82 protein-coding genes and 2 tRNA genes (2 of these 84 only partly in view) are annotated in these 115,343 nt (G+C 64.5%); 47 read left to right on the top strand and 37 right to left on the bottom strand.

Going from position 1 to position 115,343, the window contains the following annotated elements:
- On the bottom strand, window positions 1–299 hold the start of the coding sequence (locus AC0KWY_RS06440) for a M90 family metallopeptidase (RefSeq protein WP_474028808.1). The gene continues 490 nt to the left of window position 1, outside the view; the window shows 299 of its 789 coding nt (coding positions 1–299); the start codon lies at window positions 297–299; its stop codon lies off the left edge, out of view.
- Window positions 300–306: 7 nt separating this feature from the next.
- A complete protein-coding gene (locus AC0KWY_RS06435) occupies window positions 307–1,194 on the bottom strand; it encodes a DMT family transporter (RefSeq protein ID WP_474028807.1) in 888 nt (295 codons plus the stop codon).
- Window positions 1,195–1,345: 151 nt separating this feature from the next.
- Between AC0KWY_RS06435 and AC0KWY_RS06430 the strand changes: the two genes are divergently transcribed.
- The 7 genes from AC0KWY_RS06430 to AC0KWY_RS06400 all read left to right on the top strand — a co-directional run bounded on the left by AC0KWY_RS06430 (window position 1,346) and on the right by AC0KWY_RS06400 (window position 8,364).
- Window positions 1,346–2,245: a glutamate/aspartate ABC transporter substrate-binding protein gene (locus AC0KWY_RS06430; RefSeq protein ID WP_474028806.1), complete on the top strand. Its 900-nt coding sequence runs from the start codon at window positions 1,346–1,348 to the stop codon at window positions 2,243–2,245.
- A gap of 138 nt (window positions 2,246–2,383) precedes the next feature.
- Window positions 2,384–3,121 (top strand): amino acid ABC transporter permease, encoded by a 738-nt coding sequence (locus tag AC0KWY_RS06425; RefSeq protein ID WP_474028805.1) that lies wholly within the window; start codon window positions 2,384–2,386, stop codon window positions 3,119–3,121.
- A gap of 1 nt (window position 3,122) precedes the next feature.
- Window positions 3,123–3,806: a glutamate/aspartate ABC transporter permease GltK gene (gene gltK, locus AC0KWY_RS06420; RefSeq protein WP_474028804.1), complete on the top strand. Its 684-nt coding sequence runs from the start codon at window positions 3,123–3,125 to the stop codon at window positions 3,804–3,806.
- 23 nt (window positions 3,807–3,829) lie between these two features.
- On the top strand, window positions 3,830–4,558 hold the full coding sequence (locus tag AC0KWY_RS06415; RefSeq protein ID WP_474028803.1) for an amino acid ABC transporter ATP-binding protein: 729 nt from the start codon (window positions 3,830–3,832) through the stop codon (window positions 4,556–4,558).
- Between the two features lie 40 nt (window positions 4,559–4,598).
- Entirely contained in the window at window positions 4,599–5,876 is a 1,278-nt protein-coding gene (locus AC0KWY_RS06410; RefSeq protein WP_474028802.1) for a Glu/Leu/Phe/Val family dehydrogenase, read from the top strand.
- A 69-nt stretch (window positions 5,877–5,945) separates the two neighbouring features.
- The gene (locus tag AC0KWY_RS06405; RefSeq protein ID WP_474028801.1) at window positions 5,946–8,168 is read left to right on the top strand and encodes a RelA/SpoT family protein; all 2,223 of its coding nucleotides are present in this window, start codon (window positions 5,946–5,948) and stop codon (window positions 8,166–8,168) included.
- 16 nt (window positions 8,169–8,184) lie between these two features.
- On the top strand, window positions 8,185–8,364 hold the full coding sequence (locus tag AC0KWY_RS06400) for a LiaI-LiaF-like domain-containing protein (protein WP_416693105.1): 180 nt from the start codon (window positions 8,185–8,187) through the stop codon (window positions 8,362–8,364).
- Between the two features lie 10 nt (window positions 8,365–8,374).
- Here the strand turns inward: AC0KWY_RS06400 and AC0KWY_RS06395 are convergent, their stop codons facing one another.
- Window positions 8,375–8,866, bottom strand: coding sequence for a TlpA family protein disulfide reductase (locus AC0KWY_RS06395; RefSeq protein ID WP_474028800.1), 492 nt, complete (start codon window positions 8,864–8,866; stop codon window positions 8,375–8,377).
- Between the two features lie 163 nt (window positions 8,867–9,029).
- Here AC0KWY_RS06395 and AC0KWY_RS06390 point away from each other — a divergent pair, with 163 nt between their 5' ends.
- From AC0KWY_RS06390 to AC0KWY_RS06380, 3 genes are read left to right on the top strand one after another with little or no spacing between them, the layout of a single operon-like run.
- The gene (locus AC0KWY_RS06390; protein WP_474028799.1) at window positions 9,030–9,485 is read left to right on the top strand and encodes a hypothetical protein; all 456 of its coding nucleotides are present in this window, start codon (window positions 9,030–9,032) and stop codon (window positions 9,483–9,485) included.
- A gap of 1 nt (window position 9,486) precedes the next feature.
- Entirely contained in the window at window positions 9,487–10,083 is a 597-nt protein-coding gene (locus AC0KWY_RS06385; protein ID WP_474028798.1) for an SCO family protein, read from the top strand.
- 16 nt (window positions 10,084–10,099) lie between these two features.
- Window positions 10,100–10,576, top strand: coding sequence for a copper chaperone PCu(A)C (locus tag AC0KWY_RS06380; RefSeq protein WP_474028797.1), 477 nt, complete (start codon window positions 10,100–10,102; stop codon window positions 10,574–10,576).
- A gap of 55 nt (window positions 10,577–10,631) precedes the next feature.
- Here AC0KWY_RS06380 and AC0KWY_RS06375 read toward each other — a convergent pair whose 3' ends face one another.
- A complete protein-coding gene (locus AC0KWY_RS06375; RefSeq protein WP_474028796.1) occupies window positions 10,632–11,162 on the bottom strand; it encodes a response regulator transcription factor in 531 nt (176 codons plus the stop codon).
- Window positions 11,159–12,418 carry an ATP-binding protein gene (locus AC0KWY_RS06370; RefSeq protein ID WP_474028795.1) on the bottom strand — a complete coding sequence of 420 codons (1,260 nt, stop codon included), beginning with the start codon at window positions 12,416–12,418 and terminating at the stop codon, window positions 11,159–11,161. The genes AC0KWY_RS06375 and AC0KWY_RS06370 overlap by 4 nt, the downstream gene beginning before the upstream one ends.
- Window positions 12,419–12,562: 144 nt before the next feature.
- Between AC0KWY_RS06370 and AC0KWY_RS06365 the strand changes: the two genes are divergently transcribed.
- Window positions 12,563–15,820: an EAL domain-containing protein gene (locus AC0KWY_RS06365; RefSeq protein WP_474028794.1), complete on the top strand. Its 3,258-nt coding sequence runs from the start codon at window positions 12,563–12,565 to the stop codon at window positions 15,818–15,820.
- Here AC0KWY_RS06365 and AC0KWY_RS06360 read toward each other — a convergent pair.
- Genes AC0KWY_RS06360 through AC0KWY_RS06340 form a run of 5 tightly spaced genes read right to left on the bottom strand, consistent with a single transcriptional unit; the run spans window position 15,817 to window position 19,882 of the window.
- Window positions 15,817–17,118 carry a M18 family aminopeptidase gene (locus AC0KWY_RS06360; RefSeq protein WP_474028793.1) on the bottom strand — a complete coding sequence of 434 codons (1,302 nt, stop codon included), beginning with the start codon at window positions 17,116–17,118 and terminating at the stop codon, window positions 15,817–15,819. The genes AC0KWY_RS06365 and AC0KWY_RS06360 overlap by 4 nt on opposite strands.
- The gene (locus AC0KWY_RS06355) at window positions 17,115–18,005 is read right to left on the bottom strand and encodes an esterase/lipase family protein (protein WP_474028792.1); all 891 of its coding nucleotides are present in this window, start codon (window positions 18,003–18,005) and stop codon (window positions 17,115–17,117) included. Before AC0KWY_RS06355 ends, AC0KWY_RS06360 begins: the two co-directional genes overlap by 4 nt.
- Window positions 18,006–18,013: 8 nt before the next feature.
- The gene (gene dnaQ, locus AC0KWY_RS06350; protein ID WP_474028791.1) at window positions 18,014–18,730 is read right to left on the bottom strand and encodes a DNA polymerase III subunit epsilon; all 717 of its coding nucleotides are present in this window, start codon (window positions 18,728–18,730) and stop codon (window positions 18,014–18,016) included.
- Window positions 18,727–19,176, bottom strand: coding sequence for a ribonuclease HI (gene rnhA, locus AC0KWY_RS06345; RefSeq protein ID WP_474028790.1), 450 nt, complete (start codon window positions 19,174–19,176; stop codon window positions 18,727–18,729). The genes dnaQ and rnhA overlap by 4 nt, the downstream gene beginning before the upstream one ends.
- Window positions 19,166–19,882, bottom strand: a complete 717-nt coding sequence (locus tag AC0KWY_RS06340; protein ID WP_474029703.1) for a class I SAM-dependent methyltransferase — start codon at window positions 19,880–19,882, stop codon at window positions 19,166–19,168. Before AC0KWY_RS06340 ends, rnhA begins: the two co-directional genes overlap by 11 nt.
- 28 nt (window positions 19,883–19,910) lie before the next feature.
- Between AC0KWY_RS06340 and gloB the strand changes: the two genes are divergently transcribed.
- Window positions 19,911–20,666 (top strand): hydroxyacylglutathione hydrolase, encoded by a 756-nt coding sequence (gloB, locus tag AC0KWY_RS06335; protein ID WP_474028789.1) that lies wholly within the window; start codon window positions 19,911–19,913, stop codon window positions 20,664–20,666.
- A 15-nt stretch (window positions 20,667–20,681) separates the two neighbouring features.
- Here gloB and AC0KWY_RS06330 read toward each other — a convergent pair whose 3' ends face one another.
- The gene (locus AC0KWY_RS06330) at window positions 20,682–21,080 is read right to left on the bottom strand and encodes a response regulator transcription factor (protein ID WP_474028788.1); all 399 of its coding nucleotides are present in this window, start codon (window positions 21,078–21,080) and stop codon (window positions 20,682–20,684) included.
- 10 nt (window positions 21,081–21,090) lie between these two features.
- Window positions 21,091–21,489, bottom strand: a complete 399-nt coding sequence (locus AC0KWY_RS06325; RefSeq protein ID WP_474028787.1) for a hypothetical protein — start codon at window positions 21,487–21,489, stop codon at window positions 21,091–21,093.
- Between the two features lie 71 nt (window positions 21,490–21,560).
- Between AC0KWY_RS06325 and AC0KWY_RS06320 the strand changes: the two genes are divergently transcribed.
- The 4 genes from AC0KWY_RS06320 to AC0KWY_RS06305 are packed head-to-tail and all read left to right on the top strand — an operon-like array spanning window position 21,561 to window position 29,043.
- Window positions 21,561–24,929, top strand: a complete 3,369-nt coding sequence (locus AC0KWY_RS06320) for a DUF748 domain-containing protein (protein WP_474028786.1) — start codon at window positions 21,561–21,563, stop codon at window positions 24,927–24,929.
- Window positions 24,930–24,933: 4 nt separating this feature from the next.
- Window positions 24,934–26,256, top strand: a complete 1,323-nt coding sequence (locus tag AC0KWY_RS06315) for a DNA recombination protein RmuC (protein ID WP_474028785.1) — start codon at window positions 24,934–24,936, stop codon at window positions 26,254–26,256.
- Window positions 26,240–26,668, top strand: coding sequence for a DUF3293 domain-containing protein (locus tag AC0KWY_RS06310; protein WP_474028784.1), 429 nt, complete (start codon window positions 26,240–26,242; stop codon window positions 26,666–26,668). The genes AC0KWY_RS06315 and AC0KWY_RS06310 overlap by 17 nt, the downstream gene beginning before the upstream one ends.
- On the top strand, window positions 26,668–29,043 hold the full coding sequence (locus AC0KWY_RS06305; RefSeq protein WP_474028783.1) for a protein kinase domain-containing protein: 2,376 nt from the start codon (window positions 26,668–26,670) through the stop codon (window positions 29,041–29,043). The genes AC0KWY_RS06310 and AC0KWY_RS06305 overlap by 1 nt, the downstream gene beginning before the upstream one ends.
- Window positions 29,044–29,090: 47 nt before the next feature.
- Here AC0KWY_RS06305 and AC0KWY_RS06300 read toward each other — a convergent pair whose 3' ends face one another.
- Window positions 29,091–29,918: an outer membrane protein assembly factor BamD gene (locus AC0KWY_RS06300; protein WP_474028782.1), complete on the bottom strand. Its 828-nt coding sequence runs from the start codon at window positions 29,916–29,918 to the stop codon at window positions 29,091–29,093.
- Here AC0KWY_RS06300 and rluD point away from each other — a divergent pair.
- From rluD to phaR, 6 genes are all read left to right on the top strand, one after another.
- Window positions 29,917–30,873 (top strand): 23S rRNA pseudouridine(1911/1915/1917) synthase RluD, encoded by a 957-nt coding sequence (gene rluD, locus AC0KWY_RS06295; RefSeq protein WP_474028781.1) that lies wholly within the window; start codon window positions 29,917–29,919, stop codon window positions 30,871–30,873. The genes AC0KWY_RS06300 and rluD overlap by 2 nt on opposite strands.
- Window positions 30,866–31,591, top strand: coding sequence for a peptidoglycan editing factor PgeF (pgeF, locus tag AC0KWY_RS06290; protein ID WP_474028780.1), 726 nt, complete (start codon window positions 30,866–30,868; stop codon window positions 31,589–31,591). The genes rluD and pgeF overlap by 8 nt, the downstream gene beginning before the upstream one ends.
- A 343-nt stretch (window positions 31,592–31,934) precedes the next feature.
- On the top strand, window positions 31,935–33,659 hold the full coding sequence (gene phaC, locus AC0KWY_RS06285; protein ID WP_474028779.1) for a class I poly(R)-hydroxyalkanoic acid synthase: 1,725 nt from the start codon (window positions 31,935–31,937) through the stop codon (window positions 33,657–33,659).
- A gap of 29 nt (window positions 33,660–33,688) precedes the next feature.
- Window positions 33,689–34,429, top strand: a complete 741-nt coding sequence (gene phbB / locus AC0KWY_RS06280; RefSeq protein ID WP_474028778.1) for an acetoacetyl-CoA reductase — start codon at window positions 33,689–33,691, stop codon at window positions 34,427–34,429.
- A gap of 45 nt (window positions 34,430–34,474) precedes the next feature.
- On the top strand, window positions 34,475–35,218 hold the full coding sequence (gene phbB, locus AC0KWY_RS06275) for an acetoacetyl-CoA reductase (protein ID WP_374328826.1): 744 nt from the start codon (window positions 34,475–34,477) through the stop codon (window positions 35,216–35,218).
- 94 nt (window positions 35,219–35,312) lie between these two features.
- A complete protein-coding gene (gene phaR / locus AC0KWY_RS06270; RefSeq protein WP_474028777.1) occupies window positions 35,313–35,864 on the top strand; it encodes a polyhydroxyalkanoate synthesis repressor PhaR in 552 nt (183 codons plus the stop codon).
- A gap of 73 nt (window positions 35,865–35,937) precedes the next feature.
- On the opposite strand, the gene AC0KWY_RS06265 is transcribed toward phaR, so the two are convergent.
- The 6 genes from AC0KWY_RS06265 to AC0KWY_RS06240 form a co-directional block, all read right to left on the bottom strand.
- A complete protein-coding gene (locus AC0KWY_RS06265) occupies window positions 35,938–36,447 on the bottom strand; it encodes a Spy/CpxP family protein refolding chaperone (RefSeq protein WP_474028776.1) in 510 nt (169 codons plus the stop codon).
- A gap of 97 nt (window positions 36,448–36,544) precedes the next feature.
- Window positions 36,545–37,684, bottom strand: a complete 1,140-nt coding sequence (locus AC0KWY_RS06260; protein ID WP_474028775.1) for a pyridoxal-phosphate-dependent aminotransferase family protein — start codon at window positions 37,682–37,684, stop codon at window positions 36,545–36,547.
- A 58-nt stretch (window positions 37,685–37,742) separates the two neighbouring features.
- Complete coding sequence (locus tag AC0KWY_RS06255) at window positions 37,743–38,450, bottom strand: ABC transporter ATP-binding protein (protein WP_474028774.1); 708 nt, start codon at window positions 38,448–38,450, stop codon at window positions 37,743–37,745.
- Window positions 38,443–39,657: an ABC transporter permease gene (locus AC0KWY_RS06250; RefSeq protein WP_474028773.1), complete on the bottom strand. Its 1,215-nt coding sequence runs from the start codon at window positions 39,655–39,657 to the stop codon at window positions 38,443–38,445. The genes AC0KWY_RS06255 and AC0KWY_RS06250 overlap by 8 nt, the downstream gene beginning before the upstream one ends.
- Window positions 39,658–39,660: 3 nt before the next feature.
- Window positions 39,661–40,884, bottom strand: coding sequence for an efflux RND transporter periplasmic adaptor subunit (locus AC0KWY_RS06245; RefSeq protein ID WP_474028772.1), 1,224 nt, complete (start codon window positions 40,882–40,884; stop codon window positions 39,661–39,663).
- 55 nt (window positions 40,885–40,939) lie between these two features.
- Window positions 40,940–41,854, bottom strand: a complete 915-nt coding sequence (locus tag AC0KWY_RS06240) for a LysR family transcriptional regulator (RefSeq protein ID WP_474028771.1) — start codon at window positions 41,852–41,854, stop codon at window positions 40,940–40,942.
- A gap of 97 nt (window positions 41,855–41,951) precedes the next feature.
- Here AC0KWY_RS06240 and AC0KWY_RS06235 point away from each other — a divergent pair, with 97 nt between their 5' ends.
- Window positions 41,952–42,713: a sulfite exporter TauE/SafE family protein gene (locus AC0KWY_RS06235; protein ID WP_474028770.1), complete on the top strand. Its 762-nt coding sequence runs from the start codon at window positions 41,952–41,954 to the stop codon at window positions 42,711–42,713.
- 4 nt (window positions 42,714–42,717) lie between these two features.
- Here the strand turns inward: AC0KWY_RS06235 and AC0KWY_RS06230 are convergent, their stop codons facing one another.
- From AC0KWY_RS06230 to AC0KWY_RS06220, 3 genes are read right to left on the bottom strand one after another with little or no spacing between them, the layout of a single operon-like run.
- Entirely contained in the window at window positions 42,718–43,476 is a 759-nt protein-coding gene (locus AC0KWY_RS06230; RefSeq protein WP_474028769.1) for a fumarate reductase iron-sulfur subunit, read from the bottom strand.
- The gene (locus AC0KWY_RS06225; protein ID WP_474028768.1) at window positions 43,473–45,452 is read right to left on the bottom strand and encodes a fumarate reductase flavoprotein subunit; all 1,980 of its coding nucleotides are present in this window, start codon (window positions 45,450–45,452) and stop codon (window positions 43,473–43,475) included. The genes AC0KWY_RS06230 and AC0KWY_RS06225 overlap by 4 nt, the downstream gene beginning before the upstream one ends.
- Before the next feature lie 2 nt (window positions 45,453–45,454).
- Window positions 45,455–46,282 carry a fumarate reductase cytochrome b subunit gene (locus tag AC0KWY_RS06220; RefSeq protein WP_474028767.1) on the bottom strand — a complete coding sequence of 276 codons (828 nt, stop codon included), beginning with the start codon at window positions 46,280–46,282 and terminating at the stop codon, window positions 45,455–45,457.
- A 250-nt stretch (window positions 46,283–46,532) separates the two neighbouring features.
- Between AC0KWY_RS06220 and AC0KWY_RS06215 the strand changes: the two genes are divergently transcribed.
- The 15 genes from AC0KWY_RS06215 to tnpC (AC0KWY_RS06145) all read left to right on the top strand — a co-directional run bounded on the left by AC0KWY_RS06215 (window position 46,533) and on the right by tnpC (AC0KWY_RS06145) (window position 95,857).
- Entirely contained in the window at window positions 46,533–48,458 is a 1,926-nt protein-coding gene (locus tag AC0KWY_RS06215) for an ATP-dependent DNA helicase (RefSeq protein WP_474028766.1), read from the top strand.
- Window positions 48,455–49,606 carry an ATP-grasp domain-containing protein gene (locus tag AC0KWY_RS06210; RefSeq protein WP_474028765.1) on the top strand — a complete coding sequence of 384 codons (1,152 nt, stop codon included), beginning with the start codon at window positions 48,455–48,457 and terminating at the stop codon, window positions 49,604–49,606. Before AC0KWY_RS06215 ends, AC0KWY_RS06210 begins: the two co-directional genes overlap by 4 nt.
- A complete protein-coding gene (locus tag AC0KWY_RS06205) occupies window positions 49,599–50,165 on the top strand; it encodes a GNAT family N-acetyltransferase (RefSeq protein WP_474028764.1) in 567 nt (188 codons plus the stop codon). Before AC0KWY_RS06210 ends, AC0KWY_RS06205 begins: the two co-directional genes overlap by 8 nt.
- The gene (locus AC0KWY_RS06200) at window positions 50,162–50,521 is read left to right on the top strand and encodes an antibiotic biosynthesis monooxygenase family protein (protein ID WP_416693207.1); all 360 of its coding nucleotides are present in this window, start codon (window positions 50,162–50,164) and stop codon (window positions 50,519–50,521) included. The genes AC0KWY_RS06205 and AC0KWY_RS06200 overlap by 4 nt, the downstream gene beginning before the upstream one ends.
- Window positions 50,518–51,015 carry a molybdopterin-guanine dinucleotide biosynthesis protein B gene (gene mobB / locus AC0KWY_RS06195; RefSeq protein WP_474028763.1) on the top strand — a complete coding sequence of 166 codons (498 nt, stop codon included), beginning with the start codon at window positions 50,518–50,520 and terminating at the stop codon, window positions 51,013–51,015. The genes AC0KWY_RS06200 and mobB overlap by 4 nt, the downstream gene beginning before the upstream one ends.
- A 2-nt stretch (window positions 51,016–51,017) precedes the next feature.
- Window positions 51,018–52,226: a molybdopterin molybdotransferase MoeA gene (locus tag AC0KWY_RS06190; RefSeq protein ID WP_474028762.1), complete on the top strand. Its 1,209-nt coding sequence runs from the start codon at window positions 51,018–51,020 to the stop codon at window positions 52,224–52,226.
- Window positions 52,223–52,471: a molybdopterin converting factor subunit 1 gene (gene moaD / locus AC0KWY_RS06185; protein ID WP_474028761.1), complete on the top strand. Its 249-nt coding sequence runs from the start codon at window positions 52,223–52,225 to the stop codon at window positions 52,469–52,471. Before AC0KWY_RS06190 ends, moaD begins: the two co-directional genes overlap by 4 nt.
- 13 nt (window positions 52,472–52,484) lie before the next feature.
- Window positions 52,485–53,996, top strand: coding sequence for an RNA-binding domain-containing protein (locus AC0KWY_RS06180; RefSeq protein WP_474028760.1), 1,512 nt, complete (start codon window positions 52,485–52,487; stop codon window positions 53,994–53,996).
- A gap of 30 nt (window positions 53,997–54,026) precedes the next feature.
- Window positions 54,027–54,968 carry a ribosome biogenesis GTPase YlqF gene (gene ylqF / locus AC0KWY_RS06175; protein ID WP_474028759.1) on the top strand — a complete coding sequence of 314 codons (942 nt, stop codon included), beginning with the start codon at window positions 54,027–54,029 and terminating at the stop codon, window positions 54,966–54,968.
- Between the two features lie 55 nt (window positions 54,969–55,023).
- A tRNA-Asn gene (locus AC0KWY_RS06170) sits at window positions 55,024–55,099 on the top strand.
- 259 nt (window positions 55,100–55,358) lie between these two features.
- Window positions 55,359–56,189, top strand: a complete 831-nt coding sequence (locus AC0KWY_RS06165; protein WP_474028758.1) for an efflux RND transporter periplasmic adaptor subunit — start codon at window positions 55,359–55,361, stop codon at window positions 56,187–56,189.
- Between the two features lie 262 nt (window positions 56,190–56,451).
- Entirely contained in the window at window positions 56,452–93,042 is a 36,591-nt protein-coding gene (locus AC0KWY_RS06160) for a tandem-95 repeat protein (RefSeq protein WP_474028757.1), read from the top strand.
- 534 nt (window positions 93,043–93,576) lie between these two features.
- A complete protein-coding gene (tnpA, locus tag AC0KWY_RS06155) occupies window positions 93,577–93,945 on the top strand; it encodes an IS66-like element accessory protein TnpA (protein ID WP_474028756.1) in 369 nt (122 codons plus the stop codon).
- The gene (gene tnpB, locus AC0KWY_RS06150) at window positions 93,942–94,271 is read left to right on the top strand and encodes an IS66 family insertion sequence element accessory protein TnpB (RefSeq protein WP_474026110.1); all 330 of its coding nucleotides are present in this window, start codon (window positions 93,942–93,944) and stop codon (window positions 94,269–94,271) included. Before tnpA (AC0KWY_RS06155) ends, tnpB (AC0KWY_RS06150) begins: the two co-directional genes overlap by 4 nt.
- A gap of 62 nt (window positions 94,272–94,333) precedes the next feature.
- On the top strand, window positions 94,334–95,857 hold the full coding sequence (gene tnpC, locus AC0KWY_RS06145) for an IS66 family transposase (RefSeq protein ID WP_474028755.1): 1,524 nt from the start codon (window positions 94,334–94,336) through the stop codon (window positions 95,855–95,857).
- Between the two features lie 60 nt (window positions 95,858–95,917).
- On the opposite strand, the gene AC0KWY_RS06140 is transcribed toward tnpC (AC0KWY_RS06145), so the two are convergent.
- The 3 genes from AC0KWY_RS06140 to AC0KWY_RS06130 all read right to left on the bottom strand — a co-directional run bounded on the left by AC0KWY_RS06140 (window position 95,918) and on the right by AC0KWY_RS06130 (window position 97,349).
- A complete protein-coding gene (locus AC0KWY_RS06140) occupies window positions 95,918–96,091 on the bottom strand; it encodes a hypothetical protein (protein WP_474028754.1) in 174 nt (57 codons plus the stop codon).
- Window positions 96,092–96,427: 336 nt separating this feature from the next.
- The gene (locus tag AC0KWY_RS06135; protein WP_474028753.1) at window positions 96,428–96,805 is read right to left on the bottom strand and encodes a hypothetical protein; all 378 of its coding nucleotides are present in this window, start codon (window positions 96,803–96,805) and stop codon (window positions 96,428–96,430) included.
- A 130-nt stretch (window positions 96,806–96,935) separates the two neighbouring features.
- A complete protein-coding gene (locus AC0KWY_RS06130; protein WP_474028752.1) occupies window positions 96,936–97,349 on the bottom strand; it encodes a DUF4288 domain-containing protein in 414 nt (137 codons plus the stop codon).
- A gap of 314 nt (window positions 97,350–97,663) precedes the next feature.
- Here AC0KWY_RS06130 and AC0KWY_RS06125 point away from each other — a divergent pair, with 314 nt between their 5' ends.
- Window positions 97,664–99,028 carry an IS110 family RNA-guided transposase gene (locus AC0KWY_RS06125; protein ID WP_474028751.1) on the top strand — a complete coding sequence of 455 codons (1,365 nt, stop codon included), beginning with the start codon at window positions 97,664–97,666 and terminating at the stop codon, window positions 99,026–99,028.
- A 1-nt stretch (window position 99,029) separates the two neighbouring features.
- Here the strand turns inward: AC0KWY_RS06125 and AC0KWY_RS06120 are convergent, their stop codons facing one another.
- The 4 genes from AC0KWY_RS06120 to tnpB (AC0KWY_RS06105) all read right to left on the bottom strand — a co-directional run bounded on the left by AC0KWY_RS06120 (window position 99,030) and on the right by tnpB (AC0KWY_RS06105) (window position 102,510).
- Window positions 99,030–99,467 carry a hypothetical protein gene (locus AC0KWY_RS06120; RefSeq protein WP_474028750.1) on the bottom strand — a complete coding sequence of 146 codons (438 nt, stop codon included), beginning with the start codon at window positions 99,465–99,467 and terminating at the stop codon, window positions 99,030–99,032.
- 506 nt (window positions 99,468–99,973) lie between these two features.
- Window positions 99,974–100,567 carry a plasmid pRiA4b ORF-3 family protein gene (locus AC0KWY_RS06115; protein WP_474028749.1) on the bottom strand — a complete coding sequence of 198 codons (594 nt, stop codon included), beginning with the start codon at window positions 100,565–100,567 and terminating at the stop codon, window positions 99,974–99,976.
- A gap of 1 nt (window position 100,568) precedes the next feature.
- Entirely contained in the window at window positions 100,569–102,104 is a 1,536-nt protein-coding gene (tnpC, locus tag AC0KWY_RS06110) for an IS66 family transposase (protein ID WP_474028748.1), read from the bottom strand.
- A gap of 52 nt (window positions 102,105–102,156) precedes the next feature.
- Window positions 102,157–102,510: an IS66 family insertion sequence element accessory protein TnpB gene (gene tnpB / locus AC0KWY_RS06105; protein ID WP_474029702.1), complete on the bottom strand. Its 354-nt coding sequence runs from the start codon at window positions 102,508–102,510 to the stop codon at window positions 102,157–102,159.
- Between the two features lie 99 nt (window positions 102,511–102,609).
- Here tnpB (AC0KWY_RS06105) and AC0KWY_RS06100 point away from each other — a divergent pair, with 99 nt between their 5' ends.
- Window positions 102,610–104,307, top strand: a complete 1,698-nt coding sequence (locus tag AC0KWY_RS06100) for an IS1634 family transposase (RefSeq protein ID WP_474026189.1) — start codon at window positions 102,610–102,612, stop codon at window positions 104,305–104,307.
- Window positions 104,308–104,428: 121 nt separating this feature from the next.
- Here the strand turns inward: AC0KWY_RS06100 and tnpA (AC0KWY_RS06095) are convergent, their stop codons facing one another.
- The 5 genes from tnpA (AC0KWY_RS06095) to AC0KWY_RS06075 all read right to left on the bottom strand — a co-directional run bounded on the left by tnpA (AC0KWY_RS06095) (window position 104,429) and on the right by AC0KWY_RS06075 (window position 107,333).
- On the bottom strand, window positions 104,429–104,866 hold the full coding sequence (tnpA, locus tag AC0KWY_RS06095; RefSeq protein ID WP_474028747.1) for an IS66-like element accessory protein TnpA: 438 nt from the start codon (window positions 104,864–104,866) through the stop codon (window positions 104,429–104,431).
- A 91-nt stretch (window positions 104,867–104,957) separates the two neighbouring features.
- Window positions 104,958–105,455 (bottom strand): DUF4240 domain-containing protein, encoded by a 498-nt coding sequence (locus tag AC0KWY_RS06090; RefSeq protein WP_474028746.1) that lies wholly within the window; start codon window positions 105,453–105,455, stop codon window positions 104,958–104,960.
- 627 nt (window positions 105,456–106,082) lie between these two features.
- Window positions 106,083–106,442, bottom strand: a complete 360-nt coding sequence (locus tag AC0KWY_RS06085) for a hypothetical protein (protein ID WP_474028745.1) — start codon at window positions 106,440–106,442, stop codon at window positions 106,083–106,085.
- A gap of 172 nt (window positions 106,443–106,614) precedes the next feature.
- A complete protein-coding gene (locus tag AC0KWY_RS06080; RefSeq protein ID WP_474028744.1) occupies window positions 106,615–106,860 on the bottom strand; it encodes a hypothetical protein in 246 nt (81 codons plus the stop codon).
- A gap of 167 nt (window positions 106,861–107,027) precedes the next feature.
- Window positions 107,028–107,333, bottom strand: coding sequence for a hypothetical protein (locus tag AC0KWY_RS06075; RefSeq protein ID WP_474028743.1), 306 nt, complete (start codon window positions 107,331–107,333; stop codon window positions 107,028–107,030).
- 152 nt (window positions 107,334–107,485) lie between these two features.
- On the opposite strand from AC0KWY_RS06075, the gene AC0KWY_RS06070 reads away from it, so the two are divergent.
- From AC0KWY_RS06070 to AC0KWY_RS06050, 5 genes are read left to right on the top strand one after another with little or no spacing between them, the layout of a single operon-like run.
- Window positions 107,486–108,055: a phage integrase N-terminal SAM-like domain-containing protein gene (locus AC0KWY_RS06070; protein ID WP_474028742.1), complete on the top strand. Its 570-nt coding sequence runs from the start codon at window positions 107,486–107,488 to the stop codon at window positions 108,053–108,055.
- Complete coding sequence (locus AC0KWY_RS06065) at window positions 107,940–108,494, top strand: integron integrase (protein WP_474028741.1); 555 nt, start codon at window positions 107,940–107,942, stop codon at window positions 108,492–108,494. Before AC0KWY_RS06070 ends, AC0KWY_RS06065 begins: the two co-directional genes overlap by 116 nt.
- A gap of 49 nt (window positions 108,495–108,543) precedes the next feature.
- Window positions 108,544–108,795: a type II toxin-antitoxin system CcdA family antitoxin gene (locus AC0KWY_RS06060; protein ID WP_474028740.1), complete on the top strand. Its 252-nt coding sequence runs from the start codon at window positions 108,544–108,546 to the stop codon at window positions 108,793–108,795.
- On the top strand, window positions 108,792–109,121 hold the full coding sequence (locus tag AC0KWY_RS06055) for a CcdB family protein (protein ID WP_474028739.1): 330 nt from the start codon (window positions 108,792–108,794) through the stop codon (window positions 109,119–109,121). Before AC0KWY_RS06060 ends, AC0KWY_RS06055 begins: the two co-directional genes overlap by 4 nt.
- A 4-nt stretch (window positions 109,122–109,125) precedes the next feature.
- Window positions 109,126–110,439: a replication-associated recombination protein A gene (locus tag AC0KWY_RS06050; protein ID WP_474028738.1), complete on the top strand. Its 1,314-nt coding sequence runs from the start codon at window positions 109,126–109,128 to the stop codon at window positions 110,437–110,439.
- A gap of 7 nt (window positions 110,440–110,446) precedes the next feature.
- On the opposite strand, the gene AC0KWY_RS06045 is transcribed toward AC0KWY_RS06050, so the two are convergent.
- The gene (locus tag AC0KWY_RS06045; protein WP_474028737.1) at window positions 110,447–111,418 is read right to left on the bottom strand and encodes a M14 family zinc carboxypeptidase; all 972 of its coding nucleotides are present in this window, start codon (window positions 111,416–111,418) and stop codon (window positions 110,447–110,449) included.
- Between the two features lie 148 nt (window positions 111,419–111,566).
- On the opposite strand from AC0KWY_RS06045, the gene serS reads away from it, so the two are divergent.
- On the top strand, window positions 111,567–112,853 hold the full coding sequence (gene serS, locus AC0KWY_RS06040; protein WP_474028736.1) for a serine--tRNA ligase: 1,287 nt from the start codon (window positions 111,567–111,569) through the stop codon (window positions 112,851–112,853).
- Window positions 112,854–112,869: 16 nt separating this feature from the next.
- Here the strand turns inward: serS and mltF are convergent, their stop codons facing one another.
- Window positions 112,870–114,300 (bottom strand): membrane-bound lytic murein transglycosylase MltF, encoded by a 1,431-nt coding sequence (mltF, locus tag AC0KWY_RS06035; RefSeq protein ID WP_474028735.1) that lies wholly within the window; start codon window positions 114,298–114,300, stop codon window positions 112,870–112,872.
- Between the two features lie 27 nt (window positions 114,301–114,327).
- Between mltF and AC0KWY_RS06030 the strand changes: the two genes are divergently transcribed.
- Window positions 114,328–114,415: transfer RNA gene (locus tag AC0KWY_RS06030), tRNA-Ser, on the top strand.
- Window positions 114,416–114,782: 367 nt separating this feature from the next.
- On the opposite strand, the gene AC0KWY_RS06025 is transcribed toward AC0KWY_RS06030, so the two are convergent.
- Window positions 114,783–115,343 carry the end of a PhnD/SsuA/transferrin family substrate-binding protein gene (locus AC0KWY_RS06025; RefSeq protein ID WP_474028734.1) on the bottom strand. 2,061 nt of this gene lie beyond the right edge of the window, so the window shows 561 of its 2,622 coding nt (coding positions 2,062–2,622); the start codon falls outside the window, past its right edge; the stop codon is at window positions 114,783–114,785.

Genomic DNA, 115,343 nt, shown 5'->3' with positions numbered 1-115,343 from the left:
ACGAACTCGTCGGCATAGACGACGATGCCGACCCAGTCGCCGTAGGCGCCGAGGCCGAGTTCGAGCACCGGCAGGCAGCCCTGGGCGGCGATGGCGACGCAGATTTCGTCGCTCAGTTCGAGCCCGCCGGCGGCGGTGAATTCCTTGTCGGCCAGGAAGCGTTCGGCCAGCGCCCGCAGGCGGCGCGCTTCGCCGACGTCGAGCGCGGCGAGGAAGGGCTGGCCGGCCAGCGTCCGTTGCCACAGGGCGTCGGGAATCGCCGCCGGTCGGCGGCGGCGCAGCCAGTCGAACAGGCCCATCCGCCGCTCAGCCCTTCTTCATCGTCAGCCAGATGCCAGCAAAGATCAGCGCGATGCCGACATAGTGGTAGAGGTGCGGGATTTCGCCGAGGAAGACGACCGAGAGCAGGGTGCCGAACACCGGCATCAGGTGGATGAACAGGCTGGCCTTGCTGGCGCCGACTTCGGCGACGCCGCGGTTGTAGAAGATGTAGCCGACGAAGCTCGGGAAGATGCCGACGTAGGCGAGCGAAAGCAGCGAGCCGGCATGCACGTTGATCGTCCGCCCTTGCGCCACCTCCCACAGGTAGGCGGGAAACAGCGCGGCGAGGCCGACCAGCGTGAACGCGGCGAGCGCCAGCATCGGGTGCACGCCGGCCGGGCGCCAGGCCAGGCCGACGGTGTAGATGGCCCAGACGGCGACGGCGCCGAGCATCCAGAGGTCGCCGATGTTGAGGTTGAGATGGAGCAGCACGCCCAGTTCGCCGCGGGCGACGATGCCCAGCGCGCCGAGCAGCGAAACGAGGACGCCGGTCGCCGCCAGCGGCGTCAGCCGCTTGCCGAGGAAAGCCCAGGAAATGGCGATGGTGGCGACCGGGATGAAGGAGTTGAGCAGCACCGCGTTGGTCGCCGTCGTCGTCTGCAGCGCCAGGTAGGCAAAGGTGTTGTAGCCGCCGACGCCGAACAGGCCGAGGGCGAGCACCGGCCGCCAGCCTTTTTTCAGCAGCGGCCACTGCGCCTTGAGGTGCGGCAGCGCCAGCGGCAGCACCAGCAGGAAGGCGATCGCCCAGCGCCAGAAGGCCAGCGCCAGCGGCGGCACGTCGGCGCGGATGCCGCGACCGAGCACCATGTTGCCCGACCAGAAGAGCGCGGTCAGGGTCAGCAGGAGGTAGGGGTTGGTCAGGAATTTCGGCATGGTCGGCGGATTATGCCTTCAGACGGCTGCACTGTCGGCGCTTTCCCGATCGGCGTGGGGCAGGGTTTTCCTCTTTGACAGTTGCCCCCGACGCTTGCCACTATACGTTTGCCGAAGCCGATCTCGGCTTCTTCTTCCTCAGGAGATTCAGATGAAACGTATCGTTCTTGCTGCCGCTCTCGCTACTGTCTTTTCCACCGCCGCCGTGACGCCGGCGCTGGCCCAGGAAGCTTCGACCCTGAAGAAGGTCAAGGAAACCGGCAGCATCACGCTCGGTCACCGCGAATCGTCGATTCCGTTCTCTTACTACGACGACAAGCAGCAGGTCATCGGCTACTCGCACGAGCTGATGCTCAAGGTCGTCGACGCGGTCAAGAGCGAGCTGAAACTGGCCAAGCTCGACACCAAGCTGATGCCGGTCACTTCCGCCAACCGCATCACGCTGATCCAGAACGGCACCGTCGACATCGAATGCGGTTCGACTACCAACAACCTGGAGCGCCAGAAGCAGGTCGGCTTCTCGACCACCATCTTCGTCATCGGTACCCGTCTGATGACCAAGAAGACTTCCGGCATCGACGACTTCGCCGACCTCGCCGGCAAGAACGTCGTCACTACCGCCGGCACGACCTCCGAGCGTCTGATCCGCAAGATGAACGAAGAGAAGAAGATGGGCATGAACGTGATCTCGGCCAAGGACCATGGCGAGAGCTTCCTGACCCTGGAAACCGGCCGTGCCGTCGCCTTCATGATGGACGACGCGCTGCTCTACGGCGAAATGGCCAAGGCCAAGAAGCCGGGCGACTGGGCGGTGGTCGGCACGGCGCAGTCGAAGGAAGCCTACGGCTGCATGCTGCGCAAGGACGACCCCGAATTCAAGAAGGTGGTCGATGCCGCGCTGACCAAGGCGATGACTTCCGGCGATGCCGAGAAGATCTACAACAAGTGGTTCATGAACCCGATCCCGCCCAAGGGCCTGAACCTCAACATGCCGCTCTCGGCCGAAATGAAGGCCCTGTACAAGGCGCCGAACGACAAGGCGTTCGAGTAGTTCCCAGCACCACTTGCTGCTCGTCCCCCGGCGCGGGGGACGAGTGCCGGTCGCATCATCTTTGCCAGGCCTCGGCCGGAGTTCCTGGCTGCCTGGGAGGCAGGGTAAGCGGGCTTCCCGATCCGAGGGGGAAAAGTCATGAACTACCAATGGAACTGGCACGTCTTCCTGCAGCCGACGGCGGCGGGCGACGACATTTACCTGGGCTGGATGCTGTCCGGCCTGCAGATGACCGTGCTGCTCTCGCTGAGCGCCTGGCTCATCGCCCTCCTGCTCGGCGCCGTCATGGGTGTCCTGCGCACGGTGCCGAACAAGGCGCTGAGCGGCCTGGCCACCGCCTACGTCGAGTTGTTCCGCAACATCCCGCTGCTCGTGCAACTGTTCATCTGGTACTTCGTGCTGCCGGAACTGTTGCCGGTCTCGATCGGTGACGCCTACAAGCAGTCGCACCCGGTGTTCCAGCAATTCCTGGCGGCGATGGTCTGTCTCGGGCTGTTCACCAGCGCGCGGGTCGCCGAGCAGGTGCGTTCCGGCATCAACTCGCTGCCGCGCGGCCAGAAGAACGCCGGCCTGGCGCTCGGTCTCACCCTCGGCCAGACCTACCGCTTCGTCATGCTGCCGATGGCTTTCCGGCTGATCGTGCCGCCGCTGACCTCGGAGTTCCTCAACATCTTCAAGAACTCCGCCGTCTGCTCGACCATCGGCCTCCTCGAACTCGCCGCGCAAGGCCGTCAATTGGTCGATTACACGGCGCAGCCCTACGAATCCTTCATCGCCGTCACCGTCGCCTATGTCGCGATCAACATCATCGTCATGACGCTGATGAAGAAGCTCGAAGACAAGGTCCGCGTGCCGGGCTACATGGGAGGCAAGTAACATGGTCTACGAATTCGACTGGTCGTCGATCCCCGGGGCGCTGCCCTTCCTCTGGGACGGCATGAAGATCTCGCTGGAAATCACGCTGACGGCGATCGTCGTCGGCATCGTCTGGGGCACGCTGCTGGCGATGATGCGGCTGTCGTCGGTGAAACCGCTGTCGCTGTTCGCCGCCGGCTACGTGAACCTGTTCCGCGCCGTGCCGCTGGTCATGGTCCTGCTCTGGTTCTTCCTGATCGTCCCCAAGTTCATCGAGCAGTTGTTCAACTTGCCGCCCGGTGCCGATATGCGCCTGACCTCGGCGATGATCGGCTTCGCGCTGTTCGAGTCGGCCTACTACTCGGAGATCATCCGCGCCGGCATCCAGTCGGTGCCGAAGGGCCAGATGGCGGCCTGCCAGGCGCTGGGCATGACCTACGGCCAGGCGATGCGCCTGGTGATTCTGCCGCAGGCCTTCCGCAACATGCTGCCGCTGCTGCTGACCCAGGCCATCATCCTGTTCCAGGACACCTCGCTGGTCTACGTGTCCGCGCTGGCCGACTTCTTCGGCGCCGCCTACAAGGTTGGCGACCGCGACGGGCGGCTGGTCGAACTGCTGCTGTTCGCCGGTCTCGTCTATTTCGTCCTCTGCTTTGCCGCGTTGACGCTGGTCAAGCACCTGCAGAAAAAATACCACCCGGCCTGAAGCCGCGTACCCAGGAGATAGTCATGATCCAGATTTCCCATGTCAGCAAGAGCTACGGTTCGTTCGACGTGCTCAAGGACTGCAGCACCACCGTCAACAAGGGCGAGGTGATCGTCGTCTGCGGCCCGTCGGGCTCCGGCAAATCGACGCTGATCAAGTGCGTCAATGGCCTCGAACCCTTCCAGTCGGGCGAGATCATCGTCAACGGCACCTCGGTCGGCGACCCCAAGACCAACCTGTCGAAGCTGCGCGCCCACGTCGGGATGGTGTTCCAGAACTTCGAGCTGTTCCCACACATGAGCATCACCCAGAACCTGGCGATCGCCCAGGTCAAGGTGCTCGGCCGCAAGCAGGATGAGGCCATCGACAAGGGTCTCAAGCTGCTCGACCGGGTCGGTCTGAAGGCGCACGCGCACAAGTTCCCCGGCCAGCTGTCCGGCGGCCAGCAACAGCGCGTGGCGATCGCCCGGGCGCTGGCGATGGACCCGATCTGCATGCTGTTCGACGAGCCGACCTCGGCGCTCGACCCGGAAATGGTCAACGAAGTGCTCGACGTGATGACCGAACTGGCCAAGGAAGGCATGACCATGATGTGCGTGACGCACGAAATGGGCTTTGCCCGCCGCGTCGCCAACCGCGTCATCTTCATGGACCACGGCCAGATCGTCGAGGACGACGAGAAGGAAGCTTTCTTCGGCAACCCGCGTTCGGAACGGGCGCAGCAGTTCCTGGCCAAGATACTGCACCACTGACAAACCGCGCCCCGACCAGCGACCACACCGGAGACGACGCATGGGCAACCTGCCATCCTATCTTTCGCAGGAACACCTCGGTCCCTGGCAGACCTATCTGAGCCAGATCGAAGCGGTCGCGCCCTACATCGACGCGCCGCTGCGGCCGTGGATCGAAACCCTGCGCAGGCCGAAGCGCTCGCTGATCGTCGACGTCCCGCTGCGCCGCGACGACGGCGAGATCGTCCATTTCGAGGGCTATCGCGTGCACCACAACGTCTCGCGCGGGCCGGGCAAGGGCGGCGTCCGCTATCACCCCGACGTCACGCTGTCGGAAGTGATGGCGCTGGCGGCCTGGATGACGATCAAGAACGCCGTCGTCAACGTCCCCTACGGCGGCGCCAAGGGCGGCATCCGGATCGATCCGAAACAGTTGAGCCAGGCCGAACTGGAACGCCTGACCCGGCGCTACACCAGCGAGATCAACATCCTGATCGGGCCGGACAAGGACATTCCGGCGCCCGACATGAACACCAACGAGCAGGTGATGGCCTGGATGATGGACACCTACTCGATGAACCAGGGGCGGACCGCCACCGGCGTCGTCACCGGCAAGCCGCTCTCGCTGGGCGGCAGCCTGGGGCGTCAGGACGCCACCGGGCGCGGCGTTTTCGTCACCGCCCAGGCGGCGGCGGCCAAACTCGGTCTGGCGATCGCCGGCGCGCGCCTTGCCGTGCAGGGTTTCGGCAACGTCGGCGAGGCGGCGGCGCGCATCTTCCACGACGGCGGCGCGCGACTGGTGGCGGTGCAGGATGTCGGCGGTACGGTGTACAACCCGGCCGGCATCGACCCCCGCGCCCTGCGCGAGCATTTGCGCGCGGGCGGCCGGATCGGCGATTTCCCGGGAGCGACGCCGGTCGCGGCCGGCGAGTTCTGGTCGCTCGACTGCGACATCCTGGTGCCGGCCGCGGTCGAGGGCCAGATCACCGCCGCCAACGCCGGCGCCATCAGGGCGCGGATGATCGTCGAAGGTGCCAACGGTCCGACCACGCCGGAAGCCGACGCCATCCTCGGCGAACGGGGCGTCCTGGTGGTGCCGGACGTGCTGGCCAATGCCGGCGGGGTGACCGTCAGCTATTTCGAATGGGTGCAGGATTTTTCGAGCTTCTTCTGGACCGAGGACGAGATCAACGCACGCCTGACCCGGATCATGAGCGAGGCCTTCGATGCCGTCTGGCAGGTGGCGGCGGACAAGGGCCTGCCGCTACGCACTGCGGCCTTCGTCGTCGCCTGTCGGCGGGTGCTGGCGGCGCGGGCGGTGCGCGGCCTCTATCCGTAACGTCGATAGCGCAGCCGCCGTCCGGACTTTTTCTGTCAATCGACGGCTGCCAGACCTATAATCGCGGCCATGGTTTCCGTCGTCCATTCCGTCGCCGCTCACGGCGATTCCGAACAGTCCCTGGCCGTGCTGACGGCCGGCTTGCCGGAGGCCGATGCCCGGCGTCTCCGGGAAGCCGTCGATTTCGCCGCCCAGGTTTACGGCAACAGCCTGCTCGGCAGCGGCGAGGGCATCTGGGCGCACGCGCTCGGCATGGCGGTGATCATCGCCGGTCTCAGGCTCGATGCCGATTCGCGCATCGCCGCGCTGCTCTTCGCAGTGCCCGCGCAGGACGAGCACGGCGTCCTGCACATCGAGGAACGCTTCGGCAAGGCGGTCGCCAGCCTGGTCTATGGCATCTTCCGGCTCAATCGTCTGCGGCCGATCGCCAAGGGCTTCGTTGCCGTCGATCTCGAGGCCGGCGAGAGCAACCCGGCGGAAATGCGCGCCCAGGTCGAGGTCCTGCGCAAGATGCTGCTGGCCATGGTCGAGGACATCCGCGTCGTCCTCCTGCGCCTGGCCAGCCGGACGCAGACGCTGCGCCATTACGCGGCGCAGCCCGACGACCTGCGCGTGCAGGTGGCGCGCGAGACGCTGGAACTCTATTCGCCGCTCGCCAACCGGCTCGGCGTCTGGGAACTGAAGTGGGAGCTGGAGGACCTGTCGTTCCGCTTCATCCACCCCGACATCTACAAGACGATCGCCAAGCAGCTCGACGAAAAACGCAGCGAGCGCGAAGCCTTCATCGCCGACGCCGTCGCCCGCGTCCGCGCCGAGCTGGCCGAGGCCGGCATCGCCCACGCGGAGATCTACGGCCGGCCGAAGCACATCTACAGCATCTGGAACAAGATGCGCAAGAAGGGCGTCGGCTTCGCCGAGGTCTATGACGTGCGTGCCCTGCGCATCATCGTCGACGACGTCAAGGACTGCTATACCGCGCTCGGCATCGTGCACAACCTGTGGACGCCGATTTCCAAGGAATTCGACGACTACATCTCGAAGCCGAAGGGCAACAACTACCGCTCGCTGCATACCGCGGTCGAGTGTCCCGACGGGCGCAGCCTGGAAATCCAGATCCGCACCTGGGACATGCACAAGCACGCCGAGCTCGGCGTCGCCGCGCACTGGCGCTACAAGGAAGGCGCCAAGGCGCCGGGTGCCGATGCCTACGACGAGAAGATCGCCTGGCTGCGCCAGTTGCTGACCTGGAAGAACGAGGTCGCCGACAGCTCCGACTGGGTCAACCACTACAAGCAGGCGGCGCTCGACGAGACCATCTACGTGATGACGCCGCAGGGCCGCGTCGTCGACCTGCCGTCGGGGGCGACCGCCGTCGATTTCGCCTACCGCGTCCATACCGACCTCGGTCACCGCTGTCGCGGCGCCAAGATCAACGGCCAGTTGATTCCGCTCAACACGTCGCTGGAAACCGGGCAGCAGGTCGAGGTGCTGACCGCCAAGCAGGGCGGGCCGTCGCGCGACTGGCTCAATCCGGCACTCGGCTACATCCACACCAAGAGCGCGCGGATCAAGGTGCGCGCATGGTTCGCCAACCTGGCGCTGGAAGAGACGCTGGCCGAAGGGCGGGCGCTGGTGAGCAAGGAATTGCAGCGCGCCGGGCAGACCGGCGCCAACATCGACGAACTGGCGCGCCGCCTGGAGTTCGCCAAGGCCGACGACCTCTACATCGCCGCCGCCCGCGGCGAACTCAACCTGCGCCTGTTCCAGGCGGCGGCGCGCGGCGAAGCGGCGGCCGACACGCAACTGCCGGACGAAGTGCAGACGCGGGCGCCGCGCAAGCACAGCGACGGCAACCAGGGCATCCTGATCGTCGGCGTCGACAAGCTGCTGACCCAGCTCGCACGCTGCTGCAAGCCGGCGCCGCCGGACGAGATCCACGGCTTCATCACGCGCGGCAAGGGGATTTCGATCCACCGCGCCGATTGCCCGAACTTCGCCAACCTTGCCGCGCTGCACCCGGAGCGGGTGATCGAGACCGACTGGGGCAGCGAGACGACCGGCACCTTCGCCTGCGACATCGTCGTCGATGCGCACGACCGCCAGGGCCTGCTGCGCGACATCTCGGAAATCTTCACCCGCGAGAAGCTCAACGTCGTCGGCGTCAACACGCAGTCGCGCCAGGGCAACGCGCACATGAGCTTCACCGTCGAAATCGTCAATCTGCGCCAGTTGCAGCGCACCCTCGGCCTGATCCACGAGGTCGAAGGCGTTGTCGGCGTCCGTCGTGCCTGAATCCAGGGAGTCCCCGATGAAGGGAAACGTTGCTGCCATCGTCCTGATCACCGTCGGCGTCGTCGCCCTCGGCGCCAACCTGGACCTCTTTCACGTCAACATCTTTCAGTTGATCGGCACCTGGTGGCCGCTGATCCCGATCGGCGTCGGCATCACCATGCTGTTTTCCCGGGATGGCCGCCAGGATCGCTCCTGAGCGGCAGCGGTCAGCGCAGCAGCAGCGGCGCCGCGGCGTCGAGGTCGGCCTGGCGCAGCATGCCGAGCTTGCCGCCGATCACCTTGCCCTGGCGATCGATGAACAGCGTGTAGGGCAAACCGCCGCGCGCGTTGCCGAGGCCGGACATCAGCGCGTGCGCCTGTTCGCGGGCGAGATAGACCGGGTACTGGATCGGGAAGTCGCGGGCGAAGGCCTTGACCGCCGCCGCGTCGTCCTCGATGCCGATGCCGACGACGTCGATCTTGCCGGCGTGTTTTTTGGCGAAGCTGTTGAGCTCGGGAATCTCGGCCCGGCAGGGCGGACACCAGCGAGCCCAGAAATTGACCACCAACGGCTTGCCGCGGTAGCGGCTCATCGCCACCGGCCGGTCGTCGGCACTGGCCAGCGTGGCGCCGAAGAAGGGGGCGCTGTCCGGCGCCGGTTGGGCGGCGCTCAGGTTGGCGGCAAGGGCGAGGGCAAGGGCGGCGAGGAGTTTCTTCACGGGGCGCTCGGGGAAAATGGCCAGGGGCTGAATATTAGCATTCGTTAAATGAGCTGTCCGCCGACCTGCGGCAATTTGTCGCAGGTGGCGCCGGCAGGGCTGTGCCAGAATCGCCGCCGGTCCTGCCGGGAGGCTGCCGGTACGGCCATGCAGAAGGAAACAAGTGAACAGGAAGATACTTCTCGACCTCATCGGCATCCTGCTGATCCTGCTGGTCGTTGTCGTCGGCTACAAGCTGTCGCCGCTGCTGCTGCCGAAATCGGACCTGACGGTCCAGCCCGACGCCGCCTGCAACCTGCAGGAAGGCGCCTGTTCGGCAAGCTTGCCCGGCGGCGGGCGGGTCACGCTGAATATCGGCACGCGGCCGATCCCGCTGGTCAAGGCCTTCCCGGTGACGGTCGAGGCGAGCGGCGCCAGCCGTGTCGAGATCGATTTCGCCGGTGTCGACATGGACATGGGCTTCAACCGCCCGTCGCTGCAGGAGCGCGCGCCGGGCGTCTTCGCCGGCGAGGCGACGCTGCCCGTTTGCGTCACCGGCCGCATGAGCTGGCAGGCGACGGTGCTGGTCGATCTGCCCGGTTCGCGGGTAGCCATTCCCTTTCGTTTCGTGACCGGCTGACATGTCTGAACGCATCCTCGCCGCCATTGCCGCCGCGCTCGCCGCGCTGATCCTCGGTCTGCTGCTGTTCTGGCATCCCGATCCCGGCGCCCGGCCGGCGCCGCCGCCCAGCCCGCTGCCGGCGGGCGGCGATTTCACGCTACAGGGGGCGGCCGGGCCGGTCGCGCTGCACGACTACGCGGGCCGTCTCGTCCTCGTCTATTTCGGCTACACCTTCTGTCCCGACATCTGCCCGACGACGCTCAACACCGTGCTCGAGGCGCGCGCGCTGCTGACGCCGGAAGAGCGGCAGAAGGTCGCGCTGCTCTTCGTCTCGGTGGACCCGCAGCGCGATACGCCGGCCCACCTCAAGACCTATCTCGAATTCTTCGATCCCGGCTTCGTCGGCGTCACCGGCGACGCGCAACAGATCGCCGAGGTCGCCGCCCGCTACGGCGTGATCTACAAATTGCAGCCGGCGGGCGAGGGCGGCAACTACGCCGTCGATCACTCGGCGGAAACCTTCCTCGTCGGCCCCGACGGCCGCCTGCGCGCGCGCCTGGCGCACGGCACGACGTCGGCGCAGATGGTCGCGCTGATCCGTCAATACCTGAACTGAAACAAGGAGTCCTGCCATGAAACGCCTGTCCCTGCTGATCGCCGCCCTCGGCCTGTCGAGCGCCGTCCTTGCCGGCAGCGCCGACGACGTCGCCGTCGTCGATCCCTACATCCGCCTGGCGCCGCCCAACGCGACCGCCACCGGCGCCTTCATGCTGCTGAAGAATGCCGGCAAGGCGGAGGCTCGTCTGGTCAAGGCGGCGAACCCGGCGTCGCAGCTGAGCGAACTGCACACCCACATCAACGACAACGGCGTGATGCGCATGCGCCAGGTGGCCGAGATCGCCATTCCAGCCGGCGGCGAGACGGCGCTCAAGCCGGGCGGCCTGCACGTGATGATGATCAACATGAAGGCGCCGCTCAGTGAAGGTCAGATGGTGCCGGTCACGCTCGGTTTCGCCGACGGCAGCAGCAAGCAGGTCGAATTCAAGGTGACGCGGGCGATGCCGGCGGCAGCGCCGGCAGCGATGCCGATGAATCACGCGCACCACTGAGTCCCGGCGGCGGCACGGCGGCGCTTGCCGCGGTGCCGCCTGGCGCGTGCTGCGCTCAGGCGCGGACCGGGTGTTTGGCGAGTTTGCGCTGCAGGGTGCGGCGATGCATCTTCAGGGCGCGCGCGGTGGCCGAGACGTTGCCGTCGTTTTCCTTGAGCACGCGCTGGATGTGTTCCCATTCCAGGCGGTTGACCGACAGCGGCTCGTCCGGCGTGCTGTCGCTGGCGGATAGCTCGGCGTCGTCGAAGGCGCTGAGGATGGCCTCGATCTCGACCGGCTTGGCGAGGTACTGCGTGGCGCCGCGCTTGATCGCCTCGACCGCGGTGGCGATGCTGCCGTAGCCGGTGAGGACGACGATGCGCGCCTGCGGATTGATGTCCAGCAGTTGCGGAATCAGCGACAGCCCGGAAACGCCGGCCAGGTTGAGGTCGAGGACGATGCGCGACGGCTGGTGTTGCTGCGCCAGTTGCAGGGCTTCCTCGCTGTTGTGGGCGCCGATCGCGGTCTGCTGGCGGCGGCCCAGCGTGCGCAGCAGGATAGCGTTGAAGGTCGGGTCGTCGTCGATGATCAGGATCGGTGCGGTCATTTCTTTTCGATGGGTAGCAGGATGCGGGCGAGGGCGCCGCCGTCGGCGGGATTGCTCAGTTGCAGTTCGCCGCCGAGCTGGCCGATCGCCGAGCTGGTGAGCAGCAGGCCGACGCCGAAGCCGCCGGCGTGGTCGGGGAGTTTCTGGCGGCCGCAGAGGCGCAGTACCTCGTCCGGGAAGCCCGGGCCGCGGTCGCGGATTTCGATCTCGATGCGTTGCCGGTTCCACGCCAGGCCGATGTCGATCGGCGCCGGACTGGCGTTGGCGGCGTTGTTGAGCAGATTGAGCAGCGCCTGTTCGAGGCGTGGGTCGATCGCCAACTGGGGCGCCGCGTCCCGGTTGAGCACCTGCAGGCGGCAACTGGCGGCCGGGCGCAGGGCCTGCCACTGGCAGCGCAGTTCGTCCAGCCACTGGTCGACCGGCTGCGCGTGGCTGGCTTCCAGGCGCTCGGCGCCGGCCCGCCGCGACAGGCCGGTGATGATCGTCTTGCAGGCGGCGACCTGCTGCCGCAGCAGCCCGAGGTCGTCGCGGGCGTCGTCCGGCAGGCGCTCGTCGCCGGCCAGTTCGCCGAGGATCAACGCCATCGTCGCCAGCGGCGTTCCCAGTTCGTGGGCGGCGCCGGCGGCCAGGGTGCCCATCGCCGTGATCCGTTCGTCGCGCAGCGCCTGTTCGCGCGCGGTGGCGAGTTCGGCGTCGCGCTGGCGGATCAGCCGGGTCATGCGCAGGATGATCCAGGCGATCAGCAGCGCCGAGACGGTGAAGGTCAGCCACATGCCGATCAGGTGCAACTGCGTCGCCCGCGCCGCATCGGCGATCGGCAGGGGCAGGTAGTAGAGCATCAGCAGCGAGTAGGCGACGACCGCCGTGCCGCCGACCAGGAAGACCAGCCGTTGCGGCAGGCCGAGGGCGGCGATGGCGACCGGCGGCAGCAGCAGCGAAACCAGCGGATTGGTGGCGCCGCCGCTGAAGAACATCAGCGCGCTGAGGGCGACGATGTCGATCAGCAACTGGCTGCACAGTTCGTTGGCGCTGGCTTCCCGGCTGCGCGCCGCCTGCCACTGGCCGAAGCCGTTGAGCAGGGCGACGACGAGGAGGATCGCGAACATCACCGGGCGCGGCAGCTCGATGCCGATCAGCGGCGGGGCGACCACTACCAGCAGCGCCATCGCCGCCAGCATCGCCCAGCGCAGGGCGAACAGTCGGCGCAGGTTGAGCAGGTACTCCCTGCTGTCGGCAGTGGGGGCGATCAGTGGCATGCGCGGATTATCGGCGATTTGCCCGGCGCGGTGCGCGCCCGGTGGCTGCGGCGGATTGTCGCAGCCTGAGGCGTTCCGGCGCACTGACTTTTGCGGCGAAGCCTACTTATAATGGAAAAATTATCAGAGAGATAAAATATAAAAATGCCTTTTGCATTGCGCGACAATTTTCTGCTCGCCCTGTTCTATGCGTTGACCGGCTGGCTGGCGTTGCAGATTGCCGTACCACCGGGTTATGCGGCGCCCCTTTTTCCACCCGCCGGGATCGCCCTGGCGGCGCTGCTGGTGCGCGGCCCACGCTGTCTGCCCGGCGTTTTCGTCGGCGCTTTCGCCGTCCAGTCGCTGGCGGCAATGCAGAGCGGGCTGTCGAGCGCGGTCTGGCCGATGCTCCTCCTGCCGGCACTTGGCGCCACCGCGCAAGCCGGCTTCGGCTACCTGCTCGCCGGCCGTCTGCTCGGGCGCGATAACCCGCTCGACAGCCCGGACAGCATCGTCCGCTTCGTCTTCGTCGTCGCCCCGCTGTCGACGCTGATCAGCCCGACGCTGGGGACGGCGACGCTCTACCTGATGCAGGCGACCGCCTTCGCCGACCTGCCTTTCACCTGGGCCAACTGGTGGGCCGGCGACCTGCTCGGCATCCTCATCATGGTGCCGCTGCTGCTCGTCTTCTTCGGTCGTCCGGCCGACGAGTGGCGCTCGCGGCGGGCCACCGTCAGCGTGCCGATGCTGATCGCGCTGGCCGTGCTCGCCGCCAGCTTCGTCCAGATCCGGCATTGGGAAGAGAAGCGTCAGCAGGCGCAACTGAACCGGGATGCCGAACACCTGGCGAGCCTCGTCGGCAAACGGCTGGACGCCCAGCTCGACCAGGTACAGGCGCTCGAACGCCTGGCCACCGTGCATCCGGCGCTCGACGCCGGGGTCTGGCGCGACTTCGTCACGCCGCTGCTCGAACGCTATCCGGGAACGCAGAATTTCGGCTGGAGCCCGCTGGTGGCCGATGGCGAGCGCGATGCCTTCGAGGCCGCGGTGCGTGCCGGCGGCCATCCGGAGTTTGTCATCCTCGGCCGCGATCCGTCGGGCAAGACCTTTGTCGCCCAACGTCGCGACGAATACCTGCCGATCCTGCATGTCGAACCCCTGGCCAGCAATCGCAGCGTCCTCGGTCTCGACCCGCTGGTTCTCGAGCAGACCCGTGCCGCCGCCCGGCAAACCCGGGAGACCGGCAAGCCGGTGGCTTCGGGATCGATCCGCCTGGTCCAGGAAAGCGGCGAGCAGCGCGGCGTGGTGGTTTATCAGGCGGTGTTCGGCGCTCGGCCGGCGCGCCAGATCGGCATGGTTTCCGCCGTCTTTCGCATGGACGACGCGTTGAATTCGGCCCTGCGCGGCAAGATCGGGCAACTGCAGCTCTGCCTCAGCGATCTCGACCAGGGCGCCGGCCAGCGCCTCTACGGGCCGGCCGCATGCGCCGATGGCGCCTGGCCGGGGCGACGGCTGCACTGGCGCGACCGCATCGAGTTCGCCGGCCGCCACTGGCAACTGACGATTGCCGCCAGCGACGAGTACATGGTCGCCCTGCGCAACTGGAGCGTCTGGGCGACGCTCGCCGTCGGCCTGTTGTGCACGGCGGTGCTCGGCGCCTTCCTGCTGCTGACCAGTGGCCGCACCCGGCGCGTCGAGCGGCTGGTCGAGGAGCGCACCCGGCAACTCGCCGAAGCCGGGCGGCAGGTCGCGCAGCAGCAGGAGGAACTGGCGCAGGCGCAGCGCATCGCCCGTCTCGGCAGCTGGGAAATCCTGCCCGGCAGCGGCGAATGCCATTGCTCCGACGAGTTGCGCAAGGTACTGCGTTTGCCGCCGGGAGAAACGATCCGCCGCGATGGACTGATCGAGCGGATGCATCCGGATGACCGTCCCGTGCTGGCGCGGGCGCTGGATCAGGTGGCCGCGGCACCGGGGCGAGCGGATTTCGACTGCCGCCTGGACGGCAACGGGACGCTCGCCAGCACGCTGCATTTCCGCATCGAGAGCGACTGGGTCAAGGGGGCCGGCCTGCGCATCCGCGGTACCGCCCAGGACGTCACCGCGGCGCGGGTGGCCGAGGAGCACATTGCCTTCCTCGCTCATTACGACGTGCTGACCGGCCTGCCCAACCGCACCCAGTGGAACGAACGGGCGCATCTCGAACTGCGCAGCGCGGCGCTGCAGGGCGAGTGCCTGGCCGTGCTGTTCCTCGATCTCGACCATTTCAAGGCGGTCAACGATTCGCTCGGCCATCCGGTCGGCGATCAACTGCTGTCCGGTGCTGCCCGCCGCTTCGCCGGCTGCCTGCGCGATGGCGATTTCCTCGGTCGCCTCGGCGGCGACGAATTCGTCGTCCTGCTGCCCCGCCTCGAACGCCCGGAGGACGCCGCCGTCGTTGCCCGCAAGCTGATCGCCGCGCTGCAGGCGCCGATGCTGATCGAGGGGCATGAACTGACCGTGTCGACCAGTGTCGGCATCGCCGTCTTCCCGGAAGACGGCGAGGACGCCAGCACCCTGCTCAAGCATGCCGACGTCGCGATGTACTGCGCCAAGGACCAGGGGCGCAACACCTATCACTACTTCAAGCCGGAGATGGACGTCCACGCGCTCGAACGCCTGATGCTGGAAAACGCGCTGCGCCGCGCCATCGAACGCAACGAACTGGTCCTCCATTACCAGCCGCAGGTCGCCGCCGACGACGCCCGGGTGCTCGGTTGCGAGGCGCTGGTCCGTTGGCAGCACCCGGAACTGGGCATGTTGCAGCCCGGCCAGTTCATCAGCGTCGCCGAAGAAAGCGGCCTGATCGTCGCGCTCGGCGAATGGGTACTGGAGACCGCCTGCCGGCAGCTCGCCGCCTGGCAGGCCGCCGGCCGCGAGCTGGTGGTGGCGGTCAACATCTCGGCGCTGCAGTTCCGTCACAGCGGCTTCTTCGACAGCGTGCGCCGCATCCTGCGCGACACCGGCGTCGATCCCCGCCATCTCGAGCTCGAACTGACCGAGAGCGCGCTGATGCAGCCGACGCCGGAAGTCCTGGCGCGCATGCAGCAATTGCGCGACCTCGGCATCATGCTGGCGCTCGACGACTTCGGCACCGGCTACTCCAGCCTTTCCTACCTGAAGCGCCTGCCGATCCGCCGGCTCAAGCTCGACCGCAGCTTCGTCAAGGACCTGCCCGACGACGCCGAGGACGTGGCGATCGCCATGGCGACGCTGTCGCTGGCCCGCGACCTGGGCATGGACGTCGTCGCCGAAGGCGTCGAAAGCGAGGTGCAGTGGCGCTTCCTGGCCCAGCACGGCTGCCAGGTGATGCAGGGCTTCCTGTTCAGCCGCCCGTTGCCGGTGGACGCCTGGGAGCGCTGGCTGGCCGAGCGGCAGCCGGCCTAGCCGGCAAGCGCCGCGCTCAGTGCGGCGATCATCCAGGCGTGGTCGAGGACGCCGGCGCTTTCGCGGACGCTGTGCATCGCCCACATCGGCGCGCCGACGTTGACGCTGGGGATGCCGAGGCGGGCGGCGACGATCGGGCCGATCGTGCTGCCGCAGCCGAGGTCGCTGCGGTGGGCGTACTGCTGACAGGGGACGCCGGCGCGCTCGCAGATGGCGAGGAAACGGGCGGCGCTGGCGGCGTCGGTGGCGTAGCGCTGGTTGGCGTTGCGCTTGATCACCGGGCCGCCGTTGACCAGCACGCGGTGGCAGGGCTCGTAGGCGGCGGGAAAGTTCGGATGCCAGCCGTGCGCCATGTCGGCGCTGATGAAATAGCTGGCGGCGAGCATCCGTCGCTGGTCCTCGCCGTCCAGCCCGCAGGCGGCAGCGAGCCGCTGCAGGACGTCGCCGACGAAGCTGCCGCCGGCGCCGACGGCGCTTTCCGAGCCGACTTCCTCGTGGTCGAAGAGGGCGACCAGGCTGCTCGCCGCGTCGTCTTCCTGCGCCAGCAACGCGCTCAGCGCGGCGTGGCAGGAGGCCAGGTTGTCGAGCTGGCCGTTGGCGACGAATTCCCGGTTGGCGCCCCAGAAACTGCCCTTTTGCGTGTCGCAGGCGACCAGGTCCCAGGTCAGCAGCTGCCCCGGATCGACGCCCAGGGCGTCGGCCAGCGGCCGACGGAACTGGGTGTCGGCGCCGTCGCCGGTACTGCCGAGGAGGAGCGGCAGTTCGGTCTGCTTGTTGAACTTGAGGCCGTTCTCGTTGGCCTCGCGGTTCATGTGGATGGCCAGGTTGGGCAGGCGCAGCAGCGGCCGGTCGATGTGCAGCAGGCGGCTGACGATGGCGTCGCCGGCGCGCACCATGACCCGGCCGGCGAGGCCGAGGTCGCGGTCGGCGAAGGTGGCGAGCAGCGGTCCGCCATAGACTTCGACGCCGATCCGCACCAGGCCGGCGGCGTCTTCCGCCGGGCGCGGCTTGACGCGCAGGCCCGGCGAATCGGTGTGGGCGCCGATCAGCGTCAGGCCGCTCGTCGCCAGTGGCCGTTTGCCGAGGCGGAAGGCGAGCAGCGACGAGTCGCCGCGCGTCACGTAGTAGCGTCCGCCGCTAGCCAGTGTCCACCGTTCGCTTTCGTCGAGCCGCCGGTAGCCGGCGGCCTGCAGGCGCTGGCTGGCGCTGGCGACGGCGTGCCAGGGGCTGGGGCTGGCGTCGATGAAATCGAGCAGGTCCTGTGCCTGCTGGTGGCTGGCTTCGGGAATCGCGATCATCGGCGGGGTCCTTGCTGGGTGCAGGCGTTGACGATGATGTCGCCGATGCGCGGGTGGTAGAGCATGGCGAGATGGCCGACCGGCGGCAGGTCGGCGTTGTGGGCGCCGGGCAGCCGCTGGTTGGCCTGCGGCATCACGTAGTTGTCGGCCGGGTTGCACAGGGCGATCGTCGGCACGCCGGTCTTCTCGCCGCTCATGTCGCGCAGCCACAGCGAATCGGGCTCCATCTCGCGGGCGTTCTGGCCGATGCCGTAGCGGGCCAGTTCGCTGCCGGCGTTCGGCGTCGCCAGCGTGATCAGCGCCTGCACCTTGTCGTTGCCGTGGCGGGCGAGGTAGGAGCGGCAGACCAGGCCGCCCATGCTGTGGCCGACCAGGGTCAGGCGGCGGGCGCCACTCTCCCGGCAGACGGCTTCGATGCGCTCGCCGAGTTGCGGCACCATGCGGCCGAGACTGATGAAGGGCGGAAACAGGCTGACGCTGGCGACGGTGCAGCCGGCCGCTTCGAGGCGCCGGCGGAGCAGCCAGAAGACGCCGCGGCTGCAGCCGTAGCCATGCACCAGCAGGACCACCCGGCCGCCGCGGTCGAGGCGGTCGGCCGGCATCCACAAGGCTTCCAGCGGAACGACCAGGAGGAAGGTGAACAGGTAGGCAGCGTAGTCCTGCAGCATCAGCCACAGACGCCGGCCGACGTTGCGCGGGTAGCCGGGGCTGGCGTAACGGGCGGCCAGCCGCCAGGTACCGGCGTTGAGCAGGGCGCGGCTGACGAGCAGCACGGCAAACGCGGCGAGCAGCGCGTGGCGTGCCGGGAGGCCGAACAGGGCGCTGGCCAGGAAGTAATAGGTGGCCAGTTCGGCGGCCAGCCAGAGCAGTACGGAGATCGGTTGCATGCCCGGGCTCAGGTGGCTTCGGCCGCCGGCTTGGGCAGCCACAGGCAGGCGCCCTTCGATTCCTTGTCGATCGCAGCGAGCACGCGCTGGTGCTCGGCCAGCTCGGCGTCGCTCGCCCGCCGGACGAGCAGCGGCTTGCGCTGGCGCGCCTTGCCGTCGGCGCCGAGCAGTGCCGGCGGCGCCTCGTCGGGTTCGATCATCAGCGAGTTCTGGCCGCGCGTCATCGCCAGATAGACCTCGGCCAGCAGCTCGGTGTCGAGCAGCGCGCCGTGCAGGGTGCGGCTGGAGTTGTCGATCTCGTAGCGTTCGCACAACGCGTCGAGGCTGTTGCGCTTGCCCGGGTGCAGTTCCTTGGCTTCGCGCAGGGTGTCGATGACGCCGCGGCAGACGGTTTCGACCGGCACCCGGCCGAGGCGGTCGAGCTCGGCGTTGAGGAAGCCGAGGTCGAAGGGGGCGTTGTGGATGATCAGCTGGGCGCCGTTGATGAATTCCAGGAACTCGTCGGCGATGTCGGCGAACTTCGGCTTGTCGGCGAGGAATTCGAGGCTGATGCCGTGCACCGCCTGGGCGCCGGCGTCGATCTCGCGCTCCGGATTCATGTACTTGTGCAGGTGGCGGCCGGTGAGCCGGCGATTGACCAGCTCGATGCAGGCGACTTCGATGATGCGGTGACCGTCGCGGGGATTGAGGCCGGTGGTTTCGGTATCGAGGACGATCTGTCTCATGCCGTTTCCTTCAGTTCGTCGATGCCGCGATTGGCCAGCGCATCGGCGCGTTCGTTCTCGGGGTGGCCGGCGTGGCCCTTGACCCAGATCCATTCGAGCTGGTGGCGGCGCGCCTGTTCGTCGAGCTGCTGCCAGAGGTCGGCGTTCTTCACCGGCTTCTTGTCGGCGGTCTTCCAGCCGTTGCGCTTCCAGCCGTGGATCCATTCGCTGATGCCCTTCAGCACGTACTGCGAGTCGCTGTGTACGCGCGCCTTGACCGGCCGCTTCATGGCGTCGAGGGCGCGGATCACCGCCAGCAGCTCCATGCGGTTGTTGGTGGTGGCCGCTTCGCCGCCCCACAGCTCCTTCTCGTGGCCGCCGGCGCGCAGGATGGCGCCCCAGCCGCCGGGGCCGGGATTGCCGCGGCAGGCGCCGTCGGTATAGATGTTGACGATTTCAGTCGCCATGGCTTTCCTTTTGTGCGATTGGGCGCAGCGCCTTGCTGCGCAGGCTCTTCTGGCGCCAGTTGGGGGTGATCAGGCGCATGCCGTGTACGCGCTTGACGGCGCGCAGCATATAGACTGCGCCGGAATATTTCCACCAGCGGCGCCCGGCCAGCTCGGCGAAGCGCCAGCGCAGCAGCCATTTCTGCTGCTCGCAGGGCGGCGCGTAGCAGCCGAAACTGCCGCGATCGACGTCGAAGCCGAGCAGCTTCAGCCAGTCCTTCAGACGGATCGGCGACAGGTAGTTGCCGTCCCACGGAAAGCCGCGTTTCTGGCGCAGCCGTCGCTTGACGCCCCACAGCGAGAGCGGGTTGAAGCCAGTGACGATCAACTGGCCTTCGGGGATCAGGATGCGTTCGACTTCGCGCAGGATCTCGTGCGGGTCGGCGGCAAATTCCAGGATGTGCGGCAGGACGACGAGGTCGATGCTCTGGTTGGCGATCGGCAGCGCCGCCGGCGAGCAGCGCACCGCCACCGGGCTGCCGCCGCCGATTTTCTGGCGTAGCGCCATGCGGTTGGCGCGCAGCAGGTCGCATTGCGGCAGGCCGATCTGCAGCGCGTTGAAGCCGAAGATGTCGGAAACCGCCTCGTCGATCTGCGCCACTTCCCAGTCGAGCACGTAGCTGCCCTGCGGCGAGGCGAGCCAGGCGGCGAGTTCGGGATTTGACATCCGCTCGGACTGGTTCGATAGTTCCGGCATGTTCGAGATCTCGCTCATTCCTGCCTTCAAGGACAATTACATCTGGTTGCTGCGGCGCGACCGGCTGGCCTTCGTCGTCGATCCCGGCGATGCCGCGCCGGTCATGGCCCGCCTGGCGGCCGACGGACTGCGGCTGGCCGGCATCCTGATCACTCACCATCACGCCGATCACCAGGGCGGTGTCGCTGCCTTGGTCGAAGCGCAGCCTTGCCCGGTCTATGCGCCGGCCGAAGAGTCTATCACAGGCCGCACGCATCCCCTGCGCGGCGGCGAGCGGTTCGACGTGCTCGGCGTGGCGGTCGACGTGCTGGCCGTTCCCGGCCACACGCTGGGCCACCTGGCCTATCTCGCGCCGGGCGCGCTGTTCTGCGGCGACACCCTGTTCGGCGCCGGTTGCGGCCGCCTGTTCGAGGGCACGCCGGCGCAGATGCAGGCTGCGCTGGCGCGCATCGCCGCCTTGCCTGAAACGACGCAAATCTATTGCGCCCACGAATACACGTTGATGAATCTGCCTTTTGCCGCCGCCGTCGAACCCGGCAATCCGGCGCTCGACGAACGCATGCGCCGGGCGGCGGAACTGCGTCAGAGCGGGCTGGCGACAGTGCCGCTGACGCTGGCCGAGGAAAAGTCGACCAATCCCTTCCTGCGCTGGGCGCAGCCGGCGGTGATCGCCGCGGCGCTCGCGCACGGCGCGGCGGATGACTCGCCGGCTGCCGTCTTCGGCGCGCTGCGCGCCTGGCGCAACACTTTCTGACGGCGTGCCTGTCCGCTAAGCGGCGGGCGGCCGCTGGCGGATGCGGGCGGCGGCCTTCTTCATCGCGTCGAGGACGCGCGCCGCGTTGAACGGCTTGACGATGAAGCCGGTGGCGCCGTGATGGATCGCTTCCTGCACGGTTTCCGGGTCGGCGCTGCCGGTGATGACGATGAACTCGGTGGTCGGCTGGGCGTTCCTGATTTCCGCCATGGCGACCAGGCCGTTCTTTTCCGGCATCAGCACGTCCATGCAGACGATGGCGGGGCGCAGGCGTTCGGCCGCCTCGACGGCCTGCACGCCGTTGCGGGCTTCGCCGACGATCTCGTACTCGTCGCCGCGCAGCATGCTGCGCAGGATGGCGCGCATCATGTCGTTGTCGTCGACGATGAGGACGGAAAGCGCGTTCTTGTTCATGGCGGGCGGGTCAGAAACAGTACTTCATGAAATAGCCGAGGGCGGACAGGCTGATGAAAAGGGCGAAGAATCCCCAGAAAAACGCCCATTTCGTCGCCGCCGCGGCTTCCCGGTGGCGGCCGTGCTGGCGCATCTCGAATACCCGCTGCACTTCGCCCAGCGTCAGCAGGGCGCTGAAGATGAAGAAGATCATGCCGGTGAACAGGGCGATGATCGTCGTGTTGTTCAGCGTCGGGCAATAGCCGGTGGTCAGGTGGGCGAACGACAGCACGGCGTCGGTCTTCATCGCGTACATGCCGACCAGGAAGGCGAGCAGCGCGAAGCCGGCGATCAGCAGCGTGGTCGCCCACACCTGCCAGCGGCGCAGTTCCGCCAGGACTTCACGTATTTCCTCGAGCAGGCGCTTCATGGCCGTGTTCCGTCGTTACGCATCGTTGCGCTGTGCTAGATTTGGCGAAATTGAATTTGCCGAAGATTATCATGACCGCAGTCCGCTCGTCCGTCCTCAACAAGATCGCCCACTGGCGCACCCGTTTCGATACGCCGCCCAACCGGCGGCGCGGCAAATGGCTGGCGGGCGGCCTGTTGGCCCTGGTGCTGTTCGGTTTCTTCGCCGCGCCGCCGCTGCTCAAGAGCCTGCTGCTCAACAAGTTGGGCGAGGCGCTGCACCGCGAGGTCAGTATCGAGCGCATCGACGTCAATCCGCTGGCCCTGTCGGTGACCGTCGCCGGCGTTGCCGTGCGCGCGCCGGAAGGTGGCGAGGTGGCCGGTTTCGACGAGTTGTACGTCAATCTGTCGGCCAGTTCGCTGTTCAAGTTCGCCGCCGTCGTCGATGAAATCCGCCTGACCGGCCCGCGCCTGGCGGTGGTCAGGCTGGACGAGGGGCGCTACGACATCTCCGACCTCCTCGACGAATGGCTGAAGCCGGACGACGAGCCGGACAGCGGGGTGCCGCGCTTTTCGCTGAACAACATCCAGCTCAGCGGCGGCAAGCTGGTGCTCGACGACCGGCCGCGCGGTCGCGTCCATGCCGTGGAAGAGATCAAGCTCGCCCTGCCTTTCGTCTCCAGCCTGCCGTACCAGGCGGAGATCCTGGTTCAGCCGATGTTCTCCGCCCGTATCGACGGTTCCGAATTCCGCCTCGACGGCCAGGCGACGCCCTTCGCCGACGGCCGCGAGAGCGAGCTGAACCTGTTGCTCGACGGCTTCGACCTGGCGCAACTGCAACCCTATCTGCCGGCCGGCGTGCCGCTGCGGATCGGCGCCGCCAAACTGCATTCGCAGTTGCGCGTGCTGTTCCGGGAACTGACGGACGGCGCCAATTCCCTGACCCTGACCGGTCTGGCGCGCCTTGACGGGCTGGCGCTGAGCGATGACGGCGGCCGACCGCTGGTCGGCTGGAAATCGCTGGCGATCGATCTCGAACAGTTCGATCCGTTCAAGCGCAACCTGGTGCTGCGCAAGGTGACGCTCGACGGCGCCGAGCTCGACCTGGCGGTCGACGGGCGCGGCGATATCAACCTGCTGACCGTTGCCCAGCGGCTCGCCAAGCCGGCGCCAGCAGCGCCGACGGCAACGCCCGCGGCGCCGGCAGCGCCGTTCGCCTGGTCGCTGGCGGCTTTCGAATTGCGCGATTCCCGCGTCCGCTGGCAAGACGCTTCCGGCGCCCAGCCGGTGCGCGGCGAGATCGGCGCGCTGAGCGCCCGGGTCGGTGCCGTCGATCACCGTCTGGCGGCACCGCTGGAGATTGCCGAGCTCGGTTGGCAGATGGATTTCGGCACGCCGCTGAAGGTCGGCGCGGTGGCGCTGAAGGCGCTGCGTGTGGACCTCGCGGCGCAGCGTGTCGAGGTCGGCGAACTGGTCGTCAGCGGCGCGCGCATCGCCGCCGGCCTGGCCGCCGACGGCAGTTTCGCCTGGCTGACGCCACCGGCCCTGCGCAGTGCCGGCGAGGCGGGTGCGGCGCCGGCGCCGCGGCCGTGGCTGGCGCAGGTGGCGAAGCTCAAGGTCGACGACCTCGGTCTGCGTTTCGAAGACCAGTCGGTGCAGCCGGCGGCGGTACAGGAGATCAGCGGGCTGAGCCTGCAGGGCGAGCGCCTGGGCAACCTGCCGAACGAGAAGGGCCAACTGAGCTTGCAGGCGACGGTCAACGGCGAAGGCACGCTGGCCGTGGCCGGCGAAGTCCAGGCGGTGCCGCTGGCGGCCAACCTGAAGATCGACAGCAGCGGCATTCCGGTGCATGGCCTGCAGGGCTATTCCGGGCGTTACCTCAACGTCCGCCTGCAGCGCGGCCAGTTTTCGAACCAGGGCGAGGCTGTCGTCCGCGTCGACGGCGGTCGCTTGAAGGCGGCCTACAAGGGCTCGGCGACGATCGGCAACCTGCTGGCGGTGGACCCGGACAACAAGGCCGATTTCCTGAAGTGGAAATCGCTGCATTTCGGTGGCGTCGATTTCCGTCTCGATCCGCTGACGATCGACGTGCGCGAGATCGCGCTCGCCGATTTCTTCTCCCGCCTGATCCTCAACAAGGACGGTCGCCTCAACCTCGCCGACATCGTCCGCCGCAACGAAGCGGCGCCGGTTGTCGCCGATGCCACGCCAGCGACACCGCCAGCGACACCGCCAGCGAACCCGCCGCCAGCCGCCGCGCCGGCCGCGCCGCCGGTGCCGATCCGCATCGGCAAGGTGACGCTGAACAACGGCACGGTCAATTTCTCCGACTACTTCGTCAAGCCCAACTACACGGTCAACGTCGGCAAGCTGAACGGCCGCATCAACGGCCTGTCTTCGGCCGCGGGCACGCTCGCCGACATGGAGCTGCGCGGCACCTACGCCGGGTCGGCGCCGGTGCTGATCAGCGCCCGCCTCAACCCGCTGGCGGCGCAGTCCTACCTCGACCTCAAGGGCGAGGTGAAGGGCGTCGACATGACCGGCTTCTCGCCGTACTCCGGCAAGTACGCCGGCTACCTGATCGACAAGGGCAAGCTGTCGCTGAACGTCGCCTACAAGTTGGAGAACCGCCAGTTGAGCGCCGAGAACCGGCTGTTCATCGACCAGTTCACCTTCGGCGAGCGGGTCGATAGCCCGGATGCCACCAAGCTCCCGGTCAACCTGGCGCTGGCGCTGCTGCGCAACAACCGCGGCGAGATCGACATCAACCTGCCGATTTCCGGCTCGCTCGACGATCCGCAGTTCTCGGTCGGCGGGCTGGTGATCAAGGTCATCATCAACCTCTTCGTCAAGGCGGTGACTTCGCCGTTCGCGCTGATCGGCTCGATGTTCGGCGGCGGCGAGGAGATGTCCACGCTGGCCTTCGCGCCCGGGCGCACGCAGTTCGACGACGGCGCGCAAAAGAAGCTGGAGACGCTGGCCCGCGCCCTCACCGAGCGCGCCGCGCTGAAGCTGGAAATCGCCGGCTACGCCGATCCGGAAAGCGACCGCGACGGCGTCAAGCGGGTCGCCATCGAGCGGGCGATGCAGCGCGAGAAGTTCGCCGACCTGCAGAAGAAGGGCGGCGATGCCGAATCGGCCGACGCCGTGCGCATCGCGCCGGAGGAATACAAGACCTATCTGGTTCGCGTCTACAAGGCCGGCAAGTTCCCGAAGCCGCGCAACTTCATCGGCTTGCAGAAGGATCTGCCGGTCGAGGAAATGGAAAAACTGCTGCTCGCCAACCTGCCGGCCGGCGACGACGACCTGCACCTGCTCGCCCGACAGCGCGCCGAGAACGTCCAGACCTGGCTGATCGAGCAGGGCAAGGTGCCGGCCGAGCGCATCTTCCTGGTGCCGGGCAAGGCGAAGGCCGAGGCGCCGGCGGCCGCCGGCGGGCGCGTCGAATTCGCGTTGAGGTAGGGCGGTGAGCGAGGCGATGACGCTGGCGCTGCTGCTCGGCCTGATGACGGTGATCCTGCTGCAGGTCGCGCTGCTCTGGCGCGGCAGCCGGCCGGGCGAGGAAGCGGCCGCCCTGCGCACGCTGCAGGACGGACTGGACAAGGGGCTCGCCCGGGTCGAGCGCGAACTGCGCGAGGAACTGGCGCGCAGCCGTCGCGAGGACGCCGAGGAGGCCTTCCGCGACCGCGAGGAACGCGCCCAGTCGGCCAACCTGCTCGGCCAGGCGGTGAGCACCCAGATGGGCCAGCTCGGCACGCTGCAGGCGGAGCGCCTGGAAGCCTTCGCCCGCGAGTTGAGCCGTTTCTCGCTCGGCCTCGACGAACGTTTCGAACGCCTGAAGAGCGGTGTCGAAAGCCGGCTGACCGCGATGCAGGCGGACAACGCCGGCAAGCTCGAGGAAATGCGCCGCACCGTCGACGAGAAGCTGCACGCGACGCTCGAACAGCGCCTCGGCGAATCGTTCAAGCTGGTCAGCGAGCGCCTCGAACAGGTGCATCGCGGCCTCGGCGAAATGCAGAATCTGGCCGCCGGCGTCGGTGACCTCAAGCGCGTGCTGACCAACGTCAAGACCCGCGGCACCTGGGGCGAGGTACAACTGGCGGCACTCCTCGAACAACTGCTCACCGCCGGCCAGTACGCGGTCAACGTTGCCGTCCGTCCGGGCAGCGCCGAACGCGTCGATTTCGCCATCCGCCTGCCCGGGCGCGACGACGGCGCGACGGTCTGGCTGCCGATCGACGCCAAGTTCCCGGTCGAGGACTACCAGCGCCTGCTCGACGCGCAGGAGCCGGCGGCGATCGAGGAGGCGGCGAGGGCGATCGAGACGCGGCTGAAGAACGAGGCGAAGAGCATCCGCGACAAATACGTGGCGCCGCCGCACACCACCGACTTCGCGCTGCTCTACCTGCCGGTCGAGGGCCTGTACGCCGAGGCGCTGCGCCGGCCCGGGCTGGCCGAGACATTGCAGCGCGAGTACCGGGTCAGCCTGGCCGGCCCGACGACGCTGGCGGCGCTGCTCAACAGCCTGCAGATGGGCTTCCGGACGCTCGCCATCGAGCAGCGCTCGGCCGAGGTGTGGGCGGTGCTCGGCGCGGTCAAGAGCGAGTTCGGCAAGTTCGGCGAGGCGCTCGCCCATACCCGCAAGAAGCTGGAAGAGGCGAGCAACAGCATCGTCCGCGCCGAGACGCGGACGCGTCAGCTGACAAGAAAACTGAAGGACGTCGAGGCCTTGCCGGCCGGCGACGCGCAACAACTGATCGGGGGAGATGAGGATGGCGAAGACGCCTGAACTGGAAACGGCTTATCGGGCAACGACGTACCGGGTGTTCCTGCCCGCGGGACAGTTCGAGCTGCGCGTTGACCAGCCGTCGCCGCAACTGGCCGACTGGCTGGCGGCGGAGCGAGTGCCCGGCTTCGCGGTGATCACCGCGTTCAACCCGGGCGGGCGGCGGCTGCCCGACGACGACAACCTCGGCCGCCAGTCGGCGCTCGAGTGCGACCTGCTGGAAGGCAACTACGAGCCCTATTCGGCCGAAAACCGGCCCGATGACGCGGCGGCGCCGGTCGAGGAGAGCTGCTTCGTCCCCGACATCACGCGCGAGGACGCGCTGGCGCTGGCCGACGATTACGAACAGAATGCGATCCTCTGCGGGGGCGCGGACGGGATTCCCCGTCTGGCATGGACGGAAGAACTCGAATAATGACAGGCAGGATCGGCCGCTTCGAAATTCGCGGCGAACTGGGGCGGGGCGCGCAGAGCGTGGTTTACCGGGGCTTCGACCCGCAGTTGCAGCGCGAGGTGGCGATCAAGACCCTGCATTTCAGCAATCCCGACCCCGAGCAGAACCGGGTCCTGCTCGACGAAGCCCGCCTGGTCAGCAAGCTGCGTCACGCCAACATCGTGCCGATTTTCGACGCCGGCGAAGAAGGCGGCGACATCTACCTGGTGTTCGAGCTGGTGCCGGGGCAGAGTCTGGCCGATTTCCTGCGCACTGCCGGCGCCCTCTCGCCGGTCAAGGCAGTCAGCCTGCTGCGCCCGGTGCTCGACGCGATCGCTCAGGCGCACGCCAACGGCATCATCCACCGCGACCTCAAGCCGTCGAACATCCTGCTCGACGAGAACGGCATGCCGCGGGTCATGGATTTCGGCATCTCGGTCCGCATCAGTGGCCAGAGCGAGCGCCTCGACAAGCTGTCCGGGACGCCCGCCTACATGGCGCCGGAGTACATCCTGAAGCGCGAGGTCGGCGAACGTTCCGACATCTTCGCCGCCGGCCTGATCCTCTACGAGATGCTGGCCGGCCGCCGCGCCGTCCAGGGCAGCAGCCTGCAGGAGATGTTCCGGCGCATCGTCAGCGAGGATCTCCGCCTGCCGGAGCAGGTGCAGGTCGACGAACGCCTGGCCGGCATCCTCTACAAGGCGCTGGCGCGCGACCCGGCGCTGCGCTACCGCAACGTCGGCCAGTTCGCTGAAGCGCTCGACGCCTTCATCGAGCCGGAGGCGACGCTGCCCGCCGACGCCAGCGGTCAGGCGACGATCGATTTCCTGCTGCGCCGCATGCGTCACAAGAGCGATTTTCCGGCGCTCTCGGAATCGGTCGGCGCGATCAACCGCATCGCCAACAGCGAGACGGAAAGCGTCGGCCGCTTGTCGAACACCATCCTCAAGGACTTTGCGCTGACCAACAAGCTGCTGCGCCTGGTCAATTCCGCCTACTTTCGGCCGGCCGGCGGCGGCAACATCAGCACCGTGTCGCGGGCGGTGGTCGTGCTCGGTTTCGAGACGGTGCGCAACATCGCCATCTCGGTGCTGCTCTTCGAGCACCTGCAGAACAAGGGCAACCTCGGCCAGCTCAAGGAAGAGTTCCTGCGCGCCAACCTGGCCGGCATCCTCGCCCGCGATATCGGTGCCACGGCGCAGATGCGCGATCTCGAGCAGGTGTTCATCTGCGCGCTGTTCCACGGCCTGGGGCGGCTGCTGGCGCAATACCATTTTCCCGACGAAGCCGCCGAAATCCGCCGTGTCATGGCGCAGAAGGGCTTGCGCGAGGAACAGGCGGCGCAGCAGGTGCTCGGCATCTCGCTCGAAGAGCTGGGGGTGGCGATCGCTCACCAGTGGGGTTTCCCACCGCTGATCATCGGCGCCATGCGGCGCCTGCCGGCAGGCCGGGCGCGCAAGCCGGGCTCACAGGATGAACGCTTGCGGACCCTGGCCGGCATGGCCAACGAGTTGTGCGAGGTGATCGCCCAGTCCGCGCCGGAAAGTCGCGACCAGGAGTTCCGCAAGATCGTCACCCGTTTCAGCGAGGCGATCCCGCTCGACGACGGGCAGGTGATGCAGACGCTCCGGCGCTCGGTCGAGGAGGTCGCCGAGTTCGCGCGGATCGTCCATCTGAGCGTGCAGAACACCACCTTCGGCCGGCAGATGCGGCATTTCGCCAAGCTCGCGCAAACGCCGGGCGAAGCGGCGGGCGCCGGTCAGGCGGAGGAATCGCTCGGCAGCATCGCGCTCGGCGACGATGCCGTGCCGGGGACGGCCGACGACGGTGCCGTCGTCGGCGTCGATGCGCAGGCGGTGCTGACCGCCGGTATCCAGGACATCAGCAACACCCTGGTCGACGGTTTCAAGCTCAACGACATCCTGCGCATCATTCTGGAAACCATGTATCGGGCAATGGGTTTCAAGCGCGTCATCCTGTGCGTGCGCGATCCGCGCAGCAACAGCATGCAGGGGCGTTTCGGCTTCGGCCCGGAGGCCAGCGAACTGGCGCGCGGCTTCCGCTTTCCGCTCAGCTTCACGCCGGACATCTTCCACGCCGCGACCTCGAAGGGCGTCGATATCCTGATCCGCGACATCGACGATCCGAAGATCGCCCAGCGCGTTCCCGCCTGGTACCGCAGCCTGTTGCCGGCGCGCTCCTTCGTCGTTTTTCCGCTCAACCTGAAGGGCAACCCGGTGGCGCTGATCTACGCCGATTGCGACGAGGCGGACGGCATCCACATCCCGGAAAAGGAACTGTCGCTGCTGCGCACGCTGCGCAACCAGGCGGTGCTGGCGATCAAGCAGGGCGGATAGCAAAAGCCCGCCGGACGGCGGGCTGTCGAGGACGGTTCAGGCCGGTCTCACCAGAGCTGCCACCAGGCGGTCTTGCGTTCGAGACCGTCGGTGTAGAAATGGCTGTTCGGGAAGTTGTGCTTGAGCACCCGCTCGGCGTCGTCGCGCAATTCCTTCATTTCCAGCTTTTCGTAGGCGACGACGAGGATGTACAGCGCTTCCTCGATGGCCGGCGCCTGCGGGTAGGTCTCGACGGCGACCTGGGCGCGGTTGGCGGCGGCGATGTAGGCGCCGCGCTTGACGTAATAGCGGGCGACGTGGACTTCCAGCGAGGCCAGCGCATTGACCAGATAGTTCATGCGCTTGAGCGAATCCGGCGCGTACTTGCTGTCCGGGAAACGGGTGACCAACTCCTTGAACGATTCGAAGGCTTCGCGCGCCGCCTTGGGGTCGCGCTCGGTCAGGTCCTGGTTGCTGATGTGACCGACCAGGCCGAGATCCTCGTTGAAATTGACGAGGCCCTTCAGGTACATCGCGTAATCGACGGCGGGATGGTTCGGGTGCATCTTGATGAAGCGGTCGGCGGCGGCGAGTGCCGATCCCGGTTCGTTCGATTTCCAGTAGACGTAGGCCAGTTCCAGTTGCGCCTGCTGGGCGTAGCGACCGTAGGGGTAGCGGGCCTCCAGCTTTTCCAGCATCTTGACGGCGGTTTCCCACGAACCCTCGGTCTGCGCCTCGCGGGCGGCGGAATAGAGGCGGTTGGCGGACCAGCCGGCGGTTTCGTCATGTTCGGCCGGCAGCGAACTGCAACCGGCCAGTACGGCAGCGGCAAAGAGCGCCAGCAGCAAGCGAAGGCTGGCGGCGAATGCCGGGAATGCGGGTAAACTGCGGTTCATGAATGATCCTCTTGAAAACTCGGGCGATTATAGCCCAAGCGAGCCGCTCCAAATGACGGTTCCCGATGTCATGGGCGGTCGCCGGCTCGACCAGGCGCTCGCCGAAATGCTTCCCCAATACTCGCGCAACCGTCTGCAAACCTGGATTCGCGACGGTTGCGTCACGCTCGACGGCGAACCGGCCGGCGAACCCAAGCGCAAGCTGTTCGGCGGCGAACAACTGCTGCTCGAACTGCCCGACGACGAATTCCTCGGTGCCGAGCAGGCGGAAGACATTCCGCTCGCCATCGTCTACGAGGACGAGGCGCTGCTGGTGATCAACAAGCCGGCTGGGCTGGTCGTCCATCCGGGCAGCGGCAACCGCAACGGCACCCTGATGAACGCCTTGCTGCACCACGTGCCGGGTATCGGCGAAGTGCCGCGGGCCGGCATCGTGCATCGCCTGGACAAGGAAACCAGCGGCCTGCTGGTCGTCGCCAAGACACTGGAAGCGCAGACCGACCTGGTGCGGCAGTTGCAGGCGCGCACCGTCAAGCGCCAGTACCTGGCGGTTGCCGCCGGCGTGATCCGGCGCGACGGCGGTGTCGATACGCCGATCGGCCGTCACCCGGTGCATCGCATCAAGATGGCTGTGGTTCCCGAAAGCCGCGGCGGCAAGCCGGCGCTGACCTGGTACCGGGGGCTGGAAATCTATGCCCACAGCACCTTGATCGAATGCTCGCTGGAAACCGGGCGCACCCACCAGATCCGCGTGCACATGGCGTCGATCGGCCACCCCTTGCTCGGCGACCCGGTGTACGGCAAGCGCGATCCGCGGCTGCCGGCCTTTCCTCGCCAGGCCCTGCACGCGACCCGGCTCGGCCTGGTGCACCCGGTGAGCGGCCGGCAGATGCAGTGGGAAGTGCCGCTGCCGGAAGACATGCGCGAGCTGGTCGATCTCCTGCGCCATGGTTGATTTCCTGATTCCCGACTGGCCGGCTCCCGCCAACGTTCAGGCGCGGCAGACGCAGCGCGGCGGCGGCGTCAGCCCGGCGCCGTGGGCCAGCCTCAACCTCGGCGACCACGTCGGCGACGATCCGGCGCGGGTCGCCGCCAACCGCGCCCGGCTGCTCGCCGAACTGCCGGCGCCGCCGCTCTGGCTGCGCCAGGTGCATGGCACCGCCGTCGTCGATGCGGCGACATCCGCCGTCGATAGCGAGGCCGACGCCAGCTTTTCCCGCGTCGCCGGGGTCGTCTGCGCGGCGATGACCGCCGACTGTCTGCCGGTCCTCTTCTGCGACCGGGTCGGCAGCGTCGTCGCCGCCGCCCATGCCGGCTGGCGCGGACTGCTCGCCGGCGTGCTGGAGAGCACCCTGACGGCAATGGCGGTGGCGCCGGGCGAAGTGCTCGCCTGGCTGGGGCCGGCGATCGGTCCGGCATCCTTTGAAGTCGGCGCCGAGGTCCGCGCCGCCTTCGTCGCCCACGATCCGGCCAGCGCCGCTGCTTTCCGCGCGCACGGCGACGGCAAATGGCTCGCCGACCTCTACGCGCTGGCCCGGCAGCGTTTAACGGCGGCCGGCGTCGGCGGGGTGTTCGGTGGCGGCGCCTGCACCTTCGCCGACGGCGAGCGCTACTTCTCCTTCCGCCGCGACGGCGTCACCGGGCGCATGGCCAGCCTGATCTGGCTGGTCTGACTTGGCCTGGCGCTGTTGCTCGAGGAAAGCGCGGCGCTCGCGGCGCACCCTGCTGCCGGCGAAGTAGAGGATCAGCCCGCAGGGCAGGGCGCCGTAGAACAGGAAGGAGACGATGCCGGCAACGAGATTCGGCTCGCTGGCGGCGACCAGGACGGTGACATAGAGCCACCCGACGACGATGATCATGGCTAGGGACATGCACGGATTCTAAATCGAAAGCGGCCGTCCGGCAGCCGCTAATCGCCATGCTGCGGAAGCGCCGATTTATGCATTGACAGTGCCGGGACGGGTATGGAGAATCCAGAAGCTGAAGCCCACGACAACCAACGAGAAACGGCATTCCATGGCGCAAGGATCGGACAACACCCAGGCATTCCTGGCTTCAGCCATGCAGTTCCTGCAGGCCGGACAAGGCTACGCGCAGCAATTCATGGAGCAGTTCGGCAAGCAGGCCGGTGTCGCCGGCCAGGCCCCGGCGATCGACCCGCAGGCGCTGACGGCACTGCAAAAGGAATTCATGGATCGGCAGATGTCGCTATGGCAATCCATGCTCGCCAAACAGCAGGGACAGACGCCCGCCTTCGAGGTTCGCCCGGAACCCGGCGACCGCCGTTTCGCAGCGCCGGAATGGCGCGCAAGCCCGATCTACGATTACCTGCATCAGGCTTACCTGCTCAATGTCCAGTACCTGAACGAAATGGTCGAGAAGTTGCCGGCCGACGACGCCAAGGCGCGCGACAAGATGCGCTTCCTCGCCCGCCAGATGGCCGACGCGCTGGCGCCGACCAATTTTGCCGCGACCAACCCGGAATTCATCAAGCTGGCGCTGGAAACCAAGGGCCAGAGCATCACCGACGGCATCAACAACCTGCTCCGCGATTTCGAGAAGGGGCGCATCTCGATGACCGACGAATCGGTCTTCGAAGTCGGCCGTAACATCGCCACCACCGCCGGCGCCGTCGTCTTCGAGAACGAGGTGATGCAACTGATCCAGTACGCGCCGCTCACCGAAAAGGTCGGCAGCCGGCCGCTGCTGGTGGTACCGCCGTGCATCAACAAGTTCTACATCATGGACCTGCAGCCGGACAATTCGCTGATCCGCTACATGGTCGAACAGGGCAACACCGTTTTCCTCGTCTCCTGGCGCAACCCGAACGAAGCGCAGGGGCACCTCGGCTGGGACGACTACCTCGAACAGGGACCGATCCAGGCCCTGAGCGTGGTGCGCGAACTGACCAAGGTCAAGCAGGTCAATGCCCTCGGCTTCTGCGTCGGCGGCACCATCCTGACCTCGGCGCTGGCCGTGCTGAAGGCGCGCGGCGACGATAGCGTCGCTTCGCTGACCCTGCTCACCACGCTGCTCGATTTTTCCGACACCGGCGAGATCGGTCTCTTCATCGACGAACAGGCGCTGGCGACGCGCGAGGCGACGATCGGCCAGGGCGGCCTGCTGCCGGCGCGCGACCTGCAGAACACCTTCTCCTTCCTGCGCGCCAACGACCTGGTCTGGAACTACGTCCAGAACAACTACCTCAAGGGCCAGAAGCCGCAAGCCTTCGACCTGCTCTACTGGAACTCGGATTCGACCAACCTGCCGGGGCCGTTCGCCTGCTGGTACATGCGCCACATGTACCTCGACAACAGCCTGCGCGTGCCCGGCAAGCTCGCCATGTGCGGGGTCAAGGTCGATCTCGCTCAACTGGCGATGCCGGTCTACCTGCTGGCGACGCGCGAGGACCACATCGTGCCCTGGCAGTCCGCCTACCAGAGCACCCGCATTCTCGGCGGCCAGTGCCGCTTCGTTCTCGGGGCCTCCGGGCACATCGCCGGGGTGATCAACCCGGCGAGCAAGAACAAGCGCAGCTACTGGATCAACGACGATGTCAGCAGCGACGCCGCGACCTGGCTGGCCGCAGCGGCGGAAATGAAGGGTAGCTGGTGGACCGACTGGTCGACCTGGCTGCAGCAGCATTCCGGAGGACAGCGCGCCGCGCGCAAGATCGGCAATACCAAATACAAAGCCATCGAGCCGGCACCGGGCCGCTACGTTAAGGAACGTGCGGTCTGATTCCAATAAAACCCACGGAGGAGCAAAAAATGTTGCGAGTTGCACTGATTACCGGCGGCATGGGCGGTCTCGGCGAGGCCATCTGCATCAAGATGGCGGGGCTGGGCTACAAGGTGGTGACCACCCATTCGCCTGGCAATGCCAAGGTCGACGAGTGGCTGAAGAACATGAACAACATGGGCTACGGCTTCAAGGCCTATCCCTGCGACGTCACCGACTTCGAGTCGGCGAAGGCCTGCGTCGAAACGGTGAGCCGCGAGGTCGGGCCGATCGATGTGCTGGTCAACAACGCCGGCATCACCCGCGACATGACCTTCAAGAAGATGACCAAGGCCGACTGGGACGCCGTCATCTGCACCAACCTCGATTCCGTCTTCAACATGACCAAGCAGGTCATGGAAGGCATGGTCGAGCGCAAGTGGGGGCGCGTCATCAACGTCGCCTCGGTCAATGGCCAGAAGGGCGCCTTCGGCCAGACCAACTACTCGGCCGCCAAGGCCGGCATGCACGGCTTCACCAAGGCGCTGGCCCTCGAAGTCGCCCGCCAGGGTGTCACGGTAAATACCATTTCGCCCGGTTATATTGGCACCAAGATGGTCACCGCGATCCCGCAGGACATTCTCGACTCCAAGATCCTGCCGCAGATTCCGGTCAGCCGCCTGGGCAAGCCCGAAGAAATCGCCGGCCTCGTCGCCTACCTCGCTTCCGATGAAGCGGCGTTCGTGACCGGGGCCAACATCTCCATCAATGGCGGTCAGCACATGTACTGACCGGCGTTTTTAAACCCCGCTTCAACAAAAAAGGAAGGAAAAATCATGACGCAACGTGTCGCTCTCGTTACCGGTGCCATGGGTGGTCTCGGTACCGCCATCTGTCAACAACTGGCCAAGGCCGGTCACAAGGTGGTCGCCGCCTACCATCCCCAATTCGACAACAAGGACGCCTGGCTGGCCGAAATGTCCGCTGCCGGTTTCAACGATTTCGTCTGTGTCGCCGGCGACGTTTCCGTCCTCGAAGACTGCCAGAAGATGGTTGCCGAAGCCGAAGCCGCCTGCGGCCAGGTCGACATCCTGGTCAACAACGCCGGCATCACCCGCGACCGCATGTTCGCCAAGCTGGAAAAGGATGGCTGGGATGCCGTCATCTCGACCAACCTGACCTCGCTGTTCAACATGACCAAGCAGGTTTCCGCCAAGATGGCCGAACGTGGCTTTGGTCGCATCATCAACATCTCGTCGGTCAACGGCGTCAAGGGTCAAGCCGGCCAGACCAACTACTCGGCCGCCAAGGCCGGCGTCATCGGCTTCACCAAGGCACTGGCCGCGGAACTGGCCGCCAAGGGCGTCACCGTCAACGCGATCGCCCCGGGCTACGTGGCGACCAAGATGGTCATGGCGATCAAGCCGGAAGTGCTGGAAACCATCGTCGGTTCGGTGCCGATGAAGCGCCTGGCCAAGCCGGAAGAAATCGGCTTCGCCTGCGCCTATCTGTCGGACGAACTGTCCGGCTTCACCACCGGTGCGACGATCAACATCAACGGTGGCCTGTACTACCAATAAGCGGCAGATCGTCAGCGAAAAGGGCGCCTTGGGGCGCCCTTTTTTTCCGCTATAATGCTGCGCTGCACATAAATTCTTCTCTTGAGGCTCCAGCATGTCCGAACCGGTTCGCCTGATCAAGAAATACCCCAATCGCCGCCTCTACGATACCAAGACAAGCGCATACATCACGCTGGGGGATGTCAAGGAACTGGTGCTCAAGTTCGAACTGTTCAAGGTGCTCGATGCCAAGTCCGGCGAGGACCTGACCCGCAGCATCCTGCTGCAGATCATCCTGGAAGAGGAAACCGGCGGCGTGCCTTTGTTCTCCTGCGAACTGCTCTCCGGCTTCATCCGTTTCTACGGCAGCACCTCGCAGAGCATGCTCGGCAAGTTCCTCGAGAACAACATGAAGACCTTCGTCGATTTCCAGCAGAAGGTGCAGGAGCAGTCCCGTTCGCTGTACGGCAGCTCGGATACGGCGAGCGTGCAGGCCGATTTCTGGAACCAGTTCCTGACCTTCCAGCAACCGGCGATGCAGAACATGATGACCGCCTACATGGACCAGTCGAAAAAGATGTTCCAGTCGATGCAGGACCAGTTGCAGTCGCAGACGCGGACGATGTTCGGCGGCCTGGGAACGCCCGACATGCCGGAAAAGAAATAGCCGGGAACGCTTTCCCCGCCCAAAAGAAACGGCCGCAATTGCGGCCGTTCTGCTGTCGGGGGCTGGACGACGCTCAGGTACGCGGCCCGCGGTCGTCGCGCTTGCCCGGTCCGCGCTGCTTCATGTCGGCGAGCTGCTTCTGCTGTTCCGGCGTCAGCAGGCCCATGATCTGCCGCTCGGTCTGCAGGCGCGCCATCTCCATGTCGGCGCGCTGGCTGGCGATGCGGTCGACCACCTGCTTGGCCTTGGCTTCGCTGAAGTCGGGTGCGGCCTTGAGTGCGCGCAGTTCGTCTTCGGACTTGCGCAGCGACTTCATCTGCTCGCGCATCTTCGGCGCCTGGGCATGCATGATCTCGAAGATCTTGTCGTCCTGCGCTTCGCTCAGGTTGAGCCGGTGCAGGCCGCGCATCGCCATCATGCCGCCGCCGTGCATCATTTCGCCGTGTTTCATCGACGTGCCGCGCATGCCGCCGTCGCAGCCGCCCATGCCGCCCTGGAAGGCCATCGCGCTGAGCGGAACGGCGAGGGCAAGGGCGCTGGCGGCGAGGAAGCGTTTGCTGGTGATGTCGAAAAGGTTCTTCATGGTGGTTCTCCTGTCGGTGAGCCGGAAACGTTCCGGCGACAGGAGCAGGTTACGGAGATTGGCGTTAGCTGTCGTTTTCCAGATGTAAGGATTCATTTCAGTCGGCGAGCGGCGGGAAGGCGTCGAGCGCGCTGGCCAGGCTGGCCACCGTGCGCGCCGGCGCCTGCAGCTTGTCGAGACCGAAGAGGCCGAGGCGAAACGTTCTGAAACCCTCCGGCTCGTCGCACATCAGCGGCACGCCGGTGGCGCTCTGGATGCCCTGGGCGAGGAACTTGCGGCCGTTCTGAATCTCCGGGTCGGTGGTGTAGCTGACGACGACGCCCGGTGCCTGGAAGCCCTCGGCGGCGACGCTGGGGAAACCGCGTTCGACGAGCAGGGCGCGCGCCTGCCGGCCGAGTTCCCACTGTTCGACGCAGACCTGCGCGAAGCCGCGCGCCTCGGTCGCCTGCATCGCCTGGCAGACGGCGGCCAGGGCGTCGGTCGGCATCGTCGCGTGATAGGCGTGGCCGCCGTTCTCGTAGGTTTCCATGATCTGCAGCCATTTCTTCAGGTCGCAGGCAAAGCTGCTGCTGGTCGTCGCGTCGATGCGCGCCCGGGCGCGTTCGCCGAGGGCGATCAGGGCGCAGCACGAGGGGCCGCTCCAGCCCTTCTGCGGGGCGCTGATCAGGACGTCAACGTGGTTGGCGACGATGTCCACCCAGACCGTGCCGGAGGCGATGCAGTCGAGCACGAACAGGCCGTCGATGGCGCGCACCGCGGCGCCGACGGCGCGCAGGTAGTCGTCGGGCAGGATCATGCCCGACGAGGTTTCGACGTGCGGCGCGAACACCACTTCGGGGCGCTCGCGTTCGATGGTGGCGAGAACCTCAGCGAGCGGCGGCGGCGCGAACGGCGCCTGCGCCCCGCTGCCCTGCGGGCGCGCCTTGAGGACGATGCTCTCGGACGGGATGCGGCCCATGTCGAAGATCTGCGACCAGCGGAAGCTGAAGAAGCCGTTGCGGATCACCAGCACCTTGCGCTGCGTCGCGAACTGGCGGGCCACCGCTTCCATGCCGTAGGTGCCGCCGCCCGGGACGAGCACGCTGGCCTGGGCGTTGTAGGCTTTCTTGAGGATGCGCGAGATTTCCCGCATGACGCCCTGAAAACGCTGCGACATGTGGTTCAGCGCGCGGTCGGTGTAGACCACGGAGTATTCGAGCAGGCCGTCGGGATCGGGCTGGGGGAGCAGGGCGGGCACGGGGTTCTCCAGTTGGCGTTGAGCAGTTGGCGAGGATAACGCCGGCCGGCCGCGCCGGCTAGCCCGGCGTTTCCGCGTGCGGCCGGTCGCTGACGATGCTGCCGTCGACCAGTTCGACGATGCGGTCGCAGCGTGCGGCCAGCCGCGGGTCGTGGGTGACGATCAGAAAGCTGGTGCCTTCGCGCTGGTTGACCTCGCGCAGCAGCGCGAAGATGTCGTCGGCGGTATGGGTGTCGAGGTTGCCGGTCGGCTCGTCGGCGAGCACCAACGCCGGCCGCATGGCCAGCGCGCGGGCGATCGCCACGCGCTGCTGCTGGCCGCCGGAGAGCTTGCTGGCCGGGTAGTCGGCGCGCTCGGCGAGGCCGACGCTGGCGAGCAGCGCGGCGGCGCGCTCGCGCATCGCCGCGTCGGGGCGGCCGCGGTCGACGAGCAGCGGCATCATCACGTTCTCCAGCGCGGTGAACGCCGGGATCAGCAGGTGGTGCTGGAAGACGAAGCCGATGCGCTGGCCGCGCAGGCGGGTGATTTCGCACTCGGGCAGGGTGCTGGTTTCGTCGCCGTCGATGAACAGGTGGCCGCCGCTCGGCCGGTCGAGCAGGCCGATCAGGTTGAGCAGGGTGCTCTTGCCGGAGCCGGAGGGGCCGATCAGGGCGGCGAATTCACCGCGCTGCAGCGTGAGGTCGATGCCGTGCAGGACTTCCAGCTCGCTGTCGCCGCTCTGGTAGGACTTGCGGATGCCGCTCAGGCGGAGGACGGGGTCAGCCACGGATCGCCACCACCGGATCGAGCGCGGCGGCGCGCCGCGCCGGCATCAGCGCCGCCAGCACGCCGACCAGCGTGGCGCCGCCGGCGGCGATCAGCACCAGGCTGCCCGGCACCTCGATCATGAACATCGGCGTGCCGTCGGCATTGACCGCCAGCGTCCGCCACAGCGCGAGGAACAGGCTGGCCAGCAGCGAGCCGAGCAGCGAGCCGAGCAGGCCGACGATGCCGCCCTGCAGCAGGAAGGTACGCAGCAACTGGCCGCGGGTGGCGCCCATCGCGCGCAGGATGCCGATCTCGCGGGCGCGCTGGACGACCGAGACGACCAGCACGCTGGCGATGCCGAAGGCGGCCGAGAGGGCGACGAAGAAACGGATCACGTTGCTCGACACGCGCTGCGAGGTGAGCGCGGTGAAGAACTGGGCGTTGGTCTTGATCCAGCTGTCGGCGACCAGTCCGGTCTCGGCGGCGATGCGCTGGGCGAGCGCTTCGGCGCCGTACATGTCGTGCACCGCGAGGTCGATGCTGGAAACGCCGCCGACCAGGTCGAGCAGGCTCTGCGCGGTGCGCAGGCCGACATAGACGTTGCGCCCGTTGGCGGTCTTGTTGCCGAGATCGAAGAGGCCGGTGATGGTCAGCGTGTCGCCGGCGCCGCTGGCGGTGCTGATGCGCAGCTTGTCGCCGAGCGTGGCGCCGAGGTCGCGCGCCAGCTCGGTGCCGATCACCGCCTCGCCGGCGCGCACGCGCAAGGCGCCGGCGACGATCTTCTGGTCGAGTTCGATGACGCGGGTGTAATGCTCGGGTTCGATGCCGATCAGCGTGATCGACTTGTTGGCGTCGCCGCGCACGGCGAAGGCCGGGCCGGAGGCGACCGGCGAGACGGCGGCGACTTCCGGCAGCTTTTCCAGGCGGCCGCGCAGCGCCTGCCACTGGTCGATCGAGCGCAGCCGCTGCGCCTGGATCTGCACCAGCGCCTGCGCCGGGTCGCGCTGCGGGCGGGCGACTTCCTCCGCCGGCAGGATCACCAGATGCGCTTGCGAACTCAGCGTGCGCTTGACCAGATTGGCCTGCAGACCGGAGAGCAAGGCCGACATGAAGACGATGACGGCAACGCCGACCCCGACGCCGACGATGATCAGCAGGCTCTGCGTCCGCCCCTCGCGCAGGAAGCGCGTGGCGGCGATCCACTCGAAGGGCAGCCAGGGATGCATCGCTCAGCCCGGCAGTCTGGCCCGCACCCGGTCGCCGGCGGCGACGCGCGGATTGGTCGCCGGCACCACCCGGTCGCCGGCGGCCAGACCGGACAACACCTCGACCTCGCCGGCGCTGCGCAGGCCGGGCTGCAGCGGCTGACGCACGGCGCGGCCGTCGCGCACGACCAGTGCCCAGGCGTCGCCGGCATTGCCGCGCAGGCCTTCGAGCGGCAGCAGGACGGCCTGCGGGCGGCTGCCGGTGGCGATGTCGATCGATACCGTCATGTCCTGTTTGAGGTAGTCCGGCGGGTTGTCCACGCGCAGCCGCACTTCGACCGAGCCGCGCTGGGCGTCGACCACCGGGCCGATGAACGAGACGCGGGCCGGGAAATTGCGGTCCGGCCAGGCATCGGCGGAAACCGTCGCGGCCTGGTCGAGCGCCAGCAGGCGCAGGTTCTTCTCGTCGATCTGCACGATCAGTTCGGTGACGCCGGCCGGCGACAGGCTGAGCAGGGTCTTGCCCGGCTGCACGCTGTCGCCCGGTTCGACTTGGCGGGCGAGGATGGTGCCGGCGCGCGGGGCGACGATGCGGCTGTAGGCGAGCTTCGCTTCGGCGACGGCGAGGGCGGCGCGCGCCTGGTCGACGGCCGCTTCGGCGAGCTTGAAGTCGGCGCCGCCGCTGGCGTTGCTCTGCGCCTGCAGGCGGCTCGATTGGGCCTGGCTTTCGGCGACGGCCAGCGCGCGGCGCGCGTCGTCGAGCTGGTTGGGGCTGTAGAAACCCTTGGCGACCAGCGCCTCGACGCGCTCGAACTGGCGTTTCGCCTGGGTCAGGTTGGCTTCCGCCTGGCGGATCGCCTCGCGGGCCAGCGGTTCGCCGAGCAACTGCAACTGGCGCACGCGCAGCTCTGCCTGCGCCAGCTGGGCGCGCGCCTGGGCGGCGGCGGCCTGCAGTTCGCGCTGGTCGAGCTCGATCAACAGGTCGCCGGCGGCGACGCCCTGGCCTTCGACGACATGCACGGCGCGCACTTGCGCGCTGACCTGGGCGGCCAGTTCGCTGCGCTGCGGCGAGCGGACGCGGCCGCTGGCGACGACCGACTGGCGCATCTCGCCCTGGCGGACGACAACGACGTCGACCGCGCTGCCGAACAGCGGGCGCAGCAGGAAGACGGCGAGCAGCCCGAGCAGCAGCAACAGCGGCACGAGGATCAGCGGGCGGCGCAACGAGGCAAGGGAAAGGCGGGGCATGGCCGGAATCAGTGAAAGCTTATATGGCAGTCGCGCATGGTAACCGCAAACGCCTTCACCATGGGCCGGGGTTGTCGTCGCCGTAGCCGGCAAAACGCCGTTCGAGAAAATCGAGGAAGACGCGCACCTTGGCCGACAGCAGGTGGCGCTGCGGGTACACGGCGTGGATGTCGGCGGCGCTGCCTGCCCATTCCGGCAGGACGCGGACCAGGCGGCCGCTGCGCAGGTCGGCGGCGATGTCCCATTCCGAACGCAGGACGATGCCGTGTCCGGCCAGGGCCCAGTCGACGGCGATCTCGCCGTGGTTCACGGCGAGCGGGCTGCGCACCTTGACGGTGACCTGTTCCTTGCCGTCGGTCAGTTGCCAGTTGTTGTAGGCGCGTTCGTGTTCGCGGATGACGATGCAGTCGTGCTCGGCCAGTTCGCGCGGGGTCCGCGGTGTGCCGCGGACGGCAAGATAGGCCGGGGCGGCGCAGAGCAGGCGGCGGTTGGGGGCGATGCGGCGGGCCAGGATGCGCGCATCCGGCGGCGGCCCGAAGCGGATGCCGATGTCGATCGCGTGTTCGGTCAGGTCGAGGGCGCGGTCGGCGAGGTGGAGGATGATCTCGACATCCGGCCACTGGCGGACGAAATCGGAAATCGCCGGGCCGAGATGGCGCCGCCCGAAACCGAAGCCGGCATTGATGCGCAGCAGGCCTTGCGGTCGCTCGCGGCTGGCAGAGAGCGACCGTTCGAGACGTTCGATGTCGCGCAGGATGGCTTCGCCATCTTCCAGGTAACGCTCGCCTTCCGGCGTCAGGCTCAGGCGCCGCGTCGTCCGGTTGAGCAGGCGCACGCCGAGCCGGCGTTCCAGCGCCGCCAGGCGGCGGCTGACCGCCGGCGGCGTCACGCCGAGCGCCTGCGCCGCCGCCGCCAGGCTGGGCTGGCGGGCGAGCAGGCTGAAGAAGGCGAGGTCGGGGATGTCGGTCATTCGTTACCTGTACGCAATAATCAATTGATCGTTGCGCCATTGTATCGATGATGTGGATGAATATCATGGGTCGTCCCGTCACCCGCTCCTGCCCAAAATGCACCTGCTACCGTTCGCCGACCTCTTCCTCGCCCTCTGTCTCGGCGCCGCGCTCGGCTTCGTCGGCGGCCTGTTCGGCATTGGCGGCGGCATCGTCGCCATTCCGCTGTTCGTGCTGGCCTTCGCGATGGATCAGGCGACGGCGCAGGGGACGGCGCTGGTACTGATGGTGCCCAACCTGCTCATCGGCTGGTGGCGCTACAGCCAGAAGCACCCGGTCGGTTGGCGCGCGGCGCTCGCCATCGCCGCGCCGGCAACGTTGACCACCTGGGCCTTGGCGCGCTTTGCGACGGCGCTCGACGGGCACCTGCTTGGCCAGTTGTTCAGCGCCTTTCTCGGCCTGCTTGCGCTGCGCCTGCTGTGGCAGGGGCGGGGTGGCCGCCAGCCGGTCAGCGGGGCGCCGCTGCGGGCGGCTGCGCTGCCGCTGGTCGGCGTCGCCGGCGGCAGCAGCATGGGCCTGCTCGGCATCGGCGGCGGGCTCGTCGCCACGCCGCTGCTCTCCGGCTGGCTCGGCCAGCGCCAGACGGTGGCGCAGAGCCTGGCGCTGGCGCTGGTTGCGCCGAGTTCGCTGGTGGCGCTCGGCGCCTACGCCGGCGCCCAGCGCGTGGATTGGAGCCTCGGCCTGCCGATGGCGCTCGGCGGCACGCTCACCGTTGCCGCCGGCGTCGCGCTCGCCCACAAACTGCCGGAGCGGCGGATGCGCGCCGCCTTCGCCTGGATGCTGCTGGCCACTGCGCTGTGGCTGGCGCTCTGGCGCTGAGCGCTCAGCGCCAGCCCTCAAGCGCCATCTTGCGGCGCAGGAAGGCGATCTGCGTCTGCAGCGGCAACTGCTTGGGGCAGAAATCGTGGCAGCCGAGCAGGCTCATGCAGCCGAAGACGCCGTCGTCGTTGCCGATCAGTTCGTAGAAATCGGCATCGCTGCGCGTGTCGCGCGGGTCGAGGCGGAAGCGGGCGATCTTGTTGAGGCCGACGGCGCCGACGAAATCGCTCCGCATCTGGGCGGTGCCGCAGGCGGCGATGCAACAGCCGCATTCGATACAGCGGTCGAGCTCGTAGATCGCCTCGGCAAGCGCAGGTTCCATGCGCGCTTCGAGAGCGTCGAGGTTGACCGGCTGTGCCTGGGCGATCCAGGTCTGCAGGCGTTCGGCGGTGCCGCGCATCCACTTGCCGGTGTTTACCGAAAGGTCGCCGATCAGTTCGAAGAAGGGCAGCGGCGCCAGCACGATGCGCGGAGCGCAGTCGCGGGTCAGGGTGCGGCAGGCGAGCGCCGGCCGGCCGTCGACCAGCATCGCGCAACTGCCGCAGATGCCGGCGCGGCAGACGAAGTCGAACTGTAGCGAAGGGTCCTGGCTGGCGCGGATTTCGTTGAGGGCGATGAACAGCGTCATGCCGTCGCTTTCGTCGAGCGTGAAATCCTGCAGATAGGGCGCGATTTCCGGCGTCGCCGGGTTGTAGCGCAGGATCTGCACGGTCAGGCGGCGCGGCCGCGACGGGCGGGCGGAGTGGCGCAGCAGCGGGATCATGCGGGGTCTCCGAGGCGGGCGTTGGTGCCGCGCAGGTGTGGCGGCAGCAGGTCGCGGAAGGGCAGCAGGGCATCCTGCACGGTGTGGCGGTCGGCGCCGGCGAGGCGGGCGCGGATCGCGTTGACCTCGGCCTGGCGGGCGGCAGTCAGCGGGTGTTCGATGGCGTCGCGGGCGCCGTAGCCGCGCCAGCCGGGCGGCAGTTCCATGCGCGTGACGTCGAGCGCCTCGTAGGCCAGCGTCGGCAGCGTCAGTTCGGGGTCGGGCCAGGTGGCCAGCGTGCGTTTCAGCCAGTCGGCGTCGTTGCGCTGCGGGAAATCCTCGCGAAAATGGGCGCCGCGGCTTTCGGTGCGCTGCAGCGCGCCCCAGGCGACGCACAGCGCCAGTTTGAGCATCTTCTGCAGGCGCCAGGCCTGCGTCAGCTCCGGGTTGGCGCCCGGCCGGCTGTTGCGCAGGCCGATGTCGCGGCTGCGCCGCAGCAGGCTTTGCAGGGCGTCGACTGCGGTGTGCAGCGTATCGCCGTGGCGGACGATGCCGACGCGGGCGGTCATCGTCGCCTGCATCTCGCGCAGCAGCAGGGCCGCGTTTTCCTTGCCGCGGCTTTCGGCGATGCCGGCGAATTCGGTCTGCGCCCGCTCGAAGCAACGGCGGATCAGGGCGGTCGAGACAGTGAGTTCGCCGGCCGGCGTGGAGCAGAAATCGGCGATCGCCTCGCCGACGATCATCCCGGAAACCACCGTTTCGGCGACCGAATTGCCGCCCAGCCGGTTGAAGCCGTGCAGGTCCCAGCAGGCCGCTTCGCCGCAGGCGAACAGGCCCTTGAGGCCGCGCGCTGCGCCGTGCGCGTCGGTGCGGATGCCGCCCATCGAGTAATGCTGGGCCGGGCGCACCGGTATCCACTGTCTGGCCGGGTCGATGCCGAGGAAATACTGGCTGATTTCCTTCACTTCGCGCAGCTTGCGCTCGATGTGGGCGGCGCCGAGCAGCGTGATGTCCAGCCACAGGTGCTCGCCGAGCGGGTGGGCGACGCCCTTGCCGGCGCGGATGTGGGCTTCCATCCGGCGCGAGACGACGTCGCGCGACGCCAGTTCCTTCTTTTCCGGCTCGTAGTCGGGCATGAAGCGGTGGCCGTCGACATCGCGCAGCAACCCGCCGTCGCCGCGGCAGCCCTCGGTGACCAGGATGCCGGCGGGAAAGATCGCAGTCGGGTGGAACTGCACCGCCTCCATGTTGGCGAGCGGCACGACGCCGGTGTCGAGGGCGATGGCGGCGCCGATTCCCTCGTTGATCACGGCGTTGGTGGTGACCTGGTAGAGGCGGCCGAAACCGCCGCTGGCGATGCAGGTGGCGCGGGCGACGTAGGCGCTCAGGCGGCCGTTGGTCAGGTCGCGGACGATGGCGCCGTGGCAGCGCTCGCCGTCGTGGATCAGCGCCACCGCCTCGCGCCGCTCATGGACCGGGATGCCGGCGGCGATGCTCTGGTCGCTGACCGTGTACAGCATGGCGTGGCCGGTGCCGTCGGCGACGTAGCAGGTGCGCCACTGGCGGGTGCCGCCGAAATCGCGGGCGGTGATCAGGCCGTGGGCGGCGGCGTTTTCTTCGATCACGACCGGCTTGCCGTCGACGATCGCGGTCCGTGCGCCGGCCTCGACCCGGTTCCACGGCACGCCCCAGGCAGCCAGCTCGCGCACCGCCTTGGGCGCGACGTGGGCAAACAGGCGCGCCACTTCCTGGTCGCAGCCCCAGTCGCTGCCACGTACCGTGTCCTCGAAATGCACATCCTCGTTGTCGCCGGCACCGCGCGCCGCGTTCGCCAGGCTGGCCTGCATGCCGCCCTGGGCGGCGGCCGAGTGCGAGCGCTTGGGCGGCACCAGGCTGAGGACGATCACCTCGCGGCCGCGCTTCCGGGCTGCCAGCGCGGCGCGCAGCCCGGCCAGTCCGCCGCCGATGACGAGGACGTCGCTGTGGATGATTTCCATCGTCAGTGGCGGACGGCTTCGCCGGCGGGCGGCTGGTAGCGTTCGCCAGCGTGCGCGGCGTGGTTGCGGCCGAGGTCGACGTAGGCGAGCAGGGTGACCAGGCCGAGGCTGACGAAGAAGGCGGTGAATGCGTGGCGTACCCGGCGCAGGCGCTGGCGGCCGCGCGCCGGGTTGTCGCCGACAAACCAGCCCCACTTCAGCGCCAGGCGGTAGAGGCCGATGCCGCCATGCACTTCGGCGGTGAACAGCAGGGCGAGGTAGATCGGCCACATGCGGCCGCTCCACACGCGGTCCGCCGATTCGTAAGGGCCGATCAACGTCGGCTGGCTGAGCATGTCGTAAAGATGGATGGTGGTCAGGAAAAATAGGATGAAGCCGCTCACCACTTGCAACCACCACAGGCTGGTATCGACGTGGCGCAGGCGTTGACGGTGGGCACTAAAGGCGCTGTGCTGGCGGTAGCTGGCGGGAAACTTGCGTAGCGCCAGCCAGGCATGGACGATCAGCAGTCCGGTGACACCGGCCGCGACCAGCGAAACCAGCCACGGATGCGGGGTGCCGAACAGCCATTCGCCCTCGAAGAAGCGGGCGACACGGTAGAACATTTCCTCGCTGACCAGAATGCTGGCGACGAAAGCCATGTGGGCAACCAGGAAGAGCGCCAGGGCGAGGCCGGAAATCCCCTGCAGCAGGTCGAGCCGGGCCGGCCAGCGGCTGGCGGCGAGGGTTTGCCGCTGCTCCGGGTGACGTCGTCCGGCGGCGGGCTGGGCGAGGCTGCCCGGTTCGACCGGCAGCGACGGCGGTAAGGCGGACTTGGCGTACTGGCGCATGGCTGACTTCCTCTCGTTGGGGTTCCGCTGCTTGTCGTTATGGGACAAATCTAGCACGAAAGAGGTCTGGTTCCGTTAAAAAATTGTGCATTGCAGCAAACGCAATCTGCGGATTTGTAAAACGTTTCCGGATTGTTGCGCCGAACAATGCTGCGATGCACCACGGTGGGGCGGGGTGCCGCTGGCCGGCTTCTGTTAAGATGCCACGGGCTGCCGCCGCTTCCCCCTTTTCGTTCGCCCGACCATCACCTTGTCCACCCTCCAGGAAATCTTCTCCCCCGACGGCCCGTTCGCCCGCGCCATCGACGGCTATCGCGTGCGCCCGCAGCAGGTCGAGATGGCCGAGCGCATCGCGGCGGCGATCAAGGACAACGCGGTGTTCATCGCCGAAGCCGGCACCGGCACCGGCAAGACCTTCGCCTACCTGGTGCCGGCGCTCAAATCGCACGGCAAGGTGATCGTCTCCACCGGCACCAAGACGCTGCAGGATCAGCTCTACAACAAGGATCTGCCGATGGTGCGCGAGATCCTCAAGGCGCCGGTGCGTACCGCGCTGTTGAAGGGGCGCGCCAACTACGTCTGTCCCTATCATCTCAACCGCTCGCTTGCCGACGGCCGCTTCCTGAGCCGCGAGGACGCCGCCGACGCGCGCCGCATCGCCGCCTTCGCCAAGATCACGCAGACCGGCGACAAAGCCGAATGCAACGAGGTCAACGAGAATTCGCCGGTGTGGAACCACGCCACCTCGACGCGCGACAACTGCCTCGGCCAGGAATGCCCGGACTACAAGACCTGCTTCGTCATGCAGGCGCGCAAGGAGGCAATGGCCGCCGACCTGGTCGTCGTCAATCACCATCTCTTCTTCGCCGACGTGATGCTGCGCGACGAAGGCATGGCCGAACTGCTCCCCGCCTGCAACACGGTGATCTTCGACGAGGCGCACCAGTTGCCGGAAGTGGCGACGCTGTTCTTCGGCGACAGCCTGTCCACCGCGCAGGTGCTCGACCTCTGCCGCGACACGCGGGCCGAGGCGCTGACCCACGCCCGCGACTGCCTCGACCTGACGCCGCTGTCCAAGGCGGTGGAAAAGGCGGCGCGCGACCTGCGGCTGGCAGTCGGCGTCGATGCCGGCCGCTTCGCCGCCGCCCAGTTGCAGGAGAAGGCGGAATTCGCGCCGGCGCTGGCGGCGCTCGAAAGCGAACTCGAAAAATTCGTCGCCCTGCTCGAAACCCAGGCCAGCCGCGCCGAAGGCCTGGAAAAGTGCTGGCAGCGGGCAAGCGAGCTGCGCGAGCGGGTCAGCCGCTGGCGCAAGCCGGTCGACGCCGGTTTTGTTTACTGGGCCGAAGCCTTCACCCAGTCGCTGCAACTGAACGCGACGCCGCTCGACGTCGCCGGCATCTTCCGCAAGCAGATGGGCGGCCACCCGCGCGCCTGGATCTTCACCTCGGCAACGCTCGCCGTGCAGGGCAAGTTCCACCACTACTGCGCCGAACTGGGGCTTGGCGAGCCGGAGTCCGCCTGTTGGCACAGTCCCTTCGACTACGGCGAGCAGGCCGTGCTCTACGCGCCGCTCGGCATGCCCGACCCGAACGCCTTCCATTACACGGAAACGGTGGTCGACGCCGCCTGGCCGGCGGTCAAGGCCGCCAACGGCGGTGCCTTCTTCCTGTGCACCAGCCTGCGTGCGATGCGTCGCACGCACGAACTGCTCAAGGCGAAGATCGACGACGAAGGCCTCGAGCTGCCGCTGCTGGTTCAGGGCGAGGCGAGCAAGAACGAGCTGCTGCAGCGCTTCCGCTTCCTCGGCAACGCCATCCTGGTCGGCAGCCAGAGCTTCTGGGAAGGCGTCGACGTGCGCGGCGAGGCCTTGTCGCTGGTCGTCATCGACAAGATTCCCTTCGCGCCGCCCGACGATCCGGTGCTTTCGGCGCGCATCGACGAGATGAAGAAGCAGGGCCGCAACGCCTTCATCGAATACCAGTTGCCGCGTGCCGTGATCAACGTCAAGCAGGGCGCCGGCCGGTTGATCCGCGACGAATCCGACAAGGGCGTGCTGATGATCTGCGATCCACGACTCATATCAAAGCCGTACGGGCGCAAGGTCTGGCAAAGTCTGCCGGCGATGAAACGGACCCGCGAACTGCAGGTCGTCCTCGATTTTTTCGCCAACCGATGAAAACCACTTTCGACCAGCTCGCGGCGCGCCAGCCGCAACTCTTCTCCGCTGCCGACATCCGTGTCGACAAGGCGCAGCTCGAAGCCATGGCCGAGCTGGTCGGCGCCATCGAAACGGTGCTGGCCTTGCCCGCCTTTCGTGCCGAAGCGCTGGCCAGGGCGCCGGCCAGCGCCCGCGTGCCGACCGCCGCGCGCGGCGTCTTCATGGGCTACGACTTCCACCTGACGGCGGCCGGCCCGAAGCTGATCGAGATCAACACCAACGCCGGCGGCGGCCTGCTCAACGCCTATCTGCTCGCCGCCCACGGCCGCGCCGACGAAGGTGCCGCACTGCTCGCCGCGATCCTCGACATGTTCCTTGGCGAATGGCGGCTGGCCCGCGGCGACGCGCCGCTGCGCCGCATCGCCATCGTCGACGAGGCGCCGGCCGGGCAGTTCCTGGCGCCGGAATTCGAACTCTGCCGCGACCTCTTTGCCGTGAACGGCATCGCCGCCGTCATCGCCGATCCGGCCGATTTTGTTTACACCGACGGCGAACTCCGGCTGGCCGGCGAAGCGGTCGACCTGATCTACAACCGGCTGACCGATTTCTACCTCGAAGGCGAGTCCTGCCGCGCCATCCGTGCCGCCTGCCTGGCCGGCGCCGTGGTTCTGACGCCGCACCCGGCAGCACACGCGACGCACGCCGACAAGCGCCACCTGATGACCCTGTCCGACCCGGAAAAACTCGCCGCGCTCGGCGTCGACGCTGAAACGCAGCGCATCCTGCTGGCCGGCGTGCCGCGCACCATCGCGGTCGATCCGGCCGACGCCGAAGCGCTGTGGGCCGGGCGCAAGCGCTGGTTCTTCAAGCCGCCGGCCGGTTTCGGCAGCCGTGCCGCCTATCGCGGCGACAAGCTGACCAAGCGCGTTTTCGACGAAATCCTCGCCGGCCATTACATCGCCCAGGAAATCGCCCCGCCGTCGGAACACGCGGTGATCGTCGACGGTCAGCCGCAGACGATGAAGGCCGATTTCCGCTGCTTCGTCTATGACGGCCATATCCAGTGCGTCGCGGCTCGCCTCTACCAGGGGCAGACGACCAACTTCCGCACCCCGGGCGGCGGCTTCGCGCCGGTGTTCGCGGCCGCAGCGGCGGTCGATGGTTGAACCGGTGGTCCTCGAAACCGCTCGCCTGCGCCTGCGCCAGTGGCGGGCCGACGACCGCCAGCCGTTCGCCGCCATGTCGGCCGATCCGGCAGTCATGGCATGGTTTCCGGCGCCGCTCTCGGCAGCGGAGAGCGCGCACTTGGCGGAGCGTTGCGCGGCGCTGATCGACGAACGCGGCTGGGGGTTCTGGGCGGTCGAGGACAAGTCCGCCGCTGCGTTCATCGGTTTCGTCGGTCTGCATGTGCCGGCGCCGGAACTGCCGTTCTCGCCCTGCGTCGAGATCGGCTGGCGCCTGGCCCGCGAGTGCTGGGGGCAGGGGCTGGCGCGGGAAGCGGCGCAGGCGGCGCTGGAATTCGGCTTCCAGCGGCTTGGCCTGACCGAGATCGTCGCGTTCACAACGCTCGGCAACCGGCGCTCGCAGTCGCTGATGCAGCGTCTGGGCATGCGTCCGGCGGGCGAGTTCGATCATCCGCAGTTGCCGGCCGGGCACCCGCTGTTGCGGCACTGTCTCTACCGTCTGGCGCGCGCGGATTTCCTGGCCCGGGAGAAGTTGGCATGAGCGCCCCGGTTTTTGCCTGTACCCCGGAACCACCGTATCATGCGGTGATTTTCAGTTCCCGGCGCGCCGGGGGCGACGCTGGCTACGCCGCCATGGCCGACCGCATGCTCGAACTGGCGGCGCGTCAGCCCGGCTTTCTCGGCGTCGAGAGCGTGCGCGACGCGGACGGGTTCGGCATCACGGTTTCCTACTGGAGCGACGAGGCGGCGATCGCCGCCTGGCGCGAAAACGTTGACCACCTGGCGGCGCGTCAGGGCGGCCGCGCCGGTTGGTACGAAGCTTTCGCGGTCCGCGTCGCTCGCGTCGAGCGCGCCTATGGCTGGAATAACAAGGACAACAAGGAAATGGCGCGGTGAAGGTTTTTGGCATCGCCGGCTGGTCCGGTTCCGGCAAGACGACGCTGCTGGAAAAGCTGATTCCGGCGCTGATCGCGCGTGGCCTCAAGGTCTCGGTGATCAAGCACGCGCACCACGGTTTCGACATCGACAAACCGGGCAAGGATTCGTATCGCCACCGCGCGGCCGGCGCCGCCGAGGTCATGCTGGCCAGCGGTTCGCGCTGGGCATTGATGCACGAATGCCGGGACGAGCCGGAACCGGCGCTGTCTACGCTGCTCGCCCGGCTGACGCCGTGCGACCTGGTACTGGTCGAGGGCTTCAAGCAGGAACCGGTGCCCAAGCTGGAGGTCCACCGGCCGGCCAACGGCAAGCCGCCGCTCTTTGCCGAGCGCGACGACATCGTCGCCGTCGCCAGCGACGAGGCGATCGCCGCGCCGATACCGGTGCTGCCGCTCAACGACATTGCCGCAGTGGCCGATTTCATCATCCGCCACTGCCAACTCAAGGTTTGACCATGCTCAGTTACGAACAAGCGCTCGAACAACTGCTCGCCGCCGCCCGGCCGGTCGAGGAAATCCGGCATGTGCCGCTGACTGCCGCCGCCGGCCGCGTGCTGGCGCAGGCGCAGACGTCCACGGTCGACGTGCCGCCGCTCGACAATTCGGCGATGGACGGCTACGCCGTGCGCCTTGGCGATCTGCCGCAAGCCGGCATCACGCTGCCGGTCAGCCAGCGCATTCCCGCCGGCAGCGTCGGCAGCGAACTGCAGCCCGGCAGCGCCGCCCGCATCTTCACCGGCGCCCCGGTGCCGGCCGGCGCCGACGCGGTGATCATGCAGGAGCGCTGCGTCGCCGGCGACGGCGTCGTCACCGTCAAGCACCTGCCGCGCCTCGGCGAGAACATCCGCCGGCGCGGCGAGGACATCGCCGCTGGCAGCGAAATCCTGCCCGCCGGCGTCCGCCTGCGCGCCCAGGAAATCGCGCTCGCCGCCTCGGCCGGCCTGCCCGAACTGCCGGTGTATCGGCGCGTCCGCGTCGGCATCTTCTTCACCGGCGACGAGCTGGTGCAGCCGGGCGAGCCGCTGCCGCCCGGCGCCATCTACAACTCCAACCGCTATCTGTTGCGCACCCTGCTCGAAGGGCTGGGCTGCGAAGTGCGCGACCTGGGCAGCGTGCCCGATCGCCTCGACGCCACCCGCGACGCGCTGCGCCGCGCCGCCGCCGACAACGACCTGATCGTCACCAGCGGCGGCGTTTCGGTCGGCGAAGAGGACCACGTCAAGCCGGCGGTCGAAGCCGAAGGCCGGCTCGACATGTGGAAGATCGCGATCAAGCCGGGCAAGCCGCTGGCCTTCGGCGAAGTGCGCAAGCCGGAGGGAGGCAGCGCCTGGTTCCTCGGCCTGCCGGGCAACCCGGTCGCCGCCTTCGTCACCTGCGCGATGCTGGTGCGTCCCTTCATCCGGCGCCTGCAAGGCGTTGCCGACGTGCTGCCGAAAACCTTGCCGCTGACCGCCGACTACACCTGGAGCCGGCCGGATGGCCGCCTCGAATTCCTGCGCGGGCGGATCAACGCCGCCGGCCGCGTCGAGCTTTACCCGAATCAGGGCTCGGCCGTCGTCACTTCGCTGTGCTGGAGCGACGGGCTGGTCCTCAACCCGCCGGGACAGGCGGTTCAACCGGGCGACAGCGTCCGTTTCGTCACTTTTGCGGAGTTGCTGGCATGAGCGTGAACATCCTTTACTTCGCCAGCCTGCGCGAAGCCTTCGGCACTGCCGGCGAAGCCGTCGAGCTGCCGGCCGGCATCGCCACGGTTGGCGAGCTGCGCGACTGGCTGGTCGGGCAAGGCAGGGCAGAACTGGCCACCGCCAAGAACCTGCGCTGCGCCGTCAATCAGGAAATGGCCAAGGCCGACGCCCCCATCCGCGACGGCGACGAAATTGCCTTCTTCCCGCCGGTCACCGGCGGCTGACGAGATCGGGGCCGTGCGCGATCATCCGGATACGATCCTGGAACGCCTTCCTGATGAACTGGGTTCATTGCGGGAATCGGCCCTTGTCGAATGCAAACTGGCTGTCGGGCGCGATGGCAAGGGGCGTTTGCCAGAGGATTTCTGGCCGACCTATAGCGCCTTTGCCAATACCGAAGGCGGCATCATCCTGCTCGGTATCCGGGAGCGGCGGGAAGGATTTGAACTGGCCGGGATCGAGAGCCCGGCCAAAGTGCGTCGCGAGTTGTTCAATAACCTGAACAATCGGCAAAAGGTTAGCTGCAACCTGCTGACTGACGCCGATGTCGAGGAAATAGAGATCGCCGGCAAGACGCTGCTGGCGATTCGCGTGCCACGGGCGAGCCGGCAGCAGCGGCCGGTTCATCTGACGACCAATCCTTTCGGCAATACCTGGCGCCGCCTGAACGACGGCGACCGCGCGCTGGCCGACGAAGACATCAAGCGGATGCTGGCCGAGCAGGTCGAAGACAGCCGGGATACGCGCATCCTGCCAAATTTCGGTCTGCGCGATCTGAATGCGGACAGCCTCAAGGCCTACCGCAACATTTTTCGCGCCGACAAACCGGATCATCCCTGGCTAGCGCTCGACGATCAGGCTTTCCTGCAAAGGCTCGGCGGCTGGCGCGAAGACCGTACCAGCGGAGAAACCGGGCTGACTCAAGCCGGGCTGCTGATGTTCGGGCAGTGGCCGGCAATTGCCGAAGCCATGCCGCTGTATTTTGTCGATTACCAGGAACGCCCGCGTGACTACGCCGAAACCGTGCAATGGCTGGATCGGCTGGTGCCGGACGGCAGTTGGTCGGGTAACCTGTTCGATTTTTACCGCCGTGTGGTGATCAAGTTGACCGCTGAGGTAAAGGTGCCCTTCGTGCTGCAGGGTGACACGCGCCAGGACGATACGCCCACGCACAAGGCATTGCGAGAGGCGCTGGTCAATGCGCTGGTGCATGCCGACTACAGCGGACGCGTTTCCGTTCAGGTAGTCAAGGAACCCGCCGGTTTTACCTTCCGCAATCCGGGAGCCTTACGTATTTCGCCCAGCCAGGCCTTGCAGGGTGGTATCAGCGATTGCCGCAATCGCACGCTGCAGCAGATGTTCCTGATGATCGGCCTGGGCGAGCGTGCCGGTTCGGGCATGTCACGCATCGTTCACGGCTGGCAGGTGCTGGGTCACGGTTTGCAACTGCGTGAGCATTTCGATCCGCAGGAATACACCGTGCTGGAAATGCGCTGGTCTGATGAACTTCTGCAGGATGGTTCGGTAGAAAGTTCACCAGAAAGTTCACCAGAAAGTTCACCAGAAACGGGGCAACGGATTCTGGTGCTTCTGAAAGCGTCTCCGACCATGACGACCCAGGCACTGGGGGATCATTTGGGAATCGGCAAGCGGGCCGTGCTCAAGCAAATCGAAAAACTCAAGGTGCAAGGACGTTTGCGCCGCATCGGCCCGAACAAGGGCGGCCGCTGGGAAGTCTCCGGTGCCTGAAAAACAGTCAAGATAGAACAGAGAGCAAACATGTCCATCCAATGGTTCCCCGGTCACATGACCCAGGCCCGCAAGAAAGCGGGCGAGACGCTGGCCATGGCCGACGTCGTCGTCGAGGTACTCGACGCCCGCCTGCCGCAAGCCTCCAGCAACCCGATGATCCACCAGTTGCGCACCTTCCGGCAGCGCCCCTGTCTCAAGCTGCTGAACAAGGCAGACCTCGCCGACCCGGAAGCGACCAAGGCCTGGCTGGCCTATTTCGACGCGCAACCCGGCGTCAAGGCGGTCGCCATTTCGTGCAAGAGGGCCAGCGACGTCGCCCGGATTCCCGGCCTCGCCCAGAAGCTCGCGCCGCACCGCTGCGACGCCGTCAAGCCGCTGCGCCTGATGATCATGGGCATTCCCAACGTCGGCAAATCGACGCTGATGAACGCCCTGGTCAAGAAGAAGGTCGCCGCCGTCGGCGACCAGCCGGCGGTGACCAAGAGCCAGCAGCGCATCGACATCAGCTCGCGGCTGACCATCTACGATACGCCGGGCCTGCTGTGGCCGAAGATCGACCACCCGATCGACGGCCTGATGATGGCCGCCAGCCACTCGGTCGGCGTCAACGCCTATATCGACGACGAAGTCGCCACCTGGCTCGCCGGCTACCTGCTCGAGCACTACCCGGCGCTGCTCCAGGCCCGCTACGGCTTCGATCTGCAAAGCATGGACGCGGTCGCCGTCCTTGAGGGCATCGCCAGGAAACGCGGCTGCATCATCAAGGGCCGCAGCGGCGAACTCGATCTCGAAAAGGCCGCCGGCATCCTGCTCAACGACTACCGTACCGGCACCCTCGGCCGCATCAGCCTGGAAACCCCGACCCTGCGCGCCAGTCGCCAGGCCGAACTGGAAAAAGCCGCCAAGTCGGCGCTCACCGCCGAATCTTCGCCGGAAACCGCATCGACCGACGAAGACGCCGAGCACTAGGCCTTTTCCGAAAACCTGGTTATAATCCGCGCCTCTCGCCAGACGGCGGGACTTTTCCTCGATAGCTCAGTCGGTAGAGCGCCGGACTGTTAATCCGTAGGTCCCTGGTTCGAGCCCAGGTCGGGGAGCCATAAGATTGAAGCACTTAGCCCGCTGTTTAGTGGGCTTTTTGCTGTCTGAAGGCATTATTGCTGCATTGTTGCTGCAGTGTCCCGCGCGAGATTCGCTGCGGCATCGCTATACTCGATTTTAGGAGTCAGCGATTGCAACGATCACCAAACGGGGTGAATACTATCAAGAGGCGAGTTGCTTCGCGTAAAAAAAATTACAAATGACGTGCGCGTATGAGTGATACTTGTCGATATTCCATTGGATTATCGAGGGTACGCAATGAATCTTGCGGCGAGGCTTTGTCGCGTTGTAACGTCAGTCTTTTACCTGGTTTCTATCCCTGCGTCGAATGCCGCCGATTGCCTGATCGAACCCACCCAGATTGTTGAATTGGCCAGTCCGGTGACCGGCTTGCTGGATAAGGTGATGGTTCAGCGGGCGGATCGCGTCAGCAAGGGGCAGGTTTTGGCGACACTTGAATCGCGTGCCGAACAGGCCGCCAGCGAACTGGCCCGCTTCAAGTCCCAGCAAGTTGGGCCCAGCCAGATGGCGGAAAGCAAGATTGAGTTTGCCAAGCGCAAATTCGCGCGCCGCCAGGCGATGAGCAACGAGAAGCTGATGGCGGTCCAGGACAAGGATGACGCCGAAGCCGAGTTGCGCCTGGCCGAAGCGGAGCTCAAGCTGGCCGCCGAAAATCGTCAGATCGCCAAGCTTGAGCATCAACAGCAAAGCAGCCTGCTCAACCTGCGGACCATACGCAGCCCTTTTGTCGGGGTGGTGGTTGATGTGCTGGCCCATCCCGGGGAAGTGGTCGAGCCGGGGGCAAGCAAAAAGGCCATCGTCAAAGTTGCCCAGCTTGATCCCTTGCGGGTTCAGGTCGTATTGCCCAAGGACGCTTTTGGCAAGCTGACTCCGGGGATGGCGGTTAACGTGGTGCCGGAGATTCCCGGCACGGGGCGTTACGCGGCCAAGGTCAAATCGGTGGATCGCTTGATAGACGCGGCTAGCGGCACCTTTGTCGTGCTCCTCGAATTACCCAATCCGAAGCTGGAGATTCCTGCCGGCGTCCGGTGCAAGGCCAATTTTCCTGCTGGAGTACAGCGGAAATAGCGCCTTCATGTGTTTCGGAACAACAGATACATCAATCAAACGTGGCGCTTGTTCGCCACGTTTTTCTGTAATCCAGCTTATCGGGCCGCTGTGACGGCCAATATCGTCAAAGGGAAGTGCCATGCGCAAGTCAGTTGAAAAAAATGATCGCCCGGATCGTGGCCGGAATTTGTCTCTTTCCCCCTTGATGCATGCCCTGTTAGGCGCCTTTCGTTCCGTCAGGCAAGTGCCGGCGAAGGTAGCGATACCTCATCAGCCTCAGGTGTCGGCCAACCAGTCGTCCATTCGTTTCGAGCCACTTGAGCCGCGCGTGCTGCTCTCGGGCGATGTCAATCCCGCCGCGTTGTCGATCAACGGAGCGATCTCCGTCCAGGGCGAGCAAGATCGCTACGAATTCACGGTGGAAGAAACGCGCCGGGTGGTGTTCGACAGCCTGACCAACCGCAGCGATATCAACTGGACTTTGAGCGGGCCCGCCGGTCAGGTGGCACGCAGCAGCTTCGCGCAATCCGATTTCGACAGCTCCGCCAAACCCGCCGTCGAGCTTGCGGCCGGTACCTATAGCCTGGTGGTCGACGCCGACCAGGACGGCTTGGGGGCTTATGCGTTGCGTCTTGTCAACGCAACCGCCGCTGCCGAGTTGACACTCGTTACCCTGACCCAGGGTACGCTCGATACCGCCAACGAGACCGCCGTCTATAAATTCACCGCCAGCGCTGGCGACAAGTTCTATTTCGACGGTGGCGCCCTGACCAGTACCGGTGCCTCGGGTACCAACAGTGTCAGATGGCGCCTGATCGATCCTTATGGCCGTCAGGAGGGCAATGTTGGCGACATCCGCTCGGACGTCGATACCTTTGCCCTTCAACGCAGCGGCGAATATCTGTTGCTGGTCGAGGGCGCGCCGGGCAATACCGGCAGTTGCGATTTCCAATTCAAGCTCGATCCCATCCACGACAGCCATGAGGCGCTGACGCTGGGACAGGAGACCACGGCGCAGATCGATCAGCCGGGCAAGACGGCCTATTTCACCTTCAGCCTGACGGATACGACGCCGTTGATTTTCGATACCCTCGGCAGTACCGACTACTATTGGTCATTGACCGGTCCCCAGGGCGTCGAGGCTGCGCGCCACGATGCCAGTTCGCGCGTATACGAACTGGATGGCAGCGAACGCTTTGTCCTGGCGGCGGGGACTTATACCCTGGCGGTGGATAAATCGTCCTCGTCAACGGGGACGCATGCCTTCCGCCTGCTGACGGCGGCGAACGCCCAATCATTGATCTGCAATACGGCCGTGACCGGTACGCTCGATCTGGCCAGCGGGGCGCGGATCTATCAAGTTGACGTCGATCAGGGCGACCAGATCTTCTTCGACGCCCAGAGTCTGGTTGGCGGTTCCGCCAACTGGCGTCTGCTTGATGGCCGTGGCGTGCGTGTCGGCGGTGGCAGCTTTAATGGCAACGCGCAGGTCGTCTCCGTTACCACCACAGGTCGCTATTGGCTGGTCATCGATGGCGAGGACAGCAATTCGCCTGCCGCTTCGGTAAATTTCAGCTTTTCGCTCAACAAGGTACCGGACATTGCGGCCAGCCTGACCCCTGGACAAACGGTCTCGGACAACATCGGTCTGGCGGGCCAATCCATCGTCTACAGCTTCGATCTGGCGACGGCAACGCAATTGCTGTTCGACAGCTTGAGCAATCGCAGCGATATCACCTGGACGCTCAGTGGTCCGCGCGGTGTCGAGGTGTTGACGCGCGCGCTTGCTCAGAGCGATGCCGGCAGTGTGCTGGCATTGCCGGCCGGTCGCTACCGGCTGACTGTGCGGGGCGTCAACGATGCGATCGGCGCCTATGCGTTCAATCTGCTCGATCTGGGCGCACCGCTCACCAGCGTTGCTACGGATACGCCCATCAAGGCGTCGTTGGCGGCGGGCAACAGCAGCGTGGCTTACGCGCTGACGGCGCAGCCGGGCGACGTGCTCGACTTCAAGGCCACGAGCGTCAGCGGTGGCACAGGTTATTGGCGCATCATCGATCAGTACGGACAGGACGTCGCCGGCAGCAACAACCTGGCGTCTAGTCGAACCGGTATCGCCCTGACCAAGGGCGGCAGCTATCGTCTGTTGATCGAAGGCGCCGTCAGCAATCCCGGTCCGCTCGACTTTGAAATCCAGTTCAATCTGGCCAGTCATCAAGAATTGCCGGCGCTGCCCATTGGCGACGCGCTGAGCCTGGCCACGCTGACCTCGGGCACTCTGGCCAGTTGGGATGCGACCAAGACCTTTCGTTTTTCGCTCGCCAACGACAGCCAACTGATCTTCGACAGCCAAAATCCGCTCGCCAGCAGCGCCGTGTGGACCCTGGTCGGCCCGCGCGGTGTCGAAGTCAATCAGCAATTGCTTTACGCCAGCGACGCCGATTCGCGCAATGCGATGCTGACCCTGCCGGCCGGCGATTACGCGCTGACCATCAAGGGAGCTTCGAGCAGTAGCTACTACGCACAAAGCGGCAGCTATGCCTTCCAACTGCTCGATGCCGCTTCGATGCCCAGTCTGACGCTGGACACTGCCACCACTGTGACGCGCAATCCGAGCAACGGTACGCTGGCCTATCGCGTGGCGGCTACCGCGGGTGTGCCTTTGGTCCTGAATTCGACGAGCACGGGCGGCTATTCGTATTGGCGTCTGGTCGATCCCTTTGGCAACCCGGTTGCGGGCAGTACCAGCGATCACTACGGCACCACCTACCAGATCGCTGTCACCGGCACCTATACCCTGATCAACGAAGGAGGCTACAACGCTTCGGGAAGTACTGATGTCAGCTTCACGCTGGGCAGCCAGAAGCGCGATGTGCAAGCACTGGTCTTTAACGAAGTGGTCAGCGGCAGCGTGGACGACTGCGCGCAGTTGCGCCAGTACGACTTCACCCTCGCCGAGGCCAGCGTGCTGGCGTTCGATGCCCTCGACAATTCGTCCGATGCAGCCAAGGCGCAATTCCTGCTGCGCGGACCGAACGGCAACGTGGTGAGCTGGTCCAGCCTGAATTCCGATCTCACTTTCGGTCGAGCCTTGCCGGCAGGAAAGTACTCCCTGATCGTCCGGACTACACAGAACGCGGCGACTAACTACCGCTTCCGCCTCTTGAACCGCGAGGCGGCCAGTGTACTGACTCCGGGCGTGGCGATTGACGCTCAACTGCCGGCCGGCGAGTCGCGCCTGTATCGATTAAATGCCAACGCCAACGACCACTATTATTTCGATGGCCGCAACAACTATTCGGGCAGCAACGAAGCCTGTACCTGGACCTTGTTCGATCCCCGGGGTTCGGCCGTTGCTTCAGGCAGAACGTCTGACGATTTCTTGGACCTTACCCTGGCCCGCAGCGGCGAATATCTGCTCCTGATAGCACCGACCGTCAATGGCAACTACTCGCCGGTCAATACCCCGCGCACGGCTAAATTCACCCTGTGGCAATACCAGACCACCAACGGGGCAATGGTGCTCGATCAGGATGTCCACGGTGCCATTGCCCAGCCGGCCGCGACGGTCGCCTACAGTTTTACCCTGACTGCGCCCCAGCGCATCGTAGTGGATGCTTGGGGTAACAGTGGTGTCTCGTGGAGTCTGAGCGGGCCACGCGGCAGTGAAGCCAGCAGCAACACCTTCAACGGTACGCCGCGTTTCTTCGATCTACCCGCGGGCGAATATCGTTTCGTCGTCGCCGGCAACGGTCTTAACTACGGCGCTTATGACTTCCGCATCGGGCTGGTGGCCACGGTGTCGACCATGACGCTCGACACGCCGGTGACGATCACCACCGACACCTCCCCCGAGTATCGGCAGTTCCATCTGAGCCAGGCGACCCGCATGGGCTTCGACGATATCGGGCAGAATCCGGGCGGCAATTGGAGCCTCTACACGATCGCTGGGCAGCAAGTGAAATATGGCTGGATCGGTAACGATTCCAGTATGTCCACCTTGGCAGCAGGCGACTATCTGTTGCGCGTGAATGGCGCGTTGACCCTGAACCAGTCCTTTGATGTGGCCTTGCGCACGGAAACCAGTCAGACGATGGCGCTGCCCTTCGACAGCAAGGTGGTGGCAACGCTGGGCGTGCCGGGGCAAACCATCGATTACCAGTTCGATGTCACCGCCCCCACGACCGCCCTGTTCGAGATATTCGGCAACGGCGATGTTGTCAGTTGGACGCTTACCGGTCCCAACGGCAGCGTCAGCAGCGGCGATACCCTACAGACAACGTATCAGACGCTTCGTTTCGCCGCGGCTGGCAGCTACACGCTGCATGTCTATTCGCCGACCTATCAGACGGGTAGTGGCGCATTCCGCTTGCGCACCATGGACACGCTGGCGGTTCGTTCCCAGGGCGGCGAACAGACACTGACTTTCGGTGGTGACACGCGCGTCGGTGTTATCGCCTTCGACGCCAACGGCGGCGACTATTTCAGTTATCAGTTCCAGCATCAGACGAGTTCGTCGCGCACCCAGTATGCGCTATACGACGCGCTAGGCAATTGCCTTTGGGGACCGTACTACACTAACGGCAACGACACCCGGCAACTCGCCAGCGCCGGTACCTACTATCTGGTCGTCAATGCCCTGGATCCGGAGCCAGTCACCCTCAACTTTGTCACCGCCTGTGCCGCCCAGGGGCGCGAGCAGGCGCTGACTATGGGGCAGGACAGCCTTGGTCGCCTGCCGGTCAAGGACTTCAAGGATGGCTGGAATTTCTCCGTCGCTGCCAATGCCAATTTCATGCTCGATGGGCTGGCAGGGGCTGATCTCAGTTGGACACTGGTCGATAGTTACGGTGCGACGGTGGTCTCAGGCAATCTGGCCAACTCCAGCGTCTTCCAACTGAAGGCTGGCGACTATCGCGTCATCGTGGCTGCCAGTCCGACCTCGAGCTTCATACCCGGCGACTATGGGTTCCGTTTGCTCAGTCTTGTTGGCGCCGAACCACTTGCTGTCGATACGCTGCTCGGCGGCACGCTGGCAGCCCATCGCGCGGTGGCTTTCCCCTTGGCGCTGACCGGTGCCGGGCTGTGGTCGGTGCAGACCGAACTGACGGTTGCCGCAGGGCAGGTGTCGATCTACGATACTTGGGGCAATCCGGTGTCGGTCTCCTCCGATCCCAATGGCGCCATGGAGTTGACGGCCGGACATTACTTTGTTGTCGTCGATAGCGCTGCCGTCACGACGCTGGATTACCACCTGAAAGTCGTCCCGGTCAGCGAACGCCAGGGGGGCAATGTCCAAGTCGGCGCCATCCTCGCCGGGACGCTCGCTGCCGGGGAGTATCTGAGCTATCGTCTCAGCCTCACCGACGCGACTCGCCTGATGGTCCTGAACGCCGGCTCGGACGCCAGCCTGCGGTGGCGCCTGACCCCGGTGGGCGAAGTGGCGACCGGCGGTTGGCAGGCTTTCCCCGGTCAGCGCCAGGATAGCGCCATCGATTTGATCGATACCGGCGACTATTGGCTGACCTTGGCCAGCACGTCCCCAAGTGGTGGCGCGTTCCGCGTTCAGCTGTTCGATGCCGACGCGGTGGCGGTTGTCAATGCAGCGCCGCTAGCCGCCCAACTGGCCGACGATCGCGACTGCATCGGCTATGCCCTCAGCGTCAGCCAGCCGGGCCGTCTGGCGGTGAACCTCACCACCGCCGAGGCGGACAAACTCGCCTGGTCCCTCTACGATGCGGATGGCAATGTCGTCCATGCCTCGGCGCTCGGCAATCCGGGTCTTACTGACGAATTGAGCGAAGGCAGCTATCTGCTCATGCTCTTTGGCCTGGGCAGCGGCCAGCCGCTCGATTACCACTTGGCGGTCGAGTCCTACACGCCGCCGGCCGTGGCGCTTGCCCAGATCGTGAGCGGCAATCTGGTCGGTTCGACGGCCGAGTATCGTTTCTCGCTCTCCCAGGAGACAACGCTGTGTTTCGACGCGCTCGCCGCCGACACGGGGCTTCGCTATGAAATTCTGAACGACCAAGGCGGGGCCATGTTCGAGGGCGGGGTCAGCGATGACTCCGGCCCCGGTTTCAATAACCACGCGTGGGACGTCGATAATTTTGTATCGGGCAGGCGTCTGTTTGCCGGAGAGTATCGCGTGCGTGTCTCGCGACCGGACGCCGCGCCGGACAATGCCGCGTTCAGCTTCCGCCTGCTGGCGGTGGATCAAGAGGGCGACGGCACACTGACTTACGATCAAGCGCGCACCGAATCGTTGACGGCGGGTACGGGGACCACGATCCACCATATCGACGCTCGTCAGGGCGATTACCTTTCGGTGGCCTTGACCCAGATCAGCGCCGGCCTCATCCGGGCACGCTTGTTCGATGGCAACGGAAATGAGGTGGCTTACGGTACCGGCTCCGCGGGCGAGCAAATTGTCTTTGCCAGTCACCATGTCACCGAGGGCGGACGCTATACGCTGTTGATCGATGGCGATATCGGCAATCCGGCCACGGTCGGCTTTGACCTCGAAGTCAGTCTGGTTGACCGCAATGACACCCGTCCAGAAGGCGAAACGCTGACCCTGGCGCAGTCGGTCCAGGTTGAAGTCGATGCTGGGGTGACGACCACCTTCCGGTTTGAACTCGACCGTGCGACCCGAGTGGCCATTTCCGGCGTGTCGGCAAATGGCGGGTTGGCTTGGCAGTTGTCCGGTGCCGAATCGGGCGTCGGTGGAGGCTATTTTGGTGATGGTACCGAAACCCGCTATTACCAGTTGCCCGCGGGCGCTTATGCCCTGACGTTGGACAACAGCACCGGCACCGATAGCGACCAGATCGATTTTCGCATCGATACCGACACCGACGCCCGCGTTCTGACCGTTGGCGAAACTGCTGACGGTGGCGATGCCGGCTGGTTCAAATTCGATCTGGCGGCTGGCGATACGGTTACTTGCGGCCTCGAAGGCGATAGCGAATGGCTGGTCGTGGCGCCGGATGGCAGTGAGACCACCATCAGAAGTGCTCAAGAAGATTTCCGGACATTCGTGTCCAGGGTTGCGGGCAGCTATTATCTGTTGTGCCTCGCCGATGCCGGTCGTGGGGGCGGCACAACGTCCAAACTCCATCTGCGAGCCGTAGCCGATCAGACGTTGGCGTACACCATCGGCAGTGATGTCGTCGAACACCTCGATGTCAGTCATCGCGACCGCTACGAGTTCACGCTGACTCAGGCGGGGCAGTTCCTGCTCGACTTGTCGAGGATGACGCGGCTGTTGGGTTCGGAGAGCGGGTACGAAAATATCGACTGGTCCTTGCAGCGCGACGGGGAGAGGGTTGCCAGCGGCGAGTTCAATACCTATGACAGCGAAAATCCGCTCTTAGGTCTCGCTGCCGGGCATTACACACTGAGTTTCTCGATCCGCTTCAGAAACAACAGCGAGGGGGTGGCCAGCCATACCGACGAGTATGAGTATGCCTTCGCGCTGAGGGATTTGGCCGCGGCGACGACCTTCGCCAGTGGTTCGGCCATCGATGTCGTATTCCCGGCCGGTCAGACGGCGGTTTTTCGGGTGGCGGCCGCAGCCGGCGACAGCTTTGTTTTCCATCCGGACACTGCGAACGTAAGCGGTAGCTGGCGTTTGGTCGATGCCTCGTTGCATGTCTTGGCTCAGGCCGATCTGAGCGAGGAGCGGCGCTTCCTGAATCTGCCCGGCCCCTGCTATTTGCTTTGGGATACCGTTCCCGATGCCGACGAGGCGACCGGCCGTTTCAGCGTCGACGTGCGCACGCCGGTCCCGGCTATCGCGCTGGCCGCGCTGGGAACGACGCAAAGCGGCGTGCTGGGCGCCGATGACACCTTGCGTTATCGCTTCCATGTCGATGGCGCGACACAGCTGCTGGTCGATGTCATGGCCTCGGCCGAGGTCGGCTCCTGGATGCTTCTGGATGCCGCCGGACAACAAGTGGGGATGGGCGCTTTCGACAGCCGCTTCGGTGGGCAAATTCCGATCGCAGCAGCCGGCGACTACACGCTGGTACTGATCGGTAACAACAATGCCGGCGCGCAGATCGACAGCCGCATCGCCGATCTGGCCGCCAATGGCTTGTCTGGCGGTGCCGACGGCTTGGTGACGACAACCTTGACGCCCGCCAGCGTCGCCATCGTCAAATGCGAAGTGAATGGGGGCCAGAGTCTCGTCTTCCGTCCAGAGGATCTTGGCGGTGCGAGCGGACAACTTCGCATCGTCGATGCCAACGGCAATGAGGTCGCCCGTGCCGACGACTTCAATCAATCGCGGGTGCTGCGCAATCTGCCTGCTGGCACCTATTACGCGCTGCTGGCTGTCGATGCCCAAGGGAGCGCGGTTGCCGCAAGTCTGACCTTCCGGGCCGTGACCGCCGCCCCGGCCGAAAGCCTGACCCTGGGTGCCGACACCCCGACCACCCTCGATGCGGCCGGCAGCCAGCGCTTCAGTTTTGAACTTGATCGCGCCACCTTGTTGTGGCTCGATTGTCTCGACAACTTCGCGGGACATTGGTCCTTGCGGAACGAGCAGGGGCAAACCCTGCTCACGGGCGACATCCAGAATGGTCTGGGCAGTGCCATTCCGGTGGCCAGGGCCGGCCGGTATGTGCTGACGCTGAATTCGGGCGATACTTTGCCGTTGGGGGGCAACCCGACGATACGGCTAGAAGATCTGAATCTGGTCGGCACCGCCGTTGATCGCGGAAGCCAGATTGCCGACACCCTGACGCCCGGCAGCGCTTCGCGCACCTATCGGTTCGACGCCGACAGCGGGCGCGTGTTCCGCTTCCTGTCTTATGGCACCGACGCTGCCGAGCTGCGCTGGCGCTTGTATTCGAGCAACGGCAGCCTGATCGCCTCGGGCGATGCCGCCGCCGACAGCGCCAGCATCAACCTCGATGCCAGTGTCGGGCGCAACTGCTATCTGGTCATCGACGGTAGCGCCGCCAATGCGGCCACGGTGAATTACCGTTTTGCCGCCAGCGCCAACAGCATCGCTTTCGATACGGCCTACAGCGGCAAGGCCGGCTACTACCAATCCACCTACTACTCCTTGCATCTCGATCAGCCGGGAACGCTGCTGTTCGATACCACCCAGACGTCAGGCGATTGGAATTACAGCTACGTCAGCTGGGTGTTGACCGACGAGGCGGGACATCAGTATTTCTCCAGTTCCATGGACGGCCGCGATCCGGTGACTGTCTTGCCGGCGGGGAACTACACGCTACAGCTTTATGGAACCTATCAGTACGGGACGCTGACCTATCAGTTTCAGGTTTCCCGGCTCGATGCCGGAAGCCCGCTGAGCTTGGGGATGGCGGTATCCGATACCCTGACACCGGGGTCGTCGAGCAAGGTGTATCAGTTTGATGGCTCGGCTGGCGATCAAGTGTTCTTCCGTAACCTGAGTTCGATGTCAGGTTCGTGGCGCTTGTTCGGGCCCGATGGGAGCCTGGTATTCGACACCTATTTAAGCAACAGGGACGCGCTGCTGTTGACCGAGACTGGAGCCTACATGCTCGTGGTCGGAGGCGACAACCGCCTTCAGTCGCCCACTACCGCCTCGTTCATCGTCTATCGCGCGACGGACATGGGCGCCTTGACGCTCAACACCACCCAGGCGGCGAACTTGGCGGGAAATTCGGCGCTCTCGTATTCGATGCATCTCGACCAGGCGGCGATTCTGGCTTTCGACAACCTCTCGACCGCCGGCAATCTCAAGTGGCGTCTGAGCAGTTCGACTGGGGTGGTCTACGAGAGGAATACCACCAGTTCCGACTTCTCCGGCCGCTTAGCGGCCGGCGACTATGTGCTGACGCTCTCCACCTCGAATGCCACGGCCGCCGACTACGCCTTCCGTGTGCTGGATGCCACCACTGCGACACCGGTGGCGGTGGGTACGCCGGTCACCGCGGCTGTCGCGCCGGTCAACGGCGTGGCGCTCTACAGCTTCGATGCCCAGGCCGGCGAGCGCTATTACCTGGATGTGTTGGCGGCAACCTCGTTTGATCGCCTCGATCCCCCCATGTGGACGCTGCTCGATCCGCAGGGCAACAAGGTGTTCGATCACTACGGCATGGGTTCGTATTCGAGTGACGGTACGGCGCTGGATCCTGCCACTGGCACCTACAAGACCCGCTACAAGCTCAACGGCTACGACCAGGAACCGGTAGCATTTACCGTTAGCGGTACCTATACCCTGGTCATTGAAGGCGACAACACGCGGACTGCCGCGATACCGCCGCTCAGCTTCAACGTCGTCAAGGTGCCGGACAGTCCCGTGGTCGTGCTCGATTCGCTGCTGGTGGTGCCCGCGCCTGACTTGTCGCTCAACAGCGTGGTGCTGAACCCGGCCAGCAACGTCAAGACCGGCGATTCGGTGCAGGTGAACTGGGTGGTGGAGAACCGCGGCGTGATACCCGCTTCGGGGTCCTGGAACGACCGCATCGTGGTGCGCAATCTGGATACCGGCAAGGTCGTGACCACGGTCACCGTTCCCTACGATGCTGCCAGCCAAGGCGCGCTCGGCAGCAACGAGTCGCGCAGCTTGAGCGCCCAGATCCAGTTGCCGCCGGGCGAGGCGGCGGCGGGGCGCTTGTCATTCATCGTCATGACCGATGCCGACAACGTGCTGCGCGAAAGCAATGCCAGCGGCACCGGCGAAGGCAACAACGCGGGCTCGGCCGACCTCACCGTTACCTTGACGCCCTATGCCGACCTGACGGTGGAGAACCTGACCCTGACGCCCGCCGGCAACTACCAGCCGGGGCAGACCGTGGACGTGGCGTGGACCGTGGCCAACCGGGGCAATGCGGCCACGGCGCAGGGCTGGAGCGAACGTCTCGAAGTGCGCAATCTGTCCACCGGTACCCTGGTCGCGAGCTATGACCTGAGCGACACCGTTGCGCTGGCCATCGACGGCACGCGCAGCCGCGCCACGAGCATCGTCTGGCCGAGCGACGCCTCGGCTTCCGGGCGCTTCTCGATCCGCGTCGTAGTTGACGTCGCCGACGAAGTGGTGGAAGCCAATGCGGCCGGCAGCGGCGAAACCAACAATGCGGAAGAGAAGCGCCAGTCCGTCGGGCCGGACTTCCAGATCCGCAATCTCAAGGTGGAAACGACCGACATCCAGGCCGGCGGTCTGGTGACACTGAGCTGGGAGGACTGGAACCTGGGCAGCAGCAGCGCGACCAGCGCCTACTACGATCGCATCGTGGTCAGGAATACGGCGGGCAACCTGGTGCTGCTCGACACCGATCTGGCCTGCGCCGCCTCGGACATTGCGGCCAACGGCCATGTTGCGCGCAGCTTCACTTTCCGTCTGCCCGAAGGCTTGAAGGGCAGCGGCAACATCGCCATCAGCGTCACCGCCGACCAGAACGCGGCGGGCATCGGCACCTACTACGAAGCCAATCTGAGCAACGATGCCGAAGCCAACAATACGGCGTCGGCCAACGCCAGTTCCGCGGCCAAGGACTATGCCGATCTGGCGCTCAGCGACGTCTCGATGCCGTCGACCGGCGCCAGCGGCGGTTCGGTCGAGGTCAGCTGGAAGGTCAGCAACAGCGGCAAGGTGGCCACCGGCGCGGCCTGGGACGATCAGGTCATCCTCAGCACCGACGCCATCATCGGCAATGCCGACGATGTGGTGATTGGCACCGTGCGTCATAGCGGTGCGCTGGCCGTCAATGGCTTCTACACGCAGACAGCCACGGTGCAGATTCCGGCGCGGCCGAGCGGTCGCTATTACCTGGCGATCAAGACCGATGCAGGCGCCGAGGTGCTTGAACCGGATACCCGCGCCGATAACCTCAGCGCTGCCCGGACCCTTGATCTGACCAAGGCCTACGCCGACCTCAATGTGCTCTCGGTCAGCGTGCCGGCCAATGCCCAGGGTGGCGAAAGTGTTCTGGTCACCTGGGAAGTGCGCAACGACGGTACTGCGATCACCGACTTGTCGTTCTGGAATGATCGCGTCACCTTGTCGAAAGACGCCACGCCGAGCACCGACGATATCGTGCTTTCGGGTTCGGTGACTCACGCCGGCTTGCTGGCGCCGGGGCAAAGCTATACCGGCCGCGCCACCGTGACCTTGCCGCGCGACTTGTCCGGCGACTACTACGTTCTGGTCGACGCCAATCTCAATCGCAGCGTCGGCGAGGACGGCCACACCGCCAACAACCTGATGTCGGCGGCGCTACACGTCGACTCGATGCTGACTGCGGACCTGACGGTGAGCGATGTGCAGGGGCCGGCGGTCGTGCGTCCCGGACAAAGCGTCGCGCTCACGTACACGCAAAGCAATGGCGGTACCGCCGCCGCGACTGGGCCCTGGCGCGATCGGATCTATGTGCAGGATGGCAATGGCGACCTTCGCCAGGTCGGCGAAGTCTTCAACACCGACAACCTGGCGGTAGGTGCGAGCCTGACCCGTAGTGTCAGCTTCACGCTCTCCGGCTCGATGCCGGAGGGCGACTACCACTGGCTGGTCAAGACCGATACCGACAATGTCGTGTACGAGCGTGACCAAGAAACCAACAACCAGGCCACGTCAGCCGCCAGCGTGCGCGTGGCGAAGGTGGATCTCGCCGTCACCGCCATCAGTGGGCCGGCAACGCTGGTTTCTGGTAGCAGCGCGCATGTCACCTGGACCATCACCAACCAGGGCGGCGAAGCGGCCGGCAACTGGCTGGACCGCGTCTTCATCGTCAAGAGCGGCGTGACCCGGCAGGTCGGCGAATTCGCCCATGCCGGGCCGCTGGCGGCCGGCGCCAGCTATGGTGGCGAGCTCGATATCGACATTCCGCTCGACTACTCGGGCGAGTACGAAATCGTCGTCGTCGCCGACGCCAGCAGCGTGCTGGCCGATCACGACCGGACCGACAACCAGTCGGCGAGAACTATGACCGTCGATCTGGCGGCTTATGCCGATCTGGCGGTGACGGTCAATTCGGCCACCGATCAGGTCATCCACGATCCGGCGACCATCACTGTCGACTGGACGGTGAAGAATCAGGGCACTGGGGCAGGGCAGACCGACAGTTGGGTCGACCGTGTCGTGCTGTCCACCGATGACATCTATGGCAACAACGACGACAAGGTGGTCGGCGAATACGCCCACGTTGGTGCTCTGGCCAAGGACGGCTCCTACACGCGCAGCGAGCAGATCCTCTTGCCGCCAGCGACTTCGGGCCGCTACAAGCTGTTCGTCGTGACCGATGTCAAGGCGCAGGTGTTCGAGGCCGGCTCGGAGGCCAACAACGTCGGCCGCATCGCTCACGATGTCGATGTGATGCCGATTCCTTATGCCGACCTGCAAGTCCAGTCGGTGACTACCCAGGGGGCCGCCGCCAGCGGCAAGTCGCTGACGGTGAACTGGACCGTCGCCAATAATGGCATCGGCATTACCAGCGTGACGGAGTGGACCGACCGTGTCTGGCTGAGCAGCAAGGCCGATGGTTCCGATGTGGTCAAGGAACTGGGCCAATTCACCCACATCGGTCATCTGGCGAAGGGGGATCAGTACGACCGCAGTTTGACGGTCACCCTGCCGGATGGCATACAGGGCGACTATTACATCAACGTCGAGACTGCCGATCAAGGCGGTCCCTACGAATTTGTCTACACCGGCAACAACACCGGTCGGACGCTGGCCGTGCCGGTCAGCTTGTCCGACTCGCCGGACCTGCGCGTCGAGAGCATCACGCTGCCGACCACGGCCCAAGAGGGGGCGCTGGTCGACATTGCCTGGACGGTGAGCAACCAGGGTGTCGTGGCCGCGACGGGCGTCTGGGTCGATACCGTCTGGCTGATACCGGCCAGTGGCACGGGCAACGCCGTCAATCTCGGCAGTTTCAGTTACGACCGTGGCTTGGGCTCCGGCAACAGCTACACGCGCACCGAACAGCTGAGGTTGCCGAACAAGATTCAAGGCCTTTACCGCATCAAGGTGGTCACCAATGCCAATCTTGGCACCGCAGGCGACCAGGTCTATGAGTACGGCGACGCCCGCACCAACAACGAGAAGCTGTCGGACAGCACGACCGACGTCTCGCTCAACGACCGTCCCGATCTGCGCGTCGGCAGCGACGCCAGCATTCCCGATCATGTCACGGCCGGCACCCGTGTCGGCATCCACTACACGGTGGCCAACATGGGGCCGGTGGCGGCGAGTGGTCACTGGACCGACAAGGTCTTCCTGTCGCTGGATGCCGAACTGAGCGCCGACGATCGACTGGTCGGCCAGTTCGCCAACGGCTCGGCCCTGGCACCGACCGAGAGCTATTCGATCGACTCGGGCATGATCGACATCCCCATCACCTACCGGGGCAATGCCTATCTGATCATCGTCGCCGACGGCAACTATCAGGTCGACGAATATCCGAACGAAGCCAACAACGTCAAGGCCATCCAGTTCTACGTCGATCCGGTGCCGTTTGCCGATCTGGTCACCAGCAATATCGTGGCGCCGGATCAGGCCGTGCATGGTGCTACGGTCCAAGTGGACTACAAGGTATCCAATCTCGGCAGCGACACCACACGCGGCATTTCGACCACCATCAACAGTTGGACCGACACCGTCTGGCTGGCCCGCGATGCGCGTCGTCCTGGCGCCAACAAGGGCGACATCCTGCTCGGCTCGTTCACACACACCGGTAATCTGGCCGTCGGCGAAGACTATCTGGGCAGCGTGCAGGTCGGGATTCCCGATGACATCTACTCGGGCAACTACTACCTGACGGTTTGGAGCGACACCTACGACGCCATCCTCGAAGATACGCTGGCCTCGAACATCAACCCCGACGATGCCACCCAGATCGACAACAACAACTACAAGGCACGGGCGATCGCCGTGCTGGGCATCACGCCGCCCGACCTGGTGGTCAGCCAGGTCACGGCGCCGCTGGAAGCCGATGCCGCCGGCAACTACAGCTTCACTTACACGGTAAAGAACATCGGCGACAAGTTCACCGGCAAGTGGTTGGATGTCGTCTATGTTGCCGACGACCCGGATCTGGACAAGGCCACGAGTATCTGGACCTTGGGCAGCTACAGTCAGGAGCGCAGCCTGAACAACGGTGAGAGCTACACGGTGAGCCAGACCCTGGCGCTCGATCCGGCAGTCAAGGGACGCTACCTCGTGGTCAAGGCCGACGCCAAGGCGGCGATCTATTATCGTTCGACCAGTGAAAGCGATATTGCCGAGGTCAGCGAAACCAATAACACCGGCGCGGCGGACTCGAACGTCAAGGCGCATCCGGCCGATCTGGTGGTCACGTCCATCGAGACCGAAGCGCAGAACTATTCCGGCGAGGAAACGACCATCACCTGGACGGTGAAGAATCAGGGCGAGGCGCTTTGGTCCGGCACCGGCGCCTGGCTGGATACGGTGTATATCAGCACCGATCCCACTTTCATCCCCCATCGCGTGACCAAGTTGGGCGACATCGTGCACTCCAATGTCGGCGGCCTGGCCGCGGGCGCCAGCTATACCACCTCGGCCAAGCTCAAGCTGCCGCCGGGGACGGACGGGCTGTATTACATCTATGTACTGACCGATTCGGCCCATGCCTGGAAGGACTTGTCGGAGAGCCTTTATCCGCAGCCCCACGCCAACGATGAAATGACCAATGGCGAAGCAATCTGGTCGCTGGAGGATCGCAAGAACTACTACGGGATCAGCGCCTACGAAGGGCTGCGCAACGACAACAACGTCGGCCAGGGGCAGCTCAACATCACCTATCGCGAGCCGGATCTTCAAGTCACCGAGATCAAAGTGTCGGACCCCAATCCCTACTCGGGCGATACCATCACGGTCTCCTGGACGGCGACCAACCTGGGAACGCGGGCGGTAAGGACCAACAGCTGGTGCGACGGAGTATATCTGTCGCGTGACGAGTCGCTGGATGGTAGCGACTATCCCCTGGTCGATCGGCCCTGGCCCATCGGCACGCTCTTACGTGTGTCCCCGGTAACGCTGTATGAGAACGATCAGCCCAAATACCTCGATCCAGGCGAGTCCTACACCTCGTCGGCGACTTTCCGCCTGCCCGAATCGATCAGCGGCAATTTCCATCTGTTCGTCAAGACCGATACCGCCACGACCTACGATTTCTATCACACCGAGCCGAGCACCATACGCGACGGCCTGGATACGGTCAGCGACGGTTTCATCCAGGACTCGGTCAAGGAATTCAAGGACGAAGGCAACAACATTGCCTCCATCGTTCTGCCCGTTGCCCTGAGGCAACCGCCCGATCTACAAGTCAGCGTCGTCACCGCGCCAGAGCGCATCTATGCCGGGCAGGCGCTGACGGTGGATTACACGGTGGTCAATCAGGGCGGCGACACGCCGCTTGCTCAGGGCAACTGGAGCGACCTGATCTATCTGTCCAAGGATCGCTTCCTCGATGTCAGCAAGGACCGCTACCTTGGCTACGCCATTCACGGCAGCGGACTGGCGGCAGGGGCCAGCTACGATGGCCACCTGACCGTCGACGTGCCGCGCGACATGGACGGTACCTACTACGTCTTCGTCGTTACCGACCCTGCGCGCGTCTGGGGCAAGGGCGAGTTCGGCGACGTGCGCGAATTCGGCAACGAGCAGAACAATGCCACCACCTCGGCGCAGCCCATCATCGTCGAAACGCCGCCGCCGGCCGACTTGCAGACCACGAGCGTCTCGTTGCCCGCCTCGGCCGAGATCGGTGATCCGATCGGCATCGAGTACACCATCAAGAACGACTCCATCAATACCGCCTACGGTCGGTGGACCGATGCCCTCTACCTGTCCAGCGACACCGGCTGGGACCTGGGCGACGTGCTGCTGGGCAAGGTCGAGTATGTCGGCGACCTGCTCGGCGGCGCCAGCTACAACGGCACGCTGACCGCCAAGCTGCCGCCGCTGAAGGACGGCCACTGGCATGTCATCGTGCGGCCGGACATCTACAACGAGGTGTTCGAAGGCCAGATCAGCTATACCGACACCGGCCTCAACCTGCCGCCCGGCGAAGCCAACAACCGTATCGCCTCGGCGGCGACGCTCGACGTGACGGTGCCGACGCTGACCGTAGGCAGCCCCTTGGCGACGACGCTTTCCGCCGACCAGCAGCGGCTCTACAAGCTCAGTGTCGCCAATGGCGAAACGCTGCGGGTCATCCTCGATTCGTCCGCCGCCACCGGAAACAACGAGCTTTACATCCGCTATGGCGACATCCCGACGACCTATGCCTTCGACGCCATGTACAGCAACCAGCTGGCGCCGGATCAGGAGGTGCTGATTCCCAGCACCCAGGCCGGGGATTACTACATCCTGGTGAAGGCCAGGAAGGGCTTCGAGACGCCGGTGACGGTACGTGCCGACCTGATGCCGCTGTCGATCACCGAAGTGACGCCCGACCAGGGAGGCACCGGCGACGACGAACATCGCTGGGTGACTGTCGATATCTACGGCACGCATTTCAAGGCCAATGCGCTGGTCAAGCTGTCGCGGCCAGGCATCTATGAAGTCGAGCCGGATCGCTGGCAAGTGCTGGACGCCACCCACATCCGCGCCGTCTTCGACCTGCGCAAGGTACCGCGCGGCCTGTACGACGTCACGGTGACCAATCCCGACGGCGCGACGGTGACCGAAGCGGCGCGCTACCTGGTGGAGCAGGGCGTCGAGATCGACGTGACCATCGGTGTTGGCGGCGAGCGCACGCTGATGCCGGGCGAGAACGGCAGCTATACGGTGTCGCTGCAAAGCCTGACCAATGTCGATACGCCCTACGTGCGCTTCGATTTCGGTGTGTCCGAGATGGGCAACAGCGAATATGTGATCCAAGGCCTGAACCTGCCTTATCTGATCTTCGGCACCAATGTCTCAGGCACGCCGACGGGCCAGACCACCGACACCGCCGGCAACACGCTGACTTACGGCGCAACGCCGACCACCGGCACTACGCGCAGCGACATTCCCTGGGCCAAGCTCGATGGCGTGCAGAACACCAGCGGTTACGATCTGGTGCCGGGCTATGCCTTCGATGTGGCCAACCAGGGCTTCGTCGGCATGACCTTCAACGTCCAGACCTGGCCGGGCCTGGCCGAATGGCTGGCCTACGACTTCCCCGGTTTCCGCGACAAGATGTACGCGCTGCATCCTGACTGGAAGGCGCAAGGCCTGCTGGACAACGGCCCGCAGGATCTCAACAAGATCTCCCAGGGGCTGACGAAGAAGTTCTTCGCCAGCATGGAAGATGGTCACCTGACCGATGAAGAAATCCTGGCTTTGCCCTTCCGCTTCAATGTCGTCGCGGCCGCCACGGCTTTGACGCGCGACGAGTTCATCGCCGATCAGACGGCCCATGCCAGGAAACTGCGCGCGGCCATTCTGGCCGATACCACGGCGCCGACGGCGTTGGCGGTACTGGCGGCCGACGAGCAGCAGTGGATCGCGGGCTGGCTGGGGGCGCTGGAGACCGCCGGTCTGCTGCGCCCGGCCGACGAAGCGCCGCCGATCCGCGACAGTGCGCTGGTACTGAGCCTCAACGCCACGCTGGCCTCGGGCATTCTGCTGGCCAAGGGCGGCGACAGCTATCGCACCCAGGCCGATATCCTCGGCTTCTTCAGCAAGGTGCAGCAGTGGTACGGCGATACGGCCAAATTTGCCGGCGATGCCAATGCCGCAAAGGACTCGATCGAGTACATAGAGATTCGTAGCACCAGCGAAGGGGGATCGGTCGAGATTCCCGTGCCCAACATGGCCGATCCGACCACGTTCGACATGAACGTGAGCCGGGACACCCAGTATCTCAACTTCAACATCTATGCCGGCGGCCTGACCGAACTCGAGTACCTGCGCCATATCGGCGTGCTCGATCAGAAGTTCCGTCCGGTGGCGGCGCAGTCGCTCAATCTGTTGAACTACCTGCAAGTGAAGGCGCAGCAGGCGCAAGGCGACAGCCTGATCAGTGTACGTGGGCCGCAGGGTTCGACCGTGGCGGCCGACGGCACGCCCTATGTGCCGGCCGATACGCCGCTGCCGTATACCGTGTCGTTTACCAATCCGAGCGATGCCGCGGTAGGCGAAGTGCGCATCGTGACGCAGCTCGATGCCGACATCAATCCGCGTTCCTTGCGCCTGTCCGACCTCAAGCTGGGCGACATCAACGTCCATATTCCGTCCGAGCGTTCGGTATTCCAGGGCGATTTCGACTTCACGGCCAGCAAGGGATTCATCCTGCGCGTCTCGGCTGGTATCGACGCCGAAACGCGGACGGCGACCTGGCTGCTGCAAGCCATCGATCCCGACAGCGGCGAAGTCCTGCACGACGCCTTGCGCGGTCTGCTGGCCCCGGCCAGCGACGGCAGCGCCGACGCCAAGCTGAAGCAGGGCTACGTCGCCTACACGGTCATGGTGGCGGATAACGCCCAGACCAACGCCACCCTGGTCAGCTCGGCGCGCATCTTCCTCGACGACGCGCCGCCGGTCGATAGCGGCGAAGTCGTGTGCACGCTCGACGCCCAGGCGCCGCAGACCACCGTGACGGCTAAGTCCCTGGGCAACGACGCCCAAGGTGCGCCCGTCTTCGACGTGACCTGGTCCGCCCAGGATGATGCCAGCGGCATTCGCTGCGTCACCGTCTACGTTGCCGACAATGGCGGCGACTTCAGGATCTGGCAGCGCCAGGTCGATCCCGGCCTGACACGCGCCTTGTTCACCGGCGTCGCCGGTCACCGTTACGAATTCCTCGCCGTGGCCACCGACAACGCCGGCAACCGCGAAGCGGCCATGATCGCCAACGCCGTGCTGCCGGACGACGGCGTGCGCCAGGCGATCCTCGATCAATTGGGCGTCAATGAAACGCTGACGCAGACGGCCGAGATGCCGCTGGCCAGCCATCGCGACTTCGCCGCCAACGCCCTGTTCGAGCAGGCGACGGCCGGTCTGGCCGGCGCGGTGGCCAAGAATTCGGTCAGCGACTTGTCGACCGTGCTGGCGCCTTTCGCCCTGCGCGGCTTCGCCGATGGCTTCGGCACCAGTGCCGCCGACATCGGTGCGCTGGCCATGGTCGAACTGCCCAACCAGACGATCCTGGTCAGTGCCGGCGCCCTGCGCAACGAAGTGTTCTGCTACGACGCCAAGGAAGGTGGCCATAGCACGACGCCCTTGTTCACCCTCGATGCGCCCATCCTCGACATGGCCGTCGATAGCGTTGGGCAACTGTGGGTCATGACCGGCGCCGAACTGTTGCAGGTCGATGCGACGAGCGGCGCCATCCTGCGCCGCCTGGCGGGGCCGACCGGCGATCCGCTCACCCACGCCCTGGCCATCCAGCCGGGCACGGGCGACATCTATGTCTCCTCGGGCAACGGCATCGAGATCTTCCATCCGAACGAAACCGATCCGACCCAGGCCTGGAAGCACTTCAGCAACACGCGCGTCGGCGATCTCGCTTTCGGACCCGACGGCCGGCTCTGGGCCGTGCGCTGGAGCGGCAGCGACATCACCGCCGCCCAGCCCGACGGCAGCACCGACATCATCAGCTTCCCGATGAGCGGGCGCACCACCGGTCACGCCGAACTCGAATACCGGCTGGCCGGTGTGGTCGACAGCATCGCCTTCGGTGCTGCGGGCAGTCAGCTCGACGGCGTCTTGGTCGCCTCCGCCCAGCCGCAGCAACGGGCCGTGGTCGCCGGTAGCACGGCGCCGCATCAGGCGGCGGTGTGGATGATCGAACTCAACTCCCAGCGCGTCCTGCAAGTCGCCACCGGCGGCACGCACGGCGAGGCCATCCTCACCACGGCCGACGGCCGCATCCTGGTCGGCGAAAGCGGCCGGGTCGATGAGATCGCGCCGCTCAAGGCGCCGACGGTCAAGGCCACCAGCGTGCCCGACGGTGCGCTGGTGCCGCTGCCGCTCAACCAGATTGCCATCGTCTTCGACCAGGAGATGTGGCAGGGCTCGGCCAATGATGCCGGCAGCGTGCTCAATGCCGCCAACTACACGCTCAAGGTGCTGGGCGCCAATGCCGGCGCCACCTTCACGCCCGAGAGCGTGCGCTGGGATGCGGCGAGCAAGACTGCCTATCTGACGCTACCCTCGTTGCCGCCAGCCCAGTACGAACTCGACATCAGCGGCAGCATCGAAAGCGCGGCCGAGATCAAGCTGGCGCAAAGCTACGCCACCACTTTCGTGGCACTGCTCGACATGACCAGCCAATTGAAGCTGGACTTCACCCATACGCGCGCCAATCGCGCCGACGGCACGGTGAGCTACGACGTCAGCATCACCAACATCGGCACCGACGACTTGCGCGGTCCGCTGATGCTGTTGCTCGATCCGGGCCGCTATTTCGCCGACGGCATCGAAGGCGCCACGCCCGGCACCGACAACCAGTCCGACCTCTGGCTGCTCAATCTGAGCGCCGGTCTGCAAGCGCAGGGCAACAAGCTCGCGGTCGGCGCGACGCTGGCCGATCAGACGGTGACGCTCGTGCCAGTGGCCAACTTCACCACCCGCGCCGGCATGGCCGATCTGGTCAAGGCCAACCTCGGCCACGGCGTCTATGCCATGCCGCAGGCCAACGTGGCGCCGCAACTCACCGTTGCCGGCAGCGACAGTGCCGGCGCCTACGCGCTACCGGCGGCCACCGCCGGTCAGGCCTGGACCGGCCAGATCGAAGCTGTCGATACCGATGGCACGCAGTTCTTCTGGGAGCTGGTGCAGGCGCCGGCCGGCGTGACGCTGACGCCGCCGACGACATACAGCCAGGACGATGTCGGCTATCACGCCATCGCTACCCTGAACTGGACGCCGACCGCGCGCGATCTGGCCAATACCGAGATCGTCGTGCGCGTGCAGGATAGTCGCGGCGGCGTGGCGACCAAGCATTACCAACTGGCGGTGGCCGGCGGCAACAACGCGCCGGTGCTCGATGTCCAGGACGACATCACCCTGAAGGAAGGCGAAACCCTGTCGCTGCCGCTGACGGCGGCCGACGCCGATGGCGACGCGCTGACCCTGACCGTGCGCAACCTGCCGGCCGGCGCCGTCTTCGACGCCGCGACGGGTCTGCTCACCTGGGTGCCGGGCTACGACCAGGCCGGCCGTTACGACAAAATCATCGTCGTCGCCAGCGATGGCAAGACCACGGTCAGCCGCAGCTTCGGCATCACGGTGGCGCAGGGCTACGCCAAGCCGGTGCTGGCCGCCGTGCCGGCCCAGACCTTGCGCGAAGGCGACAAGTACGGCCTGCAACTGGCGGGCAGCATGCCGGGCGGGCTGACGCAACTCGATGGCACGACGATCAAGCTCGACTACTCGGCGCCCTGGCTGCCGGGCGGCGCGACGCTGAATTCGGAGACGGGCTGGTTCGAGTGGACGCCGGATTACAACCAGCATGGCAATCTGCGCATGCCGGTGACGCTGACGGCCACCTACACGACGCCGGACGGCGATGAGATCAGCACCAGCGTCACCCAGGACATCGTTCTCAACATCCTCAACGCCAATGGCGCGCCGGTCTTCGAGCCAGCCCAGACCTGGAACGTGCTGGAAGGGCAGGCCTTGCGCATCAGCGTCTTCGCCTTCGATCCGGACAACCCCGATTTCGAGCCCAAGGTCAGGACGTCGCCGACAGCCCCGGCCACCGGGCCGGATACCACCGCGCCGACGGTGACTTACGAAGTCACGGGCCTGCCCGCGGGGGCCAGTTTCGATGCCGAGACCATGGAGATCGTCTGGACGCCGGGCTATCACCAGGCCGGCAGCTATTCGATCACGGTCAAGGCCACCGATACGGGCGACGGCACCGGTACCCCGGCGGTGAGCACGCTGGTCGTGCCCATCGTGGTCGTCAACGCCAACCAGGCCCCGGTGATCGGCGACATCGCCAACGCCATCATCGACAAGGGCGCGACGCTCGACATTCCGGTCGTCATCGGCGATGCCGACGGCAATCCGCTGACGGTCACGGTGGTCGGCTTGCCGCGCTTTGCCACGTACACCCAAAATCCGTCCGCCAACGGCAGCGCGACGGGCACCCTCCACTTCGCGCCGGGCGACAACGATCGCGGCGACTACACCATCACCGTGGTGGCGCAGGACGATGGCGACGGCGATGTTAACCAAGTGCTGACCCAGGCCAAGAGCTTCGTGCTGACGGTGAAGAGTCTTGCCGAAGCACCGGTGATCGCCGCGCCGACGCAGGTCGCGGCGGTGGCCGGTGAGCTGCTGTCGGTGGCCATCGACGTCAGCGATCTCGATCAGGATGCGCTGACTTTCTCGGCCAACGGCCTGCCCATCGGCGCCACGCTGACGCCGCTGGCGCAGTACGGCAAGGCGCTGCTGACCTGGACGCCGACGGCCGCCGACCTGGGCAGCCGCGATGTCGAAATCGTCGTCAGCGACAGCGGCCTGCCGCCGCAGAACGCCGGCTACGTCAATCCGGACAATCCGGTGGCCAATGTCAGCCGCCACACGCTGCGCATTGTCGTGCGCGAGTCCAATGCCGCGCCCGAAATGCTGGGCGTGCAGGTCAATGGCACGCAGGTCACCGACAGCAACGATGCCGCCACACCCATCGCTGTCAGCGCTACCGAAGGCGTGGCGCTGACCCTGGAACTGTTCGCCAAGGATGCCGATGCTGACCTGATCGACTGGGTGGCCGCCAACTTGCCGCGCAACATGACGCTCGAAGTGCCGAGCGCCGCCAACGGCAATCGTGTCCTGCTGCACTGGGTACCTGACTATTTCGCCGCCCAGGACAGCAATGCCGGCAGCGCCGGTGTCTGGCGCTTCAGTCTCACGGCCAGCGACGGCATGGCGCAGTTCGCGCGCAGCTTTGAAATCAAGGTCGCCAATGTCAACCAGACGCCGCGCATCCTGCCGCAGCCGCTGCAACTGGTGAGCGAGGGCGACACGCTGGGCTTCTCGCTGGTGGCCGGCGATCCCGATGGCGATGCCACCCAACTCTCGCTCATCCAGGACGAGAACACGCCAGCCGGCGTGAACTTCGATCCGGTCTCGGGCTACTTTGAATGGACGCCGGGCAAGGATGTCGTGAACAACCTGGCCGACGACAGCCAGGCCTTCACCTTCACCTTCAAGATCACCGACGGCAGCGCCAGCAGCACGCAGACCGTGCAAGTGCGCGTCCTCGACGTGAACCGTCCGCCGCAGATTGCGACTGTCAATCATGCCGTGCTGATCGGCCAGACGCTGAGCATGCCTGTGCAACTCGGCGGCAGCGCCAGCGGCAAGGCCATCGTGGTCAGCGACGCCGATGGCGACGCGCAGACCCAGGCGCTGACGGTGAGCTTCACCGGTCTGCCCGAAGGTGCGGTGTACGACGCCGCCACCCGGCGCCTGACCTGGACGCCCGGTCCGGGTCAGGCCGGCGACACCTGGGTGACTGCGCAAGTCTCGGACGGCCGCAACGCCGTCAGCCAGACCTTCATCCTGCGTGTGGTGGCCGATGCCGCCGACAACGCGCCGAGCATCCTGGTCGCCACCACCCCCAGCACGCCCGCGCTGCCGGGCCAGTTGATCGTCGCCAACGTGCGCGCCGATGCCTGGAGCGGTATCCAGAGCGTGGCCGTCGAAGTCCGCGGCGCCGGCATTGGCAGCGACACCTGGCAGTCCGTCGCCCTCGACGGCGCCGGGCGTCTGCGCCTGACGCCGACGGCTCCCGGCCTGATCGACGTGCGCGTCACCGCCACCGACCGCGATGGCTTCGTCGGCACGCAGGTTCACACCATCCGCGTCAAGGACCCCGCCGATACCAGTGCTCCGCAACTGGCCTGGCAAGGCGCGCTGACTGGCGCCACCGCGAGCAGCCGCCCGGTCGAAGTGGGTGCGCTGACCGCACTTTCGGCGCAGATCGCCGATCTTCAATTGATGGGTTACCAGTTGCAAATCGCCCCGGCCAACGGCTCGGGTAGCTGGCAGACGCTGAGCCGCCACGACTTCGCCGCTGAGACGGTAGCCGAACTCATCGGCCTGGGCGATCTCGACCCGGCCAAGTTCGCCAACGGCGTGTATAAGCTGCGCCTGAGCGCCTGGGATCTCGTCGGCCGCACCCGCGAAATCGAAGCCCTGGTCGTGATCGATACCGCCAGCAAGCACTTCGACATCCAGACCGTGACCGATGCCAGCTTCTCGCTCGGCGGTCATACCTTCGCGCTCCAGCGCAGCATCGATCTGACCGCTGAGACCAGCGGCGACTTCGGCAACTGGCAGCTGCCCGTGCTCGAAACCCGGCTCACCACCGACCAGCCGGCGCTGAGCGAGAGCGGCTTCACCGCCGCCTGGATGGACGGCGCCCGGGTCTGGCTGCAAGTGCCGGCCAGCTTCGGCACTGCCGGCAGCGTCGATCTGAGCTTCACGCTTGGCACCACGTCGGAGCGCCTGAGCAACGAGCCCGGCGCGCCCACCGTCTGGCATCCGGTGTTTGCCGGCGATCAGGGCTGGACGCTGACAGCAACGAGCGGCAGCGGCGAGCGCGCCGATTCGCTGATCCGCCAAGGCAATCACCTCTACGACCAGATCACCGGCCTGCCCTGGGTGCCGACCGGCTATACGCTGACTGCGCCCGACGGCACGCGCTACCGCCTCGACACCGACGGCCGCATCAGCAGCGTTGAGTTCGCCGACGGCGCGCAATGGATCGTCTCCGACGCCGCCATCGTCGCCGTCACCGGCAAGGCCAGCGAACGCGTGGACTTCATCCGCGACGCGCAGGGCCGCATCACGCGCGTCAGCGGTCCGGGCGCCAGCATCGCCTACAAGTATGACGAGAGCAACCGCCTGGTCCAGTCCCGCCGGCTCGACGCCGCCGACATGGGCACGCCCTACGCCTATGACCGCAATGGCCAGTTGCTCAGCGACACCATCAGCGCCAATCTCGGCGCCGCCGTCAATTGGGCCAGCGCCAACGCGTGGCAGGGCAGTCTCACCGCCGGCCAGACCACCAGCATCGCCTTCGCCGTGCGCGAATCCGAACTCGCTTCCAGCATCAAGACCTCCGGTGCCCAAGGCGCCATCATCGTCGCCCTGAGCATCGAAGGCGCGGGCAACGTCGAAGTAACCGGCAGCACGGTGGTCGGCGACACGCTGGTGAACGGCAAGCGCACCTTGCTGTTGCGCGTGACCGAAGCCGGCGTCAAGCTGATCCGCCTCTCGGGCGCGGGCAACGCCAGCGTGGCCGTCACCCTGGCCGGCGACCTCGATCGCGACGGCAGGATCGACGGCAACGACAGCCAGGCCTGGGATGCAGCCTTCACCAACGGCGCGGCCATCGGCGACCTTAACGGCGACGGCGTGGTGAACGCCGGCGATCGTCAAATCCTCTACGCCAACTACGGCTGGCGCGCCAACACCGCGCCGGTGACGGGTACGACCGCCGAAATCAAGACCCACGCCGACCTGTCGGTACAGGCCGCGCTCGACGCCATCGCCCACGATTTCGAAGGCGACCAGATCTTCTGGCGCGTGCTCGGCACCACGCACGGCACGGCGGTCTTCACGACCGACGGCGCCCACCTGATCTTCACGCCCGAAGCCGGCTACACCGGTCAGGCCACGATCACCGTCCAGGCCGACGACGGCTTCGCTACCGGTGCGCCCATCGAACTCAGCGTCAATGTCAGCAGCGCCAAACTGCTGGCCATCCATCTCGCGCCGCTGAGCAAGCTCAACGCCGGGCAGGCCGTGCGCATCAGAGCCACCGCCGACTTCGAGGACCAGAAGGGCGTCGATGTCTCGGCTGACGGACGCTATCTGACCATCGCCAGCGCCGCCGCCGAGGTGAGTGCCATGGGCTCGGTGGCTGGCGATACGCTGCATGTCGACGATGCCAACGATGTCGTCCATGCCGTCACCACCGGTGCCGGTCTGGTGATGGTCAGTCGCGTCGACCAGGACGGCCGTGTCGTCAAGGCCGTGGCGGCGGTCAATGTCGTCGATGCCGCCGATCTGACGCTTTACGCCGGCAGCGCCGTGGTCGGCAAGCCGACCATACAGCCCGACGTCTACCCCGGCACCCTGACGCTGACGCCGGGCGGCACCCGGCAGCTGAAAGTGCATTGGCTCGATCCGGATAGCGGCGCCTCGGTCGATATCCATAGCGCAAGCCAGACGATCGTCGCGGCCAAGGCCGGCTCGGTCGAGCAATACACCTACAGCACCGGCGAGACGATCGACTTCACCATCGACCCGGTGGCGGCGGTCTATAGCGGCACGCGCTACCTCAGCAGCGACGAGTCGATTGCCACGGTCGGCGCCGACGGTCTGATTACCGCCAAGCGTGCCGGCAGCGTGACGGTCTCCATCGTCCATCTGGCCAGCAGCGTCAATGGTCTCGATCAACTGACCGAACAAGTTATCGGCCAGACCGACATCAAGCTCACGGTGCAGGCCGCGCAACTGACCGACAACGATCCGACCTCGGCAACGCCCTCGGCCATCACTGTCATGCACGATGTCGGCGGCGTGGTCGCCACGGCAACCGGCGAGATGGTCATGATCGGCGCCGGTGCGCTGGCTGCCGATACGCCGGTAGCGATCGAACGCATCGCCGTCGATCAGGTCACCCAGGTGACCGGCATGAGCGATCTGCCGGCATCCAGCGTCCTGCAAACCATCGGCGCCTTCCGGCTCGATATCGGGGCCAGTGGCAGCAACTATCCGGTACAACTGGCCGTGCCCGTGCAAGGAGGCAACGGCTTGAACCCCGGCGACGAAGTGCTGTTCTTCCGCAAGGGCAGCGCGCTGCAAGCCGACGGCAGCTTCAAGGATATCTGGTGGCTGGTCGACAACGGCTTCATCGGTTCCGACGGCGTCGCTCGCACCGCCAGCCCGCCCTACAACGGCCTCGATGCCTCCGGGGAATACGTCGTTTGCGCCAAACTGCCAGGGGTCATCGCCGGTCCGTTTGAAGTCGTCGGCGACGGCGGTTCCTGCTTGATGATCGGTAACATCGGCATGACGTCATTCATGATGGATGTCGCCGTTACCGCGTCCATGATCGGCATCATCGCATCGTCCGCCACGACGGGTACCGCCGCAAACTACCACTTCGGCGTGCCCCAATTCGTCGACATACCTTTGCCCAAGGTGGATCCCAGTGATCGCTTCAAGCTGAATCTCGACGAAAAGATCCCGCCGGTGACGAATCCTTACGGCACCGTGGTGATACCCAACATTACTGCGGCTGAAGTCAGCGACGTGGGTACGCTCCAGATCACCATCGACAACCCGTCCCCCAAGGCATTCCTGGACAAGCTGGAAGTGAGGGTGGTGTTCGCCGATGGAACGACCCAGGATGTTCAGGAACTTCCGGGTACCGCCAGCGGCGTCGTCGTGGTCAAGCCGCCCAAGGGGGTGGCCATCGGTAGTGTGGGTTGGCAGGTGGTACGCAAGGTCTACACCCTGTCTCCCGGCGGCTTTGTGGTTCCGGACGCACCGCACGAATTCGCCGGCAACATCGTGCACCTGCAACCCAAGCCCTTGCTCGCCGCAACCATGACGCGCACCGGCATCGAGTTCGTGCGCCAAACCGATGGTGCCACGGTGGGCTCGGTGCGCTTGTTCGACCAACTGGGTAGCAACGATTTCGGCGGTTCCTATTTGGTTGGATCCAAGGTTCAGCCGGTGGTGTTCAGCGAAGACTTGTCCACGGTATTTGTGGGCGGCAACGGTGTGGTGTTCATGATCGACGCGCTTACCTATCGTCTGATCGACACCATCACCGTGCCGGCTGGCAAGGGTGTCGCGAGCTTGGCCATTGCCGGACAGCGCCTGATCATCGGCGAAGGCGCGCGCTACGGCGGACCTGGCCGCTTGCTGGTCATGGACATCGATCCGGGCAGCAAGAAGTTCAAGTCCGTCATTACGATCAAGGGAACCGGCATCGAGGCCATGCCCTATGGCGTGACCGGCATGGTCGTCGGCCCCGATGGCAATACCCTCATCGTTGCCGCGCCGAAACAGGCCTACGGTTTCCATTTGGGCGACGCCAAGAAGCGGGGCGATGTGCTGGTACTGGACCTGAAATCGCTCAGCATGAAGACCGGGGTCATCGGTGCGCCGGTGATTGCCCAGTTGCCGAGCGATGGCCTCAGCGGCAAACTGCCGCTGACGATCTCTGCCACGCAGGACGCGAACCGCTATCTGGTTTGCAGTGTCATGGATTACAGCCGTGGCTTGTCAACCCTGGAACTGACACGCGATGGCAACAACGGGATAGCCAGTGCCAAGATGAGCGCAATCCGGATGTTCCAGAACGGTGAGGATGTTCGCGTTGATCGACTCGATATCCAGCGCGCCTCCAGTGCCGTGCTCGTTGAAGTGGATGGCGTCGAATATGCCATTGTTTCGGACGACAACTGCCACTCGATGGACCCGTATTGGCAGGCCATGTATGAGGCGCCAATGTTCATCTATACGCCGCTCGGCGCTCCCATTGCCATTGGTGGGTCAGCGTCGGCCAAGAAGGTGAATGTCGGCGGCAAGCTGGGTGTTGTCAGAGACCCCTTTGGGGCAGCGGAGTACATAGGAGCGACATTGCCGATCGATGGCTATGGTTTTGTCAGTCTATCGGTGGCGCAGGGAGCGCAAGGCAAGGTGTTGCTCGGCCAACTTCAGGGCTGGTTCAGCGGCAACATCATGTCGCCGGGTGCCAATGTTCAGCTGGAAAGCCAGACGCACGCCTGGAATATCAAGGCACTGATCGACGCCGCCTTGGCGCAACCCGAAGAACAGCGGATGTCCAGGCACATCAAGCTGCCTCAGAACGCCGAACAACTGTTACCCCAGATCGGGCAAAATCAGGCTGGCACCTATTTCGACGCCAATCCGAATCAGGTGATCGAGCAACAGGTCTTCATCGTCGGAGACAAGGAAATTACCTCAGGCAGTGGTGAGTCCCGGGAAAGCGTCATCGACCTCAAGGTGACGGCTTCGGCTTCTCCCAATGTCACCACTGAGATTACGATAGACGTCGATGGTCCGGCAAAGCGCTTCCTGAAAGTTCTCGCTGGCAGTGCCGAACTCGATTCGAAGCCGCAGTTCACGCTCAATCCAGGGCAGGAATGGAAGCTGAAGATCGATGCGAAGACGCTGAAAGATATGTATGGACAAAACGGCTTCTCTGCGCTGACGGAAGACGAACTCTACGGGACTCAGGTCACTGTCACCGTCTGTAAGGGTTCGATGAAGACCGTTTATAAGTACCAGATCGTGCGCTGGGTGGACGCTACCGATGCCGTGGCTGCGCTCAAGATGGCCGATCCCGCGTATTTTGAAAAGGTAGTGCAGCCATACGGTCCGCTTGTTGGCGAGGTCGCCAATGTCAAGTCTGCCATGTTCGAAAATACTTTGGTTGATGGAACCGGTGGAGTGGTTCGTTCCAAGAAGGTGACCATGTACTTGCCCGATATCGACAAGTTGCACCTAATGTTTACCGGAAGTTCGAACGATGAGTTTAGTTACCAGAAGTTGGAAGACACCAAACTTGTAGCTGGTGATATCAGAACGGCGACGTGGACATTTGACCCACGGTTAGGTGGAGATGGATTCGATCAATTTAATACATCTTATTCAACTGATCAGTTGATTATTTCGACAGCATCTGGATTGAAAATTGGCACGCTCGACGTTAAGGGCAAGAAAACCAAACCGGTGGTAATGCGTCTTGGATTCGAAAGTATTAAGAGTAGCTTGACCGAACTTATTTCGACAAGCCTGAAACGAGCAAATCCCGACGCCAATGGGAAGCGGAATTGGGTTTATACAAGCGAAGATGGCACGGCATCATGGACTGCTTCTGAGCAATTCGAGAAGGAATTTGGAGTATTCCTTCAGTCCGAAGCAGATCGGGCCTTGCTTAAGGCCGATGCACCGCCAAACGCGCTTAAGGATGCGTTTAATCGGTACTTGGACAATCTTTGCATCGAAATACAAACGAAACTCGAACAGGATTATGCTGGTGTCGAGGGGATATCCTTCAACGGGCAGGGTCTCGTTGATGACGACAATCAGGACTCACCGATTCCGAAATTTGACAAAGAAGGACCGTACATCAAATGGGGGATGTACCTCGATGGGTATAGTCTTGGCGCTACGGTGCGTGATATGGAGTCCGGATCCTTCGCGAAACCTGATTGGTATGACGGTTTGCTGCAAGGGAATACCTATTTGCCTTTGGCCGCTGAGCAATCGGCGTTCACTCAAGCGCTGAACAATCTCGTAGTGACTACGGTGAGGATTGGGGTCGCAGCGTTTATTACTGGAGATAATCCTGCTGGCGAGTTTTCGGATACCGCTGAGCGGATTGCAGCTCACGAACTTGGTCACACATTGGGGTTGAATGACGACTATTTTGTTTTGGGCGTTCAATTTGTAAGTAAATCTCAAAATATCATGGGAAGCTGGAGCCGTAGTGACGGGCGGCTTCCATTTCTTGATGATCAGTTGGTGACCTTACGCGCGGCGCTTGGGAGCCAAACGAACGGCAGCATTATCAATACGATAAATTGGTATAGGTCACATATCTATCTACCAGAGTCTGGGTGGTCGCTAATTGTTAATGCGCCGGAAGTTGCTGATAGTTTCGACCCCGCCTGGGACGGACTAGGTCCGGATTTCGACAACAGCGCCTTCTACGGCAATACGGTCAGTCTCAAGTCGGTAACGGTAGCGCCCCTCGCTGCTTCGGGTGCCGCAGCCCTGTCCGCTTTCGACGCCAAGACCAACTGGGCGACCACCGGCAGCGTGCAATGGTCGGGCAACGATGCGCTGCTCGGTGAACAGACCAGCACGCAGACGCGCCTGAACCAGGCTTTCGTCCTCGGTCCGACGGACAAGTATCTGAGTTTCACGCTGGCCAACATCGGGCTGGACGATGTCGACAATGCTCCGGACGACGCCTTCGAGGCGGCGCTGCTCGACGCCAACAGCGGTGCATCCCTGCTCGGTACGACCGGGCTGACGCGCAACGATGCCTTCCTCAACCTGCAAGCCGATGGCAGCGAGCATATCGGCCAGACGGTGACCAGCAAGCGTAACGCCGATGGCAGCCGCACGTATCTGGTCGATCTGTCGGGCATTGCCGAGGGTACGGCGGTCAATCTGTCTTTCGATCTGATCGGCTTTGGCGCGGCTGGCAGCCAGGTCACGGTGCGCAACATTCGCCTGGGCGCGGAGGCAGCGAGCGAAGTGCCGCAGTTGCTGGATGACAGCGCCAGCACGGCCGAGGATCAGGCAGTCGACATCCGTGTTCTGGACAACGACATCAACGCCCAACTGGCGGGCTTCGCGCCCGCCGTGCTCACCGGCCCGAGCCACGGCACGGTGACGCTGAACGCCGACGGCAGCTTCCGTTACGTGCCGCAGGCCGACTGGAGCGGCAGCGACAGCTTCAGCTATCAGTTGAGCGATGGCTCGGTGGTGTCGAACGCCGCCACGGTCAACATCACCGTCACGCCGGTAAACGACGCCCCGGTGGCCGCCGACCTCAAGCTCATCACAACGGAAGATGTGTCACTGACCATCGACCTGCTGAGCGGCGCTCATGACGTCGACAGCACGGTCTTGACCGCCGAAGTGGTCGCCGGCCCGGCCCATGGCCAGTTGCAGCAAGGCAACGACGGCCAGTGGCACTACACGCCGGACGCCGACTGGTTCGGCACTGACAGCTTTACCTACCGGATCGGCGATGGCGAGTTGTTCTCCAACATCGCCACGGTGACGCTGACCGTGACGGCGGTGAATGATGCGCCGGTCGTCCCGCCGCTGAAGGCCGAGACGGATGAAGACCAGCCGCTGGTGCTGGATCTGCTGGCAGGCGTCGTCGATGTCGATGGCGACCTCTTGAGCGTCACCATCAAGCAAGGCCCGCTGCATGGCCAACTGACCGCAGGCGCGAACGGTCAATACACCTACACGCCCGACGCCAACTGGAACGGCAGCGAGCGCATCGACTACGAAGTCAGCGACGGCACCGTCTCGGTTTCGGCCAGCGTGGTCATCACCGTCAAGCCGGTGAACGACGCGCCGGTGGCGGCCGATCAGGCGGTGACGATGGACGAAGACGGTCAGGCGCAGATCGATGTGCTGGCCGGTGCGCAGGACGTCGATGGCGATACGCTCAGCGTTCGACTGGTCGCCGGTCCCACGCATGGTCGCGTCGAACTGGGCGCGGACGGCAGCTTCGTCTATCACCCGGCGGCCGATTACCACGGCGACGACAGCTTCACCTATGCATTGAACGACGGCCAGATCGACTCGAATATCGCCACGGTGCGCATCAGCATCGCGGCGGTGAACGACGCCCCGGCGGTGGCGCCGCGCACCCTTACGCTCGACGAAGACAGCCAGCTGGTGATCGATCTGCTGGCCGAGGCGACGGATGTCGATGGCGATGTCCTGAGCGCCAGCATCACCGCGATGCCCAAACATGGCAGCCTGACGCAGAACGCCGACGGCACCTGGACCTATGTACCGGCCGCCAACTGGAACGGCACCGATGTCGTCGAGTATGAAGTGAGCGACGGTCAGGTCAGCACGTCCGCGCGCCTGGAGCTGACCGTCAAGCCGGTCAATGACGCGCCGGTCATCACGCCGATCGCCACGACGCTGCTGGAAGACGGCAGTGTGGTCATCGATCTGCTCGGCGCCGCCAGCGATGTCGATGGCGACGCGCTGACCGTGACCGCCGGCACGCCCGGCCACGGCAGCCTGACGCAGAACGCCGACGGCACCTGGACTTATCGTCCGGCCGCCGACTATGCCGGCGACGACAGCTTCGACTGGCGCGTCAGCGACGGCAGCGCCAGCACCACGGGCGTGGTGCGTCTGACCATCACGGCGGTCAATGATGCGCCGGTGGCGGCTGACGACAGTTTCACGGTCGACGAAGACCGCAGCATCACGCTCGCCGTGATGAGCAACGACCACGACGCCGAAAGCGACGTGCTGACCCTGCGCCTGCTGAGCCAGCCGGCGCACGGCACGCTGGTGCACAACGCCGACGGCAGCTTCGTCTATACGCCGGCTGCCAACTGGAGCGGCGAAGACAGCTTTACCTATGTGGTGAGCGATGGCCAGGCCGACTCGAACATCGCCACCGCCCGGCTGATCGTCAATGCCGTCGCCGATGCGCCGACCCTGGTGCTGACCGGCAACGGCGGCGAGACGCGGGAACTGTTCCGCACCGGCTGGGAGAGTGCGGCCAATGCATCGAGCGACTCGACGCTGGTCAAGCAAAGCATGCTGGAAGGCTGGACGCTGCTCACCGCGCCCGATGCCAAGTCGGGCGGCGCCAACGGCTTTGAAATCTGGAGCACGGGCGACAAGATGGCCAACGCCTCGGGCCGGCTGACCACCGTCAGCGCCGGAACCGGCAACGGCAAGAACTGGCTGGAACTCAACAACGCCACCGGCAGCATGGCCCAGACGCTGGGCATAGCACGCAGCGTCAACACCGTGGCGGGCGCTACCTACACGCTGAGCCTGGATCTGGCCGGCCGCCTCGGCTACAGCGCGGACTACACCAAGATCGGCATTTACGTCGATGGCGTCAAGATCGGCAGCGACCAGAGCACCAGCGGCGCCAGCGCCCTCAACTGGCAGACGAGAAGCTTCCAGTTCGTCGGCAAGGGCGGCGCGCAGACGATACGCATCGTCTCGGAAGCGACCAGGTTCGATGCCAACGGACGCGGCATGATGATCGACGACATCGCCCTGAGCGTGGTCCAGCCGGCCAACACCGGCCTGGAAGACACGCCCATCCGGCTGTCGGCGATCAGTGCCGCGCTGACCGATACCGATGGTTCGGAAACCCTGGCCGTCACCGTCGAAGCCTTGCCGCTGGGCGCCACGCTCAGCGACGGCACGCGCAGCTTCACCGCCACGGCCGGCAAGACCACGGCCGATGTCAGCGGCTGGGATCTGGGCAAGCTGACGCTGTTGCCGCCGCAGGACTACCACGGCAGCTTCATGCTCACCGTGGCGGCCACCGCGACCGAGCAAGCCAATCAGGCCCAGGCCCGGACCGAAACCGCGCTCCAGGTGACGGTACTGCCGGTCAATGACATGCCGACGGCCAAGGACGAAACCGCCAGCCTCGACGAAGACGGCAGCGTGATCCTGAGGCCGCTGGCCAGTGGCGCCGATGTCGATGGCGATGCGCTGACGCTGCGCATCGTCAGCCAACCGGCCCACGGTGCGCTGGTCAAGAACGCCGACGGCAGCTACACCTACACCCCGACTGCGAACTGGAGCGGTGAAGACAGCTTCACCTACGTGGTGAACGACGGCAAGCAGGACTCGAACGTCGCCACCTTGCGCCTGATCGTCAATGCCGTGGCCGACGCCCCGATGCTGACGCTCACCGACAAGGGCGGTGCCAGTTGGGAGCTGTTCCGCACCGGCTGGGAGAGCGCGGCCAACGCATCGAGCAGCGACTCGACGCTGGTCAAGCAGAGCACGCTGGAAGGCTGGACCCTGCTCACCGCACCGGACGCCAAGTCGGGCGGCGCCAACGGCTTCGAAATCTGGAGCACCGGCGACAAGATGTCCAATGCCTCCAACCGGCAGGTAACGGTCAGCGCCGCCAGCGGCAACGGCAAGAACTGGCTGGAGCTCAACAACTCAACCGGCAGCATGGCCCAGACGCTGGGCATCGAACGCAGCGTGGACACCGTGGCCGGCGCCACCTACACGCTGAGCCTGGACTTGGCCGGCCGCCTCGGCTACACGGCGGACTACACCAGGATCGCCATCTACGTCGATGGCGTGAAGATCGGCGGCGATCAGAGCACCAGCGGCACCAACGCGCTCAACTGGCAGACCAGGAGCTTCCAGTTCGTCGGCAAGGGCGGCGCGCAAACGATACGCATCGTCTCGGAAGCGACCAAGTTCGACGCCAACGGCCGCGGCATGATGATCGACGACATCGTCCTGAGCGAGTCGCTGCCGGCCAACACCGGCTTCAAGAACACGGCCATCCCGTTGTCCACCATTGCCGCCACGCTCACCGACCAGGACGGTTCCGAGACGCTGAAACTCAGTATCGCCGACATCCCCGTCGGCGCCGTGCTCAGCGACGGCACGCGCAGCTTCACCGCCACGGCCGGCAACACTACCGCCGACGTCAACGGCTGGGATCTGGGCAAGCTGAGCCTCCAGCCGGCGCCCGACTACAGCGGCAGTTTCACGCTCAAGGTGGTGGCGACCTCGACCGAGCAGGCCAATCAGTCCCAGGCGACGAGCGAAGCCCGCATTGATGTTACGGTGCTGGCGGCCAACGGCGGTCCGCAAGTGAAGGGGGCAAACTATCAGGTGCAGTCGGGCAGCAGCGTGAGCATCGACTTTGCCAGCCTGGCCACGGACGCTGACGGCGATGCGCTGACCCTGACGCTGGGCGAGCCGGCGCACGGCAAGCTGACGCGCAACGCCGACGGCAGCTACCGCTACACCCCGGTAGCTGGCTTCAAGGGCAGCGACAGCTTCGTCTATTCGGTCAGCGACGGTCGGCGTACCGCACGCGCGACGATCGTGCTGACGGTGGCGGGCCGGCATGCGCTTGAGGTTGGCCGCCTGGGCGGGGGGCGCGATGATCGCGCATCGTGCCTGCAGGTCGAGTCGCTGCTGCCCGGTCGCATGTCAGCTCAAGCCTTGCCGACGCAAGGCGAAGGGCTTCTCGCGCAGGGCAAGGCCTTGGTTTCGTCGGTGGCTGCGGTGGACTGGAACGCGACCGCGCCCAGTCTCGGCCAGGTACAGGAATCAGCCTGGCTGAGCGACTACTTCATCGGACGCAGCGAGGACAAGCGCAGCCTGGCGGAAATCACCGGACTGCGGATCACTTGACTTGAGTAGTGGAGTCGTCGGGCAACGACTCCACAATTGCTTTCTTCGCTCTTCAGGTGTTGTGACGGTTGTTGTGCCTGGAGCCGTTTAACTATTGACCTTTTGCGGGGCGGGGGGCCTTGCCGAGGCGCAACGGCGGTCGCTTTCTCTGGTAGGGGCCCACGTAGGGGTTGAAAAGCCCAGAATTTAGGGAATCGATAGCCGGACTACCCAGTTCTCAGAACTGTCATTCTCGGCGAGCCAAGGATTCAAGCACTTAGCCCGCCTTTTGGCGGGCTTTTTACGTTTTGGCGGCAGTGTTGCTGCACTTCTGTTGCGCTTCCGTGTGGAAATTCCGTAAGCGCCCGGCAAACCCATCTGTAAATTGACGCGTTAGACCGCGAAGATCGTGTCCCCTTAAAAACGATGGTGGACACTTTCGATGGAAATCCAGAAGCCAAGTCGGCGCCGTAAGCGCCCGGCAAACCCATCTATAAATTGACGTGCTAGACCGCGAAGATCGTGTCCCCTTATAAACGATGGTGGACACTTTCGATGGAGATCAAGAAGCCAAGTCGGCGCAGGCGGCATCACCCGGAGGAATTCAAGCTGGCGGTGATTGAGGCGTGCTGCGAACCAGGCGCCTCGGTCGCCGGCATTGCCATGGCCAATGGCGTTAACGCCAATCAGGTCCGCCGCTGGATGCGTGAGCGCGGGATCGAACCACCGACGCGACGCGTAGCGATGCCTGTGCTCGAAGCGACGCCGGCACCGGCCTTCGTGCAATTGCCGATGGCCCCGGCCATGCCGACATTGGGAGATATCCGGATCGAAGTCCGCCGGGGCAACACCGCGATCAAGCTCGACTGGCCGGCCCAGGCCGCCGGCGATTGTGCCGCCTGGTTGATCGACTGGCTGCGATGATCCGGGTCGATGCCTTGTGGTTGTCGACCCGGCCGCTCGACATGCGTGCAGGAACGGAAACGATCCTGGCCCAGGTCGTGCGGACCTTCGGCGAGGCGCAGCCACACCATGCCTATCTCTTTGCCAACCGCCGCGGAACCCGTCTGAAGGTGCTGGTGCATGATGGCTACGGCGTCTGGCTGGCCAACCGTCGTCTGAACCAGGGACGGTTTCAACTTCGCGCCGGCGATGGCCGCGTCGCCCTGACCCGGGGGCAATTCGATGCGCTGATGCTTGGCCTGCCGTGGGAACGTCTGGCCGATGGCGGGGTGATCCGGGTTTTATGACCGTCCACCATTGGGGAAGTCCACGATAGTCAGTTCGTCTTGCTGGCGGCATGATGTCGGTCATGACCTTGCCCGCCAACCTCGATCAACTGACCGCCGACGAACTGCGCGAACTGGTTCGCCAGCAATCGGCAGTCATCACGCACAAGGATCGCGAACTCAACTGGCGCAAGATCAAGATCGACAAGCTGACGCATGAAGTCGCGTACTACAAGCGCCACTACTTCGGCATCAAGGCCGAACGCCTGCCGGTGGAACAGGGCCAGTTGTTCGAGGAAACCCTCGCCGCCGACATGGCGGCGATCACCGAAGAACTCGAGCAGCTTTCCGAATCGAAACCGAAGGGCCAGGCCAAGCGCCAGCCCTTGCCGCCGGAACTGCCGCGCACCGAAATCCGCCACGAACCGGACTCGACCACCTGTACCTGCGGCTGCCAGATGCAACGCATCGGCGAAGATATCGCCGAGAAGCTGGACTACACGCCAGGCACCTTTACGGTCGAACGCCACATCCGCGGCAAGTGGGCCTGCAAGCAATGTGAAACGCTGATCCAGGCCCCGGTGCCCGCCCAGGTGATCGACAAGGGCATTCCGACCGCCGGTCTGCTCGCCCATGTGCTGATCGCCAAGTACCTGGATCACCTGCCGCTGTACCGTCAGGAAGGGATCTTCGGCCGGGCCGGTCTGCCGATCCCGCAATCGACCCTGGCCGAGTGGGTCGGCCGGATGGGCGTCACCCTGCAACCCCTGGTCGATGCCCTGAAGGTCGAGATGCTGAGCTACCCAGTGCTGCATGCCGACGAAACCCCGGTGGCGATGCTCGACCCCGGCGCCGGCAAGACGCATCGGGCCTACCTGTGGTCCTACAGCATCGGCGCCTTCGAGCCGATCAAGGCCGTCATCTACGATTTCGCCGACAGCCGGGCCGGCAAGCATGCCCAGGAATTCCTCGACACCTGGCGCGGCACACTCGTCTGCGACGATTATGCAGGCTACAAGGCGCTGATTGCCGATGGCGTGACCGAAGCCGGCTGCATGGCGCATGCACGCCGGAAATTCTTCGATCTGCATGCCAACAATCAGAGCCAGATTGCCCAGCAGGCACTGGCCTACATTCAGAAGCTCTACCAGGTGGAGCGGGAAGTTGCCGAATTGAGCCCTGACGAACGGCAACGAATCCGTCAGGCGCAGGCCAAACCGATTCTCGATGAATTTCACGATTGGCTGCCCCGGCACCGATGCCAGGTACCCAACGGCTCATCGACGGCCAAAGCGATGGATTACAGCCTCAAACGCTGGACGGCGCTCGTCTATTACATCGACGACGGTCAGGTGCCGATCGACAACAACTGGATCGAGAACCGCATCCGCCCGATTGCCACGGGCCGGAAGAACTGGCTATTTGCCGGTAGTCTGCGTGCTGGCAAGCGGGCTGCCGCCATCATGAGCCTGATCCAGTCCGCCAAGCTCAATGGCCACGATCCCTTCCTCTACCTGAAAGACATCCTGTCTCGCCTGCCAACCCAGCCCAACAGCCGGATCGGCGAATTGCTCCCGCATCGCTGGCTGCCAGAATCCGCTGCCTGAGTCAGAAATCAAGCTGGGTTTGCCGGTGGCTTACGGTTGGGCGTCATAGGGCAACAATCCTCATTGCGCACTACGGAGATCGATGGCGCGAGCGACACGCGATAGCAGACGCTCAGCTTCCTCAATGGTGGCACCGGTACGCGCATGAAACTCGGCGGTATCGATTGCAGCAGGCCCATTGATGATTTCGTTCAGGGCGTTGTTGATGAGGACCAAGTCATTGAGGTCGAACATGAGTTGAAGTTGTGGGTGACGAGTGCTCATATGTTCCGACACGGAAACCAAACGCCGCGGACAACAACTGGCCCGATGTTTGGCACAACATGGTTTTCGTCGAGGGCGCCGACACTCACGTTCTCAATGACGCGCGAAGAATTGAAGTCGCGCCCCGCCACGTAGCCGACAGACGACAGCAACTCATTGGCATCCTGGATTGAGTGAGCTGTGACCCCAAGCCCGAAGCCAGTGTCAGTGGGGAACCAGTAGCGGACTAGCATGACGCCCAACGTTTGAGTTCAGGGACCTTGCGCGGCTTTATGCGCAAGGTCCCCTGCAACGAATGGTTGGGCGTCATTGCGAAAACGCCTCTTCGCATTTCTTGGCAATGGCACTGACGGCCGCGAGGTGACGCGACCGCAGGGAATGACTGACTCGCCCGGGGAGGTTGCCGCTCTCTGCAATGATTGATAGCGCGGCTAATAGCTCGTTGATGGCTTCCGACTTCAAGGGCGGTGGATTCCTATCCATTGGCCAGTACAAACCAATGACTTGCGCCTTCTCGTGATACGTGACGCAGATCTCTGGCTCCCTAGTTCCGTTGAGCACGAGCGATTTGGCAATCCTACGTAACGAGGGAGGCAGCATGCGGATGATGATCTCAGCCTCTTTACGGCTTAGCCCGTGTGTTGCGCCATTCTGCACGGTGACCTTCATTTTGATGACGCCCAACGTTTGACTTCAGGGGCCGCCGGAGCCCGAAGGGCGGAGGGAACCGGCAAGCAAAGCTTGCCGGCGGTCCCCTGGAAGGATGGGTTGGGCGTCACCGGTCGAGCGCGCTCAAGTGACTCTTTGATATCGGTCATGCGCGGACGATCTCCTGAGCGATGGCGTTCAATTTGTGTTCGGGCGGAACAATCTTCCGTTGACGCTCCATAGGCATTAGCCGCTCTGTGATGTCGTACCAGACTTCGTTTTCTTCGCATTCAACTCCAAGGTGAAGAAGATCGAGAACACCGACAAACTGAAAATTGACCTTTCCACCAAGCCCATTCTTGTACGAGTGCTGAGCTTTGCGTCCAACGTCTTTGGCAAGAGCCAGAGCGTGCCTAGCTGTCTCAGCCTGAACAATCACGATGCGTTCTTCGCACAGCCGTCGCTTGTTTGATGCGCCTTTGGTGACGACGCGATATTGAAACAGCAATTTCGCGGCGTACCGTTCAAGGGACTCTTGAGTAGTCGTCATAGCTGTGGTGACGCCCAACGTGGAGGTCACCGGCGCTTCGCGGCTTTATCGCGCAGCGTCCGGTGGACCGCAGGGTTAGCGAAGTAATCGGGTCGGCGCCGCAAATCGCCCCGAAGAAACACGCGGCGAGCGCGTTGTGGCAAGGTGGAAAGCGGTGCCGCGGAAGACCGGAGTAGCAATGGTGCATATTGCCCGCGGGTTAGCGTGGTCCTGGGTGACGTCATCGACATTGGTGAATTGGTCAGGCGGTTCGCAGCCGTCGGGCCAATATCCCGTTTGAGAGAGTGAGCAAGACGACGTACCCGATGCGGCACCACTTTCCGCAACGAATGATGGAGCAAGCCATGGCCCAACGCAATCGTGCAAGCCTCAACCTTAAACCGGGCAAGTCCCGAGCCGCCCTGACGATCACCCACCCCAACGCCGCCGGCATCGATATTGGCAGCGCCTCCCATTTCGTGGCTGTGCCGCCGGAGCGGGATGACGAACCGGTGCGAGAGTTTCCCAGTTTCACGGTCAACCTCAACGCCTTGGCCGACTGGCTGACCCGTTGTGGCGTGGATACCGTGGCGATGGAATCGACGGGCGTGTACTGGATTCCCCTGTTCGAACTGCTTGAGACGCGGGGCTTCACGGTGCTGCTGGTCAACGCCCGTCACGTCAAGAACGTCTCGGGGCGCAAATCCGACGTACTCGACTGCCAGTGGCTGCAACAACTCATGACCTATGGACTGCTCAGTGGGGCGTTTCGGCCGAACGATGAAGTCTGTGCCTTGCGTTCGCTGTGGCGTCAGCGCGGCATGCTCTTGAAGAGTCAGGGGCGGCATGTGCAGCACATGCAAAAGGCGCTGACCCAGATGAACATTCAGTTGAGCAACGTCATCTCGGATGTGGTGGGCGAAACCGGCCAGAAGATTCTGCGGGCTATCGTCGCCGGCGAGCGTGATGGTCGGGTGCTGGCCGCCATGAAGAACGTCCGCATTCGGGCCAGCGTTGATGAAATTGCCAAGAGTCTGCAAGGTAACTGGCGTGCCGAGCACCTGTTCGCACTCAAGCAAGCACTGGCGGCCTTCGATTTCATCGGTACCCAGCTGACCGAGTGCGACCGGGAGATCGAGGCGCAACTCGAAGGTTTGCAGGTTCATGACGGCGATCCGGCCAAAGGCAAGAAGCGGGGTCGTGCCCGCAACGCACCGAAGTTTGATCTGCGTACCCAACTCTTCCGGATGTGTGGTGTGGATCTGACGCGCATCGATGGCATCGACGTGACCACGGCGCTGGCGGTGATCTCCGAGACCGGCACGGACATGTCACGCTTTGCCACGGTCAAGCACTTCACATGTTGGCTGGGCCTCTGCCCGGGCACCAAGATTACTGGCGGCAAGGTCATGAGCGGCAAGACCAAGCGCTGCGCAAACCGGGCGGCCCAGGCCTTGCGGCTGGCCGCCGCGGCGCTGCGTAGTAGTCAGTCGGCTTTGGGCGCCTACTTCCGGCGGATGTGCGCTCGTATGGACAAGCCCAAGGCCGTGACCGCAGCAGCTCACAAGCTGGCCCGCCTGATTTATACGATCCTGACCAAGGGCGAGGAATACACCGATCAAGGACAGGATTACTACGAGGAACGCTACCGCCAACGGGTACTCCGCCATTTGGCGCAGCGTGCCGAAAAAATGGGTATGAAACTCGTTGCCTCCGAACAGCTCGCTTGAGTCACTCATTAAAATCAATCACTTGGGTGGTGTTTCTTGAGAGCGCAAGGACGCCCCCTACCGCAACCGCTAGAAGCTTTAGCCAGTTGTAGAGCCAAGCGAAAAGTTGAATTCGCGAAAGCACCATCCAGCCTTGCCACTCGACATTGGGGCCACAGCGCCAAATCATGACAACGGATGCGATCGCATGGGCAAGGTAAGTGGAAGCCGCGACAACAAGATACAGCGCAAAGATCGATGAGTGGCGAATGCCATCACCATCCCGATAGGAAAAGGGGAGGATGAACAGAAACAGCACGGCAAGAACGAACAGCAAAATCAGACCACCGACAAAGTGAAACTTCCAATAGGCCCAAGACAATCGCCCTTGCCCTTTCCAGTGGCGAAGAACAATGTCAAGGACGGTTTCTGTTGCAGTGCTGTCGGCGGCGGAGGTCATGGAAATTGCGCTCTAACGTTTGAATTCACAGGACTGCGCGGCTTTTCGCGCAGGTCCGGTGGAATGATTGGTTGGGCATCACTGACACTTAGACGAACCTTGTTAAACACTCTGATTTCGTAAGTGCCTTCGCCCCGAGTTCTAGAAGCCAACGTGTCCAAAGACCGTAAGAATCGCGTGGCTCAAGCGTGCGATCGGCGAAAGGTTCGACGACTACGTCGTGTAACCATGGGCCTGAAGGTGAGAAGGTGGCGGTTTCAGCCGGAACATTTACAACCAGTTGTCCAACCTCCATAGGCTCGGATTCGCCAATATCCCAACCGGACGCGAGGACAAGAAATGCCATCTCGTTTTCCGAGCCAGCTGTCTTGCGCAATTGCATGCAGAGGCCACGGGTCATTGGTGTGATGCCCAACGTGCTAAATCACCGGGCGGCAAAAAGCGCAGCTTTTTGACGGTCCGGTGGATTGGGATGTTAGTAAGCGTCGTTCCGGGGCCGTCTTGAATCAGATTTTGAGGTCGTGCAGGGCGAGGCTGATGGCGACGACATCGACAAATGAGGGATCGAAGGTGTCGCCGTACCATTCACACATTGACTGGTGTTCGGGGTGTTTGGGATCAGCCATGATGGCCACAAAGTCCTGGTAGCCAGGGGCGCCACCGACATCTTCAGGCGGTGCGGCATTGGCAGCTTTGAGAAGCATCGCACGGTGGCTTAATTCCGGGTCGCCTGGCAACTTCTTCTCGACCTTGATCCGGTGTTCCCAGTGATCGCCGAAGTCGTAGATGTACTTGAACGAGGTCATGCCGCCCAAGGCGGTCTTGAGCTGGATACGTGTCTCCGAGCGAACCGGCTCCCAATCGAATTCCGGATCGGGAATGCCGAAGCGCTCGCCACCAAAGTCGAATTCATGCAGGTGGTAGTCACACCAGTCGAAGGTGATTTGCAGGACCTGATGCAGATTGCCCAACGTGATCGATTCCGGCACCACGATGCGCCGCCAGATCGTGGGCTTGATCCAGGCCAATTCGATCTTCAATTGCAATAGATCGGGAATCTTCTTGGCTCTGGGTTTCTTCAGGGGAATGACGTTGCTCATTTCAGGCGGCTTTCTGCAAGGGGACGGCGTGATCGGCGTAGAGATTCCAAGGAAGCAGTTCATCAATCCGGTTGATCGGATGCTCGGCAATCCGGGTCAGGATCGTACGTAGGTAAGCCTCGGGATCGATCCCATTGAGTTTTGCACTGCCGATCAGGCAATACATGCTGGCCGCGCGCTCGCCGCCGACATCCGAGCCGCCGAACAGGTAGTTCTTTCGACCCAGGGCGACACCGCGTAATGCGCGTTCCGCTGCATTGTTGTCGATTTCGATCCGGCCATCGGCGGCATAGCGAATCAAGGCCGACCAATGGTTGAGTGCATAGCCAATCGCGTCAGCGAGGCCGGACTTGCGCGATACCCGCTGGTGCTGCGCCTCCAGCCACGCATGCAACGCGTTCAGCAGGGGAAGGGCTTGTGCTTGACGCGTTGTCTGCCGATCACCGGGGGATTGGCCACGGATCTGACTTTCGATGGCATACAGGCCGGCAATTCGGGAAATTGCCTCTGCCGCGATCGGTGAAGCCTGGGCCCGATAGACATCCACGAATTTACGCCGGACATGCGCCCAGCAGGCGGCTTCCTGAATCTCGCCGGTTTCATACAGAGCATCGAACCCGCCATAGGCATCGGCTTGCAGGATGCCGCGGAAGAATTTCAGATGCTCGCGGGGATGCTGTCCCTTGCGGTCTTCCGAGTAGGCAAACCAGACTGCCGGCGGATCATTGCTGCCTGCCGGGCGATCATCCCGGACATACGTCCACAGCCGTGCCGTCTTGGTTCGTCCTTTGCCAGGCGCAAGCACGGGTAACGGCGTGTCGTCCGCATGCACCTTGCTGCTCCCCAGAACATAGCGACGAATCGCTTCGACCAGCGGCGAGAGCAATTCGTGGCAATGGCCGACCCATTCGGCCAATAGCGCTCGATCCAGGTCCAGACCGCTGCGCGCATAAATTGCGCTTTGCCGATAGAGCGGCAAGTGATCGCAGAACTTCCCGACCAGTACGTGGGCCAGCAAGGCCGGGCCGGCAAATCCTCGGGGAATCGGACGGGCGGGCGCTGCTGCTTGGGCGATGTGATCACACCGGGTGCAGGCCAGCTTGGGGCGTACATGGCGAATGACCTTGAAGCTGGCTGGCACGTACTCGATCATTTCCGACACGTCTTCACCGAGGTGCTTGAATTGCCCGCCACAATCCGGGCAGCACTCTGCTTCCGGTGCATGCGTCACCGTCTCGCGCGGCAGAGTTTCTGGGAAAGGCTTGCGATTTCTGGTTCGCGGCTTGGCTGCCGGTTCATCCGGCAAGGATGACATCGGCGAAACCTTGGCAACCGGCAACGGTTCGAAAGCCAGCGCCAGATCAAGTTGCCCCAATTGCGTCTGGGTTTCCGATTTCTGCCCAAAGTGGAGGCGACGGTATTTGGCAACCAGCAACTTCAGATGCGCGTTCTCTTCCGTCAGTATTTCAACCTGCTGACGCAACCTGTAGACTTCGCTGGAAGCTTGGTTGGTAGCTGGGTAGGCTGACTTGGGCATGACCGAAGTCTACGGGAATTCCGGCACCGTGAACAGCCCCCACAGGCACCATTCATGCAGCCCGTTCTGGCTGCCAGGAGCGCGCCGGGCGCCGCCAGTCGATACCCTCCAGAAGCATGGACAGTTGAGCTTTGCTCAGGTGAACGCCCACCTCGGTGGCATTCGGCCAGATAAACCGGCCGCGCTCAAGCCGCTTGGCAAACAGGCACAAGCCATCGCCATCCCACCAGAGCAGTTTGACAAGATCGCCGCGTCGGCCACGAAACACAAAGACATGCCCGCTGAATGGATCGGCTGCCAGGTGTTCTTGTGCAATCGCCGCCAATCCGTCAAAGCCACGGCGCACCCGAGTTCGACAGTTCGAGCCCAAAAAAGGCCATTTTCGAGCAGTTGCCCACGCAGCCATGCGGGTTTCAAGGCGATTTTCCAAAAAGTCGTGTAGTGGCACGTCGCTGGTTTTAATAGCTATATTTGACAAGCATTGCCGTGCTGGTAAAGTATTGGCATGTTCCTCAAGATCACTCGTTCCGGTCCGCGCCAGTATCTCCAGCTTGTCGAAGCCTTCCGTGACGACGCTGGCAAGGCCAAGCATCGCACCCTGGTCACGCTCGGTCGCCTGGATCAACTGACCGACAGCCTGGATTCCGTCATCTCTGGCCTGCTCAAGGTCACCGGTCGGCCGGATTTCCTGAATGCTCCATTGCCCGCAGTCGAGTTCGAATCGGCGCGTGCGCTCGGCAACGTCTGGGCACTCAACGAACTGTGGGAATCGCTGGGCTTTGGCGAACTGCGCCGCGTGTTCCGCAAGACCCGGCACAGCATCGATGTCGAAGCGCTGATTCGGGTCATGGTGTTCAATCGCCTGTGTGATCCGGAGTCGAAGCTCGGTATCTTGCGCTGGCTGGAGACGGTAGCGATGCCGGACGTTGAGGTGGAATCGATCACCCATCAGCATCTGCTGCGCAGTATGGATGCCCTGGTCGATCATCAAACTGAAGTCGATGCTATGGTCGCCAACTTGCTGCGCCCCTTGATCGATCAGGAATTGTCGGTGGTGTTCTACGACATGACCACCATTCGCACGGAAGGTACCTCTGACCAGGAAGGCGATGTCCGCCAGTTCGGCATGGCCAAGGAAGGCCTCATCGCCCGTCAGGTCATGCTGGGAGTGGTGCAAACGGGCGATGGCCTGCCGATTTATCACGAGGTGTTTGCCGGCAACACGGCGGAATCGCCCACCTTGTTGCCGACCTTGAAGACGGTGCTCGAACGCTTCCCGTCGATTTGCAGGGTGGTGCTGGTGGCAGATCGGGGCTTGCTGTCGCTGGATAACCTGGAGGCGCTCTCCGAGATCCGCCTGCAAAGCGGTGAGCCACTGGAATTTGTGCTGGCCGTTCCCGGACGACGCTACAGCGAATTTGCCGAACTGCTCGACAGCTTTCAGGCGCAGTGCGTCGATGCTGAGCAGGAAATCGTCAGCGAATTGCCGTGGCGTGGATTGCGCTTGGTCGTTGCCCACGATCCTGACGTCGCCAAGGATGCCCAGGCATTGCGCCGCGAACGAATCGAAGCGCTGGAAGCTCAGGCGAACGCGTGGGTAGGCAAACTCGATGCGCAGGATGCCGGGGTGAAAGCCCGTGGCAAAAAGCTCTCCGACAGCGGCGCCAAGGCGCGGCTGTATCACGCGGTCAAGGATGCGCATCTCGCCAATATCATTCGCGTCGATTTGAAGAATGAGCTCTTTGCCTACGAAATCGACCCCGATGCCCTGGCGCTGGCTGAACTGATGGATGGCAAATTGCTGCTGGTAACCAATACGCCGGATTTGTCGCCACAGTGCGTGGTTGACCGTTACAAGTCGCTCGCCGATATCGAGCGCGGCTTCCGGGTGCTGAAATCGGAAATCGAGATTGGCCCGGTGTTTCATCGACTGCCAGAGCGGATCAAGGCGCACGCTGCCATCTGCTTCATTGCCTTGATCCTTTACCGCGTCATGCGACAGCGATTGAGCAGCGCCGATGCGCAACTGTCGCCGGAGCGGGCGCTGCAGGAGTTGCAGAAGCTTCAGCATCATCAGATTCGCATCAATCAGGCCGAACGGCCAGTCACTGGCATTTCTCGCCTCTCCGAAACACAGGACCGCGTTTTTGCCGCTTTGAGATTGAAAAAACCGACGCAACCACAGCAACTTTCTCTCTTGTAGTACACGTTTTTGAACTGCGGTTCATATAAAACAACAGCTTGCGCGTTTAACTGTCGAACTCGGGGGCGCATGTCAGTCATGCCGGCGGCGAGCCAGATTTGTGTTCCTGCGGGCAGTCCGATCATGCCCGGGTCGCCAGGCAATCCAGCACCAGATGCAGTGCCGAGGCCGTGACATCACCACAGACGCGAATGCTGGTCTGGCCGTGGATGATCTCGATGTACCCCGGTTGCGGGGAGTCTGCAGCTTTTGTGGCTATTGGCTTTCCTTGTGCCGGTCCTGCGATTACCGGCAGAAATAGCGGCTGTGTCCCGACAGCCTTGCCATCGCCGTGCCTATCAAATTGCCCGGCCCGGTATTGGCGTCGCCATTTGAACACCATGTTCGTGTTCAGCCCGTACCGCAGTGCCAGCTTTGCTACCGAGACTCCCGGTTCGCAGGCTTCCACGGCCAGTCGGCGCTTGAACTCAAGCGGATAATTGGGGCGGCCACGCCGCCCTCCGGTAACAATCCCTGCTGTGTCCAAAAAATGGTCCCCACTACTTTGTTTGGCGGACACCACTTTCTCTCTGTTTCAGACTACTTGCCAGACGGCCATGAAAGGACGCTTACGGATGTTAGCCATCGATGTGGCCAAAGGAACGTGGCATTCACCTTTCCAGGTACTTGGCCGCCAGTTTTGGGAAAAGTGCAGGGAGTTCTGGTTCTGACCACTCCTTTCCAGACGGCATTGCCAATTCACTTGAGAAGTCGCGCTCCAGCTCACCGCCACCTTTGGCAGCAAATGTTTTCAGTGCCACGTAGCCAAATGACTCTAGATCGAAATAGTCACGGCGCTGCAATTCGGCTAGCGAATCTGGATTGGCTAAGGCTCTCTCGAAAACTTCTCGCCCCTCTGAGATAAGCCAGTCTCGAAAATAGCGAAATCCATCATCTGAGCAGCCATCGTTCATGACGTAGGCGGCGCCCCACAAGTCCCATCGGTTTGCGCGAAGGATCAACTCGTCGTAGCTGCGCTGAAAATTTTGTATGGCCGCTAGATCAAGCGATGAAAGCTGAACCCCCAATGCTGATGGCCTGGCCTCTACATCAGTGCCAGCGGCGGTTTTAGCTGCGTGGATGATTGCCCAAAACTGTTGTTCTTCCATTTTCAGAGGCTTTCCTTGGTTGTCGGCAAAAGCGCTTCGATGGCCACTAAACATGACCACCATGGTAGTGGCAGCGATTGCGAGAAAGTGTCGGCGTGCGAACGTCATGAAGGCTAACGTTGAAAATCACCGGACGTAGGCAAGCGCAGCTTGCCGGAGGTCCGGTGGATTGTAGTGTTGGGCTCTGGTAGCACGCTACTCGCTGACATGACCGACACCTTGTTGAAATACGAAATACCTACGTGGACGAATAAGGTGAGGTGTATTTTGCTTCCACCATGCAGCAGCTTCAGGATGCGCCGCTTCAAGAACCTGAATTGCCGCTAGTGATTCGACCAAGTAGCCTGACTCTCGCACGAACTTTCCCGTCAGCCACGCAAACAAACAAGAAAGTACGTTACGTGGCCCTGAGAGCACCCCTGCGGTTGGAAACACTTTGGCAGCAGAGCCTTGCTGTACCAGCGGTAGCGATAGACCAACCCATTTTTGGCGAACCCACTCGGGAGCCTCGCCTGGTGGCGTCGAAGTTATGTGAAGGAAAAGTGGAGGTTCGCTCATGGGGCCCAACGTTGAAAATCACCGGACGGAGGCAAGCGCAGCTTGCCGGAGGTCCGGTGGATTGTGATGTTAGCCCGCATGGCCTGGCTTTCTGCGCGAATGAATAAGCTCTTTGCAGCGAGAAGATACACGGGCGTTTGTTTCAGCGAGATGGGATAGAACTTGTTCCATCTCATCACCATCGGTGAACGGATATACGTCAAGGTGAAGTGCAATTAGCAGTTTGCGATTATCAGTACCTTCGCGTAGCCACGTTTCAATAGTTCTGTGGATGCTGCCGCCGTTGTCATTTGTCTGCCACGTCAGCAGATCGAATAGTTCGGCAACAAGCTCAAAGGGAACTGTTCTTGGGATTTCGGAGAAGAGGATATTGGCCAAGTCTGGTTCCCCAAACTCGGTAACTACGGCAGCAGCAGTATCGAAGGACACCGAATACTGCTGATCATCGCGCTCTACGCAGATTGCGTCCAAAGCAGCAGAGATAACGGAGTGCATGGTATGCGGGCTAACGTTTGAATTCACCGGACTGCGCGGCTTTTCGCGCAGGTCCGGTGGAATGATGGGTTGGGCGGCTCGTTACCTATGGATGCAACGGCAACCATTAAGCTCGCTCTTTGGGTGCAGGGAAAAACTTCGTGATTAAGAAAGCATATATTCCGAGTGGTACAAAGATTGGAACGATATGTAGCATGAGCGGATAGCCACTGATGTACGCAGCTAACCACGAATTGATGAGCGGACGAACTCCCCACAAATACGCAGGCAGCCAGATAAAAAATAGCAGGACGATAGACAGACCGGCTCGATCATTTGCTTTTTTGGCAACTAAGTATTGCTGTTGATCCATTTAACCCTCCCAGCAAGAAAATGGAAAAGCACTAATGTACTAAGCTTGATTGAGTGCATTTGACGCAATTCAGACCTGAATATGCTGTGTCTCTAGCCGCCAAACGTGGAATTGAGCGGCCTGCGCGGCTTTTCGCGCAGGTCCGCTCGACTGAAAGGTTATGCGTCTCAGCTTCTCTTGGCATTGGCATATTGCCTCACCGCAATGACAGTAGCAAAAGATGCAAGTGCACCAACCAGACCCCATGGAACGATGAGCGCGAGGGACCAAGCCGAGTACTCTGATGCTTCAGCGCCAAGCCAAACAGGCGACCAGTAGAGCAAGTAAGCGAGTAGGAACGGCACTGCGATAGCAGCCGCCCAGCGGGCAAAGCGATTTTCGAGCCGCCCGGAAAACAGGGCAATGACTACGGAAAACGCCGCAATAACGAATGCGCCCGAAACAAACGACAGAGATTCCAGTAGCTCTAGCACTTGGACGTCTTGAGGCCAGGAGAGCGCCGCGGAAAGAGACGCATAACGTTAAATGTGGCACCTAATTGACGGGAAGCTATCCGTCATATAGGCTGGATAAAAAACCAGCATAATGTTGTTTCAGTGACTTGGCAGATTTTAGGGGGGGCGCGATGAACACCTTGAATCCTTCGTTGCAGAAGCCTCTTGGCACTACGGCCCCCAGGTTGCTTGACCGCGTGCGCGAGAAAATTCGCTTGAAGCACTACAGCTTGCGCACCGAAGAGGCTTATACCGACTGGATTAAACGATTTATTCTGCATCATGGCAAGCGCCATCCTGATGGGATGGGCGCTGTTGAGGTGGCGGCGTTTCTGACGCATCTTGCGGTGGCGGGAAAGGTGGCGGCGTCGACGCAGAATCAGGCCAAAAGCGCCTTGCTGTTCCTGTATCGCGAGGTTCTTGAAATCGATCTTCCGTGGCTGGATAACGTTGAGCGCGCCAAGGCGCCGAAACGTTTGCCCGTGGTGCTGACAAGGGATGAGGTGCATGCCGTCCTGGGGCGTTTGATCGGAAGGCATCGTCTGATCGATCGGCGGCTTGTTGTACGGCTTGGGGATGCGCATCATGGAGTGCTTGCGTCTCCGGGTGAAGGATATCGAGTTTTCGCGTCGGGAAATCCTCATTCGCGATGGCAAGGGCTTCAAGGATCGGGTCACCATGCTTCCCGCCTCCTCCATTGAACCGCTACAGGCGCATTTGCTGCGGGTTCGCGAACTGCATGAGCGCGATCTGGCTGATGCTGTGGCGCCGGTTTTCCTGCCTTATGCCCTGTCGCGGAAGTATCCGGGGGCCGGGCGTGAATGGGGGTGGCAGTACGTGTTTCCGGCCGCCGGGTTGTCGGAAGATCCGCGCACTGGCGAGGTTCGGCGCCATCATCTCCTCGATCAGGCATTCCAGCGTGCGATGAAGCAGGCCGTCCGGGAGGCTGGTCTTGCCAAGCCGGCGACGCCGCATACCTTGCGCCATTCCTTTGCCACCCACCTGCTGGAATCGGGTTACGACATCCGTACTGTGCAGGAACTGCTGGGGCACTCGGACGTGTTGACGACGATGATCTACACGCATGTGCTCAATCGGGGCGGGCGGGGCGTGGTGTCGCCGCTGGATGCGGTGCGCTGAGTGGATTTATTCGTTTGTTGCGCATACCATGCGCAGAGGAGATTGCCTGATGAAACCGATGCCCCAAACCTCGCCGGCCAAGCGCCCGGTCAATTTGTTGCTCAATGAAGGCAACGTCGAGCGGGCGCGGCAGTACACCGCCAACCTGTCGGCCACGGTTGATGCCTTGCTGGCCGAGTTCGTCGAGCGCGAGCGCCTGCGCCGCGATGAGCAGCGCCAGCACTATGCGGCGCTGGCCGAGGCGTGGAACCGCCTGGAGGCGTTGAATGGTTCGTTTGCCGACGAACATTCGACGCTATGAGCCAGTTCGACGTGCATCGCAACGCCGGGCGGCACGCGGCGCTGATTCCCTTTGTCGTGGTCGTGCAGTCGGCGGTCTTCGACGAGCGTCAACGCCGGGTCGTGGTACCGCTGGTGGCCAGCGACGTGGCGCAGCAGCAGGTGAGTTTGCCGGCGTCGCGAGTGACGCCGGAGTTTTTCGTCGAGGGGCGCAAGGTGATCCTGAATCCACTGGAAATCGTTTCCGTGCCGCTCGATGCGCTGGGGCCATGCGTTGCTTCGCTGGCTGGCGAGGGCGAGGCCATCGTTACCGCGCTGGATGAAGTGTTTTCGCGTGCCTGGGGTTGAGTTCATGAGCGATTTGTTTTCCACCACCGAAGTTGACCGTTCCGCCCCGCTGGCCGAACAGTTGCGCCCGCAGACCCCGGACGAGGTGATCGGCCAGCAGCATCTGCTCGGGCCGGGCAAGCCGCTGCGCCTGGCGTTTGCTTCAGGCCAGCCGCATTCGATGATCCTGTGGGGACCGCCGGGTGTCGGCAAGACGACGCTGGCGCGGATGATGGCGACGCAGTTCCAGTGCGAATTCATTGCGCTGTCGGCGGTGTTCTCCGGGATCAAGGAAGTGCGCGAGGCGGTGGCGCAGGCCGAGCTGTGGAAGGTGCAGGGGCGGCGGACGATCCTCTTCGTCGATGAAATCCACCGCTTCAACAAGGCGCAGCAGGACGGTTTTTTGCCCTTTGTCGAGAGTGGGCTGTTCACCTTCATCGGCGCGACCACGGAAAACCCGTCGTTCGAGCTGAATTCGGCGCTGCTGTCGCGGGCTTCGGTCCATGTGCTGAAGTCGCTCGACGAGGCCGAGATGGGGCAATTGTTCGATCGCGCCGGGGCGCAGGCGCTGGCCGATCTGGCGTTTGACGAGGCCGCGCGGACGCGCCTGATCGGCCTGGCCGACGGTGACGCACGGCGCCTGCTCAACCTGCTCGAACAGGTGCGCACGGCGGCGCGGGCGGCGGGGGTGACGACGGTCGACGGCGCTTTCATCGAAGCCGCCATGGCGCAGAGCCTGCGCCGTTTCGACAAGGGCGGTGACGCCTTCTACGACCAGATTTCGGCGCTGCACAAGTCGGTGCGCGGTTCCAGCCCGGACGGCGCGCTGTACTGGTTCTGTCGCATGCTCGACGGTGGCGCCGACCCGCGCTATCTGGCGCGGCGGATCATCCGCATGGCCTGGGAAGACATCGGCCTGGCCGACCCGCGCGCCATGCAGATCGCCAACGACGCGGCCGAAACCTACGAGCGCCTGGGTTCGCCCGAAGGCGAGCTGGCCCTGGCGCAGGCGGTGACTTACCTGGCGGTGGCGGCCAAGTCGAACGCCGGCTACAACGCCTACAACGCGGCGCGCGCCTTCGTTGCCAAGGACGGCTCAAAGCCGGTGCCGGTGCATCTCAGGAACGCGCCGACCAAACTGATGAAGGAACTCGGCTACGGCAAGGCCTACCGCTACGCGCACGACGAGCCGGAAGCCTACGCCGCCGGCGAGAGCTACCTGCCGGACGGCATGCCGGAGCCCGGCTGGTACGCGCCGACGCCGCGCGGCCTGGAAGGCAAGATCGGTGAGAAACTTGCCCACCTGCGCGATCTGGATCGCAAGGCGGGCAAGAAGTAGAAAGCGCTCAGTCGATCTTCTTGTGATCGATGTTGCCCTTGAACACCGGCTCGCCGTATTTCTCCGGGCGTTTCGTCTCGGTTTTGGCGGTGCCGTTGCCGGCCTTGATGTTGCGGTCCATCCACTTCAGCATGTCCACCCACATCGCCCGCTGGTCGCGCGGCGACGGCATCATCGTCGCGTTCGGCAGTTCGATGGTGACCACCGGCACGTTCTTGTGCAGGCCGCCGTAGTTGCCCAGCGAACCGGGATAGACGCCGAGGCGGTTGAGCGCCAGGCGGCCGAAGCGCAGCGGTTGCGGCGCCGGGCCGTCGTAGTCGAGCAGGTTGTAGGGGGCGTGGATGCTGATGATGACGTCCGGCTTGTAGTCGGCGATCTGCTTTTCCAGCCAGCGCGTCTCGATTTCCGAGCCGCCGGCCTCGCCGGGAAAGCGCCGCGGGTCGCGGCCGGTGCGTTCGATCCAGTATTTCTTGGCGTCGCTGTCCCAGTCCGGCGTCGGGAAGTTGCGGTTGAGATCGACGCCCTTGCTGTTGACCCGGGTCGACGGGCGGATCAGCAGGCCATCCGGGTTGGATGCCGGAATCATCCGCCAGTGGTATTTTTTGCCGGCGTCCTCGCCGATCCATTCGAGCCAGCGGAAGACGATGGAGACGGCGGTCAGTTCGTCGCCGTGGATGCCGCCGATGACCAGCACGCGCGGCGCCTTTTCAGGATGCTTGCCGACGGCCTTGATGTCGCGCCAGACCAGCGCCCGGCCGCCGGCGGTGCGTTCGCTGTCGGCAACGAAGTGCTGTTTGCGGCAGTGTCCGGCGTCGACGCTGTGCAGGCGGGCGCCGAGGTCGTCGCACCAGGTGTCGGTGACGCTGGCGGTGGTCGAAGCGGGGGTAGAGGTGGCAGGGGCGGGGTTGGCGGAAGCGGAAGCGATGCAGGCGGCGGCAAGACTCACGGAAAGCAGGGTTGGGATGAAATGGCGGGTCATGCGGTTTGAATATTTATGGGGGAGGCGTAATGATAACCGGGTCAGCCGGATTCTGGGCGTCGGCGTGTCGCGTATAATTACCGGCTGATTTGGCGCCGGCGGATTCCCCGGAATCCTTCGCCGCCTGGCTCTTCCCAGGAAAATACACATGCTCGACATCCAACAACTCCGTTCCAATCTCGATGCCGTTGTCGCCGGTCTGGCCAAGCGCGGCAAGCCGCTCGACTTCACCGCGTTCTCGGCGCTCGAAGCCGAGCGCAAGACGCTGCAGACGCGCACCCAGGACCTGCAGGCGCAGCGCAACAGCCTGTCCAAGCAGATCGGCATGTTGAAGGGGCAGGGCAAGGATGCCTCCGAAGTGATGGCTCAGGTCGGCGCCCTCGGCGACGAGCTGAAGGCTTCCGAAGCGCGCCTGACCGAACTGCTCGGCGAGTTCAACGCCATTCTCGCCGCACTGCCCAACATCCCCGACGAATCGGTGCCGGTCGGCGCCGACGAAACCGCCAACGTCGAGATCAAGCGCTGGGGTACGCCGCGCGTCTTCGACTTCCCGGTCAAGGATCACACCGACGTCGGCGAGGCACTCGGTCAGCTCGATTTCGCCACCGCCGCCAAGATTTCCGGCGCCCGTTTCTCGCTGCTGAAAGGCGGGCTCGCCCGCCTGCACCGCGCGCTCGCCCAGTTCATGCTCGATACGCATACCGCCGAGCACGGCTACACCGAGCTCTACGCGCCCTATCTGGTCAACGCTGCCAGCCTCTACGGCACCGGCCAGTTGCCCAAGTTCGAGGAAGACCTGTTCAAGATCCTGCGCGGCGAGCAGGACCCGCTCTATCTGATCCCGACCGCCGAAGTGCCGGTGACCAACATCGTCCGCGACGAGATCCTCGACGCCGCCGCGCTGCCGCTGCAGTTCGTCTGCCACACCCCGTGCTTCCGTTCCGAAGCCGGCTCGGGCGGCCGCGACGTGCGCGGCATGATCCGCCAGCACCAGTTCGACAAGGTCGAGCTGGTGCAGATCGTCCATCCGGAAAAATCGGCCGAAGCGCACGAAGCGCTCACCCGCCACGCCGAAGTCATCCTCGAGAAGCTGGAGCTGCCCTACCGCCGCGTCGTGCTGTGTACCGGCGACATGGGTTTCTCCGCCGCCAAGACCTACGACCTCGAAGTCTGGCTGCCGGCGCAGAACACCTACCGCGAGATCTCGTCCTGCTCCAACTTCGGCGCCTTCCAGGCCCGCCGCATGCAGGCGCGTTTCCGCAACGACAAGAACAAGCCGGAAATCTGCCACACGCTGAACGGCTCCGGCCTGGCGGTCGGCCGCACGCTGGTGGCGATCCTGGAGAATAACCAGCAGGCCGACGGCAGCGTTACAGTGCCCGTCGCGCTGCGTCCCTACATGGGTGGTCTGGAGCTGCTGACGCCGACGCGCTGATTGTTGCGGCGTCGGTTCAGCGTCTGAGCTTGATCCCAGGCGGCTCGCCGCGCGTGCCGCTGATCCCGATCTTGCCGTCCATCGGCGGGATGGTGGCGCTCAGCGGTGGCGCGTTGCGGACCAGGATGTCGTAATAACTGCGGATGTTCTCGACCATGATCACCGCTTCGCCGCCGCGCGCCCGGCCGGATTTGAGCCGGTTGTAATACTGCGGCTTGGCCAGCAGCGGCAGGATGCGCTTCATGTCGTACCAGGCGCCGGGGTCGGCATTCAACTGCTTGCCGATGGTTCGTGCCGCGTTGAGATGGCCGGGGCCGATGTTGTAGCCGGCGATTGCCAGCCAGGTGCGGTCGGGTTCCGGCATGTCGTGCGGCAGGCTGTTGCGGATCATGTTCAGGTAGCGGGCGCCGGCCAGGATGCTGTCGCGCGGGTCGAGGCGGTTGCTGACGCCAAGCCGGTCGGCGGTTTCCTCGGTCAGCATCATCAGGCCGCGGACATTGGTGTAGCTGGTGGCGAACGGGTCCCAGTGCGATTCCTGCCAGGCCAGCGCGGCGATCAACCGCCAGTCGATGCCGGTCAGCTGTTCGGCATCCAGGAAATGCTTGCGCAGGCGCGGTAGCGTGGTCTTGATGTGACCGAGGAATTTCTCCACGTCGTCCTGCTGCAGACGGCGGACATGGCCGAAATAGCGTTCCTCGAGGCGGGCCAGCGTGCCGTCGCTGCGGATTTTTTCAAGATAGGCCTCGATCCGCGCCTTCAGTTCCTGATTGGGAACCGGCCCCAGCCACCAGGCGATCGGTGCCGCGCTGCTCAGGGGCAGGGTGGCGCGCAGGCTGGGGACGTACTGGTTGGCGATGTCGGCGAACTTGCCGTCCATCGCGACATAGGAAATCTTCTGTTCGCCGAGCGCTTCGAGCAGGTCGATGACGTCGCCCTGGCCGACTTCGATCAGTTGCAGGCCAGGGATTTCCCCCATCAGGCGGCGGATGGTCGCCGCTTGTCGCGTCCCGGCCAGCGCATGCACGGTCTTGCCGGCCAGTTGCGCGAGCGAAGTCAGCGGTAGCGACGCCTCGTGCTGGGCAAGGACGTCATGGGTATTGAACAGCGTCGGACCGCTCTGCATTTCCGGGCTGATTCCCGGCGATAGCCAGGCGGCGGCGATGTGGTAGGAGCCGCTGAGCAACTGCCGGCTGATCTCCCCCGGGGAGAGGACGTGAAACTTGACCGGGACGCCCAGTTCCTCGGCCAGACCGCTGACCAGATCGTATTCCAGGCCGCTGATGTTGCCCGATTCGTCGAGCTGGTAGCTGAGCGGGCCGGGACGCGTCAATACGACCAGGTTCTGCTTGCCCGGCGCGGGGTAGGGAAGCGGTACCGGCCAGCCCCGCTCGCAGCCGCCGAGCAGCAGAGTGAGCAGAATTGCGACAAGGCTGTTAAACCGCGCCATAACTTGTGCTATTATCTCGGCCGCTGCGGAGAGGTGGCAGAGTGGTCGATTGTACCTGACTCGAAATCAGGCGTACTGCAAGGTACCGAGGGTTCGAATCCCTCCCTCTCCGCCAGCAAACGATTGACGATGGAATCAGTAATGCCGGCCCTTTTCAGGCTGGCTTTTTTTTCGTCTTTTTTCTCGTTCGGATACCTTGTTTCAACCATGAATTCCCCGTTTGGCAGAGATGTTGCGGCGATGTTACCGCAATGGCCTTGCCGGATTGGTAAGGAAATGCGCGATTTGTAAATCGGCGATGTCGCCGAGTCGCCTGGCGAATGCCGGCTATTGGCCCGGTCCCGGCCAGATCCAGCCGAGCAGGTAGAGCAGCATCAGGACGGTGCCGATGAAAAGCAGCGGAACGAGGATGAGGGAATCGAACATGCTTCGATTATCCCTGTTTCATTATTCCCCTTGAATTGTACGATGGTCGTACCGGCTCACTGGCTTGGCCGGGAGTGGCGCAACCATTTGAGCAGGGTTTCGAACAGCCGTTCCGGTGCCACCGGTTTGCCGAGGTGGTCGTTCATGCCGGCGGCCAGGCAGCGCAGGCGGTCTTCGGCAAAAGCGTTGGCGGTCATCGCGATGATCGGCGTCTCGCGGTTGAGCGATGCGGCGCGGATGGCGCGGGTCGCTTCGATGCCGTTCAGCGCCGGCATCTGCATGTCCATCAGGATCAGGGCATAGCTTTCGCGCTGTGCCAGTGCCACCGCTTCGTCGCCGTCTTCCGCGGTGTCGACGCAAAGTCCGCAATCCTCGAGCAGCCCCAGCGCGACTTCGCGGTTGATCGGTTCGTCCTCGGCGAGCAGGATGCGCGAGGCCAGGAATTCGCGGATGATCTGCTGTTCGGCCGAAGAGCCCGGCGTTTCGACTACCCGGGCGTTGTCGTCGTGGCGCAAGCGGGCGGTGAACCAGAAGGTGCTGCCCTGGCCGGCGACGCTGTTGACGCCGATTTCGCCACCCATCAGGTGCGCCAGCCGCTTGCTGATCGCCAGGCCGAG

The organism is Azonexus sp. MM2026_4 (assembly GCF_055901855.1).
Note: the sequence above shows the minus strand (reverse complement) of the source record. Positions and strands in the feature narration are given on the sequence as shown.

Bases quoted from the DNA above. Each gene is read 5' to 3' on its own strand.
- AC0KWY_RS06435 (WP_474028807.1), bottom strand. From the start codon at position 1,194: ATGCCGAAATTCCTGACCAACCCCTACCTCCTGCTGACCCTGACCGCG.
- AC0KWY_RS06430 (WP_474028806.1), top strand. From the start codon at position 1,346: ATGAAACGTATCGTTCTTGCTGCCGCTCTCGCTACTGTCTTTTCCACC.
- AC0KWY_RS06425 (WP_474028805.1), top strand. From the start codon at position 2,384: ATGAACTACCAATGGAACTGGCACGTCTTCCTGCAGCCGACGGCGGCG.
- gltK (WP_474028804.1), top strand. From the start codon at position 3,123: ATGGTCTACGAATTCGACTGGTCGTCGATCCCCGGGGCGCTGCCCTTC.
- AC0KWY_RS06415 (WP_474028803.1), top strand. From the start codon at position 3,830: ATGATCCAGATTTCCCATGTCAGCAAGAGCTACGGTTCGTTCGACGTG.
- AC0KWY_RS06410 (WP_474028802.1), top strand. From the start codon at position 4,599: ATGGGCAACCTGCCATCCTATCTTTCGCAGGAACACCTCGGTCCCTGG.
- AC0KWY_RS06405 (WP_474028801.1), top strand. From the start codon at position 5,946: ATGGTTTCCGTCGTCCATTCCGTCGCCGCTCACGGCGATTCCGAACAG.
- AC0KWY_RS06400 (WP_416693105.1), top strand. From the start codon at position 8,185: ATGAAGGGAAACGTTGCTGCCATCGTCCTGATCACCGTCGGCGTCGTC.
- AC0KWY_RS06385 (WP_474028798.1), top strand. From the start codon at position 9,487: ATGTCTGAACGCATCCTCGCCGCCATTGCCGCCGCGCTCGCCGCGCTG.
- AC0KWY_RS06380 (WP_474028797.1), top strand. From the start codon at position 10,100: ATGAAACGCCTGTCCCTGCTGATCGCCGCCCTCGGCCTGTCGAGCGCC.
- AC0KWY_RS06375 (WP_474028796.1), bottom strand. From the start codon at position 11,162: ATGACCGCACCGATCCTGATCATCGACGACGACCCGACCTTCAACGCT.
- AC0KWY_RS06370 (WP_474028795.1), bottom strand. From the start codon at position 12,418: ATGCCACTGATCGCCCCCACTGCCGACAGCAGGGAGTACCTGCTCAAC.
- AC0KWY_RS06365 (WP_474028794.1), top strand. From the start codon at position 12,563: ATGCCTTTTGCATTGCGCGACAATTTTCTGCTCGCCCTGTTCTATGCG.
- AC0KWY_RS06360 (WP_474028793.1), bottom strand. From the start codon at position 17,118: ATGATCGCGATTCCCGAAGCCAGCCACCAGCAGGCACAGGACCTGCTC.
- AC0KWY_RS06355 (WP_474028792.1), bottom strand. From the start codon at position 18,005: ATGCAACCGATCTCCGTACTGCTCTGGCTGGCCGCCGAACTGGCCACC.
- dnaQ (WP_474028791.1), bottom strand. From the start codon at position 18,730: ATGAGACAGATCGTCCTCGATACCGAAACCACCGGCCTCAATCCCCGC.
- rnhA (WP_474028790.1), bottom strand. From the start codon at position 19,176: ATGGCGACTGAAATCGTCAACATCTATACCGACGGCGCCTGCCGCGGC.
- AC0KWY_RS06340 (WP_474029703.1), bottom strand. From the start codon at position 19,882: ATGTCAAATCCCGAACTCGCCGCCTGGCTCGCCTCGCCGCAGGGCAGC.
- gloB (WP_474028789.1), top strand. From the start codon at position 19,911: ATGTTCGAGATCTCGCTCATTCCTGCCTTCAAGGACAATTACATCTGG.
- AC0KWY_RS06330 (WP_474028788.1), bottom strand. From the start codon at position 21,080: ATGAACAAGAACGCGCTTTCCGTCCTCATCGTCGACGACAACGACATG.
- AC0KWY_RS06325 (WP_474028787.1), bottom strand. From the start codon at position 21,489: ATGAAGCGCCTGCTCGAGGAAATACGTGAAGTCCTGGCGGAACTGCGC.
- AC0KWY_RS06320 (WP_474028786.1), top strand. From the start codon at position 21,561: ATGACCGCAGTCCGCTCGTCCGTCCTCAACAAGATCGCCCACTGGCGC.
- AC0KWY_RS06310 (WP_474028784.1), top strand. From the start codon at position 26,240: ATGGCGAAGACGCCTGAACTGGAAACGGCTTATCGGGCAACGACGTAC.
- AC0KWY_RS06305 (WP_474028783.1), top strand. From the start codon at position 26,668: ATGACAGGCAGGATCGGCCGCTTCGAAATTCGCGGCGAACTGGGGCGG.
- rluD (WP_474028781.1), top strand. From the start codon at position 29,917: ATGAATGATCCTCTTGAAAACTCGGGCGATTATAGCCCAAGCGAGCCG.
- AC0KWY_RS06300 (WP_474028782.1), bottom strand. From the start codon at position 29,918: ATGAACCGCAGTTTACCCGCATTCCCGGCATTCGCCGCCAGCCTTCGC.
- pgeF (WP_474028780.1), top strand. From the start codon at position 30,866: ATGGTTGATTTCCTGATTCCCGACTGGCCGGCTCCCGCCAACGTTCAG.
- phaC (WP_474028779.1), top strand. From the start codon at position 31,935: ATGGCGCAAGGATCGGACAACACCCAGGCATTCCTGGCTTCAGCCATG.
- phbB (WP_474028778.1), top strand. From the start codon at position 33,689: ATGTTGCGAGTTGCACTGATTACCGGCGGCATGGGCGGTCTCGGCGAG.
- phbB (WP_374328826.1), top strand. From the start codon at position 34,475: ATGACGCAACGTGTCGCTCTCGTTACCGGTGCCATGGGTGGTCTCGGT.
- phaR (WP_474028777.1), top strand. From the start codon at position 35,313: ATGTCCGAACCGGTTCGCCTGATCAAGAAATACCCCAATCGCCGCCTC.
- AC0KWY_RS06265 (WP_474028776.1), bottom strand. From the start codon at position 36,447: ATGAAGAACCTTTTCGACATCACCAGCAAACGCTTCCTCGCCGCCAGC.
- AC0KWY_RS06250 (WP_474028773.1), bottom strand. From the start codon at position 39,657: ATGCATCCCTGGCTGCCCTTCGAGTGGATCGCCGCCACGCGCTTCCTG.
- AC0KWY_RS06245 (WP_474028772.1), bottom strand. From the start codon at position 40,884: ATGCCCCGCCTTTCCCTTGCCTCGTTGCGCCGCCCGCTGATCCTCGTG.
- AC0KWY_RS06240 (WP_474028771.1), bottom strand. From the start codon at position 41,854: ATGACCGACATCCCCGACCTCGCCTTCTTCAGCCTGCTCGCCCGCCAG.
- AC0KWY_RS06235 (WP_474028770.1), top strand. From the start codon at position 41,952: ATGCACCTGCTACCGTTCGCCGACCTCTTCCTCGCCCTCTGTCTCGGC.
- AC0KWY_RS06230 (WP_474028769.1), bottom strand. From the start codon at position 43,476: ATGATCCCGCTGCTGCGCCACTCCGCCCGCCCGTCGCGGCCGCGCCGC.
- AC0KWY_RS06225 (WP_474028768.1), bottom strand. From the start codon at position 45,452: ATGGAAATCATCCACAGCGACGTCCTCGTCATCGGCGGCGGACTGGCC.
- AC0KWY_RS06220 (WP_474028767.1), bottom strand. From the start codon at position 46,282: ATGCGCCAGTACGCCAAGTCCGCCTTACCGCCGTCGCTGCCGGTCGAA.
- AC0KWY_RS06210 (WP_474028765.1), top strand. From the start codon at position 48,455: ATGAAAACCACTTTCGACCAGCTCGCGGCGCGCCAGCCGCAACTCTTC.
- AC0KWY_RS06205 (WP_474028764.1), top strand. From the start codon at position 49,599: ATGGTTGAACCGGTGGTCCTCGAAACCGCTCGCCTGCGCCTGCGCCAG.
- AC0KWY_RS06200 (WP_416693207.1), top strand. From the start codon at position 50,162: ATGAGCGCCCCGGTTTTTGCCTGTACCCCGGAACCACCGTATCATGCG.
- AC0KWY_RS06190 (WP_474028762.1), top strand. From the start codon at position 51,018: ATGCTCAGTTACGAACAAGCGCTCGAACAACTGCTCGCCGCCGCCCGG.
- moaD (WP_474028761.1), top strand. From the start codon at position 52,223: ATGAGCGTGAACATCCTTTACTTCGCCAGCCTGCGCGAAGCCTTCGGC.
- ylqF (WP_474028759.1), top strand. From the start codon at position 54,027: ATGTCCATCCAATGGTTCCCCGGTCACATGACCCAGGCCCGCAAGAAA.
- AC0KWY_RS06165 (WP_474028758.1), top strand. From the start codon at position 55,359: ATGAATCTTGCGGCGAGGCTTTGTCGCGTTGTAACGTCAGTCTTTTAC.
- tnpA (WP_474028756.1), top strand. From the start codon at position 93,577: ATGGAGATCAAGAAGCCAAGTCGGCGCAGGCGGCATCACCCGGAGGAA.
- tnpB (WP_474026110.1), top strand. From the start codon at position 93,942: ATGATCCGGGTCGATGCCTTGTGGTTGTCGACCCGGCCGCTCGACATG.
- tnpC (WP_474028755.1), top strand. From the start codon at position 94,334: ATGACCTTGCCCGCCAACCTCGATCAACTGACCGCCGACGAACTGCGC.
- AC0KWY_RS06140 (WP_474028754.1), bottom strand. From the start codon at position 96,091: ATGTTCGACCTCAATGACTTGGTCCTCATCAACAACGCCCTGAACGAA.
- AC0KWY_RS06125 (WP_474028751.1), top strand. From the start codon at position 97,664: ATGGCCCAACGCAATCGTGCAAGCCTCAACCTTAAACCGGGCAAGTCC.
- AC0KWY_RS06120 (WP_474028750.1), bottom strand. From the start codon at position 99,467: ATGACCTCCGCCGCCGACAGCACTGCAACAGAAACCGTCCTTGACATT.
- AC0KWY_RS06115 (WP_474028749.1), bottom strand. From the start codon at position 100,567: ATGAGCAACGTCATTCCCCTGAAGAAACCCAGAGCCAAGAAGATTCCC.
- tnpC (WP_474028748.1), bottom strand. From the start codon at position 102,104: ATGCCCAAGTCAGCCTACCCAGCTACCAACCAAGCTTCCAGCGAAGTC.
- tnpB (WP_474029702.1), bottom strand. From the start codon at position 102,510: ATGGCTGCGTGGGCAACTGCTCGAAAATGGCCTTTTTTGGGCTCGAAC.
- AC0KWY_RS06100 (WP_474026189.1), top strand. From the start codon at position 102,610: ATGTTCCTCAAGATCACTCGTTCCGGTCCGCGCCAGTATCTCCAGCTT.
- AC0KWY_RS06090 (WP_474028746.1), bottom strand. From the start codon at position 105,455: ATGGAAGAACAACAGTTTTGGGCAATCATCCACGCAGCTAAAACCGCC.
- AC0KWY_RS06080 (WP_474028744.1), bottom strand. From the start codon at position 106,860: ATGGATCAACAGCAATACTTAGTTGCCAAAAAAGCAAATGATCGAGCC.
- AC0KWY_RS06070 (WP_474028742.1), top strand. From the start codon at position 107,486: ATGAACACCTTGAATCCTTCGTTGCAGAAGCCTCTTGGCACTACGGCC.
- AC0KWY_RS06065 (WP_474028741.1), top strand. From the start codon at position 107,940: ATGGAGTGCTTGCGTCTCCGGGTGAAGGATATCGAGTTTTCGCGTCGG.
- AC0KWY_RS06060 (WP_474028740.1), top strand. From the start codon at position 108,544: ATGAAACCGATGCCCCAAACCTCGCCGGCCAAGCGCCCGGTCAATTTG.
- AC0KWY_RS06055 (WP_474028739.1), top strand. From the start codon at position 108,792: ATGAGCCAGTTCGACGTGCATCGCAACGCCGGGCGGCACGCGGCGCTG.
- AC0KWY_RS06050 (WP_474028738.1), top strand. From the start codon at position 109,126: ATGAGCGATTTGTTTTCCACCACCGAAGTTGACCGTTCCGCCCCGCTG.
- AC0KWY_RS06045 (WP_474028737.1), bottom strand. From the start codon at position 111,418: ATGACCCGCCATTTCATCCCAACCCTGCTTTCCGTGAGTCTTGCCGCC.
- serS (WP_474028736.1), top strand. From the start codon at position 111,567: ATGCTCGACATCCAACAACTCCGTTCCAATCTCGATGCCGTTGTCGCC.
- mltF (WP_474028735.1), bottom strand. From the start codon at position 114,300: ATGGCGCGGTTTAACAGCCTTGTCGCAATTCTGCTCACTCTGCTGCTC.